At 72.3% G+C, this 115,343-nt stretch carries 87 protein-coding genes and 2 pseudogenes (2 of these 89 running past the window's edge); 41 read left to right on the plus strand and 48 right to left on the minus strand.

Going from position 1 to position 115,343, the window contains the following annotated elements; genetic code table 11:
* From CRV15_RS30825 to CRV15_RS30835, 3 genes are all read left to right on the plus strand, one after another.
* A protein-coding gene (locus CRV15_RS30825) for a beta-ketoacyl-[acyl-carrier-protein] synthase family protein (protein ID WP_044977644.1) crosses the window boundary here: on the plus strand, positions 1–667 show its 3' portion. The gene continues 542 nt to the left of window position 1, outside the view; 667 of the gene's 1,209 nt are visible here — the last part of the coding sequence; its start codon lies beyond the left edge, outside the window; the stop codon is at positions 665–667.
* 145 nt (positions 668–812) lie between these two features.
* Entirely contained in the window at positions 813–2,240 is a 1,428-nt protein-coding gene (locus CRV15_RS30830; protein ID WP_197361223.1) for an aminotransferase class I/II-fold pyridoxal phosphate-dependent enzyme, read from the plus strand.
* Positions 2,241–2,244: 4 nt separating this feature from the next.
* A complete protein-coding gene (locus tag CRV15_RS30835; protein WP_009999185.1) occupies positions 2,245–2,919 on the plus strand; it encodes a hypothetical protein in 675 nt (224 codons plus the stop codon).
* An 83-nt stretch (positions 2,920–3,002) separates the two neighbouring features.
* Here CRV15_RS30835 and CRV15_RS30840 read toward each other — a convergent pair whose 3' ends face one another.
* The 7 genes from CRV15_RS30840 to CRV15_RS30875 form a co-directional block, all read right to left on the minus strand.
* Positions 3,003–3,806: an IclR family transcriptional regulator gene (locus CRV15_RS30840; RefSeq protein ID WP_003963169.1), complete on the minus strand. Its 804-nt coding sequence runs from the start codon at positions 3,804–3,806 to the stop codon at positions 3,003–3,005.
* A gap of 1,389 nt (positions 3,807–5,195) precedes the next feature.
* Entirely contained in the window at positions 5,196–6,899 is a 1,704-nt protein-coding gene (locus CRV15_RS30845) for a DUF885 domain-containing protein (RefSeq protein WP_003955124.1), read from the minus strand.
* Positions 6,900–7,355: 456 nt separating this feature from the next.
* Entirely contained in the window at positions 7,356–8,591 is a 1,236-nt protein-coding gene (locus CRV15_RS30855) for an epoxide hydrolase family protein (RefSeq protein WP_003955125.1), read from the minus strand.
* 237 nt (positions 8,592–8,828) lie between these two features.
* Positions 8,829–9,899 (minus strand): terpene synthase family protein, encoded by a 1,071-nt coding sequence (locus tag CRV15_RS37550; RefSeq protein WP_009999186.1) that lies wholly within the window; start codon positions 9,897–9,899, stop codon positions 8,829–8,831.
* Between the two features lie 6 nt (positions 9,900–9,905).
* Positions 9,906–10,478: an EF-hand domain-containing protein gene (locus tag CRV15_RS30865; RefSeq protein ID WP_003955128.1), complete on the minus strand. Its 573-nt coding sequence runs from the start codon at positions 10,476–10,478 to the stop codon at positions 9,906–9,908.
* Positions 10,479–10,722: 244 nt separating this feature from the next.
* A complete protein-coding gene (locus CRV15_RS30870; RefSeq protein ID WP_003963173.1) occupies positions 10,723–12,132 on the minus strand; it encodes a cytochrome P450 in 1,410 nt (469 codons plus the stop codon).
* 40 nt (positions 12,133–12,172) lie between these two features.
* A complete protein-coding gene (locus CRV15_RS30875) occupies positions 12,173–13,327 on the minus strand; it encodes a terpene synthase family protein (RefSeq protein ID WP_003955130.1) in 1,155 nt (384 codons plus the stop codon).
* Positions 13,328–13,972: 645 nt separating this feature from the next.
* On the opposite strand from CRV15_RS30875, the gene CRV15_RS30880 reads away from it, so the two are divergent.
* Both CRV15_RS30880 and CRV15_RS30885 read left to right on the plus strand, forming a co-directional pair.
* Positions 13,973–14,737, plus strand: coding sequence for a DsbA family protein (locus CRV15_RS30880; protein WP_003955131.1), 765 nt, complete (start codon positions 13,973–13,975; stop codon positions 14,735–14,737).
* A 311-nt stretch (positions 14,738–15,048) separates the two neighbouring features.
* Positions 15,049–16,416 (plus strand): cytochrome P450, encoded by a 1,368-nt coding sequence (locus CRV15_RS30885; protein ID WP_009999189.1) that lies wholly within the window; start codon positions 15,049–15,051, stop codon positions 16,414–16,416.
* 531 nt (positions 16,417–16,947) lie between these two features.
* Here the strand turns inward: CRV15_RS30885 and CRV15_RS30895 are convergent.
* The 4 genes from CRV15_RS30895 to CRV15_RS30910 all read right to left on the minus strand — a co-directional run bounded on the left by CRV15_RS30895 (position 16,948) and on the right by CRV15_RS30910 (position 21,848).
* A complete protein-coding gene (locus CRV15_RS30895; protein ID WP_003955134.1) occupies positions 16,948–17,538 on the minus strand; it encodes a GNAT family N-acetyltransferase in 591 nt (196 codons plus the stop codon).
* Positions 17,539–17,850: 312 nt separating this feature from the next.
* Positions 17,851–19,404, minus strand: a complete 1,554-nt coding sequence (locus CRV15_RS30900) for a S41 family peptidase (RefSeq protein ID WP_003963178.1) — start codon at positions 19,402–19,404, stop codon at positions 17,851–17,853.
* 311 nt (positions 19,405–19,715) lie between these two features.
* The gene (locus CRV15_RS30905) at positions 19,716–20,345 is read right to left on the minus strand and encodes a response regulator (RefSeq protein WP_003955136.1); all 630 of its coding nucleotides are present in this window, start codon (positions 20,343–20,345) and stop codon (positions 19,716–19,718) included.
* Between the two features lie 99 nt (positions 20,346–20,444).
* Positions 20,445–21,848, minus strand: coding sequence for a sensor histidine kinase (locus CRV15_RS30910; protein ID WP_009999191.1), 1,404 nt, complete (start codon positions 21,846–21,848; stop codon positions 20,445–20,447).
* A gap of 170 nt (positions 21,849–22,018) precedes the next feature.
* Here CRV15_RS30910 and CRV15_RS30915 point away from each other — a divergent pair, with 170 nt between their 5' ends.
* Together CRV15_RS30915 and CRV15_RS30920 are read left to right on the plus strand one after the other, a co-directional pair.
* Positions 22,019–22,777 carry a hypothetical protein gene (locus tag CRV15_RS30915; protein ID WP_003955139.1) on the plus strand — a complete coding sequence of 253 codons (759 nt, stop codon included), beginning with the start codon at positions 22,019–22,021 and terminating at the stop codon, positions 22,775–22,777.
* 345 nt (positions 22,778–23,122) lie between these two features.
* Positions 23,123–23,683, plus strand: a complete 561-nt coding sequence (locus CRV15_RS30920) for an EF-hand domain-containing protein (protein WP_003955142.1) — start codon at positions 23,123–23,125, stop codon at positions 23,681–23,683.
* Between the two features lie 107 nt (positions 23,684–23,790).
* Here CRV15_RS30920 and CRV15_RS30925 read toward each other — a convergent pair whose 3' ends face one another.
* A complete protein-coding gene (locus CRV15_RS30925) occupies positions 23,791–24,987 on the minus strand; it encodes a 4-hydroxybenzoate 3-monooxygenase (protein ID WP_003955143.1) in 1,197 nt (398 codons plus the stop codon).
* A 770-nt stretch (positions 24,988–25,757) separates the two neighbouring features.
* Here CRV15_RS30925 and CRV15_RS30930 point away from each other — a divergent pair.
* Both CRV15_RS30930 and CRV15_RS30935 read left to right on the plus strand, forming a co-directional pair.
* Complete coding sequence (locus CRV15_RS30930; RefSeq protein ID WP_197371784.1) at positions 25,758–26,852, plus strand: pyridoxal phosphate-dependent decarboxylase family protein; 1,095 nt, start codon at positions 25,758–25,760, stop codon at positions 26,850–26,852.
* Positions 26,853–26,990: 138 nt separating this feature from the next.
* Positions 26,991–28,136 carry a methyltransferase gene (locus CRV15_RS30935; RefSeq protein WP_003955145.1) on the plus strand — a complete coding sequence of 382 codons (1,146 nt, stop codon included), beginning with the start codon at positions 26,991–26,993 and terminating at the stop codon, positions 28,134–28,136.
* Positions 28,137–28,524: 388 nt separating this feature from the next.
* Here CRV15_RS30935 and CRV15_RS30945 read toward each other — a convergent pair whose 3' ends face one another.
* Both CRV15_RS30945 and CRV15_RS30950 read right to left on the minus strand, forming a co-directional pair.
* Positions 28,525–29,187, minus strand: coding sequence for a hypothetical protein (locus tag CRV15_RS30945; protein ID WP_003955148.1), 663 nt, complete (start codon positions 29,185–29,187; stop codon positions 28,525–28,527).
* A 14-nt stretch (positions 29,188–29,201) separates the two neighbouring features.
* Positions 29,202–31,226 (minus strand): RNase A-like domain-containing protein, encoded by a 2,025-nt coding sequence (locus CRV15_RS30950; RefSeq protein ID WP_137986993.1) that lies wholly within the window; start codon positions 31,224–31,226, stop codon positions 29,202–29,204.
* 366 nt (positions 31,227–31,592) lie between these two features.
* Here CRV15_RS30950 and CRV15_RS30955 point away from each other — a divergent pair, with 366 nt between their 5' ends.
* Together CRV15_RS30955 and CRV15_RS30960 are read left to right on the plus strand one after the other, a co-directional pair.
* A complete protein-coding gene (locus tag CRV15_RS30955; protein ID WP_003955150.1) occupies positions 31,593–33,122 on the plus strand; it encodes an alpha/beta hydrolase in 1,530 nt (509 codons plus the stop codon).
* A gap of 169 nt (positions 33,123–33,291) precedes the next feature.
* Positions 33,292–34,077 carry a heparin lyase I family protein gene (locus tag CRV15_RS30960; RefSeq protein WP_003955151.1) on the plus strand — a complete coding sequence of 262 codons (786 nt, stop codon included), beginning with the start codon at positions 33,292–33,294 and terminating at the stop codon, positions 34,075–34,077.
* Positions 34,078–34,143: 66 nt separating this feature from the next.
* Here CRV15_RS30960 and CRV15_RS30965 read toward each other — a convergent pair whose 3' ends face one another.
* Positions 34,144–35,442, minus strand: a complete 1,299-nt coding sequence (locus CRV15_RS30965) for an MFS transporter (protein ID WP_003955152.1) — start codon at positions 35,440–35,442, stop codon at positions 34,144–34,146.
* Between the two features lie 415 nt (positions 35,443–35,857).
* Here CRV15_RS30965 and CRV15_RS30970 point away from each other — a divergent pair, with 415 nt between their 5' ends.
* The gene (locus tag CRV15_RS30970; protein WP_003963182.1) at positions 35,858–37,168 is read left to right on the plus strand and encodes an alpha/beta hydrolase family protein; all 1,311 of its coding nucleotides are present in this window, start codon (positions 35,858–35,860) and stop codon (positions 37,166–37,168) included.
* Between the two features lie 115 nt (positions 37,169–37,283).
* On the opposite strand, the gene CRV15_RS30975 is transcribed toward CRV15_RS30970, so the two are convergent.
* Complete coding sequence (locus tag CRV15_RS30975; protein ID WP_003955156.1) at positions 37,284–37,730, minus strand: SgcJ/EcaC family oxidoreductase; 447 nt, start codon at positions 37,728–37,730, stop codon at positions 37,284–37,286.
* Positions 37,731–37,945: 215 nt separating this feature from the next.
* Between CRV15_RS30975 and CRV15_RS30980 the strand changes: the two genes are divergently transcribed.
* The 4 genes from CRV15_RS30980 (at position 37,946) to CRV15_RS30995 (ending at position 39,686) form a co-directional block, all read left to right on the plus strand.
* The gene (locus CRV15_RS30980; protein WP_003955158.1) at positions 37,946–38,272 is read left to right on the plus strand and encodes a PadR family transcriptional regulator; all 327 of its coding nucleotides are present in this window, start codon (positions 37,946–37,948) and stop codon (positions 38,270–38,272) included.
* Entirely contained in the window at positions 38,269–38,625 is a 357-nt protein-coding gene (locus tag CRV15_RS30985) for a DUF1048 domain-containing protein (protein WP_003955159.1), read from the plus strand. Before CRV15_RS30980 ends, CRV15_RS30985 begins: the two co-directional genes overlap by 4 nt.
* A gap of 1 nt (position 38,626) precedes the next feature.
* Complete coding sequence (locus tag CRV15_RS30990) at positions 38,627–38,956, plus strand: DUF1048 domain-containing protein (protein WP_003955161.1); 330 nt, start codon at positions 38,627–38,629, stop codon at positions 38,954–38,956.
* Between the two features lie 292 nt (positions 38,957–39,248).
* Positions 39,249–39,686, plus strand: coding sequence for a beta/gamma crystallin family protein (locus CRV15_RS30995; RefSeq protein ID WP_003955163.1), 438 nt, complete (start codon positions 39,249–39,251; stop codon positions 39,684–39,686).
* Between the two features lie 121 nt (positions 39,687–39,807).
* On the opposite strand, the gene CRV15_RS31000 is transcribed toward CRV15_RS30995, so the two are convergent.
* Together CRV15_RS31000 and CRV15_RS31005 are read right to left on the minus strand one after the other, a co-directional pair.
* Complete coding sequence (locus CRV15_RS31000; protein ID WP_003955164.1) at positions 39,808–41,058, minus strand: inorganic phosphate transporter; 1,251 nt, start codon at positions 41,056–41,058, stop codon at positions 39,808–39,810.
* Positions 41,059–41,240: 182 nt separating this feature from the next.
* Positions 41,241–41,675, minus strand: a complete 435-nt coding sequence (locus CRV15_RS31005) for a hypothetical protein (RefSeq protein ID WP_009999198.1) — start codon at positions 41,673–41,675, stop codon at positions 41,241–41,243.
* A gap of 379 nt (positions 41,676–42,054) precedes the next feature.
* Between CRV15_RS31005 and CRV15_RS31010 the strand changes: the two genes are divergently transcribed.
* Positions 42,055–43,581, plus strand: coding sequence for an NHL domain-containing protein (locus CRV15_RS31010; RefSeq protein ID WP_009999199.1), 1,527 nt, complete (start codon positions 42,055–42,057; stop codon positions 43,579–43,581).
* A gap of 60 nt (positions 43,582–43,641) precedes the next feature.
* Here CRV15_RS31010 and CRV15_RS31015 read toward each other — a convergent pair whose 3' ends face one another.
* Positions 43,642–44,142 carry a hypothetical protein gene (locus CRV15_RS31015; RefSeq protein WP_009999200.1) on the minus strand — a complete coding sequence of 167 codons (501 nt, stop codon included), beginning with the start codon at positions 44,140–44,142 and terminating at the stop codon, positions 43,642–43,644.
* Positions 44,143–44,188: 46 nt separating this feature from the next.
* A complete protein-coding gene (locus tag CRV15_RS31020; RefSeq protein ID WP_003955168.1) occupies positions 44,189–45,310 on the minus strand; it encodes a hypothetical protein in 1,122 nt (373 codons plus the stop codon).
* 307 nt (positions 45,311–45,617) lie between these two features.
* Here CRV15_RS31020 and CRV15_RS31025 point away from each other — a divergent pair, with 307 nt between their 5' ends.
* Entirely contained in the window at positions 45,618–46,337 is a 720-nt protein-coding gene (locus CRV15_RS31025) for a hypothetical protein (RefSeq protein ID WP_003955169.1), read from the plus strand.
* Between the two features lie 67 nt (positions 46,338–46,404).
* The gene (locus tag CRV15_RS31030) at positions 46,405–48,249 is read left to right on the plus strand and encodes an FG-GAP-like repeat-containing protein (protein WP_003955170.1); all 1,845 of its coding nucleotides are present in this window, start codon (positions 46,405–46,407) and stop codon (positions 48,247–48,249) included.
* Between the two features lie 189 nt (positions 48,250–48,438).
* Here CRV15_RS31030 and CRV15_RS31035 read toward each other — a convergent pair whose 3' ends face one another.
* Both CRV15_RS31035 and CRV15_RS31040 read right to left on the minus strand, forming a co-directional pair.
* Positions 48,439–48,816 carry an ArsR/SmtB family transcription factor gene (locus tag CRV15_RS31035; protein ID WP_003955171.1) on the minus strand — a complete coding sequence of 126 codons (378 nt, stop codon included), beginning with the start codon at positions 48,814–48,816 and terminating at the stop codon, positions 48,439–48,441.
* A gap of 4 nt (positions 48,817–48,820) precedes the next feature.
* Positions 48,821–49,090 (minus strand): hypothetical protein, encoded by a 270-nt coding sequence (locus CRV15_RS31040; protein WP_003955172.1) that lies wholly within the window; start codon positions 49,088–49,090, stop codon positions 48,821–48,823.
* Positions 49,091–49,374: 284 nt separating this feature from the next.
* Between CRV15_RS31040 and CRV15_RS31045 the strand changes: the two genes are divergently transcribed.
* A complete protein-coding gene (locus tag CRV15_RS31045; protein WP_003955173.1) occupies positions 49,375–49,926 on the plus strand; it encodes a hypothetical protein in 552 nt (183 codons plus the stop codon).
* A gap of 48 nt (positions 49,927–49,974) precedes the next feature.
* Here the strand turns inward: CRV15_RS31045 and CRV15_RS31050 are convergent, their stop codons facing one another.
* The 8 genes from CRV15_RS31050 to CRV15_RS31085 all read right to left on the minus strand — a co-directional run bounded on the left by CRV15_RS31050 (position 49,975) and on the right by CRV15_RS31085 (position 61,367).
* Complete coding sequence (locus CRV15_RS31050) at positions 49,975–52,914, minus strand: AfsR/SARP family transcriptional regulator (RefSeq protein WP_003955174.1); 2,940 nt, start codon at positions 52,912–52,914, stop codon at positions 49,975–49,977.
* Positions 52,915–53,442: 528 nt separating this feature from the next.
* Positions 53,443–53,721 (minus strand): hypothetical protein, encoded by a 279-nt coding sequence (locus CRV15_RS36135; protein WP_009999206.1) that lies wholly within the window; start codon positions 53,719–53,721, stop codon positions 53,443–53,445.
* A gap of 690 nt (positions 53,722–54,411) precedes the next feature.
* Positions 54,412–55,278: a hypothetical protein gene (locus CRV15_RS31060; protein ID WP_003955178.1), complete on the minus strand. Its 867-nt coding sequence runs from the start codon at positions 55,276–55,278 to the stop codon at positions 54,412–54,414.
* A gap of 4 nt (positions 55,279–55,282) precedes the next feature.
* Entirely contained in the window at positions 55,283–55,549 is a 267-nt protein-coding gene (locus CRV15_RS31065) for a MoaD/ThiS family protein (RefSeq protein ID WP_230864312.1), read from the minus strand.
* A gap of 117 nt (positions 55,550–55,666) precedes the next feature.
* Positions 55,667–56,860: an acyl-CoA dehydrogenase family protein gene (locus CRV15_RS31070; RefSeq protein WP_003963191.1), complete on the minus strand. Its 1,194-nt coding sequence runs from the start codon at positions 56,858–56,860 to the stop codon at positions 55,667–55,669.
* A 151-nt stretch (positions 56,861–57,011) separates the two neighbouring features.
* Complete coding sequence (locus tag CRV15_RS31075) at positions 57,012–58,646, minus strand: ABC-F family ATP-binding cassette domain-containing protein (protein WP_003955180.1); 1,635 nt, start codon at positions 58,644–58,646, stop codon at positions 57,012–57,014.
* A 355-nt stretch (positions 58,647–59,001) separates the two neighbouring features.
* A complete protein-coding gene (locus CRV15_RS31080) occupies positions 59,002–59,607 on the minus strand; it encodes a hypothetical protein (protein WP_009999209.1) in 606 nt (201 codons plus the stop codon).
* A gap of 209 nt (positions 59,608–59,816) precedes the next feature.
* Positions 59,817–61,367, minus strand: coding sequence for an FAD-dependent monooxygenase (locus CRV15_RS31085; RefSeq protein ID WP_003963193.1), 1,551 nt, complete (start codon positions 61,365–61,367; stop codon positions 59,817–59,819).
* A gap of 121 nt (positions 61,368–61,488) precedes the next feature.
* On the opposite strand from CRV15_RS31085, the gene CRV15_RS31090 reads away from it, so the two are divergent.
* Entirely contained in the window at positions 61,489–62,139 is a 651-nt protein-coding gene (locus tag CRV15_RS31090; RefSeq protein WP_029183248.1) for a TetR/AcrR family transcriptional regulator, read from the plus strand.
* 17 nt (positions 62,140–62,156) lie between these two features.
* Here the strand turns inward: CRV15_RS31090 and puuE are convergent, their stop codons facing one another.
* From puuE to CRV15_RS31110, 4 genes are all read right to left on the minus strand, one after another.
* On the minus strand, positions 62,157–63,071 hold the full coding sequence (gene puuE, locus CRV15_RS31095) for an allantoinase PuuE (protein WP_003955186.1): 915 nt from the start codon (positions 63,069–63,071) through the stop codon (positions 62,157–62,159).
* 115 nt (positions 63,072–63,186) lie between these two features.
* A complete protein-coding gene (locus CRV15_RS31100; RefSeq protein ID WP_003955188.1) occupies positions 63,187–64,656 on the minus strand; it encodes an FG-GAP repeat protein in 1,470 nt (489 codons plus the stop codon).
* A gap of 470 nt (positions 64,657–65,126) precedes the next feature.
* The gene (locus CRV15_RS36140) at positions 65,127–65,297 is read right to left on the minus strand and encodes a hypothetical protein (RefSeq protein WP_003955192.1); all 171 of its coding nucleotides are present in this window, start codon (positions 65,295–65,297) and stop codon (positions 65,127–65,129) included.
* Positions 65,298–65,437: 140 nt separating this feature from the next.
* Positions 65,438–66,082 carry a TetR family transcriptional regulator gene (locus tag CRV15_RS31110; RefSeq protein ID WP_003955193.1) on the minus strand — a complete coding sequence of 215 codons (645 nt, stop codon included), beginning with the start codon at positions 66,080–66,082 and terminating at the stop codon, positions 65,438–65,440.
* A 158-nt stretch (positions 66,083–66,240) separates the two neighbouring features.
* Here CRV15_RS31110 and CRV15_RS31115 point away from each other — a divergent pair, with 158 nt between their 5' ends.
* On the plus strand, positions 66,241–67,854 hold the full coding sequence (locus CRV15_RS31115; RefSeq protein WP_003955194.1) for an MFS transporter: 1,614 nt from the start codon (positions 66,241–66,243) through the stop codon (positions 67,852–67,854).
* A gap of 97 nt (positions 67,855–67,951) precedes the next feature.
* Here CRV15_RS31115 and CRV15_RS31120 read toward each other — a convergent pair whose 3' ends face one another.
* A complete protein-coding gene (locus tag CRV15_RS31120; protein ID WP_009999212.1) occupies positions 67,952–69,703 on the minus strand; it encodes a lysyl oxidase family protein in 1,752 nt (583 codons plus the stop codon).
* A gap of 686 nt (positions 69,704–70,389) precedes the next feature.
* Here CRV15_RS31120 and CRV15_RS31130 point away from each other — a divergent pair.
* Positions 70,390–73,659: a phosphoinositide-specific phospholipase C-related protein gene (locus CRV15_RS31130; RefSeq protein WP_003963198.1), complete on the plus strand. Its 3,270-nt coding sequence runs from the start codon at positions 70,390–70,392 to the stop codon at positions 73,657–73,659.
* Positions 73,660–73,859: 200 nt separating this feature from the next.
* On the opposite strand, the gene CRV15_RS31135 is transcribed toward CRV15_RS31130, so the two are convergent.
* Positions 73,860–75,134 (minus strand): MFS transporter, encoded by a 1,275-nt coding sequence (locus CRV15_RS31135; RefSeq protein WP_003955198.1) that lies wholly within the window; start codon positions 75,132–75,134, stop codon positions 73,860–73,862.
* Positions 75,135–75,189: 55 nt separating this feature from the next.
* Positions 75,190–76,140 (minus strand): hypothetical protein, encoded by a 951-nt coding sequence (locus tag CRV15_RS31140; protein WP_003955200.1) that lies wholly within the window; start codon positions 76,138–76,140, stop codon positions 75,190–75,192.
* 242 nt (positions 76,141–76,382) lie between these two features.
* Between CRV15_RS31140 and CRV15_RS31145 the strand changes: the two are divergent.
* From CRV15_RS31145 to CRV15_RS31155, 3 genes and pseudogenes are all read left to right on the plus strand, one after another.
* Positions 76,383–76,691 (plus strand): annotated as a pseudogene (locus CRV15_RS31145) (ATP-binding cassette domain-containing protein); the annotation flags it as partial.
* A pseudogene (locus tag CRV15_RS37130) lies at positions 76,679–76,912 on the plus strand (histidine kinase); the annotation flags it as partial. The pseudogenes CRV15_RS31145 and CRV15_RS37130, both read left to right, overlap by 13 nt.
* Positions 76,913–77,172: 260 nt before the next feature.
* On the plus strand, positions 77,173–78,273 hold the full coding sequence (locus CRV15_RS31155) for a terpene synthase family protein (protein WP_009999215.1): 1,101 nt from the start codon (positions 77,173–77,175) through the stop codon (positions 78,271–78,273).
* 44 nt (positions 78,274–78,317) lie between these two features.
* Here the strand turns inward: CRV15_RS31155 and CRV15_RS31160 are convergent, their stop codons facing one another.
* The 3 genes from CRV15_RS31160 to CRV15_RS31170 form a co-directional block, all read right to left on the minus strand.
* Positions 78,318–79,154, minus strand: coding sequence for an RNA methyltransferase (locus CRV15_RS31160; RefSeq protein ID WP_003955206.1), 837 nt, complete (start codon positions 79,152–79,154; stop codon positions 78,318–78,320).
* A gap of 270 nt (positions 79,155–79,424) precedes the next feature.
* Positions 79,425–80,663, minus strand: a complete 1,239-nt coding sequence (locus CRV15_RS31165; RefSeq protein WP_003955207.1) for a macrolide family glycosyltransferase — start codon at positions 80,661–80,663, stop codon at positions 79,425–79,427.
* A gap of 295 nt (positions 80,664–80,958) precedes the next feature.
* Entirely contained in the window at positions 80,959–81,609 is a 651-nt protein-coding gene (locus CRV15_RS31170; RefSeq protein ID WP_003963201.1) for a CatB-related O-acetyltransferase, read from the minus strand.
* A 412-nt stretch (positions 81,610–82,021) separates the two neighbouring features.
* On the opposite strand from CRV15_RS31170, the gene lanL reads away from it, so the two are divergent.
* The 5 genes from lanL (at position 82,022) to CRV15_RS31190 (ending at position 92,416) form a co-directional block, all read left to right on the plus strand.
* Positions 82,022–84,787, plus strand: coding sequence for a class IV lanthionine synthetase LanL (gene lanL, locus CRV15_RS31175; protein WP_003955211.1), 2,766 nt, complete (start codon positions 82,022–82,024; stop codon positions 84,785–84,787).
* Positions 84,788–84,831: 44 nt separating this feature from the next.
* Positions 84,832–84,984 (plus strand): VenA family class IV lanthipeptide, encoded by a 153-nt coding sequence (locus CRV15_RS36145; protein ID WP_009999218.1) that lies wholly within the window; start codon positions 84,832–84,834, stop codon positions 84,982–84,984.
* A 285-nt stretch (positions 84,985–85,269) separates the two neighbouring features.
* Positions 85,270–86,538, plus strand: coding sequence for an ABC transporter ATP-binding protein (locus CRV15_RS31180; RefSeq protein WP_003963202.1), 1,269 nt, complete (start codon positions 85,270–85,272; stop codon positions 86,536–86,538).
* Entirely contained in the window at positions 86,535–87,389 is an 855-nt protein-coding gene (locus CRV15_RS31185; RefSeq protein WP_003955215.1) for an ABC transporter permease, read from the plus strand. Before CRV15_RS31180 ends, CRV15_RS31185 begins: the two co-directional genes overlap by 4 nt.
* 182 nt (positions 87,390–87,571) lie before the next feature.
* Positions 87,572–92,416 carry a beta strand repeat-containing protein gene (locus CRV15_RS31190; protein ID WP_003963203.1) on the plus strand — a complete coding sequence of 1,615 codons (4,845 nt, stop codon included), beginning with the start codon at positions 87,572–87,574 and terminating at the stop codon, positions 92,414–92,416.
* Between the two features lie 471 nt (positions 92,417–92,887).
* On the opposite strand, the gene CRV15_RS31195 is transcribed toward CRV15_RS31190, so the two are convergent.
* Both CRV15_RS31195 and CRV15_RS31200 read right to left on the minus strand, forming a co-directional pair.
* The gene (locus CRV15_RS31195) at positions 92,888–93,607 is read right to left on the minus strand and encodes a L,D-transpeptidase (RefSeq protein ID WP_003963204.1); all 720 of its coding nucleotides are present in this window, start codon (positions 93,605–93,607) and stop codon (positions 92,888–92,890) included.
* Positions 93,608–93,858: 251 nt separating this feature from the next.
* Entirely contained in the window at positions 93,859–94,710 is an 852-nt protein-coding gene (locus CRV15_RS31200; RefSeq protein WP_009999221.1) for a hypothetical protein, read from the minus strand.
* Between the two features lie 266 nt (positions 94,711–94,976).
* Here CRV15_RS31200 and CRV15_RS31205 point away from each other — a divergent pair, with 266 nt between their 5' ends.
* Positions 94,977–95,639 (plus strand): hypothetical protein, encoded by a 663-nt coding sequence (locus CRV15_RS31205; RefSeq protein ID WP_009999222.1) that lies wholly within the window; start codon positions 94,977–94,979, stop codon positions 95,637–95,639.
* Positions 95,636–96,166 (plus strand): J domain-containing protein, encoded by a 531-nt coding sequence (locus tag CRV15_RS31210; protein ID WP_003963207.1) that lies wholly within the window; start codon positions 95,636–95,638, stop codon positions 96,164–96,166. Before CRV15_RS31205 ends, CRV15_RS31210 begins: the two co-directional genes overlap by 4 nt.
* A gap of 41 nt (positions 96,167–96,207) precedes the next feature.
* On the opposite strand, the gene CRV15_RS31215 is transcribed toward CRV15_RS31210, so the two are convergent.
* From CRV15_RS31215 to CRV15_RS31225, 3 genes are read right to left on the minus strand one after another with little or no spacing between them, the layout of a single operon-like run.
* A complete protein-coding gene (locus tag CRV15_RS31215) occupies positions 96,208–98,415 on the minus strand; it encodes a M48 family metalloprotease (RefSeq protein ID WP_003963208.1) in 2,208 nt (735 codons plus the stop codon).
* Positions 98,412–99,176, minus strand: a complete 765-nt coding sequence (locus CRV15_RS31220) for an RNA polymerase sigma factor (protein WP_003963209.1) — start codon at positions 99,174–99,176, stop codon at positions 98,412–98,414. The genes CRV15_RS31215 and CRV15_RS31220 overlap by 4 nt, the downstream gene beginning before the upstream one ends.
* A complete protein-coding gene (locus CRV15_RS31225; RefSeq protein ID WP_009999224.1) occupies positions 99,173–99,421 on the minus strand; it encodes a hypothetical protein in 249 nt (82 codons plus the stop codon). The genes CRV15_RS31220 and CRV15_RS31225 overlap by 4 nt, the downstream gene beginning before the upstream one ends.
* 410 nt (positions 99,422–99,831) lie before the next feature.
* Between CRV15_RS31225 and CRV15_RS31230 the strand changes: the two genes are divergently transcribed.
* The 6 genes from CRV15_RS31230 to afsR all read left to right on the plus strand — a co-directional run bounded on the left by CRV15_RS31230 (position 99,832) and on the right by afsR (position 110,443).
* Positions 99,832–100,386, plus strand: a complete 555-nt coding sequence (locus tag CRV15_RS31230; RefSeq protein WP_009999225.1) for an EF-hand domain-containing protein — start codon at positions 99,832–99,834, stop codon at positions 100,384–100,386.
* Between the two features lie 137 nt (positions 100,387–100,523).
* Positions 100,524–100,865, plus strand: coding sequence for a DUF5713 family protein (locus CRV15_RS31235; protein ID WP_009999227.1), 342 nt, complete (start codon positions 100,524–100,526; stop codon positions 100,863–100,865).
* A gap of 258 nt (positions 100,866–101,123) precedes the next feature.
* Entirely contained in the window at positions 101,124–101,639 is a 516-nt protein-coding gene (locus CRV15_RS31240) for a CU044_2847 family protein (protein WP_009999228.1), read from the plus strand.
* Positions 101,640–101,643: 4 nt separating this feature from the next.
* Positions 101,644–103,824 (plus strand): VMAP-C domain-containing protein, encoded by a 2,181-nt coding sequence (locus CRV15_RS31245; RefSeq protein WP_003963213.1) that lies wholly within the window; start codon positions 101,644–101,646, stop codon positions 103,822–103,824.
* Between the two features lie 125 nt (positions 103,825–103,949).
* Positions 103,950–104,960: an AAA family ATPase gene (locus CRV15_RS31250; protein WP_009999229.1), complete on the plus strand. Its 1,011-nt coding sequence runs from the start codon at positions 103,950–103,952 to the stop codon at positions 104,958–104,960.
* Positions 104,957–110,443, plus strand: coding sequence for an SARP-family global regulator AfsR (afsR, locus tag CRV15_RS37995; protein ID WP_003963216.1), 5,487 nt, complete (start codon positions 104,957–104,959; stop codon positions 110,441–110,443). Before CRV15_RS31250 ends, afsR begins: the two co-directional genes overlap by 4 nt.
* On the opposite strand, the gene CRV15_RS31260 is transcribed toward afsR, so the two are convergent.
* Together CRV15_RS31260 and CRV15_RS31265 are read right to left on the minus strand one after the other, a co-directional pair.
* Positions 110,440–111,147: a DUF4232 domain-containing protein gene (locus CRV15_RS31260; protein ID WP_003963217.1), complete on the minus strand. Its 708-nt coding sequence runs from the start codon at positions 111,145–111,147 to the stop codon at positions 110,440–110,442. The genes afsR and CRV15_RS31260 overlap by 4 nt on opposite strands.
* Positions 111,148–111,578: 431 nt before the next feature.
* The gene (locus tag CRV15_RS31265) at positions 111,579–112,613 is read right to left on the minus strand and encodes an alpha/beta fold hydrolase (RefSeq protein WP_003963218.1); all 1,035 of its coding nucleotides are present in this window, start codon (positions 112,611–112,613) and stop codon (positions 111,579–111,581) included.
* A 154-nt stretch (positions 112,614–112,767) separates the two neighbouring features.
* Here CRV15_RS31265 and CRV15_RS31270 point away from each other — a divergent pair, with 154 nt between their 5' ends.
* Both CRV15_RS31270 and pip read left to right on the plus strand, forming a co-directional pair.
* Positions 112,768–113,085 carry an ArsR/SmtB family transcription factor gene (locus tag CRV15_RS31270; protein WP_029183249.1) on the plus strand — a complete coding sequence of 106 codons (318 nt, stop codon included), beginning with the start codon at positions 112,768–112,770 and terminating at the stop codon, positions 113,083–113,085.
* Between the two features lie 75 nt (positions 113,086–113,160).
* Positions 113,161–114,117 carry a prolyl aminopeptidase gene (gene pip / locus CRV15_RS31275; RefSeq protein ID WP_003963219.1) on the plus strand — a complete coding sequence of 319 codons (957 nt, stop codon included), beginning with the start codon at positions 113,161–113,163 and terminating at the stop codon, positions 114,115–114,117.
* A 113-nt stretch (positions 114,118–114,230) separates the two neighbouring features.
* Here pip and CRV15_RS31280 read toward each other — a convergent pair whose 3' ends face one another.
* Positions 114,231–115,343 carry the 3' portion of a cytochrome P450 family protein gene (locus tag CRV15_RS31280; protein ID WP_003958580.1) on the minus strand. 153 nt of this gene lie beyond the right edge of the window, so the window shows 1,113 of its 1,266 coding nt (coding positions 154–1,266); its start codon lies off the right edge, out of view; its stop codon occupies positions 114,231–114,233.

Consider the following 115,343-nt stretch of genomic DNA (forward strand, 5'->3'; position numbering starts at 1 on the left):
CGGGGGCGCCGACGCCCCGCTGACGCCGTTCAACGCCGCCGCCTATGCCAGGCTGCGCGCCCTGTCCCGGCGCGCCGACGACCCGCGCGGCGCCTCCCGGCCCTTCTCCGCGACCCGGGACGGCTTCGTCCTCGGCGAGGGCGCGGGCTTTCTCGTGCTGGAGCGCGAGGACGACGCCCGGGCTCGGCGGGCCCCGCTGCTGGCCGTTGTCGCGGGCCACGCGGCCACCGCCGACGCCCACCACGCCGTCCGGCCCGACCCCACCGGCTCCGGGGCCCGCCGCGCGATGCTCGGCGCGCTCGCCGACGCGGATCTCGATCCGGGCTCGGTGGGGCACATCAACGCCCACGGCACGTCCACCCTTCTCAACGACGCCGTCGAGGGGACCGCCATCGGCGAGGTCTTCGGCGACCGCGTGGCCGTCAGCTCCACCAAGGGGGTGACGGGCCACACCTTCGGCGCCGCGGGCGCCCTGGAGGCGGCGTACGCGGTCCTGGCCCTGCGCGAGGGGCTGATCCCGCCCACGGCCAACCTCACCGATCCCGATCCGTCCATCCCCGTGGACCTGGTGGCGGCACAAGCCCGCCGCGCCCGGCTGGACGCGGTGATGAGTAATTCCTTCGGCTTCGGCGGCTACAACGCCTCCCTGGTCCTCACCACCGTGTGACCCACTCCCCGTCAAACGCCTCCCTGGTCGTCACCGCCGTGCGACCCACTCCCCGTCAAACGCCTCCCTGGTCCTCACCGCCATGTGGCCCGCTCCCCGTCATCCGCGTCATCCGCACAGGAAGGGCATCCCGATGGAGATCCCCGTGGATCGTCCCCGCACCGGCGATACCCTCGGCGGCGCCCCTCCCGGCGGGGCCTCCCGCCCCCGCGTCTCGCACGGCGGGCTCTCCCAGGGCGGGCTCTCCCACAGCGGGGACGAACGGTCGCTGGGTTCCTTCGCCTCCCTGCGGGGCCGACACCTCCTGGACCGGCTCACCCCCTTCGAACAGTGGCGGCGCCCCCACGCCGAGCAGGGCGTCTGGGGCTACCACCAGCAGACGCTCAGCCACCCGTTCACCCCCCGGGCCCGTACCCGCGACGAGTTCGGCGACGAGGGGAGCGGCGTCAACCTCCTCACACAGGACTACCTCGCGCTCAGCAGCCACCCCGCGGTGCACGAGGCGATCACGGCGGCGCTGCGGGACCACGGCCCCCACAGCGGGGGCTCCCCCGCCGCGGCGGGCGACACACCACTGGCCGAGGAGTTGTGCGGACAGCTCGCCGAGTTGACGGGCATGCGCCATGTCGTGCTCTTCCCCACCGGCTGGGCAGCCGGGTTCGGCGCGGTCAACGCCCTCGCCCGCCGCTTCGACCACATCGTCGTGGACGAGCTGGTCCACGCCTGTGTGCACGAAGGCGTCGCCGCCGGCCGCTCCACCCGGATCACCCGGACACCGCATCTGGACCACGGGGCCGTACACCGGGCACTGCGCCGCATCCGGGCCGAGGACGCCGCCAACGGCATCCTCGTCATCACCGAGAGTCTCTTCTCGATGAACTCCGACACGCCCGACCTCGCCGCACTCCAGCGGACGTGTCACGAGTACGACGCGGTGCTGCTGGTCGACCAGGCCCACGACATCGGCGTGCTCGGCCCCGGGGGGCGGGGCCAGGCCGCGGGCCAGGGGATGCACGGCCGGCTCGATGTCGTCGTGGGGTCGATGAGCAAGGCGTTCGCCACCAACGGCGGCTACCTCGCCACCAACTCCTCCTCCGTCGCCGCCTATGTGCGCTACTTCGCGAGCACCCATATGTTCTCCTCGGCCCTGACACCGCTCCAGACCGCGGGGGCCCTGGCCGCCGCGCGGATCATGCGCTCCGACGAGGGGCAGCGGCTCCGGGACGAGCTGCTGCGCAACGCCGGGGTCCTGCGCCGGGAGCTGGCCCGCACGGCTTCGGGCCCCGCCCCGTACACCGTCCTCGGGGTGCCCTCCCCCATCGTGCCGGTCGAGATCGACTCCCTGGCCGTGGGGCGCGCCGCGATGGGCGTCGCACGCCGCGACGGCGTCCTGCTCCACCTCGTCGAATTCCCGGTCGTCCCACGGGGCCGGGCGCGCTACCGGCTCCAGCTCTCCAGCGCGCACCGGCCCGAGGACCTCGCCCTGGCCGCGCGGGTCATCCGCGAGGCCGTCGCCTCCGCCCGCGCCGACACCACCACCCGCCCCGAGGATTCCCCCGTCAAGAGAAGGTGACCCGATGACCAGCAACCCCACCGACGTACAGATCACGGCCGTGCGCTCGGCCGCCGACCGGCTCGTCGACCGGCTGCGCCACACCGCCACCGACAACGACTACGTCGCCAAGGCCCGGGCCGGTGAACTGACCGGCGACGACATCGCCGCCCTGGTCCGGCTGGAGAACGCGACCCTCGACGGCGTGACCGCCCCCATCGGTCTGGCGGCGGCACGGTTCCGGAACACCCCCGCGATGGACTTCATGCTCGACATCGGCCGGATGGTCAGCGTCGACCGCACCAACATCCGGGCCTCTGCCGTCGCCTACGGAACGGCCCTGGAGGAGTACCCCGGGCAGCGTCTGGACCCGGTCGCCTACGGCTACACCGGATTCATCAACTGGGCCTGTGTGCACGCCGACGCGGAGGCGATGGCGCTGATCGCCTATGTGGACATCACCCTGTGGCACGAGGCGTGCGTCATCCTCACACCGGTCCTGCGCAAGCACCCCGGGCTCCCGCACGAGGTCGTCGAGTACTTCGCCTCGTACGAGGAGCGCCCGGACGAGGTGCTGGACGCGGCCCTGGACGTCATCGCGCACGGTGTGGCCCAGGGGTACGAGCTCCAGCGGGCCGTCGACACGGCCCGGCTGATGGGGGACTATCTCGCCACCTTCTGGCGGGCGGCCGGGCAGTAGCCCCGCGGATACCGGCCCGGGACGGACCGCCCGGCGTGTCCCGCCGTGCGCCTGGCGGGCGGGGAAGGGCCGGGCGGGATGTCTCAGTCCCGCGCCGGTTCCGGAACGTGTCGCAGGACGCGGTGGGCGTGTGCTCCGCACTGACGCAGCAGAGCACACACCGCGGTGGGGTCGAACGCCTCCGGATGCCCCCCGGCGCTGAGCGCGGCCAGGATCTGCCCCTGGGCCCCGAGGACCGGCACCGCCGCCGTGGCGATGCCCGAAGCGGCGCCCGGAGCGGTGCCGTGCGGGCCCAGGCAGATACCGGAACGCTGGATGCCCGCCAGCTCCATCGCCAGTTCCGGCCCGGCCCAGCCGTTCCCGGGTCCCGCGGGGGGTCGCGCCCGGTCGGCCTCGGTATGCGCGAGGATGACCTTGCCCGCGGGTGTCCGGTGCAGCGGCGTGGGCTGTTCGAGGCGCCCGACGACGGAGCTGTACCGCTGGCTGTAGATCAGTTCGACGAAGCAGGCGGTGGTGCCGTCGCGGACGCTGAGGCCGACGATGTGGCGGGTCCTCTCGTACAGCGTGAGCAGCACGGGCTTCAGCAGATGGCGCAGGAGCCGGACCTGTTCGCTCTCGCGCGGCCGGGACAGGTCCAGCACGGCCTTGCCGAGGCTGTAGAACTCACCGTCCCGGTGGACCATCTCCAGGACGTGCAGTTCGGTCAGGAGACGGTGGGCGGTGCTCTTGGCCAGGCCGGTGGACTGGACGATCGTGGTGAGCGAGACCGGCTCACCGCTGGTCCGGACGGCGCGCAGGATGCACAGCAGCCTGCTGGCCAGTCTGCCCGCTCCGGCCGACGCCGATGCCGCGGATGCCGGCAGTTCGGATGTGCGCGTCGAGTTCACGGATGTGCCCTCTCTTCCATCGGTTCATCCCTGCGCACCGGGCGCCCCTCGAACGAGGTGTGACGGCGTGCCGCCGGGGCGCGGGAAGCGCGGCGCTCCCGGGCGCGCGCCCGGGGCGGATGGTGCCGGTGGACGGCGGCGGCCACGGCGGCCCGGCGCGCGGACGGAGGTGTCGGAACGGTCGGCACCGGACCTCGGCGGCCTCGGCGGTCACCGAGTGCCGGTCACCGGGTGCTCACCGAGTGCTCAGCGGGTGCTCAACCGGGCCGGAGCCCGGGGAGGTGGCGCTGCCGCGGCCTGTCGTGGGGGCCGGTGGCGCCGGAGATACACGGGTCCGCCCCGCCCGGGGCGACCGCGCGATCAGGGACGGCTGAGCCGGACATGCACGTACACCTCCAGAACGGCGGCAGACCGCGGACGGCCCGATGGCGGGCCCGGCCGGGGACGGTGACCGGCCGTTCGTCCACCCTGTCGATGACGGCGGCCGGACGCCGCCGAGCGAGAAGCCCATGCAACCCCACACGCAACCTGTTTCACAGACGTAGAAGTGGACGCGTCGCGAACCGTCCGCCTCCGGGCCTGTCCGCGCGTGGCCGGACCGAAGTACCCGGGGCCGTGGAAGGTGCCCCCACTCCCCCTGCCCGATGCCCCGATCCCGTCCTTTCCTCCAACACGTGAGCAAAGCATCGGAGGGCTGACGCCCGGTGCCCAGACATCGCGCGGCAGGCTCCGTCCACCGGCAGACGTCCGCTTCCGCACACCCGCCCGGCCCGCGCGGGCGGGCCGGGCGCGGGGACCGTCCCGACCGTACGCAGCCTGCCCGCCATGGTCCGGTCCTGGGACGGTTCGCCGCCCGCGCCGCCCGCACCGCGCGCACCTGTCGTCCGCATGACGCGCCCGGCCGCACCGGGCTCGCGCCACGGCGCCGCAATCCACATCACACCGCATTGGCTGAAGCAAACCACCGGCGCCCTCATGGCCGGGCCGCCCGGGTCGCGCCCGGTGGCCCGCGCCGCCCTTCGGCGGAGCGCGCCGCAGCCGCGGAGCCCGTTCCCCGAGTGATGCCACAGAGAACTTATTGCACCACGCAAGGACAATTTCACCTCGCGTCATTCGGCTGAAGTCATGCGCGTTCCGGCTGCCGTCCGAGGCCCTCCGAACGAAAAGGAGTTATTCATCATCAAAGGTCCCACGGCATCCGACACATCAAGAATCCATCAACGGCCGAACCGTCAGCAGGGGTGATCGGAGGTCGAGGGCAACTGCGACGGAACCCGCCGGCAGCTCGGCCCCATCGAGCGGGTGCCTGAACGTTTCGACACCTGACGGCACCTGACGGCACCCGGCGGCACCCGGCGGCGAGGGGCAGGGCCGCGGCGGGGTGTCCCGCTAGAGCACGGCGAGTCGACCGGCCAGGTCGTCGAGGCCGAGTGAGCCCTGCGAGAGCGCCTTCATGTGCCAGGTCTTGAGGTCGAACGAGGTGCCCCGGCGGCGGCGCGCGGCCTCGCGGCCCTGGAGCCAGACGCGTTCGCCGAGTTTGTAGCCGATGGCCTGGCCGGGCCAGCCGAGGTAGCGGACGATCTCGCTGTCCCGCATGTCGGCGGAGCTGCCGGTGTAGGTGGCCAGGAACTCCGTGGCGAGGGCCGGGGTCCAGCGCTCACCGGGGTGGAAGCCCGCGTCGGCGGGGATGGCCGAGCCCAGGTGCATACCGATGTCGATGATCACCCTGATGGTGCGCAGCATCTGCTCGTCGAGGAAGCCGAGGCGGCGGGCGGGGTCGGTGAGGAAGCCCAGATCGTCCATGAGGCGTTCGGCGTACAGGGCCCAGCCCTCGATGTTGGCGCTGACCATGCCCAGAGTGGTCTGGTAGCGGCTGAGACGGTCGGCGAGGGAGACCCACCGGGCGAGTTGCAGATGGTGGCCGGGGACTCCCTCGTGGTACCAGGTGCTGACGAGTTGCCAGGTCGGGAAGGTGTCCCGGCCGAGGGTGGGCAGGAAGGTCCGTCCGGGGCGGCTGAAGTCGAGGCTGGGGCCCTGGTAGTACGGTGCCGCCGAGCTGCCGGTGGGCGCGATACGGGACTCCACCCGGCGCAGCGGGCCGGAGAGGTCGAAGTGGGTGCCGTCGAGGGCGGTGATCGCCTCGTCCATGAGCTGCTGGAGCCAGTCCCGGATCGCTTCCTCGCCGATGACGGTGTGACCGTGCCGCTCCAGATGGCCCATAGCCTCCTGGACTCCCGCTCCGGGCAGCACCCGGTCGGCTTCGGTGCGCATCTCGGCCACCGTGCGGTGGAACTCGCTCCAGGCCCAGGTGTACGCCTCGTCCAGGTCGGGATCGGCGCCGGTGTGGTGGCGTACGGCGATTCCGTAGCGTTCCCGGCCGACGGCGTCGGGGGTGTCGGCGGCGGCCGGGGTGTAGGTGTCGCGCAGCCAGTCGCGGAACCCGGCGACGGCGGCGGTGGCCTTGAGGGCGGCGGCGTCCAGTTCGCCGCGCAGCCCCTCGGGCCCGGGTGCGACAAACCCCGCGAACCATCCCGAGCCGTCGCCTTCGGCGTTCTCACCGGTCCAGGCGGTGAGCTGGTCGACGACTGCGGCCGTCTGCCGGGGCGCGGCGGTCAGGCCCCGGGAGATCCCCTCGGCGAGGGTGGCGCGGTACCCGTCGAGCGCGGCGGGGAGGTTGCGCAGCCGTCCGGCCACCGCCGCCCAGTCGTCGTCGGTGGCGGTCGGCATGAAGGTGAAGATGTCCCGCACCTGGTGGACGTGTGCGCCGATGGTACGGAGCTGGCGGAAGTTCTCACCGGTGTCGTGGAGGGCGAGTTCGGCGGTGAGGCGCTCCCTCAGCAGCCGCGCGCAGTTCCGGTCGGCGGGGTCCTCGTCGGCGGGCGGCGCGGCGGCGCGCGCTTCGAGCGTGTCGAGCGCGGTGAGGGTGCGACGGGCGATGTCCGCGAGCGCCTCGAAACCCTCCGGGGAGAGATCCGGCTGCCGGTCGTCACCCGGGTGCAGCCCCAGCCAGGCGGCCTCCAGCGGGTTGTGAGCGGCCACGTGGTCCAGGTAACGGTCGGCGATGGTGCGCGGGGTGATCGTCTCCTCTGTCATGGCGTCATCCTCGCGCACGGGTGGGGGTGGCCGGCTCGCATACCGTGGTTTCGGTGTGGGTGAGGGGGTGTTGGGGGCGGTGGGGTGTGGGTGGGGCCCCCGCGTGTGCGGGGCAGACGATCAGAGAGGGGGGCACGTGTCCTCATCCGGACGACCCCCGCGCGTACGGGGCAGACGACTCCGGTGCGCTCAAGGTGGACAAGGCCGTGGGACGACCCCCGCGCATGCGGGGCAGACTTCCTGGCTCGGGCTGCTCGGCGGGTGGCTCGGGGACGACCCCCACGCATGCGGGGCAGACCCGTCGCCCATGTCGATCTCGTACTCCGTACCCGGACGACCCCCGCGCGTGCGGGGCAGACACTTCGCGACCTGGGACGCTATCACGTGATCATGCCATTTTCGTTCACCTGCTTCAGGGACGGGACCTCCCCCGCCGGACGGGCTCCACGGGATCGTTCAGGGCCTGCGCCCCCGAAAGGTGCGGCGCAGGTCGGTCACCCACGCGTCGGGGTTCTCCCAGGGAATGAAGTGCCCGCCGTGCTCATGGGCGTTGACGTTGACGTGGTTGAACCAACCGGCGAGCGGGCCGTTCGTGAACGCCCGGACGCGCTCGTCGGCGGTGTGGATGCCGGGCGGGTTCTCGTAGGTGACGAAGGTGAGGCCGACCGGGGCCTGCACGACCGGGGTGCGGTCGTGGGCGGGGGCCCAGGGGTAGCGGTTGGCGTTGGCGTAGTAACGCATCGATGTGGCGGCGGAGTTGTTCACCCAGTAGATCGTGGCGTGGGTGAGCAGGTCGTCCCTGGTGAAGACGGACTCGACGGCGCCGCCGTGGTCGCTCCAGGCGTGCCAGCGCTCCAGCAGCCAGGCGAGCAGTCCGGCGGGTGAGTCGCTCAGCCCATGGGCCAGGGTGGCGCCGTCGAGTGTGTGCACGGCGAGGTGGGACGCCCAGCGGTGGTCCAGCTCGATGACGCGGGCGCGGATGTCGGCGGGCTGGTCGTCGGTGAGGGGGCGGTTCCGGGCGAAGTCCCAGGCGCGGGGGCCGGTGAAGAAGTCCAGCGGCAGCCCGGAGCCGATGTGGATGCCGTACAGCTCGTCGGCGTACTTGTGGCCGAGCTGGCTGGAGACGATCCCGCCGATGTCGCAGCCTCCGGCGGCGTACTTCTCGTATCCGAGGGTCTCGGTCATCAGGGTGTGCCAGAGGTCGGAGACCTTCCAGAAGTTGACGTCCGGAAAGCCGGTGAGCGGACCGGGGAAGCCGAAGCCGGGCAGGGAGGGCACGATGACGTCGAACGCGTCGGCGGGGTCACCGCCGAACGCGGCCGGGTCGGCGAGCGGGTCGATCACCTTCGACCAGTGCCAGAACGTCCACGGCCAGCCGTGGGTGAGGATCAGCGGGATCGGGCGGGGGCCGCGCCCTGGCTTGCGCAGGAAGTGCACGGGGATACCGGCCACGTTCACCCGGTAGTGCTCGTAGGCGTTGATGGCGGCCTCGGCGCGACGCCAGTCGTAGCCGTCCCGCCAGTGGGCGACCAGTTCACGGAGGTAGCTGTCGGGGACACCGTAGGACCAGTCCTCGTTCCCCTCGTCCAGCGGCGGACGGGTCCGTGCGAGACGGGCCCGCAGGTCGTCGAGGACCTCGTCGGGCACATGGATCGGGGTGGGCTCCAGGGGGAAGGCGTGCGGGGCGGTCATGGCGTGGCTCCTCACCGGGCAGGAAGCGGAGTCGTCGGCCTGCTGGAGTCCCATCGGCGGCGCGGGCGCCACCACTCCCGGCATGCCGCCCTCCGCCGTCCATGGCCCTCCACCTGCGCGACCAGGAGATGAGCGTACGCGACACGGGCTCCGCCGCCAGTCCCAGTCCCAGTCCCAGTCCCGGTTCCGGTGGGACGCGTGGTTCGTGTGCGGCGAGCCCTCAGGGGAAAGGAGTGGTCACCCGGACGGTGGGCCCATGGTGCCGGGGGCGGTGGTCCAGGGGTCGGCGGAGGAAGCCGCCGGGGTGTTCACCGACAGGTCGCGGGTGTAGCGGGCGGAGCAGAGGGCCCAGGTGAGGTAGGCCGCGGGGAAGTTGAGGGCGGCGCACGCGACCCGGCTGACGGCGCGGACGGTGGCCGGGGGGAGGCCCAGCCGCGCGGCGGTGGCGGGGATGCGGCGGCCGAGGGCGGCGGCCCGGTCGAGGCGGTCGGTGATTCGGGCGGTCAGCCAGTGCACGGCGGCGGGGGCGGTCAGGCCGAGGTGGTGGCGGGCGACGAGGAGGTAGTTGACGGTGAGGCCGTCGGTCGCCTCCTTGGGGCAGGAGAGGATGTCGTTGCACCAGTTCGCGGCGTCGCTGATGTGGCGGATCAGCTCCTGCCAGAGGGCGGTGGCGGCGAAGGCGGGCGGCAGTTCGACGCAGAGGATCGCCTCGGGCAGGTCGTAGAGCCACAGGCCGCTGGACCGGCGGCGCAGCAGGGGGTATTCCGCGACGGTGGGAACGGTGTTGGTGCGCCGCAGATGGTGTTCGTTCAGGCAGCCGGTGTACTGCTCGCGCAGATGACGGTGGAAGCGGCCGATCCAGTCGCTGGTCATGCCGTGGCTGGTCTGCCGCCAGAGTCCGGCCAGCGCGGTGACGATCGGATGCTCGGGTCCGCCGGGCGGGCCGGCGGGGGCACCGGGGGCGCCGGTGCGGTGCAGCAGTCCGGTGAACAGGGTGTCGACGGCCTGGGGCGCGGTGCGGGACTCGATGTGGTCGTCCAGGCAGAACACCCAGATCAGCCAGCGTGCGTAGAGCAGGACTTGGTCGTCGCGTTCCTCGGACATCGCGACGGCGGCGAGGCGGTCGAGGCCATGGGCGCCGAGCCGCAGCGCGGCCGGTCCGGTGGCGAGGCCGCTGGCGGCGGCCCAGTGACGGGCCCGCTGTTCGAGGTGGGGGGCGTGGCGGTGGCGGCGGTGGGGACGGTGCAGCCAGCGGGTGGCGTCCGGGAGCGTTTCGGGTGGCCAGGGGGCTGCGGCGGCCGAGGCCATGGGCGCTTACCGTGCCGAGGGGGGAAAGGGGAAGCGGAACGTCGCCCCGTACAGCCAGTTGCCCGGTGCGTCGGGGTCGGGGCTGGTGTAGTAGTCGCGGACCGCGGCGAGGTACTCCTCGACGTCCAGCACACCGTCGACGTTGGTGTCGAGACGGTCGAAGGCGATGCCGCTCTGGATTTCCGGGACGCCGAGGACGGTCTCCATCGCCTGGAATTCCGAGCGGTCGATCGAGCCGTCTCCGTCCATGTCGGCGATGATCGCCAGGGCCGCGGCCGCAGGGTGGAAGATTTCTTCGAACTGGTCTCCGTGAACGAATGCGGCCAGCATTCCGTTCCGGTACTCCGGCGGGTCGATCTGGCCGTCGCGGTTGGTGTCGCAGTGCGCGGCGAGGGTGTCCCAGAACCGGTCGAAGGCGTCCATCAGCGCCTGTCCTCTCGGTGTTGACGACGGTTCCGAGAAGGTCAGCAGCAGTTGGGAGGCGAGTCCGAGCAGATCCTGGCGTTCGATCAGGCCGTTCCGGTCGATGTCGATGTGGAGGTACGACCAGTCAATCTTATTGTTCAGCACCGTGCTCATGTTCTACTCCGTTTTTCGCATTCCGCATACGGAATCCGGATCGGGAATCCCAGATCCATCCCGGCGGAAGGAGATCTCGACGCCTCCAAGTAGGTAGAGGGTTACTGCCCGTCCCGTCAATCCCCGGATGAACGGGGGTGGTTGCGGCGCACGGAGAGGACACACGTCTTCATGGGGCCGCCCGCCCCTTCCGGGCGGCGCGCTCCGGCCTGTGCGCCGTCCCCCGTCCCCCGTCCCCGTTCGGCTATCGGGGTTTCGGGGCGGTACGGGCGGTCATGCGCAGGCCGGTGGGCTGGAGGGTGGCGAAGAGGCGGGTCTCGCCGACCTTGGTGCCGGGGGTGTGGCGCAGGGTCCAGCGGGTGACGGCCGCTGCGGCGACCGCGCGCATCTCGGTCCGGGCGAAGGTGTCGCCGAGGCATTTGCGGTTGCCGTCGCCGAAGGGGATGAAGTGGGTGCGGTGCTGGACGGGGCTGTTGCCGGGGAGCCAGCGGTCGGGGTCGAAGCGGTCCGGGTGGGGGAAGACCTGGGGGTCGCGGTGGAGGGCGGAGAGGCTGAACAGGAACTCGGTGCCTGCGGGCAGGGTCCTGCCGTCGAGTTCGACCTCGGTGCGGGCCCGGCGCATGAGGACCCAGTTCGGGGTGTGGAGGCGGAGGGTCTCGTTCAGCAGCCGGTCCAGAAGGCCGGTCCGGGTGGTGTCCCCGTCGGCGGCGGCGAGATCGGCGCGCAGCTCGTTCTCGTGGTCGGGGTGGCGGGCCAGTTCGTGGAAGAGCCAGGAGAGGGTGGTGGCGATGGTCTCGGTACCGGCGACGAGGACGGAGATGGCTTCGTCGCACGACTGCTGGAGGGAGCAGTCGAGGTCGGCGGCGTGCGGGCACAGGGTGGTGAAGAGATCCTGATGGTCCCCGTCGCCCATGGGGTTCGCCGTGGTGGTGCGGGCGGTGCGGGCCAGGTCGGCGACGATCGTGTTGAGGTCGCGGATGGCCCGTTCGAAGCGCCGGTTGCCGGGGGTCGGCAACCGTTCGAGAAGGGTTCCGGGGGAGAGAAAGCGGATCATGATCCCGCCGAGGAGGACGTTCACGCACTGGTGGATGCGTTCGCTGGTCCTGGGGGTGGGGCGGGCCGCGAAGAAGAGCCTGATGATCATTTCCAGGGCGATGCGATGCATCTCGTCGAGGACGTCGAGGGTGTCGCCGTCCTGCCACCGGTCGAGGTGCTCGGCCGCGCAATCGGCGGCGACGGTGCGCCAGTGCGGTTGGCGACTGCGGTGGAACGCGGGCTGGATCAGACGGCGTTGACCGAGGTGGAGCGGTTGTTCGGAGAAGAGGACACCATTGCCGAGGATGGTGCGGGCCTTGTCGAACGCGGCACCCTTCTCGTAGGAGCGGGCGTCGGTGACCAGGATGCGGTGGAGGAGATCGGGCGAGTTCACCACATGGACGGGGGTGGGGATGTCGACCCGGACGAGCCCGCCGAGCGGCTGGAGCGAGGTGAGGAACCGGACCGGGTTCCGCATCAGCGGCAGGAGATGGCCGAGGCCGGGCAGCCGCCCGGGGGCGGTCGGCACCGGACTGCCCGGGGCCGGGACACGGGCCCGGCGGCCCCGCTCCGGTGGGGGCGGGGAGCCGTCGGTCCGGCCGGACAGGGGTTGCGTCATCGCGTTCTCCTTCACGGGTCGGGGAACAGGCGGCACCGGGTCAGAGGGGCAGCGGCTGATGCCCGGACACGGTGTAACGGTGGCTGGTGCGTTCCCAGCGGTCGTTTCCTGCCATGAAGTCCTGGAGCAGGACGATGTAGCGGAGCACGGCTGTCTCCTGGTCGGGAGGCAGGCAGCGGGCGAGCGCGTGGGCGTGCGGTTCGAGTCCGCGGAACCTCGTGGCCAGCTCGCGGGTGCGGGCGACGGCTTCGGCGAGGGACTGATCACGGTTCATGCCGTGGTCGCGTTCCAGGATCAGCAGCAGGTTGTTGCCGCCCGTGCCGTCGGCCTCCTCCTTCTCGACCGAGGCGACGTCGTTGCTGATGGAGACGATGTCGGCGGCGGTGTCCCGCAGGGCCGTCAGGGCCTGGCTGTGCCAGGCCAGCGGGGGGACCTCGAAGCCGCTGACCCGTTCGTACAGGTCGTTGAGGACATAGGCGCTGATCGACCGGCGGCGGCGCCACAGATGCTCGTCCACACCTCCTGTGCTGTGCTGTCCGGCGCGTATCTGGGCCTCGGTCAGGTACACGGCGAGGTACTGGCACCAGTTCCCCGTGGTGCGCGCGGTCCAGTGGGGGGACATGCCCGCCGTCCACCGCCTCCAGAGGTCGGTGAACGCCTCGACGGCGGGCTCGCCCTGCCGTCCCGGCCCGGCGGAGGTACCCGTTCCGGTGTCCGCCCCAGTGTTCGCCCCGATGTCCGGTCCGGTGTCCGCCCCAGTGTTCGCCCCGATGTCCGGTCCGGTGTCCGCCCCAGTGTTCGCCCCGATGTCCGGTCCGGTGCTGGCTCCGGTGTCGGCTCCGGTGCCCGGTCCGGTGCTGGCTCCGGTGTCGGCGCGGTGGAGCAGAGCGGCGAACTGGCCGAGGACCTCGGCCGCGGCACGCGGGATTCCGCCGAGGAGACCGTCGAACTGGTCGTCGAACGGGCTGAAGTACCAGCCCATCAGATCGGTCGCGAGGAAGAGGCCCTCCTCGGACGCCTCCGGGTAGAAGTAGGCCGACACCTCGGCCAGTTGCCAGCGCAGATAGCGTTCCCGCTCCTCGGGGGCGAGGAGACCCCGGGCGGACATCCACTCCAGGTTGTGCTCGCGTGCCGCGTCCAGATGGGGACTGACACGGAGCGGCCACGGCAGTGCGAACTCGACATCCTGCGGCACCACATACCTCCGGAATCACGGAGCGGAAAAGAAGCGACAAGACGGCCCGGTCAACCGGAATCCGGCACACAGTCGCCACACGTGGCACAGATGGCACACGCACCACACACGGCGCCTGGAGGAGCGACGGTCAACGAGCGACAGGGCCTCGCGCACGCGCAGAGAAGACCAAGAGGACGAGGACGGCGGGCACTCCCCCGCCGTCTTCACCCACCGAACGAACGCCGTACTGAACGGAACGCCGTACTGAACGGAACGCCGTACTGAACGAAACGTTCTGCCGGCCGAACCTCGTGCGGGCCCGCGGCGCACCGGGCGACTCGGGCCCCGGACACCGCACCCGGCCACCAAGCATGGTGAAGGGCGGACCCGCCCGGACAGAAGCGTTCTGGTGTGAAAGTCATCCCATCGGGGGAATCCTCGGCCGCGTACGCTTCGGTGCCGCTCCCCTGTCCGAGCACAGCCCAGGGCCGCGCACGGAACGCGTTCTCCGTTCTCGTTCCGGAGGCGCGGAAGGCGGTTCCGACGTCTTCCCGTCGGGAGCGACCGCGATTCACCCGGTGATCGTCCCTCCTCGGACGCCTACTGCTTGGATATGCCGTGGAGGGAACCACTACAGGCCGACGGCCAGGGGGAATCAGGCACATGACCTACAGAACGACAGTCAGCGGAAGACGGACGGGGCCGACAGGCTCTCTGTTGACGGCGACGGCGATCGTGGTGGCTGCGGCAGCGCTGATCGGATGCAGCGGGTCCTCGTCCTCGGACGGGCGGACCGAGATCAAGCCCTATGCCACCATCGGTGAACTGCCGGAGAAACTGTCCGCCGACGGCACCACCATCGTGGTGGGGGACCCTGCCGTGGAGGAGAAGGTCCATGTCCTCGAAGACCCCCGTTGCCCGGTGGTCGAGGAGTTCGAGCAGGCCGAAGGCGCTGCTGCCCTGCGGAAGCTGACACTGGACCGCACCGTCACCACCGAGTACACCTTCGCCTCCTTCAGGGACGAGCGGATCGGGGGCGATGGCTCGAAGCGGGCGGTCAACGCGCTGCGCGCGGCACTCGACGAAGGCAGGTTCGCCGAGTACCACCAGGTGCTCTTCGACCGGCGGAACGGCATCGGCCCACGGAGGGATCTGACCACCGGGCAACTGCTCTCACTGGCCGACAAGGTACCGGGACTGCGCGGCGAGAGGTTCGACCGGGCCGTCCGGACCATGAGGCACCGGGACTTCGTCACCGCCTCGCAGCAGGCGTACGAGCGGTTCGACAGCCCCGACGGACCGGGCACCCCCACGGTCGCCGTCAACGGTCGCAGTGTTCCTGACGAGTCCTCAGGTGTGCTCTACGACGCCTCCGCCCTCGAAGAGCTGGTGTCGGCGTCGAAGTGGGACTTCCTCCTGGGCGGATAGCGCGCGGGGCGGTCCGCGCCCGGCCGACGGCCGCGGCGCGGGGTGACGAGGCGGCGGGGCGGCGGGGCGGCTTCGAGATGGCGGCGCGGCTTCGGGGTGGCGACATGGCTTCGGGGTGGTGAGGGGACCGGCACCGGCCATGGGACGTCGGGCGGGAGCCATGTCCGGTCCCGGGCCGCTTCAACCACTGTCGGACGGGGAAAGCTCCGGAAGGCTTCGGCGGCTGGACCGTCCGGGGCCGCCGGAGCGCCGGGACGGCATCGCTCCCCGGAAGGTCCGGCCGGACAGGACCAGACAAGCGGGGAGTGACCATGGCAGAGTCCGCGTTCACCCGGGCCGCCGCGCCCGGCGCCCTTCCTGTGCTGGGGCACGCCCTCCATGTGCTGCGCGATCCCCTGACCTTCGTCTCCTCCCTGCCGTCCCACGGCGATCTGGTGGAGATCCGGCTGGGGCCGCAGCGGATGCACATGGTGTGCCATCCCGATCTGCTGCAACAGGTCCTCACGGACGACCGGACGTTCGACAAGGGCGGGCCGCTGTTCGAGCGGCTGCGGGACTTCATGGGCGACGGTCTCGCCACCTGCCCCTACGCCGTCCACCGACGGCGGCGCCGGCTCGCCCAGCCCGCCTTCCACCACCAGCGCCTCGAACAGTACGGCGCGGTGATGACCCGCCAGCTCGAACGGATGCTGGAGGAGTGGAAGGACGGCCAGGTCCTCGACCTCTTCCCCGCCCTCTCCGCCTTCACCCTCCGGACGGTGTCGCGCTCGCTGTTCGCCGCCGACCTCGGTGAGGACCGCATCGACACCATTCAGCGGTCCTTCGTGGACGTGTTCTCCGGCGCGTTACCCCGGATGCTCGTCCCCGACTCGCTCCAGCGTCTGCCCCTGCCGGGCAACCGCCGCTACCGCGAGGCCGCCCGCACCCTCACCGACACCGTCAACCAGGTGATCGCCGAGTACCGGGAGAACGGCACCGACCAGGGCGATCTCATGTCGATGCTGCTCGCCGCGCGGGACGAGGACGGCAGTGCGCTGAGCGACCAGGAGCTGCGGGACGAGGTGGTGACCCTGTTCGTGGCCGGTGGGGAGACCCCAGCGGCCGTGCTGAGCTGGGCCGCTGTCGATCTGGCCGCCCATCCCGAGTCCCTGCGCCGGCTGCACGAGGAGACCGACCGCGTATTGGCCGGACGGCTGCCCCGTTGGCAGGATCTGCCGCAACTGCCGTACACCGCCCGTGTCATCGACGAGAGCATGCGCCGCTACCCGGCGGGCCTGTTGCTCACCCGGACCACCAGCCGTGAGACCCGGCTCGCGGGTCTCACCCTCCCGCCGGGCTCCACGGTGGCGTTCAGCCCGCTCCTCCTCCAGACCCGGCCCGAGTACTACCACGAGCCCGAACGCTTCGATCCCGACCGATGGCTGCCCGACCGGGCGCTCGACATGCCCCGGATCGCCTTCGCACCCTTCGGGAGCGGGGCGCGCAAGTGCATCGGCGACGCCTTCGCCGTCGCGGAGATGACGCTCGCCCTCGCCGGTATGGCCTCCCGATGGACCTGGGAGAGGACCACACCGACCGATCTGCGCCCGGCCCTGTCCCCCGCCGCCGTCCGACCCCGCCGTGTCTCCCTGCGCCTCACCGCCCGCACCCCTGCCCCGCAGGCGATGAAGCCGCTCTAGCTCCGGTTGACCCATCGGTGTGTGCCAGGATCTGTCCAATGTCCCAGGCGTGGTGGGCGGCATCGTGAGTGTTGTCGCGCGCCACGTCCTCGGCTCGTTGAACGCCACGAACGTGGCGGGACCGCGCCAGAAGATCCGGGTCATGGCCGGGAACCTGGCGTACGCCCCACAGCCTCGCTCCGGCCAGTCGCTCGGCCCAGATGCGGAGGTTGTCGGTGACATGGCTGGTATAGGCCGTGGCATTCCAGGTCAGTTCCGGATGCCGCTCGTCACCCCGGCGCCCTTCCAGCAGAGTCGCGTACCGCGCAGGTAAATCGTTAACCTGGGGACCTGGGCCATGGCCTCACACGGGGTCAGCGACCAGTCGAAGCCGAACTCCCGGCAAGGGTCCCCACAGGGACGCGCTCCCCAGAGTTCCGTGGGAGATCAATCTGTCGAGCGCTGCCGGTCGTTCGTCACCGTCACCGGCCCCGCGCGTCTCCTTCCAGCTTCTTCTGCTTCTTGCTGCTCCTTCTGTGGTGCCCGGCCCTGTTATGCGCGTGCCTGGGGCGGTCCGGACGGTTCGCGCCAGGACGGGTAGAGGCTGGGGCCGCCGTCGGGCAGCCGGATCGGGGGCAGGGCCTCGAAGCCGTGGCGCAGCACCAGTTTCCGGCTGCGGGTGGTGCTCGACTCGACGTACACCCCGATCCCGTCCCGGTCGGCGAGGTCCAGTACATGGCGCAGGGTGGCCGTTCCCAGGCCCCGGCATCGCAGATGCGGGCGGACCGCGCTGAACACCAAGTGGTAGTGAGGCCGGTCGTCCGGATGGTGATCGGCGAGGGTCCGCAGAATGTCCTGGGTCCGGTCGGTGTCCGGGCCCAGGAGCGCGCGCAGTACCGAGGGGTCGAATCCGTCGGCGACGGGACCGGGCGGGGCGAAGATCCGCACGGCGGACAGATCCTCGGTTACCAGCAGCCCGCCCTCGCGCACGGCCGCTTCGACGAAGAGCCGGAAGAATCCGGGCAGGGCGAGCGCACGGCGTTCCTGGTCGGGCACCTGCCAGCGGCAGATCGGGTCCTCGGCGAAGGACTCGGCCAGCAGGAGCACCGCAGCGTCGAGGTCGGCGGCGGTGCCCTGGCGCACGGCCGGCAGCGGCTCGGAGCTGGGGCTCGGGCTCGGGCTCGGGCTCGGGCTCGGGCTCGGGCTGGATGACGGTGTCGTCATGGTGTCCAGGGTGGGAAGAGGCCGCAATCGACCGGGAGGACAGGGAGCGCCATGCTATCCGGAGCCGTACCGCCGGGCACAGACCGCGCTGTGGCGGCACTCCATCGGCCGACGGGCTCGGCCGGGCCCGTCGGCCGAGCCGCTTCCGGACCGCCGGGAGCACCTGGGAGGCCAGTGGCGCCCCCGGGTCCCGGCGCCCACGAGGCGGGGCGCCGGGACCGGGCCGCCTGATCAGCGGCGGCGGGTGAGCAGTGCGACCGCCCGGTCGAACGCGGAATCGCGGTCTGCGGCGAACTCCTCCTCGGTGAAGACGGGTACGGAGATGTGCGGGGGTATGCCCGCGCCCTCGTGGGAGTCACCGCGCGGGGTGGTGTACCGCTCATTGGAGAGCCCGAGGAGCCAGCCGTTGGGCAGCACACGGCCCAGGACATCGGAGAGGGCGCCTTGGGTGTTCTCTCCGATCAGCGTGGTCGGCAGCGGGCGTTCCGCGAGGGCCTTGGTGAAGGTCTCGCCCGCGCTGACGGTGGAGCCCGAGGTGAGGACCGCGAGGGGGCCGGTGTAGCGCGGGACTCCGGCCTCCGGGACCACCCGGGCGGTGTAACGCGGGGTGAAGCGGGTGGGGTCGCGGGGGTCGTTCCTGGCCTGTTTGCGGTAGGCCGGGTAGCCGTGGTCGGTGAGCCGGGCGGCGATCTGGAGGCCCAGTTCGTCGCTGCCGCCCTGGTTGACCCGGACGTCCACGATCAGACCGCGCCAGGCGGTGGTGCCCTGGGTGCGGGCCCGGGTGACGATCCGGTCGAGCACCCGGTCGAGTTCGGCGGCGTCGGCGTCGGTTCCGGTGGAGCCCGGCGTGTACCCCGCGAACCGCCCGATCCGCAGATAGCCGATGCCGCCGGGGAGTTCGGCGTACCCGATGGCGCCGTCGGCATGGGTCTCCAGCGGGGTGCCGCCGAAGCTGCGGCGCTCGATGAAGGCCCGGGTCCGTGCGTCGTAGGCGTCGTCCGGGAGGACCGTTCCGGTGCGCTGTCCGAAGGAGGAGCGGCCCAGATCGGTGGCGCTGAGGCCGACATGGGCGTCCTGGAGCGGTTCGGTCATCGCCGAGAGGATGCCGAACAGCTCCTCCGGGGTTGTTCCCGCGTGGACCCCGGGGCGGTACCGGGCGCGCATCGCGTCCCAGTCGACGCCCCGGCGGTCGAAGAAGGCGTAGTTCTCCGCGAAGGTCTGCCAGAAGACGTCGAAGGTGGCCACCGGGCCGGTGGGCCCGGGACGACCGCAGCGTTGGGGCAGTTCCGCGATCCGGTCCAGGGAACGGGTGCCCAGCGAGCCGTGTATCCGCAGTCCGGCACGGTCGCTCCCCCGGGGCGCCATCGTCAGCGCGTAGCCCTCGCCCTCGAACCGGACGGCGCCGCCGGGACCGGGCGCTCCCGCGCTTCGGGCGCCGGGGCCGGGCAGACAGCTCAGCGCGGTGGTGTCCCAGGTCCGCAGCTCGTGGCCCTGCACGGAGACGACGGTCCCGTATCCGTCCATCCGCCAGAGCCCCTCCACCGAGGCTCCGCCGTATGCGGGCCCCGGCGGCGCGGCGGCGGTCGCCGGTGCCGCGACGGCGGCGGACAGGGAGCCCAGGAGGGCGAGTACGGTACCTGCGGCGACGAGGACGCCGCGCCTGGCCGCGCCGTTCCTGCCCCGCCGGGCTCCCGGCGGGGCAGCGGGCACGGATGTGGACACGGGCGCCGTTGCAGCGGACTCCGCTGGTGTCACTGTGTTCCTCCCCTGGTCGGTCATGACCATGGTTCCGCCATCCTCCCGGACCCCGCGTCCACCCAGAGTTGTCACCTGGGTCAACCCCCGGTCTTACATCGCGAGTTGACTCCCCTAGGGAAGGCCGCCGAAGGGACGTCGTCCGCCGCAGGGCGGTGTTGTCCCCCTCCGTGGCCCTCCGCGTGGGCAGCGCCGCCAGAAGGCGCCGGGGAGCGATTCCCCCGCACCCGATGACCGGGTGTCCGGCACGGGCCCGCCCCGAGACACCGGAGCACCGGAGCACCGGAGCACCGAGACACCGGGACACACAGATCACTTCAGCGATGGCTGAAAACGGGCGCTCATCTCCGCCCCCACCACCATGCCGCGATGCCCACCCGGTTGCGCGCCCCCAGCTTCGTCTGGACGTTGGCCACGTGCGTCTTCGCCGTGCCCGGGGAGATGACGAGCGCCTCACCGATCTCCGCGTTGGTCAGCCCGTCCGCGACCAGGCGGGCGATCTCCTCCTCGCGGGCCGTGAGCGGGGATGTCCGCCTGTCGTCGGGGGCGGTGGCCCGTTGCAGGAGGCGGGCGGTCAACTGCGGACTGATCAGGACATCACCGGCGAGCGCCGCCCGTACCCCCTCGATCAGCAGCCCCGGACCCGACCGCTTCAGGAGGAACCCGCACGCGCCGTCCCGCAGGGCCGTGCGGACGTGGTCGTCCTGGTCGAAGGTCGTGACGATCAGAACACGCACGGGGTCGTCCGCGTCCGGGCCCGCGAGTCTGCGGGTGACCTCCAGGCCGTCGACGCCCGGCATACGGATGTCGGCGACGACCAGGTCGGGGCGGAGTTCACGGGCGAGGGCGACGGCGGTCAGGCCGTCCGCCGCCTCGCCGACGACGGTCAGGTCCGGCTGGGAGTCGAGCACCAGCCGGAATCCGCTGCGGATGTCGTCCTGGTCGTCGGCGATGAGGATGCGGGCGGTCACATCGGTCCTTTCGAGGTGCTGAGAAAGAAGCGGAGGGAGAAGGGGGAGGGAGAAGGGGAGCGGGGGAGGGAGGAACGGGCGAGGAGCAGCCGCCGGAGGTCAGGAAGGCGCCGGGGAGGCAGGCCCGGCACAGGGACCGGAAACGCCGGAAGCAGCGGAAGGACCGGACTGACCGGAGGGACCAGAAGGACCGCACGGTTCCGGGGGCGTCCGGGGGAACACCGCCACGACCGACCACCCGCCGCCCAGCCCCGGCCCCGCCGTGAACGTTCCACCGAGGGCCGTGACGTGCTCTGCGAGCCCGGGCAGACCGAGTCCACCGGCCCCGCGCGCCCGCCGGGGCCTCCGGAACCACAAGGGCTCCCCCTGACCATCGGCCCGAGGACCGGCCTGACGACCGGTCGGGCCACCACGCCCCCCGGCCCGGTCCCGAGCGCCGATGACACCACCGCCCCCGCCGTCCCCGCCGTCGTCGGTGATGGACAGTTCGACACCCTCCGGGCCGCCCGGCGGCAGGAGGCGGAGGCGGACGACGATCCGGAACGCTCCGGGCGCGTGGCGCCGGACGTTCGTCAGTGCCTCCGCCACGATCCGGTACGCCGCCGCCCCGGCCTCCCGCGACAGCGCCCGCACCGCGTCCTCGTCCGCCTCCCACACGGCGTCCACGCCCCCCGGCCCGCCCGTGACCCCGATCGCGGCGAACTCCGCGACCAGGGCGGGCAGCCGATCCGGACCGGGAAGGGCCTCGGTGTTCGCGGACGCCGCCCCGTCCCCGTCCCCATCGCCATGGAGCAGGGCGATCGTACGGTCCATGGAGGCGAGCGCGCTCAGCCCTGCGCGTTCGATGCGCTCCAGGGCGAGGGCGGCCTGCCGGGGACCGGCGCCGGGGTCGTTCTCCGCGATGAACCGGGCGGTCTGCGCCTGGACGACGATCGCACTGATGTCGTGGGCGACGAAGTCGTGGAGATCGCGGGAGAGCACCAGCCGCTGTTCCCGCCGTGCCGCGTCCACGGCGGCCAGACGGCGGGCCGCCGCGCGGCGCGGGTACGCGCCCACGGCCACCGCCACGGCGACGGGTATCAGCCAGAAGGCGACCGCACCCGCGCCCTCCAGGAACGACCCCTCCGCCGTCCGCGCGGGCCAGGCGCCCACCGCGAGCACGGTGAGCGGCACGACGGCCCGCACCGCGCACGGCGGCGACCAGCGGACCACGGCGGCGGTCAGCACCAGCAGCAGCCCGGTCTCGGCGAGGCTCCAGTACGAACGGGAACCACCGGCGGCACCCGGGTCCGTCGGGGCGACGGCGGCGGTGGACGCGAACGACAGCAGCGCACAGACCGCTGTCGGCACCGCCAGCCGTGTCCGCGCCCGGCCCCGGACGTCCCCGGTGCCCGTAGGGGAACCCCTACGGGTATGGATCACCGCACCCACGACGGCCGCCGCGCCCGCGAGAAGGGGCACCGCCACCAGTACGTTCCACGGCGCGTCGGCCGACGTCGTCATCCCGTTCCCCGATCCCGTGGCTCCGGTCCCGATCGTCCCCGGCCCGAACCGTCCGCTGCGTCCCCGAGGCGGCTCCCGGCACACGCGCCGAGCCGCCCTTCGCCTCCGGCCCTCCCCCGAACGGCAGAGAAGGCCGACGACCTGGCCCGGAGCTTTCCGCCGATCGGCAGATGGGCCGGAGAGGGGCGCGCGGGCGAGTCTTTTCCCGTAGCCGCCCCACCAACCCCCTCCACCACCAGGAGTCCATCATGCGCACCAGCATCACTGCCACCTTCCGCACCATCGCTCTGGTCGGCGCCGTCACCACCCTGCTGACGGGAACGACGGTCGCCTCCATGGCGGCCGACGAGACCGGCCGACGACCGGCCGTCCCCGCGCCCGAGGCCCATCACCAGGAGAAACAGAGCGGCCGGCAGACCGGGAAGGAGCCGTGGAAGAGCTCCGGTGTGCTCGCCGGTGTGCGGGGCAAGGCCCAGATCTTCTTCAACTACTCGCCCGAGGACACGATCCGCTTCGGCGTGGACGCCCAGGCCGCGCCCTTCACCCGGCCGATCCCTCAAGCCGGGACCGGCCTGCCGACGGACGCCCGCGGAACGCTGACGATCTCCCACTACGTCAAGGCCACCGGCGGGACCATGACCGCGATCGCCGATGTGGACTGCCTGGTGACGGGCGGCAGGACGGCGACCCTCACGGCGATCGTCCGCGCCTCCGGCGCCGAGCCGAAGGGCAAGCGCCTCGGCATCAGCATCCAGCAGGGCGAGAACGGCAGGCCGGACCGGCTCGGCTTCGGTTGGGGCGTCGCCAACGTGGACGGCCGGGAGGACGGCGGAACGGGTACGTGCATGGCCCCCGCGCCCTTCGCCCCCGTGGTCAGCGGCGGCTACCGGGTCACCCACGCCGAGCTTCCCCTGCCGTCCGAGAAGTGACGCGACGGCCGCCCGGGAAGTGGCAGGTCCACACCCCGCCCGTGGCCGTCGGCGCCGGTCTCCCGGCGGACCCCGGTCGGTACGCCGTACGGAACAGCGCGCGCTCCCTCCGGTGCGCTCCGCCGGGACGAGGGGCCCCGGCCCGAGCACCCCCGTCCCCGTTCACGTCCTCCGGGCTCTTCAGCGCCGGTACGGCAACGGTTGCGGAGAGTGCGGACCAGGGCATTCCGTCTGTATCGGTGGGGTGCAACCCCCGGGTCGGCCCGCTGAGGAACGTCCAATACCGCACCAACCCCATCAGGACACGCGCAGGGCGGCGGCACCCGGAGATCGAGGAGACATGCCATGTCACAGGAGCTGCTGATCCGTAAGATCCGTCATGGTTTCGACCAGTTCGACGCGGACGGGAACGGTGAGCTGACCGAGAGCGACCATGTGCTCATGGGGCAGCGGACCGCCCACGCACTCGGCCACGCGTCCGGATCGGAGGGCGAGCGGCGCATCGTGGACGCGTTCGTGAGCGTCTGGCGGACCCTCCACGTGCCCCATCTGGAGCCCGGTGCCGCGTCGTTGACCCGCGAGCAGTTCGTGGACTCGACCCTCTCCCTGGCGGACGATCCTGCGGCGGCGAGGGCCACCGTGGGGGTCCTGGCCGAAATCTTTCTGGCGCTCGCGGACACGGACGGCAATGGCGTCGTGGACGCCGAGGAGTACTTCGGCTTTCTGCGGGGTCACTTCGCCCTGCTGTCCCGGGAGGACACGGACCTCGCGTTCCAGCACCTGGACCGCGACGGGAACGGCACCCTGTCGGCCGAGGAGTTCACGTCGGCGATCGTCGAGTTCTGGTCCAGCAGGGACCCGCGCGCACCGGGCAACTGGTGGATGGGCGTGGAGTTCACCGAGTGACCAGAGCGCGGGCCTGAGCCCGAGCGTGGGACCCGAGCCCGGGCCGGGACCATCCAGGGACCTGGGCCCCGGGCCTGGACCGTCCAGGGGTGCGCCCGGGCCCGGACTCAGATCCCGACGTAGTTCTCCGCGAACCAGTCCTGTTCGGCGCGCGAGGTGCGCAGGGTCGTGAGACAGGCGCGGCGTGAGCCGGTGTCCTGGCGGAGCGGCCCGCCGTACGGGGCCGGAGCGCCTGGGCCGTCGCGCACCTCGCTGACGTCGTGCAGCAGATGGATCATCCACTGCGAGAACCGTTGCGCCCGCCATATGTGGCTCAGGCACCGCGCCGAGTAGGCGTCGAGCCCGTCCGGTCGGCCGTGCACGATGGCATCGATCAGGCCACGCCCGAGAAGCTCCGCCTCCAGCACCGCGAGGTTGGCGCCCTTGGCCGCGGCCGGAGCGAGCAGGCTCGCCGCGTCGCCCGCGAGCAGGAGTGTGCCGTGGCGCAGCGGTTCGAGTATGTCGGACTCCAGGTCGATCACGGTCCGCTGGAGGAGCGGGCCGTGGTGCAGGGGGCCGTAGGCGGCGGCGCGCATCCGCAGGCTCAGCTCGGTCCAGATCCGGTCGTCGGACCATGCCTCGGCCGGGGTGCCACGTGCCCATTGGAGGTAGTAACGGGTCACCTCGGGCGTACGTGCCATATGTCCGGCGAATCCCTCGGGGTGCACCGCGTATCCGATGGCGTCGAGGCTCGGAGGAGCCGCGGCGAGCAGGCCGAGCCAGGTGATCCCGTGGTCGTGGTGGTACCGCCGGACCGTGCCGTGCGGAAGGGACCGGCGGGCCGCGCCATGGCGGCCGTCGCAGCCCGCGACGTAGGTACCCTGCCAGCGGTCCGGTCGGCCGTCCGGGCCCTGGACGGTGACCGAGGGCCGTGGGCCGTCGGTGTCCAGCACGGCGAGCGCCGGGGTCGCGAAGTGAATCCGTCCGCCCGCCTCCAGGTACCGCGCCAGCAGGTCCGTGACGAGTTGCTGCTGCGGGTAGACCGTGTGCGGCTCGCCCTTGCCGAGGTGACCGTAGTCCAGCCGGAAACGGCCGCTCTCCGTGCGGAACTCGCAGGTGGTGTGCTCCGTGCCGGTTCGATGGAGCCCGTCGGCCAGGCCGTGGCGGTCCAGGACGCGGACCGTGTGCGGAGCGAGGAACCCGGCTCGGGCCCGGGTCTGGATCTGTGCACGGGTGGCCCGTTCCAGAATGACGCAGTCGATCCCGGCCGCCCGGAGGAGGTTTCCGACCACCAGCCCCGCGGGGCCGGCACCGAGGATGATCACATCGGCCGTGTTGCGGATGGCCCCTCCCTCGTTCCGTCACACAACACCATCGTAGGCTCGAACGGCGTCAGGGCCCGGTCCGCTGCGTGCCTCGTCCGGTCGTCCACGTGCGCCGTCCCGTTCCTCTGGGCGCCCCGTCCCCTTGTGGATAAACTGACAAGTATCTTATCTGCCCACCACTCCGCCGAGCAGGGCGTGAACGGGGGAACGGCTGGAATCCGCGGCCGGTCGGCCCGGCGGAGCGCCGTCCGGCCTCCGGACAGCCGGGGCGGGCGCCCGGACAGCCAGGGGGGGGCGGCGGCGGGCCCGCGGCTTGCGAGGTGTCAGGGACATGCGTGGCAACGGTGTCAGGACGACCGCGGGGGACGAGCTGGAACCCACGCGCGAACAGTGGGCCGCGTGGGGCGAATCCGTCCTCCAGCTCCTGGCGGACCTCCTGGCCGGGGCGGACGCGCCCCGGGCCCGCCCCGGCCCGCCCCCGGCGGGCTTCCTGGCCGAACTGCGCGAGCCTCCCGGGGAGGCCCCGGAGGACTTTCCCGTTCTGCTGAAACGCTTCGAGAAGGCCGCGGCGCAGGCGCTGGAGACCGCCCAGCCGGGCAATCTCGCCTACGTTCCCAGCGCCGGTCTCCTCAGTTCGGCGCTCGGGGAGTTCCTCAGCCGCGCCACCAACCGGTACACGGCGTTCAGTTCGACCGCTCCCGCGTTGGTCGCGCTGGAGGAAGCGACGCTGAACTGGGTTGTGCGACCTCTTCGGGCTCCCGGACGGGGCGATGGGACTGATCACCACGGGCGCCTCCATGGCGGCCCTGTCGGCCGTGACGGCGGCACGGGAACGGCACCTGGGCGACGACCTCCGCAGCGGCACGGCCTATGTCGCGGAGCACACGCATCCCGCGATGGTGAAAGCGGCCCGTGTCGCGGGGGTGCTCCCGGACCGTGTCCGCCGCGTTCCCGTGACCGGGGACCTCCATATGGACGTGGACGCCGTGCGGGAGGCGGTCGGCCGCGACCGGGCGAGAGGACTGCGGCCGTTCCTCCTGGTGGGCACCGCGGGCACGACGGACACCGGCGCGGTGGACCCGCTCCGGCCGCTGGCCGACCTGGCCCGCCGGAACGGGATGTGGTTCCACATCGACGCCGCCTACGGGGGGTTCTTCATTCTGACCGAACGTGGCCGGGCGAGGCTGAGGGGAGTCGAGCGGGCCGACTCGATCGGTCTCGACCCCCACAAGAGCCTCTTCCTCCCCTTCGGTACCGGCATTCTGCTGGTGCGGGACGCGGGGACGCTGCGGGCCCCGTTCGCCTGTGACGCGGACTGCCTGCTCGACGTCCGCGACGGCGGCGGGCTGACCGACTACGCCGACTACGGCCCCGAACTCACCCGGGAGTTCCGCGGCCTGCGCCTGTGGCTGCCACTGCACCTCCACGGCCTCGGCGCCTTCCGGGACGCGCTGGACGAGAAGCTCACGCTCGCCGCGTACGCGTACGGCCGGCTGAGCACGGAACCCCTGGTCGGCACGGTGTATCCGCCGGAACTCTCGACGGTCGCGTTCCATATCCGGGGCCTGGACGACACCGGCCACACCCGGCTGCTGCGCGGCGTCAACGAGCAGGGGCGGATACAGCTCTCCAGCACCCGCGTCCTGGGGCGGGTGGCCCTGCGTCTGTGCGTGATGTCCCACCGGACGCACCGCGAGCACGTCGAGGAGGCGCTGGACATCATCCTCGACGCGGCGGGCCCGGGAGCGCGTACCCCACTTTCACAAGCCACCGGATCACTTTCCCGATCCACCGGACCGGGCACCGGGAAAACCGCGCACCCGGAAAGGCCCACCGTTCAGCCACCCGCACAAGGGGCAATCTGATGCACCGCACACACTGATGTGCGATGGTGAAAACGGGGCAGGGCAACGGGGAGAGACAGCGGAAGGCCGGACCGGCGTCACCGGTCACCGACCCCGCACGCACACCGTGTTCCGCGAGCGATCGGAGATCCGTTCTCGATGACGCATTCCCGGTACGACCTCTCCGCGAGCGAGACCGAGCCCGAGCCGGACGGACTCGACATGCCCGCGCTCGCCCGTCTGGTATTCGGGCACGCCGCGTTCCAGTATCTCCACGCGGCCTGCGAACTCGGTCTGATCCGGCTGCTGTCCCGGCACGGAGCCCTCGGCAAGGACGCGATCGGCACCCGGCTCGGACTCGGGGAGAGGGCCTGCGACATCCTTCTCCTGGGCTGCGCCTCCCTCGGGATCGTGGTGCGCGAGGGGGACCGTTACCGCCTCGCCGGACTGGTGGCAGCCCTGGTGGAGGCCGGTGACTGGGACGGTATCGAGAACACCGTCGCCTTTGAGGGGCATATCGCGTACGAGGGCCAGGCGGACTTCACCGCATCGCTGCGCGCCAACAGCAATGTCGGGCTCCGCCGCATTCCCGGCACCGGGCGGAATCTGTACCACCGCCTCAGTGAGAATCCACGCCTCGAAGCGGTGTTCTTCCGTTACATGCGCTCGTGGTCGGAGATGGCCAACCACCATCTGGTCTCCCATGTCACGGAACTCGCGCCGACCCGGCTGCTGGACTGCGGCGGCGGGGACGCCGTCAACGCCATCGCCCTCGCCACGGCCAGCCCGGACCTGACCGTGACCATTCTGGAGATTCCGCAGACCGCCCGCATAGCGGAACGCCGTATTGTCGAAGCGGGGCTGGAGGAACGGATACATGTACACGCGGGCGATATGCACGCCGCCGAGTTTCCCGGCGGATTCGATGTCGTGCTCTTCGCCCACCAGCTCGTCATCTGGACGATGGAGGAGAACACGGAGCTGCTGCGCAAGGCGTTCCGGGCGCTGCGTCCCGGTGGACATGTGGTCATCTTCAATTCCATGTCCGCCGACCGGGGGGACGGCCCGGTCGTGGCGGCGCTGGACAGTGTGTACTTCGCCGTGCTCCCGGAAGAGGGCGGAATGATCTATCGCTGGCAGCAGTACGACACATGCCTGACCGCCGCCGGTTTCGGCGCGGCGCGTCGCCTGTCCGGGGTGGACACCCCACGGCCTGATGGTCGCGGCCAGGCCCTGACCCGGCCGGATCGGTCCGTCGCACGGGCCCGGATCCGATCCGTCGTACACACCCGGACGGGCGGATGAACGTCCTTTCCCCACCAGCGTTTCCAGCGCATGCCTCACCACCTCGCGCCCGGCGCATATGGCCCCCTCGTCGGCTCAGTGACGATCGCGGCCGGACGCCACGGGAGCGTCCGGACCCGCCCCACGGTGCTGTCCGCCCCGGGGAGGGGGTGGACAGCGGTTCGCGGCCCCGACCTGGCCACGCTCATCGGCGTACTCAACCGCCGCCGGTGCTGAGGAAGCCGCCGACCGGAGGCCCCCGCCGGCCATCGGCATCGAGGACGAGCGTACGAGCCCACGCGCGTGCGGGCGTGCGGGCCGGACGCGCGGACCGCGTCAGCGGTGCCCTGGAAACGTCGGTGCCCGGCCCCGGATTCACCGGGACCGGGCACCAGGAGCGCTTCCGGCACTACTCGACGAGGTGGTTCACCTCGTCCACGAGGTACTCCCCGTACCCGAACCGCTCCCCCAGCCGTTCCAGGCGCTCGTACAGCTCCCGCGAGATCCGTGCCTCAAAGGCGCCGAAGGCCCGGAGCGCAAAGCGGAACGCGAGTTCCGAGCAGACCAGCTCGGCACAGCGGGTCAGCGCCGCCGTGGCCGTGGCCGATGTGACTCCGGCGTCCTGGCGTGGCGTCAGCTCGTTCAGCAGCGCCGTGACCTCACCGGCGAGGTGACGGTGCGCATGGCCCGGTGGGCAGGGCGGGACGGTGGTCCACTGGGCCGACGGGGCGCCGTACGCCCTGATCACCGGGGTGACCACCGCCAGCACCTCGTCGAGCCACGGGCGCTCCCGGCCCTCGATCGACGGGCTGCCGTCGAAGGCGTCACGGTTGGTGAGCGCCCACAGCGCGGCGATCTCGGGCCCGGTCAGCGCCGAGTCCCGGAGCCTGAGCACATCCTCGACCAGCAGCGACTGACCCAGGATCCCGTGCTCGGTGGAGGCGGTCACCGACGCGATGTGCTCCTGTTCGCTGTCGGCGTCCAGCAGCCAGTCGCCGTGGAAGGAGGCGCCCAGGGCGGTGATACCGAAGTCGAACAGGAGATCGTCGGGGGTGAGGGCGGGGTCGTGCACGGAGGGCTCCTCGCTCAGATCGGGTACGCGGTGGACACGTAGTAGCCGCCGGGCTTGTGTCCGGGGGCACGCTGAAGGAGGACGACATAGCCGTTCCCCGCCTTGCTGTGCTTCCCGTCGTGGGTCATCACATCACCGAGCGAGTTCTTCGCCCCGAAGGTGCCCCGGAGCTCCAGCGGCTTCGTGGCGCCCTTGCGCAGCCAGTCCTGGATCTTCGCCTTGTTGGCGGCCACGGCGTAGTCCACGACCTGCTGGGCGGTCTGCCGGTCGACCCACCGGCTGTTCGACGTCGGCTTGCCGTACTTCCGGGTCTTCTTGATCGCCAGTTGCTTCATCTGCTCCAGGGTCACGTCGACGTGCTCGTCCAGGGTGTGCGCGAGGCCCGGGTAGAGCACGGCGTCCCTGGCCAGGTCGTTGCAGTTGTGGACGAGGGCACTGCGCTCGCCGACACCGACGTAGTAGCTGTCGATGCCGCTCACATCGAGGTCGTATGTCGTCTGCTCGGCGGCGAGGCGCTCGCTGCCCGCGACGGTCAGCTCCCGGCCCTCGCCGTCGAGCAGCCTGCTGCCCGGCACCAGCTCATCGGCCCGGACCCAGTCCCGGCGGTCGGCCGACCAGTACAGATGGTGTCCGGTGGATGTGACGGTGGCGCCGTTCTCGGCGGTCAGCCGGGTGAACTCCTTGTCGGACTCGGTGACGATCGCCGACAGCACCGGCTGGACCCGGGTGAGCGGGGTATCACCGGTGGGGTCGGTGGCCAGCACCAGATCGCCCGACTGGACGTCCTCGATGGGCTTGCGGCTGCCGTCGCCCATCAGCACGGCGGTGCCGGCCGGGAAGCTGTTGCAGCCGGGGATCGACTTGTCCTTGCGGATGTCGTCGGGCTTGAGCGCCTTGCCGCCCGCCTTGATCCAGCGCAGGACGAACAGGGAGCCGGTCGCCCGGTCGTAGGCGTCGAGCTTCTCGCCGGTCGCCAGGTCCTTGCCGGTGATGGCCTCGACGACGCCCTTGCCGTCGCCGATCCCGGGGATCAGGCCGAGCAGCAGGGACATGCGCCTGTCCTGCTCGGCGCTGTCCAGGCCGGAGGAGCCGCTGGCCCAGGTGTCCCCGATGTGGGAGAAGTCGAAGTCGATGGCGGGCAGCTCCCGGAGCTTCGCCGCCGCCTTCTTGATCTTGGGAATCTCCTTGTTCATCTTGTCGACGCCGCGGTTGGCCTGGGCGATGCCCTGGTTCATCTGGTCCATGCCGCGGTTGGCCTGCGCGATACCGCGGTTCATCCCGTCCAGGGCGCTGTTGACGTCGCCGACGGCGTCGTTCATGTCGTCGAGCGCCCGGTTCATCTGCGACATCCCGGCGTTGATGTCGTCCAGGATCTTGTTCATCTCGATGATCGCGTCATGGAGCATCAGCACCAGCTCGATGAGCTTGGTGAGGGCTTCCACCAGGGCGATCAACAGCTTGACGAGGCTCTTCACCGCCTCGATCAGCACCTGGACCGATTCGATGACCAGCACCGCCACGGTCTGCATGGCGTCGATGGTCTTCTCCGCGGCGCGGGCCGCGGTCTTCAGCCGCTCCTCGGCCTTGGCGCGTTCGGCGGGGTCCGCGATCGACGCGGGGTCCTGCTGCAACAGCTTCTGGAACGGTGCCAATTCGGCCTGGAGCTTCTGGATGTTCCCCAGATTCTGGACGAGGTCCTTCGCGCCCTCGTGGGCGGTGAACCCGAACAGCCCCACCCCTGCGCCGGTCCGTACGGACTGCTCGGCGAAGGCCCGGTAGCAGCGCGGCTTCTCCAGCAACGACTTGCTGCCGCAACCGGAGTAGGTCGCCGCTGCCTTGATCAGCTCCGCCATCCGGTCGGCGGTGGACTTCTCCTGGGCCTTGGCCGCTGCCGCCCGCGCGGCCTCGGCCGCCTCGCGTGCCGTGTCGGAGGCCGATCGCACCTGCGCGCTCTGCGAGGCGACGGCGGTGTGCTCCCCCAGTCCCAGGGAGAGGAAGACCGCCAGAACGGTCAGGAGAGGTGTCACTCTCCAGGTCATGCGGTGGTACATACATGCCTTACAGACAGGGAGGCCGCACCTGATGAGTGGTGAGATCAACAGATGGGCCTCGTTTTCCCCCTGATGGTTACCCATCAGTCAATGAACGACAGACAGAGTACGATAAATCTGATCATGGTCAGGCCGATCGGGTCAGCCGGGAGTGCGGTGGAGCCCTCGCTCCGATCCTCCCCCGATCCTTTTCGCGCTGCGCCCCCGCCGACCCTGATCGGTCCCCGAGTCGACCCGGAAAGGCCCCTGACTCGGGCGCCACATGAGCGACGGAGCGCCTAACGTGAAAGACGGCGGTGCCCGGCCGGGTCCGCACGGCTGACACCGCCCCTCTCTTCGCGAGGAGGACCATCCATGTCGTCACGGGGCAGATCCGTACTGCGGCGCATCGCGGCGCGGGCCACGGCTGTGGTGCTGGGAATCGTCATGGCCGTCACCAGCGGCCTTGTCACCACCGGCCTTGTCACCACCGGCCTTGTCACCACCGGCCTTATCGCCGCTCCTGCGGCTCACGCGTCGCCGTCCGCCGCGGGGGTCCTGCGGTGGGCACCGTGCGGCGGTCCGGCGAGACCGGGAGCCGAGTGCGCCACTCTCCCGGTGCCGGTCGACTGGGCCCGCCCGGACGGGCCGGGACTCGGCCTGGCCGTGGCCCGCCGCAAGGCCACCGGCCCCGGCACACGTGTCGGTTCGATGGTGTTCGGCCCCGGCGGGCCGGGCGACTCGGGTGTGGAAACGGTGGTGCGCCGTATCGGCCGGTTCAGCCCCGAGGTCCGCAGCAGGTTCGACATCGTCAGCTTCGATCCGCGTGGCGTGGGGGGCAGCAGTCCGGTGATCTGCTCCGGCGACCTGTTGGCCGAGCGGCCGTCACCCGAGCTGAGGAGCCAGGCGGACTTCGACGCCACCGTGGCGTACAACAGACGGCTCCGTGCCGACTGCCGAGCCCGTACCGGCCCGGTCTTCGACCACCTCGACACCGCCCGGACGGTCCGGGATCTGGAGGCCCTCCGGGCCGCCCTCGGCGAGCGGAAGCTGACCTTCCACGGCAGCTCGTACGGCACGCTGCTCGGGGCGCAGTACGCCGAGACCTATCCGCGCCGTGTCCGCGCGATGGTGCTGGAAAGCGTCATGGACCACAGCGTCCCGACCACCCGTGACTTTCTGCGGTCCCAGGCGGCCGCTGCGGACGATTCCTTCCAGGAGTTCGTGAGCTGGTGCGACGGCGCCGCGGAGTGCGCGCTGCGCGACCGTGATGTCCGCGAGGTCTGGCGGGGCCTGTTGACGCGGGCCGGGCGGGGCGAGCTGGAGGACCCGACGAAGCCGGGCATCGCGCTGTCGTCCGCCGACCTGGTCAACAAGATCGCGTTCCGAAGTTTCTACCGGGCCGACCACGCGGGCCTGGCCACGGTGATCGCGAAGATGGACACGAGCGAACCACTGCCGGCGTCGCCCACCCGGGTGGCGCCGCTGCCTCCGGCCACCCCGGTCTTCTGCTCGGACTGGCGACTGCCGGTGCGCGACCACCGGGAGTACGCCTCGCTCGTCGCCCTGATGCACACGACCGCGCCCGACCTGCCTCATCTGCTGCCGATACAGATGGTCGCGGCGTGTCTGGGCACGCCGACCGCCAACCCGCAGCATCGTCTGGACGCACGCGGCGTCCCGCCCGTCCTGGTGTCCAACGCGCTGCACGATCCCGCCACCGGCCACCCCTGGGCCGTCTCGGTGGCCCGGCAGCTCGGCCGCAGCGGCGTGCTGCTCACCTACGAGGGCCATGGGCACGGCAGCGTCACCCGCGGCCCGTGCATGGAGGACACCGTGGACAGCTACCTCATCGACCTGACCGTGCCGCCCCGGGGCATGAGCTGCCCCGCCATACCCGTCTGACCCGCCCGTACGACTTCGCGACACGACGGCAGGCGTATAGCGCTTGACGTATATCGCGTGACGACCACTGCCGAGGTCGACTCCGGCGCGTTCGCCCCTTCTCCCCTGCCGGGCCCTCGGCGAACCTGGTACCGGATGCACTGCTTCACCTTCCGGAGGCGAGGGAGCGATGAGGACACGTTCGCATGGGGCCGGTGCGCTGGCCGTCGGAGCCGCCGTGATGACGCTGCTCGCCGGTCAGGCGCACGCGGTACCGGTGTTGCCCCCGGGCGGCTGGAACGGGGACCCCGACACCGGCCTCGGTACCGGCGTCTTCGGTCATATCGGCAGCAACTGCGATCCGCTCCACGGCAACAGCGTCACCAGCCCGACCGACGACAGCCGTGGCAAGATCTGGCGTTACCACAAGCCGGTGGGCTCCGGACGCTGCGAGAGCAAGGGCATCACCGTCCCGGACAGCGCCACCGGCCGCGGCGTGGTCCACGACTTCACCCCCCGGGAAGGAGAGCGGACCACGTACTACTTCGGCTGGGAGAGCAGACTCTCCAGCACCGTGGACAACCATGCGATCTTCCAGTGGAAGTCCTACCCCGCGGGCCTACAGAACTGGCCCGTCGTCCTCAAGGTGGTGAACAGCAGACTCACCCTGATCCACCGCAAGGAGACCTCGCCCGTCCCGGACACCCTCTGGGACCGGGCCCTCCTCCCCCATGAATGGAACCACATCGTCCTGGGGCTGACGCTCTCCGGCGACCCGAGCACCGGCGCCATCGAACTATGGCTCAACGGGGCGAAGCAGACCCTCAGAAACGGCGGGACGGTGTGGAACGGCCGTACCTGGGACTTGGGGAACCAGCCCAAGTGGGGTCTGTACGGGGCCACCGCGCACGAGGTGGACCACGACATCGACCGGGTCCGGGTCAGTACCGACTACCACGATGTGAAGCACGGCTGACGCTCGGGCAGGCATGGCGGCCGACAGGCCATGGGGAGGCTGGAGAAAGAGAGAGTAGAGCAGTCATCAGCCGGACTGTCGCGACGATTCGGATGTGGTGGACTCTGCGGATTCGACCGGTTTCGCCGCGGCTGGCTCATCGGATTCGGAACTCGGCGCGCGCAGATTCCGTACGGCCGGAATCATCAGCACCACGGAATTGGCGAGGAGTTGCCAGCCGACACCGACGGCCAGGACCAGGCCGATGCTGGTGTACTCGGCCAGCGGACCGGCGAGGGCAAGTCCGATCGGTCCCACCGAATAGGCGCCGAAGGTTACATACGACATCACCCGGGACAAGCTGTCCGCGGGGACGTGCCGCTGGATCGTCGTCATCCAGAGGCTGTTGAACACCGCGCTCGACACACCGGCGGTGAGCGCCGCGGCACACACCGTCCACAGCGGGGCGCGGACCGCGAAGGCCGCCGAGGGCGCCGCCCACACAAAGGTGACCAGGGTGGTCACCACCAGCGGACGGGACGGCCGCCGACCGAGCAGCAGCAGGCCACCCAGCAGGGAGCCGACGCCGAAGGTGGCGACGATCAGACCCCATGCCTCGGAGCCGCCGTAGTCACGATCCGCCGAGACGGGGCCGAGCACCAGGTAGGGCGCCCACACCAGCAGATTGAACAAGGTGAACTGGAGTGTGACGGTCCATAGCCAGGTGTGCTCCGAGAAGGCCCGCCATCCGGACCGCAGTTCGGCCACCATGGAGCTGCCGCCGCGGTCGGGGGCCTGGTCACCGATCCGCAACATGAGCAGGGCCACGACGCTGGCCAGGTAACTGAGGGTGTTCACCAGCAGCACGGCCGCCGCCGACACGACCGCGATCAGCACCCCCGCGACGGCCGGTCCGGCCACGTTCGCCGCCGAGTGGGCCATCCCGAGCCAGGAGTTGGCCTCGGGCAGCCGGTCCTTCGGCGCGAGTTGCGGAACCAGGCCGTCGAACGAGGGCAGGAACAGGGCCTCGCCCACCCCACCGCAGGCAGCGAGTGCGACGACCACCCACAACGGCACCGGCCCGAGTATGAACAGCACCGCCAGGGCACCCTGGCTGAGGGCGCGGACGGAGTCGGCCACCAGCATCACCGTGCGCCGCGGCAGCCGGTCGCCGAGCACGCCGCCGCCCAGCAGGAGAAGCACCATCGGAACGATACGAGCGGCGAGCACCAGACTCAGATCGGTGGGTGAGCCCCCCATGTGCAGGACCGCGAAGGCGAGCGCCACGGAGGCCATGGACGTACCGAGGTTGGAGGTGAAGTATCCGACGAAGAAGACCGAGAAATCACGGGAACGAAAAACTGCGAAACGCTCCTGAGACCCCATCAACGGACAATCCTCACCATGAAGGGAAAAGAGCTCTGCGGAGCGAATCCATGCACTGAATCAAAAGCCCTTTCCCACGACACACATTTGTTTCCTCGCTGAGGGAAGAGGCTACGCAACCCGAACGATCCACGCCGACCCGAGGGTCACTGGCCGAAGACACGTCCCCGTTCGCTCCCCGGAGCGGCCACGGCCCCCAGCGCGCCATGGCCGAACCCTCACCGTCAACCCGGACACGGCCCCCGGGACAGCCAGAGCGCGCCTGCCCGCTGCCCCGGTCCGTCGTCCACCCCCCGGTGGACGGCGGATCACCCCGGGGTCGCAGCCGCGGCGGCCGGACGCGCAACCCCCGGCCGAGGGACGTTCATCCGCCGAGCTGATGCCCGACGGCCTGCCCCCTCCTTAGCCTTCTTGCATGATCGAAACCCACCGCGGCATCCACCGCGGCGCCCTGGCCGCGCTGCTCGCGCTCTCCGTCACCCTGCCTCTGGCACAGACGGCGATGGCCAGGCCGTTCCCCGTGTCCGCGGCGGCCCCGGGGTCCTCGTTCTCCGCTCCCGACCGGCCCGGGAGCGTACCGGCCCCGCTCGTACCGTCGGGTCCGCCGGCCTCGGCCACCTCCGACGGCGACGGCAACGGCGACGGCGAGATCCGGAAGTGGTACGAGCGGATCGTGCTCCCGCGCCCCACCGGACCGTACGCGGTGGGCACATCGTCCCTGCATCTGACGGACCGTGACCGCCAGGAGCCCTGGGTGCCCGGTGCCGGACCCCGGCAGTCGCTGGTGTCCCTGCACTATCCCGCCCGCCCGCGCACCGGCGGCCCGGTCGCGCCCTATGTCCGCGCGGACGAGGCCCGCGCGCTGGTGGAGACCCTGGGCAAGGACCTCCTGCCGCCGGACAGCGCGGGACCGATCGCCGGGACGCGGACCTGGTCCCGGCAGGACGCCCGCCCGGCCCGGGGCTCCTTCCCGCTCCTCGTCCTGTCACCGGGCTTCGGCGCGCCCCGCCAGAGCCTGACCCATCTCGCCGAGTCCCTGGCGGGCAACGGCTATGTCGTCGCCTCCCTCGACCACGCCTTCGAGTCGGCCGCGACGGCCTTCCCCGACCGGGGTGTCCTGCCCTGTACGGCCTGTGAGAAGACGGAGACCGGAGAGGTCGGCCACGCCGCGGTGGTGGAGGGGCGGGCGAAGGACGTGTCCCATGTCCTGGACCGGCTCCTCGGCCCCGCGTCCGTCTGGCGGCACTCCTCGATGATCGACCCCCGGCGGATCGGCATGGCCGGACACTCCATCGGCGGGGCCTCGGCCGCGCGCACCATGGCGGAGGATCCCCGGGTGGACGCCGGAGTCAATATGGACGGCAGCTTCTTCTCCCCCGTCCCCGAGGAGGGGCTGAGGGGCCGACCGTTCCTGCTGCTGGGCGCCGAGGACGGTGTCCCGGGCGGCACCGACGCCACCTGGGACGACGGTTGGAAGCGGCTCGACGGCTGGAAGCGCTGGCTGACGGTGGCCGGAAGCCACCATCTCACCTTCAGCGACGCGCCCGTGCTCGCCTCGGCGCTGGGGGTGCCGGGCACGCCCGGCGGACTCTCCGGCCGGCGGTCGCAGCAGATCACCCGCGACTGTGTCACCGCCTTCTTCGACCGCCATCTGAAGCACGCCGACCGCCCCCTGCTCGACGGCCCGACCGCCGCCAACCCCGAGATAACCTTCCACTCCCCCTGACCGGCGGGGCCGCCCCTCCCCGTTCGTCAGCGGGCCGGGGCCGGGGCGGCTCGTCCCCCTGAAGCCGTGGCCTCCTCCGGCGGCGGGCGGTCCCGGCGCGGCGGGCCGGGCAGGGTCAGGCCAAGGAGGCCGGGGAGGCCGGGGCGCTCACGGCGGTGTTCTGTCCGGCCACGATCCTCCAGCCGTCCGGGCGCTCGGCGATCACATAGAGCGCCGATCCCCAGACGCCGTCGACGGGGGTTCCCGCGGCGTCGGTGGGTGTCTGGACCACGTTCACGGCGATGACCCCGGGGACGATCTCCAGGAGCTTGGTGATCTCGTAGCGGGCGAAGGACTCGCTGAGGAAACCCTTCAGCGCGGGAGCACTGGACTCGGTGATCGCCGCACGGCCGTCCAGCCGCGTACCCATGGCGTTGGACCAGGACGCCTCGGTCGCGAACTGCTCGCCCAGCGCGATCGGGTTCTTGGTGTTGAACGCCTCCTCCAGCGCCTTCACCACGGCGGACACCGCCTCCTGGATCTGCCACGACACCGTTCCCACGACAAGGACCTCGTTGGGCATGACCGTATCCCTTCGGTTCCGGACTCCGTCCGGGGCGACGGTCGTCGTCGCCGAGATCCATCCGACAACCTCAAGAGCGGTTGAGATCAAGCGGAATGCCGCCCGGTCCGCGGCCGGGCGCGGCGCCAGCGGCCATGACCGACCCCTCTACTCTGTGGTACCGTGTACTGGTACTTGGTACTACGCAGTACTAAGAAAACCGAAGAGGACCCGCGATGGACGATCTGACGGAGATGCTGAAGGGCACGCTTGAGGGCTGCGTGCTGCACATCATCAGCAGCGAGGAGACCTACGGGTACGCCATCACACGTCGGCTGAACGAACTCGGCTTCACCGACGTCGCCGAGGGGACGGTCTACACCATCCTGGTGCGACTGGAGCGGAACGGACTCGTCCAGGTGACGAAACGGCCCTCCGGGCTGGGGCCACCACGCAAGTTCTTCGCGCTCAACGACACGGGGCGCCAGGAACTCGCGACGTTCTGGGCGAAGTGGGAGTACCTCTCCTCACGCATCGACAAGCTCAAGGAGGGCGGGCGATGACCTTCTGGGAGACCATCACCGGCAGCGACCTCACCAGGGAATGGAAGGGATTCCAGGCCCGGGCCGACGCGCTGCCGGACGACCACCGGGCGGCGTGGGAACAGATCAACGCGCATCTCTTCCCCCACGCGGACTTCACCGGCCGCAGCCTGATGCCGATTCTCGACGGCGTCCTGGGGCTGCTCGAAGAGACAGCGGCGGACGGGCGGAGCGCTCACGAGGTGCTCGGCGACGACCTCCCGGGCTTCTGCTCGGCGCTGGTCGGCGGCGAAGGGGCCCGGAGCCATCGCGACCGGTGGCGCGAGCAGTTGAACAGGAACGTCGCGAGGAAACTGGGCCGGCTGGGAGGCTGACATGAGTATCCAGGACATCATCCAGGGCAAGAGGCAGTGGCGGGCGCACCGGGCGCGGATCGAGGCGCTGCCGCCGGACTACCGGATCGTCTACCGGGAGATGCAGAGGTATCTCTTCAAGGTCGGACCGGTCTCCCTGTCCGAGGGGAACCTCCTCTCGGAGATCGCCGACTTCTTCGAGGAGGGCGTGGCGGGCGGCAAGGGGGTGCTGGAGCTGACCGGCAGCGACGTCGCCGCCTTCTGCGACGGCCTGATCAAGGACTCGCGCACCTATGCGGAGATCCACCAAGAGATCATCGGCGGAAAGACCACCGGCGCGGCCGGGAAGTAGCACCCGCCGCCCTTCCCCGGGGACGGGCCCGGGACCCCGCCGAAAGGTTTCAGCCGACGGCGGCGAGCCCCGGGCCCGCTGCCGTCGGCGGGTGAACCTCCCGGTGTGCGCGTCCGTGCGATGGGGTGCGCCCCGACGACAGAAGACGACAGGAACGGCGACAGGAACCACGCGCGCCGGCCTTCCCCATGCCTCACCGGAGCGATCCCAAGGCCGGCCTTGCCCCCCACCTCGTGTGTCCGTTCCTCCCCCCATCCGTTCTGCATGACGTCCTGCCCCAGGGAGGGCAACGATGTTCCAGCGGCTCAGGCCCGCGGCGCTGATCGCGGCAGCCATGTGTACAGCACTCCTCTTCGGCCCGACCGGTACGGCGCAGGCCGACGGCTCCCCCCTGATCGCCCGTGTCGGCAGCGGCGACCACCTGGTCGCGATCGGGTACGAGCACAGTGACTACGGCGGCGCGGCCCTCCAGTTCTTCAGCGATCACTCGGACTGCTCGCCCACGTCGCGGACGCACAACTTCGACACGTTCCCCCCGGGCTGGAACGACAGGATCAGCTCGATGCGGATCGGCGGCGGCACGTGCGGCGCCTACGCCTTCGACCACATCAACCGGCACGGGCCGATGGTCACGATCGGTGGCTATGTCTCCTCCATGCCCGCCGGGTGGAACGACCGCCTCAGCTCTCTTGAGGTCACCTATGCCTGGTGGTGGCCCCGGGCCCGCTGACCCGGGGCGACCGCCGCGGCGCTCGGCCCGATGCCCGGCGACCGGCTGTGCACAGGCCCCGGACCCGCCCCGCCCGTCCGTCCATCCGCCCGTCCGTCATCCGTCCGTCCGCCCGTCCATGTCAGCCGAAGGGGTCGTTGACGTTGTCGGGGGTGACGGGACGTCGGCGGGCCCGGTGGGCGAGCCACACGGTGGCCGTCACGGTGGCCGCCGCCACGAGGGCGACGCCCGGGACGCCCCGACCGGCGACGGCCGCGCAGCCACCGCCGATGGCGGCCGCCGAGGGCAGGGTGAGCACCCAGGAGAGCGCGATCCGTCCGGCGATCCGCCACCGGACGGCCGACAGACCGCGGACCAGGCCGACCCCCAGGATGCTGCCCGAGCAGACCTGCGTGGTGGAGAGCGGAAAGCCCAGCCGGGACGAGCCGAGGATGACGGCGGTCGCCGCGGTCTCGGCGACAAAGCCCTGAGCGGGCCTGATGTCCGTGAGCCGGGTGCCCATCGTCCGGATGATCCGCCAGCCGCCGCAGTATGTCCCGAGGGCGATCGCCGCCCCCGCCGTGAGCACCACCCACAGCGGCGGCGGCGAGCCATGGGCGAGGACTCCGCCGGAGATGAGCGCCAGCGTCATGACGCCCATCGTCTTCTGCGCGTCATTGGTGCCATGGGCGAGGGCCACCAGGGAGGCCGACCCGATCTGGCCGATCCGGAAGGCACGGGCCGCCGGGCCCCGGTCCGGGTCCCGGACGACCAGGCGGACCAGGCAGATCCCGGCCAGCGCCAGCAGACATCCGACCACCGGCGAGAGAAGCGCGGGGAGGATCACCTTCCCGAACACCGCGCCGAAGAAGACGGCCGACTCCCCCGCGCCCACCCAGACCGCTCCGATCAGCCCGCCGAGAAGGGCGTGTGTGGAACTCGACGGCAGACCGAGGAACCACGTGAACACATTCCACAGAATGCCCCCGGTGAGACCCGCGAAGATCATCATCAAGGAGACCTGGGCGTCGTCCACAAGGCCGCCCGAGACGGTCTCCGCGACCCGTACCGAGAGAAAGGCGCCCACCAGGTTGAACACCCCGGCGACCGCGACGGCGACCCGCGGCCGGAGCGCCCCCGTGGCGATGGAGGTGGCCATGGCGTTCGCGGTGTCGTGGAAGCCATTGGTGAAGTCGAAGGCCAGCGCCGTGACCAGCACCAGGGCGAGGAGGGCGTCGGGCCGACTCACCGGGGGCTCGCCCACGGTACGGGAACGGTGATCACCACGCCGATGACTGCCTCCACCGTCGGGACCGGAGAAGCGGGACAAAACCGTGTACAAAACGCCGTGCGCCTGCCCGTGCCGTCGGCCCCGGAACGGCCATGACCTCATGGCCGCGCCTCGGGATCGGCCCCATGACCGGGCCTTCTGCCCACGACCGACGACGAACGCACCCTACGCCCGACGACCTCCGGTCCCGGGCAGGCGCACCAGCGCGGTGCGGCGCCGCTCGAATGACGGGTTCCCCGTACCGCCGTCGGCCGTGCCCCACCCGTCCAGGAGCGGCAGGAGCCCTATCGGCTGCCGCGCCGAATCCAGTGCGCGCGGCGCTGGTAGCGGGCGACCGGTGGCGGAGCCGGGGGAACCGGGCCGCTCTCCGCCGGTGGCGCGGGCGCGGGGCGGTCGGTGGCGGCGGTGGTGGTGGTCCGATCGGGGGCGGGCGGGCTCAGGCCGTCCGCCGTGTACCGGGTCGCCGCGATCGTCTCCACGAGCTGCTCCTCGGTGAACTCCTCCGAACCGGGAACATGGGGGACGAAGCCGATGAGCACCCCGTCACCGACGATCTCCGCGTCGAGCCCGGCCGCCCCGTCGACGTCCCACAGCGCCTCGATGTCCGTGTCGAGCACCACCCGGATGCCGAACTCGTAGACACCCGCCTCGACGACATGCGCCATCACTCCGCGCCCGCGCAGCGCCTCGACCATCCGGCGCGCTCGTCCCTCGTCCATGACGGCCGTACCTCCTCGGCCCCTGGCACGTCCCGGGGTGGGGCGCGCCACCGCCACGGGCCGTGAACCGCCCGCGTTTCCCACGGTACTCCCGCTCCGGGGACGGGCCGGGGCGGCTCGCCGCTCCGGGATCGGCGGCTGTCAAGCGCGGCGGATGATGAGCGGGGTGGTGAGCGTTCCGTCACCCGCCTCACGCCCCCCGTTCGAGTGAAGCGCGCGCCCCGGCCGACCGCCGATCGCGCATACCTCTCGGCACCTCGTCCATGCATTCCACGAGGGACCACCCGAAAGAGATCTCAACAGCCCCTGCCGTCGTAGCGTCCTGGAATCATCGGATGACCATTCGCAGCGGACGTTCAGTGAACGTGAAGGGATGACGATGAGCACTGCTCAGGCGGCAACCACAGGCGGCGAGGGCTCCACCCCTCCGATCAGCACGGTCGCGGGGACCGGGGTCGCGGGGTTCACCGGGGACAACGGGCCCGCTGTCGCCGCTCAGTTGAACCGCCCGTACGGGATCGCGGTGGACAGCGCGGGCACCCTCTACTTCTCCGACTACAACAACCACCGGGTCCGCAAGATCACGACGGACGGGAAGGTCAGCACCGTCGCCGGGATCGGGTCAGCGGGCTATCGGGGCGACAACGGCCCGGCCGTGTCCGCCCAGTTGAACTGCCCTCGCGAGGTGGCGGTGGACGGCGCGGGCGCCGTCTATGTCACCGATGCCGAAAACCACCGGGTCCGGAAGATCACTGCTGACGGGACGATCAGCACCGTCGTCGGGACGGGGGTCGCGGGCTTCAGCGGCGACGGCGGCCCCGCCACCGCCGCCCGGCTGAACCGCCCGTTCGGGGTGGCGGTGGACAGCACCGGAGTCCTTTACGTCACCGAGTACAACAACAACCGGATCCGGAAGGTCGCGGCCGACGGGACGATCAGCACCGTGGCCGGTACCGGGGCCACGGGCAACCGGGGTGACGACGGCCCGGCCGCCTCGGCCCAGCTGAACCGCCCGTACGGAGTGGCGGTGGACGGCGCGGGCGCCGTTTACATCGCCGATACCGACAACCACCGGATTCGGAAGATCACGGCCGACGGGACGATCAGCACCGTCGCCGGCACGGGCACCGGAGGCTTCGACGGCGACGGCGGCCCCGCCACCGCCGCCCGGCTGAACCGCCCGATGGGAGTGGTGATCGACAGCACCGGCACCCTCTACGTCGCCGACTACGGCAACCACCGGATTCGGAAGATCACGACGGATGGCAAGATCGGCACGGTCGCCGGCACGGGCACCGGAGGCTTCGGCGGCGACGGCGGCCCGCCCGCCTCGGCCCAGGTGAACAATTCCCTGGGGGTCGCTGTGGACTGCGTCGACACGCTCTACATCGCCGACTACGGCAACCACCGGGTGCGGAAGGTCGCGTCCGCGCGGATGGCCGGGCTGCCCGAGTCGGGCTCGGTGGTCTCCTGGGCCAATGTCCGCAGCAGGCTGCGGATGGGGGTCCAGCGCGAGTCCCTCCAGGACGGGGCCGAGATCCACCAGACCCTCGCCGCCGCCAGGGACCATCAGCGGTGGCGGCTGCTCGTCGCGGGTCAGGACGGGGGCGAGGTCCTGTACACGATCGAGAACCTGCGCAGCGGCAAGGTCCTGGAGGTCGTCGCGGCGCAGGTGCGGAACGGCGCGGTGGCCGCGCAACGCGCCTACGAGGGCGGCGACGCGCACCATCAGCAGTGGCGGCTGATCCCGGTGGGCTCCACGAGCGACACTCCGCGGGTGTACGAGATCGCCAACCGCAACAGCGGACTGCTGCTGCGGGTCGACACCAACGCCCGCGCGGTGATCAAGCAGCATGGGGCGGAGGGCGACCACCGGGACCGGCAGTGGCAGTTGCTCCCTGTGTGACGCACCTGACGCACGAGGGGGCAGGGGCGAGACCGCCCCTGCCCCCTCGGAAGGCGGGTCCTACTTCTTGGACGGGTCCTCAGCGGTCGGCTTGGACGCCTTGGGAGCCTGGGCCTCGGGCGTCGGGGGCGCCTTGGGGGGCTGGTTGAAGTCGCTCTTCCTCGGCATGGTCTGCAGATCCTCGTCCTTCTGGAGATCGCCGTGCTCGGTGACCGTCGTACTCGACTGCCGCATGCCCGCGGACGCCGCCGAGGACACCGAGCCGGGGTTCCCCGCGTACTGGGCCTGCGCGCCGGCCGAGGTCTGGGTGGTCTGGATGAAGGAGCCGAGGAAACCGAGGACGGCCCGTGCTTCGGGCGACTGTTCCTGGACGACCTTCGCCCGGGAGGAAGCCCCGTGGATACCGTTGGGGAAGAGGCTTGTGCTCGTGTCGTCGTATGTGGCGTCGTCGGCGTCCTCGAAGTCGACGCCCGCCCCCGGTTGCGGCTTGGTGCCGTCGGTGGTCACCGAGAAGAGGCCCGCGCCCGTGCTCGCGAAGCCGAAGATGTTGTCGAACACCATGGTCGTCACTCCTGATCGTCGTCGTCGTGGCGGCGGCGCCGCCCGGTCAGGGCTGCTTGTGCAGCTCCCGTTCGCTGCCGGTCAGGCTCTCGCCGTCGAACATCGTGTGGTGGACCTCCAGGGCGGAGACCACCTCGGCCAGTCCCTTCATCCGGAAGCCGCCGCCCGCAAGGCCGAGGTCGGCGATGTCCCGGGCGACCACCTCGTCGAGACCGGGGTACTCCCCGGGCTGCGGAGGGGACAGGACCGCCACCGGAACGTCGTACTTCACCGCGAGCAGTCCGGAGAAGGTCACCGGGATCTCATAGGTGTACTGCTTGACGGCGCGTCGCTGGGTGACGAGGGTCTCCACCCGGGAGCCCGGCTGGACCGTGCCGGAGATCTCCGACTTCGAGGCCCAGCTCGTGGTCAGGGTGCCGCTGACGGAGGCGGTGAGGCCCAGGGCCAACTGGGCGCTGAGATCGGCCTTGCCGGTGGCGGTGCCCGTGGTCGTGAACGCCCCCGACGTGGTCACCGAGGTCGCCGCGGAGTTCGTCACACCGTTCGTCGTCGAGTTCGTCACACCGTTCTCGGTGGTGTTGTCGTTGTCGACCCCGATGTTGTCCTTGCTGTTCTTGTTGGTCACGCTGTTCTTGACCTTGTTGTCCATCGTGTTCTGAAGCTGGTTCTGGAGCTGTGTCTGGAACTGCGCCTGGAGCTGGAGTTGCAGTTGGGCCGCCAACTGCAACTGGAGCTCCGCGCCGACACTGCCGCCGAAGGTGAGCTGGCTCGATCCCTGGAGCGACCAGGTGATCCCGTTCGACACGGTGAAATCGACCGAGTCGGTGAAGTTCATCGTGGAGGTCTGGCTGAGGTTGACATAGGCACGTGAGGAGAATGTGTCGGGCGGGGGCTGGTTGATATTGCGCCGCTCCTCGATCAGCGGCTCCCCGAGGTTCATATAGGCGAGCCAGCCCCGTTGGTATGCGGACCCGGAGAAGTTGCCGAAGCTCGATTTGTTCAAGGAGAATCCGACCGGCTTGTGCCGCACTCCGTAATCATCGACATAGACCAGGTCAGGATGGTCCAGGATGGACCGCCAGGTCTGGTCGATGTTCAGTTCCCGCAGGTTCTTCTTGGTCAGCGGCCGACGCTTGGCCCGTTCCAGGTTGTACGCGTTGGAAGGCATTTCCCCGTCCTCGACTAATTCCGGCCGAAACTGCGCTCGGTGAAGTGGAAACAGGCATCTGCGCACGTTCCGAGAGTGGAAGCTAACACGATCCCCATTGCCCGGGAAGACATCTCAGAGATTCTTGCCCTATCGAGTGACAATCGCTCGGGAGCCACCTCGACCCGCTTGCGACGACGGTAGGTTGAGCAACCGTCGATCAATCGGCCGAGGCCGATCGATTCCATGGCAACGCCGCATTTAACGACGGCTGAGCCGAGCGTCCGACGCATTGTTCTCCACATCCAGAACAGGTGAGGTTTCCGCTATGTACACCCAAGAACGCACGGCGATGGCGAATTTGGTGGTCGGCGGCCCGGTGGCGGTGAACAGCTATGACAACGCGATCGTGGCGGCGCTGGTCGAGAACCGGCCGGTCATGCTCGTCCACGCCTTCAACGGCGGCTATCTGCGGCCCGTCGAACTGAAGGAGGAGAGCCACGACAAGGGGGTCAAACTGGCCACCGCGCTCGACCCGGCCACCAAGGACGCGCAGGGCCACCTCTGGCACATCACCCCCGGCGGCTTCTTCGGACAGCGGCCGCTGTACTTCATCGAGAGCGCCGCGGGCCAGGTGTCGCCCAAGCCCCCGGTCGCGGGCGGCGCCGACACGGGCCGCGGCGACGACGGCGCGCCGAAGCCGCAGCGCAGGCGGATCACGGTGCATCAGGAGGCGCCGAAGAGCACGGCCGACACCGTCCAGGTCGGCCTGCCCGGCAAGGTCGGCGACAAGTGGCGCGGAAAGAACGGCGCGGTCGAGGACACCCAGCTCTGGGTGGTCACGGTGACCCCGTGGGGCGGGATCACCTTCGTCCCGATCACCCACCCCGACGCCATCCTCGGCTTCAAGGACCACGCGGTGACGGCCGACAGCGAGGTGCGGCTCACCTACAACTGGGGAGGCGACTTCACCGGGACGGTCATCAACACGTTCTACCCGCGGCTGCCCAACGAGTGGAACGTCCCGTACCACCACATCTTCACGTGATCAGCGGCCATGTCCGTGCCACACCCGTCCCGAACCCATGCCCGTACCGCCTGGAAGAGGCACCACGATGCCCGTGCCCACGGAAGAACTGAAACTGGAGATCGTCCACGCCGCCACCGGGAAGACCCTGGGCGCCCGGGCCGCGCCGAGCACGGACGCGGCGCTCGTCGTCCGTGACTTTCCCGACGGCGGCCCGGGCCCGGAGCGGTGGCAGCTCGTCCCCGTACCGGCCCCGCAGGGCGGGCAGGCACCGGACCAGCCGGCCTATGTGATCCGCAACGCGGTCAGCGGCAAGGTGCTCGACAACCCCGCCGCCGCGGACCGGGGCATCCGCCAGGGCGACGCCGCCGCGGGCAAGAAGAGCCAGCAGTGGCACATCGTCCCCGTCGAGGGCGAGGCGGGCCTCTACTGCATCGAGGGCGCGGGCGACCGCGCCGTTCTCGACCTCGCCGACCCCGGCCCGGACGACACCCGGATCGTTCTGCGTGAGTACGACGACGGCGCGAAGAGCCAGCGGTGGCGGTTCACCACCGCCGCACCCGAGCGCGTCAGCGACCCCGTGCTGCGCTGGGCGTCCCTGGACCACTGGAACGGCCGCCGGTCCTGGCGGCTGGACCGCTCGGCCGCGCTGCGGCCCGTACCGGACGCGACGCCCTCCTTCAGCGACATGCTGCTGGTCCTCGAACGGTTCGGGAGCGACCAGGAGGCCGGGGCGTGGAAGGTCGAAGGGGCCACCCGCTCCCCCGGCGGACAGCCGGACCGGTGGGCCGGGACCGGTGCGCGGTTCCTCGCCGACACCGCGGGAACAGGGCGCGTGGACATCGTCGGGCTCACCCCCGCGAAGGGGGCGGTGACCTCGGCCGGCCGGGGCGACGGCACCTTCGAGGACGAGCGCGCCCTGCTTCAGTCCACGCCGCCCCCGACCCCGGCGGACCTGTGGACCCTCGCGGACACGACGGGGAACGGCAAGCCGGACGTGGTCGTGCTGGCCGCCGACGGGGTCCGGGTCTCCCGTCAGGACCAGGGCGGGGCGTTCGCGCCCACGGGCGGTGAGCTGGTCCTCAAGGCGTTCGGACACGGCAAGCCGGGCGGCGGGTGGCTTGCCGACAAGCACCCGCGCTTTCTCGCCGACACCACGGGTGACGGACGGCTCGACCTCGTCGGCTGCCACGACGACGGTGTCCGGATCTCGCTCCAGGACGAGGAGGGGAAGTTCGCGCCGCTCGCCGATGAGCCGGTGCTCCGGGCGTTCGGGCACGACGGGAGCGCGGGTGGCTGGCTCGTCGGCAAGCACCCCCGCTTTCTCGCCGACACCACGGGTGACGGACGGCTCGACATCGTCGGCTGCCACGACGACGGCGTCTGGGTGTCGCTCCAGGACGAGGAGGGGGCGTTCGCCGATCCCCTGTACATCCTCGACGACTTCGGGGTCGACCAGGGGTGGAGCTCGGTCGACGAGCACCCCCGCTTCCTGGTCGGGACCACCGGTGGCGGAGCACCGGACCTCGTGGGGTTCGGTCCGCAGGGCGTTGTCGTGGCGCGCGGGCTCGGCGACGGCACGTTCGGGCCCGCGAAGCTCGTTCTGAACGACTTCGGACTCGCCCAGGGATGGACGGGCGGGAAGCACCTCAGGTTCCTCGCCGATGTCACCGGCGACGGCGGCCCGGACATCGTGGGCTTCGGCGACGAGGGGGTCTGGGTCTCGCACAGCCTCGGCGACGGCCGGTTCGAGCAGGCTCAACTGGTGTGCCGCGGCTTCGGGTACAACGAGGACGCGGGCGGCTGGCGGGTCGACCGCCATCCCCGTTTCGTCACCGACATCACCGGGGACGGACGGGTCGACATCGTCGGGTTCGGGGGCCCGGGAGTGTATGTCGCCCGGAATCTCTTCCGCCGGTTCAGGACCCGATAGCGGGACCGACAGCAGGACCCGGCAGCCGGGCGCCGACAGCGGGCCCGGCGGCGGGTGGAGAGGCAGCCCTCGGATCGGCGGATCTCGACGGCCGTACGGCGACGGCGCGCTCCTGGCGTGCCGGAACCGCCCGGGGTGGCGGTTCCGGCACGCCTTCTTGCACCGGGCCGCCACCGCGGCTGTCCGGTGTCAGGCCGGTGCCGGAGCGCTGACGAGGATCTTGCCGAGCGCGCCGAGGACGGCGGGCTCGACGCGGTAGTAGACCCAGGTGCCGCGCCGCTCGGAGGTAAGGAGTCCGGCCTCCTTGAGCTTTTTGAGGTGGTGGGAGACGGTGGGCTGGGAGACGCCGACGTCGGAGATGTCGCACACGCACGCCTCACCGCTCTCGTGGGAGGCCACGGCGGAGAAGAGGCGGAGCCGGACCGGGTCGCCGAGCGCCTTGAACACCCGGGCGGCGATCTCGGCCTCCCGGGCCGTCAGGGGGCGCTCGGTCAGCGGCGGGCAGCTCGGGGCCGCCGCGCCCGGTCCGTTGGTCCCGGCCCGCGGCGGCGCCTTCGCATTCGACATACGGCTATGTTGACATATATCGAATCAAGGGGCGAGGTGTCACTCCCGCCCGGGCCGCCGGACGGCGGGCGGCGCGCGCGGCGGCGCGGCCCGCGCCGCGCGGGGAGTTCGGGGTGAGGCTGTCGCAGGAGCGCGGCCAGGACCCCACGGCCCGGCCGGACGCCTCCGGCACCACCGGCCCGGGTTCCCGTCCGGGCAGGGCGCGGGCGGTGGCCGGCCGGGACTGCCCGCCCCCGGTCACGGCGGCGTCCACGGCGACATCGACGCGCTCCATCAGTCAAGCCCCTGTTTCGACACACATCTATGTCGACACTCATCGAATCAGACGGCGGCCGACCTCGCAAGCCATCGACAGATGTCGAAACAGGCAGGGAAAGCGCCCGGAACCGGCCGTGCGGTGCCCGGACGGCGCCCGGCGCGGCGGGGCGCGCGCCGGGCCGCCGTTGAGCGGATGTACGCGCGGTCGTTGAGCCGCCGTTGAGTGGGGGCGGGCATCGTCGTTGCCGCGGGACGAGAACTCATCCCCCCTCGTAGCGAACGAATCGAAGGAGCGCTCCCATGCGCAGAATGCTCGCTGTGCTCGCCACCTCCGCCGCCCTCGCGCTGAGCACCGCCCTGCCGGCGGGTGCCACCACGGGCGCCGCCCCCGGTCCCTCCGGAAGCGGCAACGAGTGTGTCGCCGACGTCGACACCAAGAAGGTGACCTGCTTCGACACCTTCCGCGAGGCCGCGAAGGCAGGCTCGGATGGCGCGATCACCGACGCCGACAACCCCAAGGAGCTGAACGCCGCCCTCGCCTCCTACCGCGAGGACTGGGGCACCGGCCGCACCTGGCTCGGCACCGCCACCTGGGACTCCCAGTGGCAGGGCGACGCCCTGTACTTCTGGGGCGACCACGCCTGCGCCACCGGCAACGGCGAGGACTACGCCTGGGACCTCAGCGGCAGCCGCTGGGACGACCAGCTCAGCTCCCTGACCCCCAGCAGCGTCTGCTGGATCGAGCTGTTCCAGTTCCCCGCGAGGGGCGGCGCCAAGAGCGAGCCGTTCAAGTCCCCGGCCGGTGACCTCGGCTGGTGGAACGACCGCACCTCGACCATCACCTTCGTCTGAGCGCCGGGGGCCGGACCGCACATCCCCCGGCGGTCCGGCCCCACCGCCTCATCCCGTCGCCACCACGGCGGAACATCCCTGCTCCGCGCTCCTCAGCACCGCGTCGGCCTGTTCCGCGAACGGCTCCTCCCCCCAGCGCCGGAACGCCTCACGGCACCGCCCCGCCAGCACCCGCGCCACGTCCGTGCGCCCCAGGGCCAACTGCGCCTGCGCCAGCCGCAGCCGGGTCGCCTCCTGCCACAGCCGCAGCCGCCGGGCGCGGAACATCTCCAGCGCCGCCTGCAACTGCCCGGTCGCCTCCTGCGGCCGCCCCGCGCCGGTGAGCACCAGGCCCAGCAGATAGCGGGCGGTCGCCGTCGTGCCCTCGCCCCCGGCCCCTTCCAGCCCTTCCTTGATCCGGACGTTCTCCCGCGCCGCTGCCACGGCCTCCTCCGTCCGGCCGAGATCCAGCAGCGACCGCGCCAGATTGCCCAGGGTGCTCCCCTGCGGGAAGCGGTCGCCGCGCTCGTACCAGATCGCCAGCGACGCCTGGAAGTACGGCACGGACTCCTCGGGCCGCCCGGCCGTACGGGCGGTGATGCCGAGCCGGTTCAGCGTCCGTCCCAGCGTGACCGCGTCCCCGCTCTCCCCGCTCGCGTTCCAGGCGAGCAGGAACTCGCCCAGGGCCGCGTCCAGTTCCCCCCTGCGGTAGTGCGCGTAGCCGAGCAGATAGCGGGCCCACCCCTCGGCCCGCCGCTCCCCGCGGGCCACCGCCGTCTCCACCAGCAGCCGTACGGTGGTCCGATAGGGGACGAGGTCACCGCCGGACTCCGTCAGATACTCCAGGCAGGTCAGGATCTCGGCAACGGAGACGAGGTCGACCGGTGCCGACGGAGAGGAACCGGACAGGGACCGCCGCAGCAGCCGCAGGATGCCGTCCGACTCCGCGAGCAGCCGGTCCACGGCGGTGTCCACGTCCTGGGGGCGGAACAGCGGATGGACGGTGGGGGCGAGGCCGTCGGGCACCGAGTCCCCCGGGTACAGGAAGCGGTCCAGGCCGCGGGCGGTCGCGACCCACAGATCGAGCAGCCGCTCCAGGGCCTCGTCCCGTTCCCCCGCGGACTCCCGTTCCGCGCAGCGCTGCCGGGCGAAGTCGCGCATCAGGTCGTGGTAGCGGTAGCGGCCGGGCTCGGGGGACGAGAGCAGCGAGCCGTCCACCAGTCCCTCGCAGATCTCCTCCGTCTCGTCCGCGGGGAGGGCGAGCACCGCCGTGGCGGCGGCCAGCGTGAAGGTCTCGCCGTCCAGCAGCGACAGCAGCCGGAACGCCCGGCTCCGCGCCGGGTCCACCCGGTCCAGCCGGTCGTGGGAGAGGGCGAAGACGGACTCGACGGAGAGATCTCCCAGCCGGAGCTGCGCCAGTCGGCCCCGTTCGTCGGCGAGGCGGTGGCGCAGTCGCTCCAGGGGCCACCGGGGCCGGGAGCAGAGCCGGGACGCGGCGATCCGCACGGCCAGCGGGAGATGGCCGCAGAGTTCCACGATCGCGGCTGCTTCGGCGCGTTCGGCCCGGGTGCGCCGCTCTCCGGCGATGCGGGCGAAGAGCGCCAGCGACTCCCGCGGGTCCATCGCGGACAGGGCGTGGGTCCGTCCGTCGGCGAACCCGCCCAGCCAGGAGCGGCTGGTGACGATGACCGCGCAGCCGGGGGCCCCGGGCAGCAGCGGACGGATCTGGGCGAAGTCCCGGGCGTTGTCCAGGACGATCAGCACCCGCCGCCCGGCGAGCAGGGAGCGGAAGGCCGCCGCCCGGTCCGGGGTGGCCTCCGGGACGGCGGACGCGGCGGCTCCGAGGGCCCGCAGGAACGCGTACAGCGCCGTGCCGGGCGGCACCGGTTCGCTCCCGGCGCCACGCAGGTCGACGAAGAGCTGTCCGTCGGGGTAGTGGTGCCGGACCCGGTGGGCGACGTGCACCGCGAGCGCGGTCTTGCCGACTCCGCCGAGGCCCGCGAGCGCCACGGCGGAGGCCGTGGAGCCGGGTGTGGCGGCGGCGGTGAGGTCGCGGACGATCTCGTCGCGGCCGGTGAAGTGGTGGACGTCGGCGGGGAGTTGCGCGGGCGGGGCGGCGGCGGTCCCGGCAGCGCCTTCGCCCCCCGCGTCGTCACCCTCGTCACCCTCTTCGGGCTCTTCGCCGTCCTGTCGCGGTAACTCCCCGGGGTGCGGGCCGCCGTTCTCCGGGACGGGGGCGGGGCGCGCGCCCGGCTCCTGGCCCGAGATGATCCGGCGGTAGAGCGAGGCCAGCTCGGCCGTGGGCCGCACCCCCAGCTCTTCGTCGAGCCGCTGCCGCAGGGCGGTGTAGACCTCGATCGCCCGCGCCTGCCGCCCCTGGGCGTACAGCGCCCGCATCAGCAGGCCGTGCAGCCGTTCGTGCAGGGGGCGCTCGGCGCACAGGGCCGCCAGCTCGGTCCCGGCGCCCGCCGCGTCGCCGTCGTGGAGGCGCTGCTCCAGATGTGCTTCGACGGTGTTCTCCACCAGCCCCGTGATCCGGGCCCGCTCGGCCTCGGCCCACCGTCCGGTCAGCCCGAGCAGGGCGTCCCCCTGCCAGAGGTCGAGGGCCTCGGCCCGTCTTCCGCTCGCGCACAGGGCGCGGAACTCGGCCAGGTCCGTGGGGTGCGCGGGCATCGCGTAGCCGTCGCCGACCCACCGTACGGTCTCCGCTCCGAACAGCCGCCGGAGCTGGGAGACATAGGTCTGGAGCGTGCGTACGGCCGTGACCGGCGGGCTCTCCTCCCACAGGGCCCGGATCAGCCGCTCCCGTCCCACCGTCCGGCCCTCGGCCAGCACCAGCACCGCCAGGACGAGACGCTGCTGCGGGGTGCCCAGGGGCACGGCATCGCCCCCGCGCCAGGCCCGTACGGCACCCAGCAGCCCGAAGCGGAGCCCGCCTCCGCGGCCCGCCGCGTTCGCCGCTCTCCCGTCCTCCCGGCACGCCACGGCGCCCTGTGAATCCCCCGACACGTGACCTCTTCCCCTGTCCTTGACCGTGAGCATGGTGCAACGTGAGGTGTACCTGTCGACCAAGGCCGGAGTCACGTGGTTGCCCGGCGTATCGGCCACCTGACATCCGCGGTCGCGGCCGGGGGCCAAGCCTTCGTGGGGGAGGGAGAGGCGGGCCCGGCGAGCGAAGACGATCATGGCACAGGGGTCGCGACCGGCCGGGTCCGAGCGCTTTGGATGACCGAGAATGGTCCCTGCGGGGCCATAACGGCCGACGCGGCTCGCACCGTTGGAACGCCGTTGGAACGGATCGGCCGGGACTCCGCCGGGCGGGAGCACGGGCCGCACGGGAACGCGGCGAGAACGCACCGCTCCCGGGCCCGCTCGGTCGGGGGCCCGGGAACGGGTGGGGGCGGGTCGGTCAGCAGGAGAGACCCGGGAAGCGGACGACTCCCTCCGGTGCGGTGTACGGGCCGCGGGCGGCGAGTGTTTCCAGCCACAGCGGGGAGTGGCCCGGGGTGCGCACGGCCCAGGCCGGTGTCCCGGGCATCACCCGGCCCGCGAGGCGCAGCCGGGGGCCGGGGCCCTCCGGGCCGTGCGGCGCATCGGTTCACCGGCGCCCGCGAAGAGCGCGCGGGCCGTCGGACGGCCGAGGCCGGCCAGGGCGGTGGCGCAGCCTGCGATGCCGCCCGTCGCGCCGTCCACCACGGCATACGGCGCCGACCGGTCGAAGGCGCGTTTGACGGCCCTGTGGATCTCGCGGTCCCGAGGGTGGCCGTCGGCTGTCCGGTACCGCCGCCGGCACACTTCCACATCGTCCTCGGCCATCGGCCATCGGCCGGACCTCGAAGCCCGCCACGGTCGCGGGGGTCGGCGGGGCGTATCCCTCGAAGGCGGTGAGCTGCTCGTGCGGGACGGATCCGGCTGCTCGTGCGGGACGGACCCGATGGAGGAGTACAGCCGGTAGGCGCCGAGGTTGGCCGATACCCGTACCCCGCGCACGGATTCCTGGCCGAGCCGTTCGGCCCTGGCGATCAGCGATTCCCTCAGCCGCCGTCCCACCCCCCGAGTTCCGGGCCGACGGGTCCACGCTCAGCGGGCCGATTCCGGCGACCGCCCCGCCGAGGGCGAGGAAGCCGGAGCCGATCACCGTGCCGTCCGGGTCCACCGCGACCCGGCCGGAGCAGCCCGGGGAGGCCGGCCGGTCGCGCGTCATCTCCATGGCCTCGTCGGCGTCGGTCCACTCGGGCGGCAGATCCAGCTTCGTGTCCCCGACCTCGAAGGCGTCGAAGGCGTCGAAGCAGATCAGATACGGGCCGTCGTCCACCCGGTGGACGGGCACCGGCGGTCCCCGGTCCCGGGCGATCGTGACGCTCTGCTCCGCCACCGGCTTCGTCTCCCGGCACCCGGAGGACAGCGCCCCGGCCGGTCCCGGCGGCGGGGACGACGGCCGCGTCGAGCGTCACCTCCGCGGCGAAGTCCTGTGCCTCCTCGGCGTCGTCCCGCGCGGCTCTTCCTTCACTCCCCGGTGGCGGCGGGGCCCAGCTCCCACACGGTGACGCACGGGGGACCCGGCCGGACCGGGTCGGTGAAGGTGTGGACGAAGGCCGTGGTGCCGGGTCCGGTGGCCGGGGTCAGCAGGCGGGTGGTGATGCGGCAGGTGTCGAAGAGGTACATCGCACGGTGGAAGACCGCTCCGACGGCGCGGAGGGGGTGGGCGGCGCCGGCGCGCCGGACCGGGGCGGGTACCGCGGGGTCCGTGAAGAGGCGTTCGCGGGCGGTCGTGGCCACTTCGACGACCTCGCTGAACGACCACTGGTCGGCGAGCTCGCAGTGGCTGCGGCAGAGCGTGACCTCGTGGCCGGGGGCCCGGAACAGCTCCGTCCCCTCGGGCAGGGCGGCTGCCCGCGCGATCGCCGCGCGGTCCGGCGCGTAGATCTCGTCCGGGCGGAAGGCGCGGAACAGCGGACCGGGCAGGGCGCCCGGCTCCGCGCTCAGGGCCTCGGTCTCCGCGACGGTGACGACCCTCAGGGCCGCGTGGAGCGACCCCACCGGCCGCACCTCGTCCGGGTGGCCGTACCGGAGGGAGGTGATCTCGGCCGTCACCCGGAGGTACGTGGCCGATTCGCTCACCGCGACCGCGCCGGTGATCTGCAAGGAGTCGGCGTCGGCGAAGCGCACGGACGGCTCCGCGTAGGTGAGGTGGACGGTGCTGAAGACGAACGCCGTGCGGTGCTCGTACATCAGGCGGGAGTAGGGCACCAGATGCTCGGCGAGCCACCGGGCGAGGGTGGTCATGACCATTCCCAGCAGCACTCGGGGGCGCAACTGCTCCGGTCCGAACTGGGTGGGGTCGGTGGGGTGGTGGAAGGTGACCGTGCGCACCGCGTCAGCCTCCCGCGATGGCTGTCAGGAACTCGACGCTGTCGCTGTCGGCGAGGGGCGTGGCCAGGTCGGCCGCCCCGACCAGCTCCCCGTTGACGAAGACGCGGTGGGACCGCCGGATGCCGCCCTCTCCGTCGCGCAGGACGGTGCGCAGCCTCGGGTGACGGCCCTCGACCTGGTCGAGGGCCTCCCCCAGGGTGGCGGCGTCCACTTCGATGGTCCGCTGGTAGTCGACGAGCCGGAGCAGCAGCCCGGAGAAACAGAGGGTCATGGTGTGGTGCCGTCCTTCCATGGGTCTTCGCCGGTCCTCACTTCGACGGGACGCGGCGGGTACGGGCAGCCTGGCGGCGGAGCGGAGCGGTGCAGAGCGGTGCGGTGCGGTACGGAGTCAGGGGGACGGGGCGGAGTCGGGCGACGGGGTGGAGCGGGCGCAGTGGGCGGCGGTGAGGGTACCCAGGTTGACGGCCAGCAGATCCTGGGTCCCCGCCACGGCCACCAGCCCGGCGAAGTCCCTCAGACAGGTGCCGAAGTAGGGCTCGCCGTAGTAGAAGTGCCCCCCCAGGGTCTGGAGGGCCTCCTCCAGGACGGACCGTACGCGGTCGACGACGAGGTGCTTGGCCGCCGAGACCAGGGGGTCGAACATGGGGTCGGCCTGCCCGTCGGCGACCCGGGCGGCGGCCCGGTAGAGCAGGGCGCGCGCGGCTTCGACCGCGATGTACATCCGGCCGAGCGCCGCCTGGACATTGGGCAGGTCGCTCAGTGGCCGGCCGTGGCGGTGCGCGGCGTTCACCCGCGCCGCGGCGTGTTCGACGAGGGCGCGGGCCCGGCCGATCGGGGCGCCGCACACGGTCAGCCGACGGGCGTTGAGGAGGCGTTGGGCATGGCTGAGGCCGTCGGTCGGCACGACGACGCGCTCCGGTACCAGGGGGACGGACCGCAGCTCCAGGGCCGCCGCTCCGGAGGTACGGGTGCCGACGGGGTCGAGGGCGCGGACGGTGACACCGGGGTCGGTGCGGTGGACGAGGCAGCCCGCCAGGTCGTCCGTCGCCCCGTCGCGGGCGTAGACGAGGAAGACATCGGCGTGTGTGCCGCCGGTGACGAAGTCCTTGAGCCCGTCGAGCACATACCCGCCGGGGGTCCGGCGCAGGGTGGTGCGGAACGAGAAGGCGTCGGCGTCCTCGCTGTAGGCGAGGGCCGTGCCCAGCTCGCCCCGGGCGGCCGGACGGACATAGCGTTCGACCACGTCGGGGCGGCCCGTCTCCCACAGCGCCCGGACGACGGCGGCCCGGATGCCCAGGATGAGCGAGAACCCGGTGTCCTGACAGCGGTATCCGATCTCCTCCAGGATCAGTGACCAGGTCAGCGGGTCCGCTCCCGAGCCGCCGGCCTCCGGGGGCAGCGGCATGGCCTGAAGGCCCAGGGCACCGGCCCGGCCGAGGAACCGGGAGGGCACCGGCCGACCGGTGGCGTCCCGCTCCGCCGCGCCGGTGTCGACCTCGGCCAGCAGCTCCCCCCAGCGGGCCTCGACCTCGTGTGCCACCTTCCGTTCCGCCCCGGTCGTGGACCACAGCAGATCGGTCATGAACACCCCTCATACCGGTAGCGGTGCGCGAGGGCAGTGCGCGACGACATGCCCGCTGACGTACACGGACGGGCCCCCGCGCACGTTCACGTCCGTGCGCGGGTTCCACCATCTGAACGGAACGCGCCGTCGGGTCCGCGGCGCGCCCGGCTCAGCGCCGCGGTGCCCCGGTCTCCGTCAGCGCGCCGTCGGCCAGCCGCAGCCACCGGTTGACGCCGATCTCCCGGAGGAAGCGCTCGTCGTGGCTGACGATGACGAAGGCGCCCCGGTAGGCGTTGAGGGCGCTCTCCAACTGCCCGGTGCTGACGAGGTCGAGGTTGTTCGTCGGCTCGTCGAGCAGGAGCAGTTGCGGGGCGGGGTCGGCGTACAGGACACAGGCCAGGGTGGCCCGCAGCCGTTCGCCGCCGGACAGCACCCGCACGGGCAGATGGGCGCGGGCGCCGCGGAAGAGGAAGCGGGCGAGGAGATTCATCCGCTCGGCCTCGGTGCGGTGGGGTGCGGCGTCGGCGAAGTTCTCGGCGACGGTGCGGTCCGGGTCGAGCAGGTCCAGCCGCTGGGAGAGATGGGCGGGCCGCCCGTCGGCGCGCCTGATCCCTCCGCTGTCCGGGGCGAGGTCGCCGGTGATCAGCCGCAGCAGGGTGCTCTTGCCCGCCCCGTTGGGGCCGGTCAGGGCGATGCGTTCGGGGCCCCGGACGGTGAGGCCGACGCCCTCCTCCCCGAAGACGGGCCGGTCGCCGAGCCGGACCCGCAGCTCCTCGCCGATGAAGAGGGTGCGGCCCGCGGGTACGTCGGTGTCCGGCAGGTCGAGCGTGAGGCGCTGCTCGTCCCGCAGGGCACGCCCGGCCTCGTCGAGGCGTGCCCGGGCCTCGCCGACCCGGCCCGCGTGCGTCTGCCCGGCCCGGCCCGCCGACTCCTGGGCCCCGCGCTTCATGTTCCCGGCGAAGATCCGGGGCAGACCGGCGTTCTTGAGGGTGCGGGCGGCGTTGCTCTGGCGGCGTTCGGCGCGTTCGCGGGCCTGCTGCATCTCCCGTTTCTCCCGCTTCAGCTCCTGTTCGGCGTTGCGGACGTTCTTCTCGGCGACGTCCTGCTCGGCGCGCACGGTCGCTTCGTACGCGGTGAAGTCGCCCCCGTAGAAGCGCAGTTCACGGCGTTCGAGTTCGACGATGCGCTCCATGCGGTCGAGCAGCGCCCGGTCGTGGCTGACCAGCAGCAGACAGCCGGTGAACTCCGTCAGGACGTCGTAGAGGCGGTGCCGGGCCGCCAGGTCGAGATTGTTGGTGGGTTCGTCGAGCAGCAGCACGGCGGGGCGTTTCAGGAGCTGGGCGGCGAGGCCGAGGGAGACGATCCGGCCGCCGCTGAGCGTGCCGAGGCGGCGGTCGAGGGCGAGGCCGCCGAGGCCGAGGCGGTCGAGCTGGGCGCGGGTGCGTTCCTCGATGTCCCAGTCGTCGCCGATGGTGGTGAAGTGCTCCTCGGCCACGTCGCCCGACTCGACGGCGTCGATGGCCCGGACGACCGCGGCGATCCCCAGGACTTCGGCCACCGTGAGGTCGCTGGTCAGCGGCAGGTTCTGCGGAAGGTGGCCGAGGGCTCCGGCCACCTGGACGGAGCCCGCGCGGGGGCGCAGCTCACCGGCGATCAGCCGGAGCAGGGTGCTCTTGCCGGAGCCGTTGGGGGCCACCAGGCCGGTGCGTCCCTCCCCCAGGGAGAAGGACAGATTCTCGAAGACGGGGGTGCCGTCCGGCCAGGAGAAGGAGAGGTTCGAGCAGACGACGGAAGCGTTGGACATGGCGGAGTACCTCGCGCGGGAGGAGGGCAGGGGAGACGGCACTGCCCTGGAGGACAGGGGGAAGGGGACGACGAACAGACCACGACGGCCGCGCCCATGCGCGGACCGGTGGTCGCTCACATCCGGGTATCACCCGGAGATGTCGTCGTCACCCGCCATGTCGGTCACTCCTCCATACATGATCAACGTCAGCCGCAGCGTATCAGCCCGCGCCGTCCGCAGGGGGGCGGCGCACTCCGCCGTCGAGGCGCGCCCGGCCGGGCGCACGGCCGCCAGGGCGCGCCCGGCACCCCCGGCGTACTCGGCCGTTCAGGCGTACCCGGCCGTCGAGGCCCGTTCGGCGGTCGCGGCGCGCTCAGCCGTAGGGGCTCCACCGCCCGAAGCGGGCCAGCAGCTCGCGCGCCGTGTCCTCGCTCAGACCAAGGGCGGCGGCGGCCTGGGCGGATGTCGCGTCCTGCCGGGCCTCGCGCGCCGCCCAGTAGCCGACCTCCACGGCGATCACCTCCAGCCTGCGGACCGCCCGCAGGGCCGCGAGCGGTGAGCTCTTCGACAGCCTCTCGATCTCCTGCTGCACCTGGGTCAGCAGCTCGGTGAGCGTCTCCGGCAGCGGCAGGGCCGACTCCTCCACCTCGTCGATATGGCTGAACCAGTCCCGCTCGGACGCGTCCGCCGCGTCGTCACCCCCCTCCCACAGGGCCCGTTCACCGATCTCGTCCCAGTCCAGCGGGTGTTCCGTACCGGTCCATCCGCAGGAGCACAGACCGCGGAGCGCGGCGGCCTTCGGCACCCGCGCGAACCGGCCGTCGTAGACGCTCCACTGCGAGACGGACTGCCCGCCCGGACCGGAGGACAGCCCGAAGTACACGGGCTGCGGAACGGTGCCGTCGGCCAGCAGCACCCCGATCGCGCCCTCGTGCGCGGCACCGAACTCCTCCACCGTCCATGTCTCCCGCTCAGCCATGACGCCCTCCAGCCCCTCTCGCCTCTGCCCGGGCACGCCCCGGGCGGCGGGGGCTCCACCATGGCGCAGCGCGGGCGGGCCGTACCAGCGGAATCCCCGAAGGGACGAACGTTTTCCCGCCGCGAGGGTCCCAAGGGCCGAGGGGGGCTGCGCGGCTTGAGGGCTCCGCGATGGTCCGGACGGCGTCCGGGCCCCGCCGTGACACCCGTTCAGTCCGCCGTCGTCAGATGGCGGGCGATGGCGGCGAGGACGGTGCCGCCGTCCGTCTCGGGGGTGTCCGTGGCCCAGCAGACATGGCCGTCGGGGCGGATGAGGAGCGCGGCGGCGTCCGGAGCGGCCAGAACGCCCGGGCCGTCGTCGGTGCGGGTGGCGCGGACGAGGTCGACGCGGGGCGGGAGCCGAAGGCCCGTCGGGACCGTGCCGGTCAGGTCGAGCAGGAGGGCGTGACCCGAGTGGAACAGTGTGGACAGGCGGGTGGGACCGGTCCCGGTGAGCAGGTCGGCGTCGGGCACGCGCCGGCCGACGAGCGGATGCGCGCCGTGCCCGCTGGACCCACTCGGCTCACCGGGTGGTTCGTAGCGCAGGGAGAGGCCCGACATCAGCCCCGCGATACGGCGGTTGGCGTCGGGCAGCCGCAGCAGTTCGATGAAGAGGTCGCGCAGGGCCGCGAGGTCCCCTCCCGGCTCGGGTTCCGCCAGCGCGCGCTGTGCCGAGGTGTGGTGCAGGACCTGGGCGGCGGCCGGATGCCGTTCGGTGTGGTAGGTGTCCAGGAGGCCGCCCGGTGCCCGGTTCCGCACGGTCGCGGCCAGTTTCCAGCCGAGGTTGAAGGCGTCCTGGATGCCGAGGTTGACGCCCTGGCCGCCCAGGGGCGGGTGGATGTGCGCGGCGTCGCCCGCGAAGAGGACGCGGCCCACGCGGTAGTGCTCCAGTTGCCGGGTGGCGTCGCCGAACCGGGAGGCGTTGTCCACGGCGCCGAGGGTGGTCCCGTCCCCGTACACGGCCCGCAGCGCGGTGGCGATCTCCTCGTGGGTGACGGGGGTGTCCTGGTCGGCGCCCGTCCGGTCGGCGCGTCCGAAGGTGATCCGGTACCGGTCGCCGCCGAGCGGGACGAGCATGGACCAGTGGCCGCCCGCACGGCGGGTCAGGGTGCTGATGTGCCCCATCCGCCTCGGTACCAGCGGCGACACGGCGGAGAGCCGGATGTCGGCGAGCACCGCCCGATGGGTTCCGGGCCTGCCGGGGAAGGGCAGCCCGAGCAGCTTCCGCACCGTGCTGTGGGCGCCGTCGCACGCCACCAGCCAGCGGGCCCGCACCCGTGGGCCGTCCGTCGTCACGGTCACCCCGTCGCCGTCCGGCTCGACCTCGCGGACGGCGGCGCCGCGCAGCACCCGCGCACCGGCGGCACCCGCCCGCTCTTCGAGCACGTCCTCGATCTCCCCCTGGGGGATCGCGATCGGGAAGGGGTGCCGGGTCTGCCAGGGGGTGCAGTCCAGCGGCACGGGCAGGGCCGCGAAGTGCCCGGCCACGCCGCCGCCCGGCAGGGCCCGCCGCCGCAGCGGCTCCAGCAGCCCGCGCAGTTCCAGCAGTTCGGCGGTACGGGGCTGGAGCCCGCCGCCCTTCACCTGTTCGACCCGCCGCTCCAGCTTCTCCAGGACCAGGCAATCGACCCCGGCCAGGGCCAGTTCGTACGCCAGCGTCAGTCCGGTCGGACCGGCGCCCGCGATGACGACCTCGGCCTGCTGCTCCGTCGGCACCGTCACTCACTCCCTCTCGGGTCTCACCCCGGCCATGACTCACCTCGGAGTACATGACTCACCTCGGGGTAAATGTATACCGGGTGCAGAAATATCCCAAGGGCAGTGAACTGCTACGGTGGATGCCGTGGACAGCAAGCCAGGGCTGCGGGAACGGAAGAAGCTGCGGACGCGCGCCGCGATCTCCGAGGCGGCGATCGCGCTCTTTCTCGAACACGGCTTCCAGCAGGTCCCGGTGGCGCGGGTGGCCGAGGCCGCCGAGGTCTCCAAGCGCACGCTCTTCGCCTACTTCCCGACGAAGGAAGACCTCGTGGTGCACCGCCTCGCCGACCACGAGACCGAGATCGCCCGCGTGGTCCGGTCCCGTCCGCCCGGCACCGCGCCCCTGGCCGCCGTGCGCGGGAACTTCCTCGGCGGACTGCGTGAGCGGGACCCGTTCACCGGGCTCAACGACCGTCCCGAGGTGCGCAGACTCCATCGGATGATCGTCGAAGCGCCCTCGCTGGTGGCCCGGATGGAACGGTTCCGGACCGGCGCCGAGCATGCGCTCGCCCAGGCCCTGCGGGAGACGGCGGACACGAGCGGACTCACCGCGCGGCTGGCCGCCGTCCAGATCGTCGCGGTGCACTGGGCGCTGGCGCAGGACAACGCGGCGCGCATGGCGGACGGGGAGAGCGCCGACGAGCGTCTCGCGGGCGCGGTGGCCGACGCGGAACACGCGTTCGCGCTGCTGGAGAATGGCTTGAACGGACCGCAGGGCCTGCCTCCCGGGCGGTGACCCCGTTCTCCGGTGGATCAGCGCGAGCGCGATGGCGGGTGCGTGGTCAGCCAGTGGCGCGCGATCTGCTCACGGGTGGTGATCCAGGCCCCGCCGCGCTGGGCGACATGGTCCAGGAAGCCGTCGAGCGCGCGGATGCGGCCGGGGCGGCCGATGATCCGGCAGTGCAGGCCGACGCTCATCATGCGCGGGCGGTCGGCGCCCTCGGCGTGGAGGGTGTCGAACGTGTCGTTGAGATAGGCGAGCATGTCACCGGCGGTCGTGAAGCCGTGGACGAGCAGGAACCTGGCGTCGTTCGTGTCGAGGCCGTACGGCACCACGAGATGCGGACGGCCCGCCGCCACCGTATAGAACGGCAGGTCGTCCGCGTAGTCGTCGGAGTCGTAGAGGAAGCCGCCCTCCTCGGCGACGAGGCGCCGGGTGTTCGGGCCCGTCCGGCCGGTGTACCAGCCGACGGGGCGGCGTCCCACCAGCCGCTCGATGGTCGCGACCGTCCGCGCGACATCGGCGCGCTCGGTCTCCTCGGGCACCTCCCGGTAGTCGATCCAGCGCCAGCCGTGGCCCGCCACCTCCCACCCGGCGGCGCCCATCGCCCGCGCCGCCTCCGGGTTGCGTTCGAGGGCCTGCCCCACCGCGTACACGGTGAGCGGCGCGCCATGTGCCGCGAGCGTACGGTGGACGCGCCAGAATCCGGCGCGCGAGCCGTAGGCGAACATCGACTCGGCGTTCAGGTCGCGCCCGCCCACCACGGGCGGCGCGCCGACGAGTTCATGCAGGAAACCCTCGGAGGCGGGGTCTCCCTCCAGGACGTTCCGCTCGCCGCCCTCCTCGTAGTTGAGCACCAGGCTGACGGCGACACGGGCACCGCCGGGCCAGGCGGCGTGCGGCGGCTCGGCGCCATGGCCGACGAGGTCGCGCTGATGCTCGGGCACGGGCGGCACCCTACCGCCGGATGCCCCGCCACGTCGCGGTGACGGGGCCGCAGGCGGCGTCCGCCTTCCCGGAGTCCGGGGGTGACGGCGAGGGGCCCCGGGGAGCCCGCGGACCTCAGCCGATCGAGCGGGCGCTGGTCAGGGCGGCGCCGAAGCGGCCCTCCTGGGAGAGGGTCAGGCCGACCCGGCTGCCGCAGATCCCGGCGGAGCCGTTGACGGCCGGGCCGACGGAGGTGCCCCGGGCGGCCCACACACAGCCGTCCTCGTTCTCCCCGGGGACACCGACGACCAGCTCGGCCCGCTTGTCCTTGGTGAGGTCGGCAAGATGGACGGTGACGCCGAACTCGTCGTACCCCTCGGCGCCGCCCGGCACCCCCGTGGTGTTCTGCGTGTACACGGCCGCCTTCGCCGTGGTCAGCCCCTTGGCCGAGCCCCGCAGCACCGTCACCGCGCCTGCGCCGTCCTGGCCGCCGACCCGCTCGTTGGGGGCGCCCACGGCCACATCGGCGTACGCGTCCCCGTCGAGGTGACCGACGCTCAGCGCCGCGCCGAAGAGATCGGCGTCCGCCGCCGTGCCGGGCACACCCGGGGTGTCCTGGTGGAGGACGGTGGGCCGCTGCTGCGGGGTGATCCCGCGCGGGCCGCCGTACAGCACCTGGATCTCGCCGCCCCGGCGGGCGGCACCGGGGCCGTCGAGGGAGCTGTCCTGCGCGATGCCCGTGACGAGATCCCCGTAGCCGTCGCCGTTCACGTCGCCGATCCGCCCCGTGTGCCCGTCGGCGTGCGGCAGCCGGGCGGCCATGCCGGTCAGCGGGTCGATGGCGTCGAGGAGCACCGGTCCGCGCATGTCGCCCCCGGTCGGGCCGGGCAGCCAGAACCGGTCCGCCCTGCCGTCGCGGTTCACGTCCCCCATCGCCACGCCGCGCATGGTGCCCAGACGAGTCATGAGCTCGCCCTCACGGGCCTTGCCCGAGCGGGTGAACGGGCCCGTGTAGGAGACGCCCTCGCAGGCCGTGGAGACGCTCACCTCGGGCGCGCCGTCCCCGTTCATGTCGCCCGTCGCCATGCCCTCCCCGAAGCGGCAGTGGGTCAGGCCGTCCCCGAACCCCGGCGGCGGCGCGATGTTCGCGCCGTCCTTCAGCCCCTTGGGCCCGCCCCAGACCACGGTCAGCGAACCGCGCGAGTCCCCCGGACGCACATCCTCCGAAGGTGCGCCCACCAGCAGATCCGCATATCCGTCACGGTCCACGTCGGCGCTCGCCACGAACTGCCCGAAGCCGTCGTCCCGCTCCGGCCCGCCGGGTATGCCCGCCGTGGCCTGAGTGATCACCAACCGCCGCCCCGGCTCCACCGAGGACGCCGCCCCGTACAGAACGACCACGGCACCGGCCCCGGAAACCGTGCCGTTGTCCGCCCCGGGAGCACCGACGGCGAGATCGCGGTAGCCGTCCCCGTTGAAGTCGTCCTGGACGGCGGCGGTGTTGGCCCCCCGGTAGGGGACGGGGGCGGCGGTGGCCGTGGGTGTCACCGAGACGGAGAGCACCACCGCGGGAAGAACGGCGGCGGCGACAGCAGGCAGGCGCAAGAGGACTCCTCTGATTCGGTCATGGGCCGGTCGGTGGCCGGGGCAGGGCGGGGCGGCGGTCGGCGTGCCGAAGGCCGGAAGTGCCTTTCCTGGACAGCGGGTTCCGGACACCTGACGGGTAGTAGACCATCTGTCACAGGGAACACGCACCCCGGGTCGCCTGAGCGATGGCGCCGGACGGGTCGCGGTCGCGCGGGGGAAACGCCCGGGGTCCGCGGCCCGTGGCGACGACCGCCTTCCCGGAGCCCGTGGTGAACGGCCACTTCTCCGGAGCCCGCGGTGAACGGGTCACTTCCCCGGAACCGGCAGTGACGGCCGCCTTCCCCGAGTCCGCGGTGAACGGCCGCCTCCGCGCGGTCGCGGCGCCATGGCCGAGCCGCGACAACCGGCGTACGCCACAGGGGCGGTGCCGCTCGCACGGCACCGCCCCTGCTTCCCGCTCTCTCCTGCGCCGCTGTCCGCCGCCGCGCCTACTGCTCTTCCCGGGCCTGGAGGCCCAGGTCGCCACGGCCCAGACGGCGCTTGCGGCCCAGCTTCCGCAGGACCGGCCACGGGTCACGGACCGAGCGTCCGTACCCCCGCAGCTTGTGCGGATTGCACACCCCGCAGCCCTTGCGGCGGCGGTGAGGTGAGTGAGCCATCTCTTCCTTCCCTACGCGCCCCGCCCTGGGGCCGGCGTAGGGAACACCACGTGATCATCCGACCGATTCTAGTCGGCCGGGATCCCGGCGCGACGTGCGCCCGCCCGCGGCCGTGCGGAGCGCTCCGCACGGGGGCGCGGTCAGGTGCGCCAGCTCTCCGCCACCGCCGGGCGGAGCTGGTCCAGGCAGTCGGCGGCGATGGCGCGGATGGCCTCTCGGCTGTGGTCGCCGCGGGCGTTCCAGATACGGTCCGCGACCTGCATCGCGCTGCCGAACGCGGCCACCGCGATCCTGGGGCGGGGGTCCGTGTCGAGGTCGAGGCCCTCACGGGCGGCGAGGATGCGGGCGATCTTCTCCTCGGTCTCCAGGGAGCGGCGGATACGGACGGCGAGCAGCGCCGGGGTGGACTCGATCACCTGGTAGGTCCGCATGTGCAGCTCGACCGGGACGACCTCGCCGACCGCCTCCTCGATCGTGTCCCAGGCGGCCAGCATCGCGTTCCGCATCGCCTCGAAGGGGGCCTCGTGGGCGGGGCGGGCGCGCAGGGCCTCGACGAAGTGGTCCTCGGAGATCGCCTGCACCGCGAAGGCCACGTCCTCCTTGGCGGGGTAGTAGCGGTAGAAGGTGCGCTGGGAGACGTCCACCGCCTCGGCGATCTCGTCGACGGTGGTCGCCTCGAAGCCCTTCGTGGTGAACAGTTCCAGCGCGGCGCGCGCCAGCGCGTCGCGTGTCCGCTGCTTCTTGCGCTCGCGCCGCCCGGGGGCGTCCGCGGCATCGACTGTCACTGCATGGCCTCGTTTCCTGGGTCGGGGTGCTCCGGCGGGGCCTCCCTGGCGCGGACCCCGTCCGGCCTGCGGGTCTGCCCCACCGCCTACCGATAGTGACAGTCTGTGAATAATGGCGTGATTTGTCAACTGTCAGTCTCTGACATTAATCTCTCCGCATGACCGATCAGACGACCATCAGCACAGCGCCGAAGGCTCTCGACAACGCTCCCCCGGCCCCGGCCAGAGGGCTCCGCGGCCACCCCTGGCTGACCCTCTTCGCCGTCGCGATCGGCGTGATGATGGTCGCCCTGGACGGCACGATCGTCGCGATCGCGAACCCGGCCATCGCGAACGATCTCGACGCGACCTTCGCCGAGGTCCAGTGGATCACCAACGGATACTTTCTCGCGCTCGCGGTGACCCTGATCACCGCGGGCAAGCTCGGCGACCGCTTCGGCCACCGGCAGACCTTCCTCATAGGTGTCGCGGGCTTCGCCGTCACCTCCGCCGCCATCGGCTTCTCCGACAGCATCGCCATGGTGATCACCTTCCGGGTGGGCCAGGGCCTGTTCGGCGCGCTGATGATGCCCGCCGCGCTGGGGCTGCTGCGCGCCACCTTCCCGGCCGCGAAGCTGAATATGGCCATCGGCATCTGGGGCATGGTCATCGGCGCCTCCACCGCGGGCGGCCCGATCCTCGGCGGTCTGCTGGTCGAGCATGTGAGCTGGCAGTCCGTCTTCTTCATCAATGTGCCCGTCGGTGTCCTCGCCCTCGGTCTCGGCCTGGTCATCCTCAAGGACCACCGCGCCGACAACGCCCCGCGCTCCTTCGACCTCGTCGGCATCCTGCTGCTGTCGGCGGCGATGTTCTGCCTGGTGTGGGCGTTCATCAAGGCCCCCGAGCCGCACTGGGGCTGGGGCGGCGGCAGGACCTGGGGGTTCATCGCCGCCGCGGTGATCGGCTTCGTGGTCTTCGCCCTGTGGGAGAAGCGGGTCGCCGAGCCGCTGATCCCGCTGAAGCTGTTCCGTTCCGTGGCGCTGTCCGCCGGTGTGGTGCTGATGGTGCTGATGGCGATCGCCTTCATGGGCGGTCTGTTCTTCGTGACGTTCTACCTCCAGAACGTGCACGGTCTGAGCCCGGTCGACGCCGGTCTCCATCTGCTGCCGCTCACCGGCATGATGATCGTCGGTTCCCCGCTCGCCGGTGCCCTGATCACCAAGGCCGGTCCGCGAATACCGCTGGCCGGTGGCATGATCCTCACCTCGATCGCCATGTTCGGCATGTCGACGCTGGACAAGGGGACCGGCAGCGGACTGATGTCCCTCTGGTTCGCCCTGCTCGGCCTCGGCCTCGCGCCGGTCATGGTGGGTGCCACCGAGGTCATCGTCGGCAACGCCCCGATCGAGCTGTCCGGTGTCGCGGGCGGTCTTCAGCAGTCGGCGATGCAGATCGGCGGCGCGCTCGGCACGGCCGTGCTCGGCGCGGTGATGGCGTCCCGCGTCGACAGCGAGCTGCCGGGCAACTGGGCCGGTGCCGGGCTCCCGCCGATGACGCCGGAGCAGATGGACAAGGCCGCCGAAGCCGTCCAGGTCGGTCTGCCGCCGGTCACCGACAGCACGCCGCCGGAGCTGGCCGCGCGGATGGCGGACGTCGCCCACGACACCTTCCTGTCGGGCATGGGCCTGGCCTCCCTGGTCGCCGCCGGTGTCGCCGCCTTCGCCGTGCTCGTCGCCCTGCTGACCAAGCGCGGTCAGAACGCGGAGGCCGGGGCGGGCGTGGCCCACATCTGACCCAGTGCCCCACTGCCCCACTGATCGACTGACCCACTGATCGACGCCGTGGGTGCCGACGCCCCGCCGGGTTCCCGCCCGGCGGGGCGCCGTCGCGTCAGCCCGCGTTCACCAGACCGTGCGGCGGCACCTTCACCGTGCGCTTGCCGGGGGTCCCGCCGAGGACGACTTTGCGGAACGAGGTGTTGTTCCTGAGGCTGGTCTCGTGGAGCGCCTTGTTCGGGTTGGCCACGACCTGGATCCAGTAGGTGCCGTTCGGGACGGTGGTGATGTCGAAGGACTGGCCCGCCGTCTCCTTGGTGTAGGTGTCGCCGGAGCCGGGCTCGATCGACTGGCGCACGGCCAGCGCGTCCGGTTCACCGAGGCCGCAGGTGCTCGTCATGGCGTCCTCGGGGCGCATATTGGCGTTCTTCACGGTGTAGTCGACCGGCGCGTTGTTCATGAGGCAGAACGCCTCCTTGTCACTGCGCACGACCTCCTTCTTGTCCGCCTTCAGCAGCCGGTAGGCGGCGTAGTCCGTGAAGTGCCAGTGGTCGTGGCTGGGGCGCGGGTCCCACTCCATGGTGCCCGTCCTCGCGTATCCGGCCTGCTTGCCCCGGGCGTCGTAGAAGTACTGGTAGGCGTCCATCAGCCCCTCCTTGCCGGGGGTGCGGAAGCCGTCGACGAGCATACGGCCCGGACCCGCGTTCCAGGTGGTGCTGGCGAAGCCGAGGTGGTCCTGGCCCTCGGGGTGGCCGTCCTGTGCGGTCTGGATGGCGATGTCCCAGGCGGGCACGGCACGCAGATCGGGCTTGAGGCCCGCCGCGGACCGGACGGCGGGACCCGTCGGGCGCTTGGCCGCGGGCTTCAGCGGCGGAGCGAACCGGGAGCCGTCGCTGTAGCCGGGGCCGTCGCCCGGGGACGTGGGCAGCGCGCGGCCCGTCGTCCTCAGCGCGTGCGGGACGCTGGGGAGTTCGGCGCGGTAGACGCTGTCGCTGTCGCCCGCGAGGTGGTCGAGGGCCGCGCCGGGGGCGGCGGCGTCCGGGCCGTGGCCGTCCCCCCGTGCCATGGCTCCGTGCCCGCTGTGGTCCGCGCCGTGCCCGGTGTGGTCCGCGCCATGCCGGGTGTGCCGGGCCGCCGGGGGCTCGCCCTCCTCCGGGGGCAGGACGGTCACCTTCACCTTCAGCGGCCGGTCCGCGACCGCGAGGAGGTCGCGGTACCTCTTGGTCACGGAGATCTTCGCCGTATAGGTGCCGACCGGGAGGTCGAGACGGGAGATGTGCTCGCTGTCGACGGCGTCGGTGGCCCAGCCCCGGTGGACTCCCCAGACCGAGCCCAGGGTGAAGGGGTCGGACGGGCAGCCGTCCGGGTAGGTCCGTTCGGGCTCGCCTCCGGGTTCGACCCGCGCGGAGGCGTTGTTGGGGCAGAAGGGCGCCTTCTGGGAGGCGACGACCCGGCCCTTGGCGTCGGTGAACGTGGTCTCGGTGAAGTCCGGCAGCCCCAGGAAGTTCTTCACCAGCCCCTGCGGCAGGGTCTTGACGGTCACCTTCCCGCCGGTACGGATGATCTGCCGCACGGTGATGGGCCGCTGGTAGTCGGGGGTGCGCTGCGCCCGGAACTCCAGGGGCGCGCCCCTGACGGTGAGGAAGGCGCCGAGTTCGTCGATCGAGATACCGGGGGGTTCGCCCGGCTCCCCCTCGTACCGGGTGAGTTCGACGGACGGGGCCGCCGCCATCAGGCGGATCTCCGGCTGTGTCGCGGCGGCCCGCTCCGGGCCGGGCGCCGCGACGGTGACGCCCGTGGTGACGGCGAGGACCGAGGCCGCGCAGAGCCCCCCGGTCCACAGCCGCTTCCGGCTGATGCTGTTCATGTCTTCCCCCTTCGTCGACACAGGTCATATGTCGCGGGTCAGGTGTCGCGGGACGCCTGTCACGGGACGGGTGTCACGGGACGCGTCCCGCCTCACGGCGGGTCGGGCCCACCGGAGAGGCGCTGTCCGGCGGAACCGTCACCGACCGGTGAGAGGGGAAGGGGGCCCTGCATGGTTGTCCCGGTATCCATGATCTCCTCACCTTTAGCCGAAAAGAGACGGTAGGGCTGATTCCGGACGCCACGCCCGCGAGGGCCGCCCCGGGCCCAGTCGTCGCGGGCCCGGCCGTCGCGGACCCAGCCGCCCCGGGCCCGGCCGTCGCGGTGGGCGGCCGTCGCGATGGGCGGCCGGGCCCGGCGCGAGCACGCCTTTGACCAGCGGCGCCGCCCGTCCATGTGCACTGGTCATACCAGTTGGTATGTATGCTGATCATGGGTACTCGGGGCGCGGATCGCGGCTTTTCTGGGGCCTGTTCGAGTTTTCCCCTCCCCCCATGAGGCCGATGGCGGCCAGCCGTCCCCGGACCCCACCACAGGAAAGACAGGTACCAGCGCCCCCGGGCTGCTTTGTCATGCCCTTGACTACTGCCCAGTAGCCCTGCATCGGCAGCCTCCTGCCTCTTTTTCTGGCATTTATCACTCTTTTTCACTTTTCTATTTTCTCTTGCCTGAAGGAGCTTCCTTTTCATGCACAAGCGAGATCGCCGCTTCCTGCGGCTGGTCTGCGTGGCGATGGGCGCCTTGATGATCGCCCTGTCCGTCACCGCGGTACCCGGGGAAGCCCGCGCGGCGGTCGGACCGCCCAACCGGCTCGGTCCGGTGCAGCTCCAGAATGTGATGAACGGCCTGGCGATCGACGCCGAGGGCGAGCACATGGCCGAGGGTCAGAAGATCCTCCAGTACACCTATGGCGCACGGCGCGGCCAGCAGTGGTGGTTCGAGGCGGCTTCCGGCTCGTCGTACCGGCTGAAGAGCAATGTCAACGGGGCCTACTGCATCGGTCTGAACGGCACCCTCGCCGTGCTGAAGAAGTGCGAGGCCGAAGAGACCACCTGGGAGTTCGACGAGGTCGCGGCCGACCAGTACCTGGTGAAGGCGCCCGGGAGCGAGCGCTATCTCATCGCGCCCACCGAACTGGGCGGCTCCAGCAACCGGGGCGGACAGCTCACGCTCGGCACCCGCGAGGAGGCCCACAAGGGGCGTGGCCGCTGGTATCTGACCGATCTGCGGCTGGAGGCGTTCATGCCCCCGCAGGATCCCCGGCTCGACCAGGTCACCTTCCTCACCACGCACAACGCGTTCAACAACCCCAAGGACGGCTTCCCGCTCGCCGTCAATCAGAGCAACTCCATGGCGCAGCAGCTCAGCGACGGTGTGCGGGGGCTGATGCTCGACATCCACGAGCGGGACGGCGCGGTCCTGATGTGCCACGGCACCTGTGAGATCGGCAGCAAGCCGCTGAAGGACGGTCTGCGGGACGTGGTGGCGTTCCTGGAGACGAACAAGAACGCGGTCGTCACCATCTTCATGGAGGACTACGCCAAGGACCGCGAGAAGCTGGCCCAGCAGTTCGTCGACGTTCCGGGCCTGCTGGACCTGGTGTTCAACCCGGCCGCCCAGGAGGTGATGAGCAAGGGCTGGCCCCGGCTGTCCGAGATGCGCGCCAAGAACAAGCGGCTGCTGATCTTCTCCGACCACGGCGACCTCACCAGGGCCGGCGTGGTCGGCTCCCGGCCCTGGACCGTGGAGAACTACTGGAGCCTCGGCCACGACGGGCGCAACTGGGACTGCTACTCCCGCTGGGACGGCACCCCGCTCACCCACCGGGAGCCCTCGTTCAGCCCGCTGTTCGTGATGAACCAGTTCCGGAGCATCCCCGAGTCGCTCAACGCGCCGTTCGACAACGGTGACAAGCTGGTCGACCGGGCGGTGAACTTCTGCGGCCCCGCGGCCCGCAAGATGCCCAACTATGTGTCCATCGACTTCTACGAGCTGGGCGACAACCTCCGGGCCGTCGACACCATCAACCGGTACCGCTACGTCGAGCGGGCGGAGACGCTCGCCCCGTCCGTCCCGTCGTCCGCGCTGCTGACCTCGGAGAACCGGCGCGGCGCGCTGCCCGGTCTGCCGGACTGGTCGGGCGCGGGCTACCGCGGCGGCGGCCCGCTGCCCGGGAACCAGCAGATCAGCGCCGACGCGGCCTGCCGTGTCACACCGGAGGAGCTGGACCGCGCGTACGGAGTGCGGCCCAACGACAGCGCGGACGACTCCGCGGGGCTCCAGCGCGCGATCGACGACATCCGCGCCGACTGCTCCGGCACGGCCGGTTTTGACCGGAACTCGCTGATCTCCCTGCCCGCGGGCCGGATCGACATCAGCAAGCAGATCTCGGTGGACGCCAGCCATCTGGTGATCCGCGGCCAGGGCAGCGACCCGGCGGGCGGGACCCGGATCGTCTTCCGCCCGGACGCCGACACGCGGTACGACACGCTGACCGCCGACGGCAGCCGCTGGGACCAGGACACGATGACCGCCGGGACCGCCCCCGACCAGGCCAAGGGCGGCTGGGTCTGGCCGGGCCGCGGCCTGTTCCGGGTGCAGACCCGCGAGGTGGCGCCCCGTTACGCCGACGACTGGAAGGCGGCTCCCGCCAACCGCAAGGACCTCTACGAGGGCTCCGTCAACCAGCACTGGGCCTCGGGGATGAAGCTGCGCGGCTCGACGGCCGACCCCGGCTACGCGGCGAAGGAGGGCGGCCGGGTGGTCCCGCTGGACCCCAAGGCGTCCATCGCCCTGTTCCAGCCGGGTCAGCATGTGTGGGTGGGGGCGGCCAACAGCCGTAAGTTCTACGAGCTCCAGACCGCCACGGCCACGGACCGCTACGAGAATCTGCACATGCGCCAGCAGGTCTTCAGAGTCGCATCCGTGGACACGGCGCAGCGCACCGTCACCCTCGACAAGCCGCTGGAGTTCGACCTGCCGGTGGATTCCACGTCGGACGGGTCGGCGCCGATCGGCGACAGCGCCTACCCCAGCAAGGTGATGCCGCTGAAGATGGTGGTCGGCGTCGGATTCGAGAACTTCTCGTTCACGCAGGACATGACCGGTGTGCCTGCCGCGGGTGGTGGAACCCACCATCTGAACCCCGCGCAGGCGAAGAACAACTACGGCAATCTCGCCCCCGAGTACGCGCTGCACGGCCTTGTCTTCAAGTGGGCGGCGGACTCGTGGGCGCGCGGGGTCCGCGCGGACATGACCGGCTCGCACCCGATCGTGACGGAGGTCGCCAAGAACCTCCAGTTCGAGGGGAACCACCTCGACGGCGCCTGGAACAAGGGCAAGGGCGGCAACGGCTACTTCCGCGGCAGCCGGGTCTGGGACTCCCTGTACGCCCAGAACACCACGCGTAACCTGCGCCACTTCACCTTCCAGTGGTCGGCGTCGAACAACGTGGTCTACGGGAACGACTTCGACTCCGACCTCAACCTGCACGGCGGCTGGGAGCGGCGCAACCTGTTCGAGAACAACACCGTCCGGGTGCCGTACGAGCACCGTTCGGGCCATTGCACCGCCCGCTGCGGCGGCGAGGGCGGCGACACCGAGTCCGGTACCTGGTACCCGATCTGGTGGGCCGCCGGGGAGAAGGCGGTGAAGTGGGCCGGTGCGTCCGGTCCGCAGAACGTCTTCCACCGGAACGTCCTGGCCAAGCAGCTCACGCCCGGCGGTCCGTATGTGGACTATCTGCCGTACGGGAAGCCCGGGACCGGGCCGCAGCCGGTGTACCAGTTCGGCTCCGGAGCGGCCGACCCCGGCACGTTCCGTCATCTGACGCGGGGCGGGAAGCCGATCGCGGACTGGAACGGGCATGAGCTGGCGGACTACCTCACCGGCGACGCCGGGGTGAACGCCTCGCGCACGGAGGCAGGGCCGTCGCTCTTCCTCAAGAGCGTCCCGTAGCCGCCCCGCGGGGAAACGGACGGGCAAAGCAGCGGAGTGACACGGAATGGGTGGCCCCCGGCGGATGTCCGCCGGGGGCCACCCGCCGGTGGGCCCGGTGTCGGCCGTCAGGGCCTTTCACGCCGGTCCGGGCGGCAGCGTTCCGTACGACCGCGGGCGGAGTCCGCACGGCCGCGGGCAGCCGGAGCGCTCCGCGCGTCTCACGCGGCCTTGGACAGGGTGGAACGGTCCGCCGGACGGGTGTGCCGGACGGCTGCCGCCGGGGCGGTCACGGTCCCCCGGCCCTCGTGGCGCGGCCACAGGAGGAGGGCGCCGACGGCTCCCGTCGCGGCGAGGGCCGCGAGGACGGACCAGGTGAGGACGTAGCCTCCGGTCGTACCGAGCCAGCCCGCGATGGGGTAGGTGATCAGCCAGGCCAGGTGCGACAGGGAGAACTGGGCCGCGAAGACCTCGGGAATCGCGTTCCGTCCGGCGGCGGAGCGCAGGACCTTGCCGGTCGGTGTGATGACCATGGCCATGCCGACGCCGATCACGGTCCAGACGAGCGCCGTACCGGTCCAGGTGGTGAGACCGGCCGCGACGAGGGTCACCGCGGCGGCCGTGCCGCCGACGAGGACCCCGGCGCCGCTCGTCATGACGGTGCGGGCGGACATCCGGTCGAGCGCGCGGGGCAGTGCGAGGGCGGCCAGGAGGGTTCCGGTGCCGGAGGCGGCGAGCATCCAGGCGACGTCCGACTGCGTGCCGCCGAGTTCGTCGCGGACGTAGTTGACGGTGTTGACGACGACGATCGAGCCCGCCGCCGCGACCACGAGGTTGAGCGCCAGCACGCCACGCAGCCGCGGTGTCCGCAGGAAGGTCCTGACGCCCGCCGCCGCCTTGTCCCAGGCCCTGGTGTGGGTACTGGGGCGGGCGTCGGGGATGCGTGTCGACAGGACGAGCAGGGCGGAGGCGAGGAATCCGGCGGAGGTGCCGAGGAACAGCCGGTCGAAGCTCATGAACGTCAGGGCGACGGCCGCCAGTACGGGGCTGAGCAGGCTCTCCATGGTGGAGGCGACCTGGGAGGCGGAGAGGGCCCGGGTGTAGTCGGACTCGTCGGTGACGATGTCGGGGATGACGGCCTGGAACGTCGGGGTGAACGCCGCGGAGGCGGCCTGGAGCAGCGCGATCAGGACGTAGATGTGCCAGACCTCGGTGACCAGCGGCAGTGCCAGGACCACCGCGCCCCGGATCACGTCGAGGAGGGTCAGGAACGTTCTTCTGGGGAGCCGGTCGACGTACGCGGCGGCCAGTGGGGCGATGACCACGTACAGGACCATCTTGATGGTCAGGGCTGTGCCGAGGACCATGGCGGCGCGCGGGCCCGCGAGGTCGTAGGCGACCAGCCCGAGGGCCACGGTGGTCAGCCCGGTGCCGAACAGGGCGATGACCTGGGCGGCGAACAGACGCCGGTAGTCGCGGACGGCGAACAGACGCATGGCGGTTTCCTTCCGTGTCCATGCGGCGGGGCTCGGCCCCGCAGCGGAGGCCGGATCAGTGGTGCGCGTGGCCGGAGCGACGGTGGCCAGGGTGTGCGGCCGGGGGCTCCGCGGCCGGGCGGGGGGTGGCCGCGGCGGTACCGGTCCGTACCGTGAACCCGGCGGTCCGGACGGTGTCCTCGTGCTGGAAGTCCAGGTAGAGGCGGTAGGTCCCGGCCGAGGGCGCGGCTGCCGTGAAGACGATGCCGGGTCCCGGCGCGGTGGTGCCGTCACCGGGCTCCCCGGCCGGGTGGACATGGAGATAGCCCAGGTCGCCGACGCGGAGTGCCACCAGATGTCCATACGCGGCCAGATAGGGCTGCAAGTCGGTGACGGGGCGGCCGTCCCGGCTGACGGTGAGGGTCAGCTCGCTCGCCTCGCCGGGCAGGAGGCCGCCGTCGAGTGTCACGGTGTACGCGCCGACGCGAGCGGTCCCGGTGGCCTCGGGAAGCGGTCGCGGGTCGTACGGCCCGGCGACCGCGACATCGATCCCCAGGGTCAGGGTCCCGTCGTGCCCGGCCGGGTGGATGTCGGCGAAGAACCGCCAGTCCCCCGGCTCCAGGGCCAGTCCGACGCTCCAGGTGCCCTCCCCGTCCCGTACCGGGTGCACATGCTGGAATCCGGCCGTGTCCCGCCGGACGGCGATGAAGTGCAGTTCCTTCTCGTGCTCGGGGGTGAACGCGGTCACCGCCCGCCCGTCGGGGCCGGTCACGCGGAAGGTGACCGTCTGTACACCGGCGGTGAGGATCGTCGAGTCGAGTTCGAGGGTGTATCCGTGCTCGGAGACCGACAGACCGCCGGGCCGGGCTCCGCCGTGGCCCGCGTGGCCTCCATGGCCCGCGTGACCTTCGTGACCTCCATGGGTGCCGTGACCTCCATGGGTGCCGTGGCCCGTGTGACTCGTGTGGTCAACATGGCCGGCGCGGCCGGCGTGGTCGGCGTGGTCGTGGCCGGTGTGAACGCTCATGACAGCTCCCTCGGTGTGCTGTGCCTTCCGGCGCTGTCCGCCGGTGGCAACGATCAGAACGATATACCCCCCGGGGGTATTCCGGAAGCCTGTGGCGGATCTTCCACGGACGTCGGCACCGGGGCCCCGCGGCGAGCCGGATCAACCGATCGGCCGATGCCCCTTCGAGCGTGATGGGCATCGGGGAGGCCCGCCGCCCCGCCGCGGGTGGCCGGGAACCGGCCACCCGCGAAGCCCTCCGCATGACCGCGGCGGGCATCCCCAGGGCGGGCCGAGGGCCCATCGTCGAGGTCGGCGGCCTCCGTGAGGCGTACGGCGGCAGGACCGCCGTCGAGGACGTCCCGTTCACCGTCGAGGAGGGCGAGATCTTCGGTGTCCTCGGCCTGAACGGCGCGGGCAGGACCACCACGGTCGAGTGCGTCGCGGGTCTGCGCGTCCCCGACGCCGGCCGGGTCCGGGTCGCGGGACTCGACCCGGTCGCCGACCGCGCCGACGCCACCGGGGTCCTCGGCGTCCAGCTCCAGGAGAGTGCCCTCCAAACCAAGCTCACCACGCCCAACTCCTCCTCCAGGCAAGGGAGGCGGGCGTCGTCGAGGAGCGCGGACGGCCGGCGGCGGAGATCCACGACACCATCGCCCAGGGCATGACCGGCGTCATCGCCCAGCTCCAGGCCGTGTCCGGCACCTCCGACCCGGCGACGGCGCACGCACACATCGACCGCGCCACCGCCCTGGCCCGCCACAACCTGGGCGAGGCCACGGTGAAGACGCATCTGACGCACATCTACGGCAGGTCGGGCGCGAAGGACCGGGCCGCGGCGGTCACGATGGGTCACGAGAGGGGCATCCTCGGCCGGACCTGACGGCCGCCGGGACGGATCGGCTCACGGCGTCACGGTGGCGCGCTCCGCTCCGTACCGCCGGGACGAAACGTCAACCGTCGTCGTGCGCCATCCCCCGCGACGGCTGTTTCCCGCCGACGGCTGTGAGGGGTCCGGGACCGCCGACATAGGCTCCGGACATGAATCCCCGGATGACACAGCCCGCCTTCCATATGCCGTTCACCGCCCGGACCAACCCCCATCTGGAGCGGACCCGCCGCTGGCTGAGGCAGTGGGCCCACCGGATCGGGTTGTTGGACCCCGAGTACACCACCCCCTGGCCCGAGCAGTGGAGCGAACGGAAGTTCGAGGAGGCGGACTTCGCGCTGTGGACGGCGATGACGCACCCCGACATCGACGCGGACGAACTGAACCTGGTCACCGGCTGGCATGTGGCCCTGTGGTTCGTCGACGATCTCGCCCTCCCGCTGTTCGGGCGGATCGACGACCGCGCCGCCGCCCAGCGGCAGGTGGACCGTCTGCTGGAGTTCCTGCCGGTCGACGCCCTGCCCCGACCGCTGCTGGTGCCGCGGAACCCGGTGGAGCGGGCGTTCGCCGAGTTATGGCCCCGGACGGCGCCCTCGATGACACCGGTCTGGCGGCTGCGCTTCCGGGGTGACGTCGAGCGCTTCCTCAGGGGCGTGCTCCGGGAGATCGACCGGCCCGCGCACGAGAACGGGGAGGGGGCGGGGGGCCGGGCCGCCGACCCGATCGAGTATGTCCAGGACCGCCGGGAGTTCGGCGGGTTGCCCATGACCAGCACGCTCATGGAGCACGGACAGCAGGAGATCCCGGAGCACATCTACCGTCTGCGTTCCTTCCAGAGCGCCCTGCGCGCCTTCGCCGATGTCATCAGCCTGCACAACGACATCGTCTCCTACGAGCGCGAGATCGCCGAGGGCACCGTGGACAACAACGGCGTCGAGGTGCTGCGCAGGGCCCTGGGATGCGATCTCCAGCAGGCGACCACCGCCCTGAACGCCATGCTCACCGGTCGCGTCGACACCCTGCGGCACATGGTCGGCACCGAACTGCCCCGTGTTCTGGGGGACGAGCACCTGCCCGAGCGGCTCGCCGCCCGGATCACCGGATATCTGGAGACACTGACGACGGCCACCGCCGGGTCCTACGCCTGGCACGATCTGACCGGCCGCTTCCGTCAGTCCGCCGCCCCCGCGCGGACCCTCGTTCCGCACGGCCCCACCGGCTTCGGCACCTCGGCCGCCCGCCTCGCGCGGACCGCGTCCGGATAGCCGCCCGTGCCCTCCCGCTGTCGGCGGGCCCTCGTGACCGGTCGTCAGCGGCCCCGCCTCACGGCGGCGGTCCGCTGCCGGGACGCCTCGTAGAGGACGGCGGTCGCGGCGGTCGCCGCGTTCAGGGAGCTGGCCGCGCCGGTCATGGGGATGCCGACCATGGCATCGCACCGTTCCCGCCAGGCGCTGGACAGCCCTGATGTCTCGTTCCCCACCAGCAGCAGCACCGGCTGGGTGAGGTCGAAGTCGTAGACGTCCGCGTCGCCCTTCTCGTCGGTACCCACCAGGACGAGCGGCAGACCCGCGGCGCGCTGCCGTTCCACCCAGGTCATGACCTCGTCGGGGGCGGGCACCCGGACGGCGGGCAGGGAGAACAGCGAACCCGTTGTCGCCCGGACGCTCTTCGGGTCGTACAGATCGGCCGCGTGGCCCGTGACGATCATGCCGTGGGCGCCGAAGGCGTCCGCCGAGCGGATGACGCTGCCGATGTTGCCGGGGCTGGTGGGGCGGTCGAAGAGCACGCCCAGGAAGTCCGGCCCGACCTCGATCCGGTCCAGGCCGTCCGCGGGCATGCCGACGACGGCGATCAGCTCGGGTGCGCCCTCGGTCTTCCCGCCCAGGTCGGCGAGCAACTCGGGGGCCAGGGCGAACCGTTCGGCCCTGACGGTGCGCAGCAGTTCGCGTGCCCAGTCGGACAGCTTCCGGCGGTCGTCGTGGAGCAGCGCGTCGATGGGCCAGCCGTGTTCGACCGCGAGCGAGATCGGCCGTACGCCCTGGACCAGGAACGCGCGGAGGCTGCCCCGTTTCCTCCGATTGCCGAGCAGGGCCTCCCACTGCTGGAACCGGGCGTTGCGGGAGGTTATCCGCTGCACGGCCGACATGTGTCCTCCAAGGTGAGCCGATAGCCACGACGCGTTCCGGCCACAGCCGAAGTCCGTACCGGCGCCGCTCGAAGCCTAGCCGAGCACTCCGGCGGAGCACGTCAAGTGGCCTGTGAGGGAAGGGGGGGTGACGCGGACCGGGGCGGGCGGCGGTGCCGTGTGCGGGGTGTGTCCGGCGCGGGCGGCGGTGCGGCGTGAGGGGTGTGTCCGGCGGGGGCGGCGGCGCCGTGTGCGGGCCGCCGCCCCTGCTGCGTACCTGGTGGGCGGGGGTCAGTCCAGCAGGTCCTCGATGAGGTCGGCGGCGCGCGGGGTGCCGCCCTCGGCCCGTGCCCGGGCGCTCAGCAGTGCCGAGCGACGGGCGACCTCTCCATCGGTGACCAGGTCGTTCAGGGCCGTCCGCAGGGTTTCGGCGGTGGCTTCGGCGGTGTCGACGCGGCGGGCCACGCCCAGTTCCACGAGCCGGTCGGCGTTCAGGAACTGTTCGGCGGCCTGGGGCACGGCGATCATCGGGACGCCCGCGAGCAGTCCTTCGCCGCAGCCGCCCATACCGGCGTGGGTGACGAAGGCGTCCGCCTGCTCCAGGATCGCCCGCTGCGGGACCCAGGAGTGGATCTCGACGTTGGCGGGGACGGCGCCGAGTTCCCGGGGGTCGGTGTACCTGCCGATCTGGAGGACGACATGCCAGCCGGGCAGATCGCCGTAGGCCGCGAGGCACTGGCGGTAGAACTCCGGCCGGCGGGTGAACGCCGAGCCCAGGGAGATCAGCAGCACGTTCTCGGCGTCCGCCGGGCGGGTCCAGCCCGCGCCGCCGCCCGCGGTGCCCTCCCAGACGCCGTCGGCCGTCACATGCCCCGCGGTGTCCGCCGCCGCCTCGAAGCAGGGGCCGACGAAGGTCACCGTGTCGGTGTCGACCCGGTCGGCGTGCGGCTGCATCGCCCGGGTGATCAGGGCCAGGGCCCGCGACGGACGGCCGGGGAAGGCGTCCGGGTCGGTGGTGGACGCCCCGCAGTCGGCGAGCCACCGGGCGAACCTGGCCCGGTGGGCGTCGGCGCCCGGCAGCCGCCGGAGCGGGGCCGCCACCTCCTGGTCGTAGCCGTCCCAGGCCACGAACGTCGGGGACAGTTGCAGCAGGGGCCGGTCCTGCGTCTCGGCGAGGGCGCGCGCGGCGTAGCCGCCGATGTCGTACAGATACAGGTCCGCCGGGTCGTCCCGGTAGGCGGCCCGCAGTTGGGGCAGTGCCCGGACGGCGTTGTCGAGGAAGAGATCCATCACGGCGACGGGGTCCTCGGGCCAGTTGTTGTCGGCGACCGGCAGTACGGAGACGCACTCGACGAACTCGGCGCCGGTGGGCGCGATCAGCCCGGCCACCGCCGGGTCGTTGGCGTAGCTGACCCGGTGGCCGCGGGCCACCAGCTCGCGGATGACCGCGAGGCCCGGCAGGACATGGCTGACGGCGGGGATGCCGACCATCGCGATATGGGCACGGCGACGGGAACGGGAACGGGACATGGTCGATCAACTCACTTCGGCTCTGCGGCGAAAAGGGGACACGGCGGACCGGTGCGCCGCGCCCGGCTCCGCGAGAGCCGTGGACGCGGTCCGTGCACCGGGGTCCGCGGGAGGCGGGGCGCTGCCCCGGCCGTGTCAGCCGTAGAGCTGGTGGAAGATGAACATGTCCGGGACCCTAACCGCCCCCGGGCCCCGGGGCATCCCCTTTTCCGTCGGCGGCTGTACGGGCGCCGCCCGCGCGGGGCGTCCCGGTACGGGGGTCACCCCCGCACGGGGCGTCGTCCCGGTACGGGTGTCATCCGCGCGGGGCGGCCGGGGCCGCGGCCTCCAGTTCGTCGATGCTGCCCGACATGATCGTCCGTACCTGGTCGGTGATGTGCTCCGCGGGCCAGTCCCACCAGGCCACGGCGAGCAGCCGGGCGACGTCCTCCGCGCTGTACCGGGTCCGGATGAGCCGGGCCGGGTTGCCGCCGACGATCCCGTAGTCGGGCACGTCCGAGGTGACCACGGAGCCGGTGCCGATGATCGCGCCGTGGCCGATCCGCACGCCGGGCAGGACCGTCGTGCCGTGGCCGAACCAGACGTCGTTGCCGACGACGGTGTCCCCTCGGCCGGGCAGGCCGGTGAGCAGGTCGAAGTGGTCCGACCAGGAGCCGCCCATGGCGGGGAAGGGGAAGGTGGAGGGGCCGTCCATCCGGTGGTTGGCACCGTTCATGATGAACCGGACCCCGGTGCCCAGCGCGCAGAACTTGCCGATGATCAGCTTCTCGGGCCCGTAGTGGTAGAGCACATTGCGGGTCTCGAACGCGGTCGGGTCGTCCGGGTCGTCGTAGTAGGAGTACTCCCCGACCTCGATCAGCGGGGAGGTCACCAGCGGTCTGAGCAGCACCACCCGCGGTTGCTCGGGCATGGGGTGCAGGGCCGTCGGGTCGGCGGGCACAGGCATGGGGCGTTTCCCTCGTTTCCTCGTCGCTGTCCGGCACCGGGCCCGGTCCGCTCCGGGTCCGGTGTCCGGTGTCCGGTCCAGTCCGCTCCGGGTCCGGGTCCGGTCCGCTCCGGGTCCGGGTCCGGTCCGGTCCGGTCCGGTCCGGTCCGGTCCGGTCCGGTCCGGTCCATGATCGTCGCACTGCGCCCTCCGGGTACAGGCGTTTTCACCGGACCGCCGACCGGGGCGGCCCCCTGCCCCGCGTCCCGGTGTCCGCGCGCCGATACCCGCGCCGGGGCGCGGTCCCCGAGGGCCGGAACAGGCCCGTGCGCTCGCCGGATCAGGTGAGTTCCAAGCGGATGACTTTTGGTGTGCCCATGTCATAGGGCATGGTCTCATCAGCGGGTTCTCCCCACCGTTGAGAGGGACACGCATGACAAGCGACACCACCGAAGCCGAGTTGGAAGACCTTCTTCGACAGGCGCTGGACACCACGGGCACGGGCGCGAGCTGGACGACCGAAACGGACGAGATGTGGTGCCAGGTCACGCCCCGGTCCGGGAACCGGCGCGCACAGGGGTGGAAACTGCACGTGTCCGCCACGGTCACCTCCGCGCCGACGGTCCTCGCCCGAGCCCTGGACGTCCTGCTGCGGGAGAAGTCCGCGTTCAAGTTCGCCCGCTCGCTCGACCAGGTCGGCACACTCAACTCCCGCGCCACCCCCCGGGGGAACTCGGGCAAGTTCATCACCGTCTACCCCTGTTCGGACACCGGAGCGGCCCGGCTGGCACAGGAGCTGCACCGGGTCACGGCAGGGCTGCCGGGACCCCGCATCCTGTCCGACCAGCCCTACGCCGTACGCAGCCTGGTGCACTACCGCTACGGGTCCTTCGTCGGCCGGCGGCGGCTGTCGGAACAGGGCCTGCTGGTGTGGTTCATCGAGGACCCCGACGGCAATCCCGTCGAGGACAAGCGCACCGGCCAGTACTCCCCGCCGTCCTGGGCGGTCTCCCCGTTCCCCGCCCTCGTGCCCGCCCCGCCGCGCCCGGCGGACGCCGCGAGCGGCCCGGTGCTGCTCGGCGGTCGCTTCTCGGTACGGGAGGCGATCCGGCACACCAACAAGGGCGGTGTCTACCGGGGCACGGACGTCCACACGGGCGCCCCTGTGGTGATCAAGGAGACCCGGCCGCATGTGGAGGCCGACGCCTCCGGCGGCGATGTCCGCGACTGGCTGCGTGCCGAGGCCCGCACGCTGGAGAAGCTCAGGGGCACCGGGCTGGCTCCGGAGCCGCTGGCGCTCTTCGAGCACGGCGGGCATCTGTTCCTGGCGCAGGAGGAGGTGCCGGGCGTCCCGCTGCGCACCTGGGTCGCCGAGCACTTCCGCGACGCCGGGGGCGAGCGGTACGGCGCCGACGCGCCGGAGCAGGCCGTACGGCTGGTGGAGCTGGTCGCGGCGGCCCATGCCCACGGCTGTGTCCTGCGGGACTTCACCCCGGGCAATGTCATGGTCCGCCCGGACGGCGAACTGCGCCTCATCGATCTGGAACTCGCCGCTCTGACGGATGGAACGGCCCTGCCGACCCGGGTGGGCACACCCTGTTTCAGCGCCCCCGAACGCCTGGTCGACGCCCCCGTCTCGCCGACGGCCGACTACTACAGCCTCGGCGCCACCATCTGTTTCGTCCTGGCCGGGAAGGTGCCGAACCTGCTGCCCGAGAAGCCCGCCGACCGCAGCGCGGAGCGGCGGCTCGCCGACTGGCTGGCCGCGTGTACCGGGCCGCTCCGGCTGCCGGACGCGGTGGTGGACATGGTCCTCGGACTGATGAGGGACGATCCCGCAGAGCGCTGGGACCCGGGCCGGGCCCGCGCGGCCCTGCGCGAGGCGTACCCGGCGCGGGACGGCGAAGGGCAGGATCACGGACCGCCGCATCGCGCGGCGCCGGAGCACGGAGCGCCGTCGCCCAGTACACCCGTCCCCGGCACACCCGTCCGCCAAGCGCCCGTCCGCCAAGCGCCCTTCCACGAGGTGCGGGACGACGAGCTGCGGGACACCATCGCCGGGATCGTGGACCACCTCGTCGACTCGATGACCCCGGAGGACGACCGGCGGCTGTGGCCCGTGTCCACCATGGCGGGGGAGACCGACCCCTGTACCGTGCAGCAGGGCGCGGCCGGTGTCCTGGCCGTCCTGACGCGGTACGGCGAACTCACCGGAGATCCCCGCCTGCCCGACCTGATCTCCACCGCGGGCCACTGGATCGCGGACCGCACCGACACCCGTTCCGTCCGCCCCGGGCTGCACTTCGGCGGCCGGGGAACCGCCTGGGCCCTGTACGACGCCGGACGGGCCGTCGGCGACCGGGGGCTCGTCGAACACGCGCTGGCCCTGGCGCTGGCACCGCAGCACGCCACACCCAGCCATGACATCACCCACGGCACCGCGGGCAGCGGACTCGCCGCCCTCCATCTCTGGTCCCGCACCGGCGATCCGCGCCTCGCCGAACGGGTCGTCGACGCGGCCGGCCGGCTGGCCGCCGCCGCGCAGCACGGCCCGTTCGGGGTGAGCTGGCCGGTTCCCGCCGAAGCCGTCTCCGAGGAGACCGGCAAGCGCTATCTCGGCTTCGCCCACGGGCTCGCGGGCATCGGCTGCTTCCTCCTCGGCGCCTCGGCCCTCTCGGGCTGCGGCGAACACCGGGAGCTGGCCGTGCGGGCCGGGGAGCACCTGCTCTCGGAGGTGGTCCTCGTCGGTGGGGAGGCCCAGTGGCCCACGCAGGCCGGGGACGCGCCCACGGCTGCGTACTGGTGCCACGGCACGGCGGGCATCGGCGCCTTCCTCATCCGGCTGTGGCAGGTCACCGGCGACGACAGATTCGGTGACCTCGCCCGCCGCGGGACGCGCGCCGTCACGGAACGCGCCTCCCGCGCCCCTGTCAGCCAGTGCCACGGCCTGGCGGGCAACGGCGACTTCCTGCTGGACGTCGCCGACGCCACGGGCGAGCCCGTCCACCGCGCCAGGGCCGGGCAGCTCGCCCGCCTCATTCTCGCCGAACGAGCCCACCGCGACGGCCATGTCGTCTTCCCCAACGAGTACGGGGAGACATCGACGGGCTGGAGCGACGGGGCCGCCGGAATCCTGGCCTTCCTGCTCAGGTTCCGCCACGCAGACCCCCGGCACTGGATGGTCCAGTTGCCGGTTTGAGCGGCGGGAATCCCTGCCGCTCGTATCAAGAGAAGGAGAGAACCATGGAGAACCACGACCTCGACCTGCTGGCCCGCCTGCACGCCCTGCCGGAGACGGACCCGGTCGGTGTCGACGGCGAGGCGTTCGCCAACACCTGCGCCTGCGTCGGTCTGCTGACCCTCCTCAACAGCGTCTGCATCGGCATCACCTGCTGAAGGTAGACACCATCCGGTCGGCAGCTCCCCTGGACAGCCGCCGGCCGGATGGCCCACCCCGTTCCCACCCCGCTCGCCCGCTCGCGCCCCGTCCCACGCCTCTGTCCCCGGCCCCCCGCTCCTGCCCCGTCCCGCGCCTCTGTCCCCGGCCCCGTGCTCGTGCCCGGTCCCGGGCCCGTGTCCGCCGCCGATCCCCTGCCCGCTCCCGAGCCCATCCCCGGCCGCGCTCCTGAACGGGGGCGGGCGTCGCAGATACCGCAGACATCGCAGACGAGGACCAGACCCATGCAGCCACCCGCCGGTGACGACGTGCCCACCCGAACGTCCCGCACACCGCGAGCGCCCCGCCCGCCGACCGCCCGCGCCGCCCCGCACCCCCCGGCGCACCCCGCTCCCGAGCAGGCGCCCGCCATCTGCGCGCGCGGTCTGGTCAAGAGCTACCCGGGCCCCGAGGGCACCACCACGTACGCCGTGCACGGCCTGGACCTGGATGTGTACCAGGGGGAGACCTTCGCCTTCCTCGGCCCGAACGGCGCCGGGAAGTCCACCACCATCGCCCTGCTGTGCGCCCTGGCCCGCCCCACCGCCGGGCGGGCCACGGTGGCGGGCGCCGATGTGCTCACCCGGTCCCGGAGGGTCAGGGAGCAGGTCGGCCTGCTCTTCCAGCACAGCGCCCTGGACCCGGACCTGACCGTCGAACAGAACCTCCACATCCACGCGCGTCTCTACGGGATGCGACGGGGCCGCGCCCGGCTGCGCGCGGCGGAGGTGCTGGAGACCGCCGGGCTGACCGACCGCCGCCACGCCCCCGTACGCACCCTGTCGGGCGGTATGCGGCGCCGTCTGGAGATCGCCCGCGGACTGCTGCACGCCCCCCGTGTGCTGTTCCTGGACGAGCCCACCACCGGGCTCGACCCGCATGCCCGCGCCCAGGTCTGGGAGCACCTGCGCACCCTGCGCGACCGCGACGGCAGCACGCTCTTCGTCACCACCCACTATCTGGAGGAGGCGGAGAACTGCGACCGCATCGCCATCATCGACCGCGGCCGTCTGGTGGCGCAGGGCACGCCCCGCGCGCTGAAGGCCGCCATCGGGGACGACCGGGTCACGCTGCGCACCAGCGACGACATGACGGCGCGGCAGGTCGTGCACCGGAGGGCACCGACGGCCCGCGCCGTCGCGGTGGACACCGGCGGGATCTGTCTGCGGGTGCCCGACGGCAGTGTCTGGGTCCCCCGTCTCTGCGCGGCGCTGGAGGGCCACGGCATCGCCGTGCACGCCGCTTCCGCGACCCCGCCCACACTCGACGACGTCTTCTTCCACCACACCGGCCGCAGCCTCCACACCGTCCGCCCGCCCGGCCGGGCAGCGGCGGCCGACCCGCCCCCGTTCACCACCGGAACCGGAGCCGGAACCGGAGCCGGAGCCGGGAACGGAACCGGGAACGGGAACGGCGGCGGAGCCGGAGCCGGAGCCGGAGCCGGTAAGGGCGGTGGCCCGGGGAACGACGGCAGTGGCAGCGGAACGATGGCGGAGACCGGCGGCGGACGATGACCGCGCCCGCCCACCCGGCCCGGGGCGGCTCCCCCGGTGAACGGCCGACCCGGCTGCGGCACGAACTGCGCGCGATCCACGCCCTGGTCCACCGCGATCTGCTGCGCCTGGCGGGCCAGCGCGTCCACACCGCGCTGACGCTGCTCCACCCCGTGCTCTACCTCCTCATCCTCGGCGGCGGGCTGGCCTCCCTCATCCCCGCCGCCTCCCTGGGCGTCGGCTACCAGACCTATCTCTTCCCGGGCATGCTGATGATGACGGTGCAGACCCCGGCCATCCTGGTCGGCATCCGTCTGATCACCGACCGGGAGAGCGGCTATCTGCGGGAACTGCTGATGGCCCCGGTCAGCCGCTCCACCCTGCTGCTGGGGAGCTGCGCCGGGGGCACCCTGGTCGCCGCCGCGCAGGGCGCCGTCCTGCTCGCCCTCGTCGGAGCGGTCGGCCTGCCCTACGACCCGCTGCTGCTCGGGCTGCTGCTCGCGGGCATGCTCCTGACCTCGTTCACCATCACCGCCCTGGCCCTGGCCGTGGCCGTGGGCCTGCGCAGGGCCGAGACATTCCATGTACTCCTCGGCATGGTCATGATGCCGCTGCTCTTTCTCTCCGGCGGCTTCTTCCCGCTGGACGCCCTGCCCGGGTGGGCCCAGCCGCTCGCCGCCGTCAATCCGCTCGCCCACGGGGTGGACCTGCTCCACCGCTGCATCGCCCTGCGGGTGCCGGAGCATCTGGCCGTCGGCGGCATCACCTGGGGCGGCTGGCGGCCACCCGCGCTCCTCGAAGCCGCCCTGCTCCTGACCGCCGGTGCGGTGGCGCTGCTGTGGGCGGCCCGGCGCTTCGGCCGCCCGGAGTGACGGGGCGGCCCGGCGCGGGGCCCGCGCCGGGCGGGCCGGTGCGTGCTCCAGGTGGCTGATCGGGCGGCACCCCTTGAGTGAGGTTCACCGCGCTGGCCCCGGCCGTCCGCGTGGTCGCGGTGGCTGTGCGGTATGTGTGTGCCGCTGGGGGGCCGTGAACCGACAAAGGAGTACCTGTCGACATGCGTGGTTCCCCCCGAAGAGGGCGCCGCCTCGGCGCCCTCTTCTCCACGGGCCTCGTTCTCGGGGCCCACCTGGTGGCCCTGGGCGTCGCCCTCCCGCCGGCGGGCACCGCCCACGCGGCGGCGGCGCCCGGAGCGCCCGGTCTGCCGCAGGGCCCGTCCGCCGTCTACTCCGAGGACTTCGAGAACGGGACCGGGCAGACGCCGATCCTGCTGAGCGCCTATACCGGCGCGCCGCCGGTCAACGCCAAGTACACGGCGGCACCCGCGTGGATCGACGCCGCGCACTGCAACGGGATCATCCTCGACCAGTCGGGGTCGAACAACGCCGCCTGCCAGAACCAGAACGCCACCGCGATGGCCGAGCTGAAGTACATGGCCAATGTGCTGGGCCGGGTGGTGGGCTCGGCGACACCCGCGAACAACCACGCGGTCTCCGCCTACACCGACGGGGCGAACCCGGGGGCGAACAAGGTCGAGATCCAGACGGTCAACGCGATCCCGCTCTCCACCTCCGACCGTTTCATCACCTTCTCGGTTGATGTGGCCGCTGTGAACTGCGGGGTGTCGGCTCCGCTGCTGAACTTCTTCCTCACCGGCGCGGGCCCCGACATCCCCGCCAGCGACCAGGCGATCAACCCGTGCACCGACCCGCGTTCCAGTACGTACAACGTGGGGCCGCGCCCCATCCAGGCGGGTTCGTTCGCCTCGGACTCGTCGGTGTTCTTCACCGGGTCGGCCGTCGGCGTGAAGATGACCAACGCCAACGGCAGCGGGCTCGGCAATGACCACGCCTATGACAACCTCCGGATTCTCGATGTCACCCCGCAGCTCGACAAGGGCTTCAGCCCCGCCTCGATCCCGCAGGGCGGTGTCTCGACGCTGACGTTCACCGTCACCAACACCTCCGAGCTGGCGGAGAAGAACGGCTTCTCGTTCTCCGACAACCTGCCCTCGGGTGTGACCGTCGCCGCCACCCCGAACGCGGCCACGACCTGCGGCTCCGCCTCGCTCACCGCCGTAGCGGGCACCGGGGTGGTCGGGCTGTCCGGCGGGGTCCTCGCGGCCGGGGCGACATCCTGCACGTTCACCGTCGATGTCACGTCGAACACGCCGGGCACCTATGTGAACGAGCCCGCCGACATCACCGTGTCGGGTGTCGACCCGCCGGACCCGGCCACCCTGACCGTCACCGTCCCGGGCTCGCCGACCATCGTCAAGTCGGCGGACGCGGCGACCTTCGCGACCGGCGATGTGATCACGTACTCCTTCGTGGTGACGAACACCGCCCCCGCCACGCTCGACGCGATCGCCGTCACCGACACCGGTCCGGGCAGCCCCGCGGTCTCCTGCCCCTCGACCTCACTCGCGGCGGGCGCGTCGATGACGTGCATGGCGACCTACACGGCGCGGGCCACGGACGCGGCGAACGGCGTGATCACGGACACCGCGTCCGTGACCGGCACGGTCAACGGCAACGAGGTCAGCGGAACCAGCAACGAGGTGGACATTCCACTCCGCTCCCTGACGGTCACCAAATCCGCCGACCAGGACAGCTTCAGCGGGGCCGGTGAGACCATCGTCTATGTCTTCCGGGTGACCAACAACGGGCAGGTGCCGCTCACCAACCTCCAGGTGACCGACAACGGCCCCGGCACCCCGGAGGTGAGCTGCCCGAACACTCCTCTGGCCCCCGGCGCCACGGTGAACTGCACCGCCACCTACACGACCACGACGGCCGATGTGACGGCGGGCAGCATCACGGACACGGGCCAGGCCACAGGTACCGCTCCCGACGGCGAGCTGGCCCAGGACACCAGCAACACGGTGACGATCCCGTATGTCGCGCCGCAGGCCGACCTCGCGCTGACGAAGGACGGCCCGGCGGCCGTCAACCCCGGCGGGGAGATCGCCTATGAGCTGACGATCACCAACAACGGGCCGGACGACTCCACCGGCTGGACGGTGACCGACCCCATCCCGGCCGGACTCAACAACGCGGCCACCACCACCCCCGGCTGTGCCATCAGCGCCGGGACGCTGACCTGCGTCGGCGGCGCACTCCCCGTCGGCGACAGCACCACCGTCGAGCTGACCGGCACGGCCGCCCCCGGTGCCACGAGCGTCACCAACACGGCGACGGTCACCGGCGACGACCCCGACCCCGACCCGGACAACAACACCGACACCACCACCACGGACATCACCACGGCGGCGGTGGACCTGGCGCTGACGAAGACCGGTCCGGCGGCCGTCGGCCCCGGGGACACGGTGACGTACACCATCACCGTCACCAACAACGGGCCGGACGACTCCACCGGCTGGACGGTGACCGACCCCATCCCGGCCGGGCTGACCGGCGCGACCACCTCCACGCCCGGCTGTTCGATCACGGGCGGAACGCTCACCTGCACCGGCGGTGCCCTGGCGGTCGGTGACAGCACCACCATCACCCTCACGGGCACAGCGGCACCGGGCACCGCCGCCATCGAGAACACGGCGACCGTGGAAGGCGACGACCCCGACCCGAACCCCGACAACAACACCGACACCACCACCACGGACGTCACCCCCTCGGCGGACCTGGCGATCGTCAAGACCGGCCCCGCGACGGTGACGGCCGATGGGCAGGTCTCGTACACGATCACGGTGACGAACAACGGACCGTCGGACTCCACCGGCTGGACCGTCACCGACCCCATCCCCGCCGGACTCAACAACGCGGCCACCACCACCCCCGGCTGTGCCATCAGCGGAGGAACGCTCACCTGCACCGGCGGCGCACTCGACGTCGGCGACAGCACCAGCATCACCTTCACGGGCACAGCGGCGCCGAACGCCACCCGCGTCGTCAACACCGTGACGGTGGAGGGGAACGACCCCGACCCGGACCCCGACAACAACGAGTCCACCACCACCACGGATGTCACCCGCTCGGTCGACCTCTCCCTGACCAAGGCCGGACCCTCGGCGGTGACCGTGGGGGACGGAGTCTCCTACGCGATCACGGTGACGAACAACGGACCGTCGGACTCCACCGGCTGGACCGTCACCGACCCCATCCCGGCCGGACTCAACAACGCCGCGACCACCACCCCCGGCTGCACGATCAGCGGCGGAACGCTGACCTGCACCGGCGGCGCACTCGCCGTCGGCGACAGTGTGGAGATCAGCCTCACCGGCACGGCGACGGCCGTCGGCACGATCACCAACACCGCCGAGGTGACGGGCGACGACCCCGACCCGGACCCGGACAACAACGAGGACACCACCACGACCACGGTGTCCCCGCTCCCGGTGGCGGAAGTGGACCTGGCCCTCACCAAGACCGGCCCGGCGGCCGTCTCCCCCGGGGGCACGGTGACGTACACCATCACCGTCACCAACAACGGGCCCGACCCCTCCACCGGCTGGACGGTGACCGACCCGATCCCGGCCGGGCTGAGCGACGCGGCCACCACCACCCCCGGCTGTTCGATCACGGGCGGAACGCTCACCTGCACCGGCGGTGCCCTGGCGGTCGGTGACAGCACCACCATCACCCTGACCGGCACGGCCTCGGCGAGCGTCAGCCGGATCGTCAACACCGCCACGGTGGAGGGCGACGACTCCGATCCCGACCCCGACAACAACGAGGACACCACCACGACGAACGTGGGCCGGTCGGCCGACCTCGCCGTGGCCAAGACCGGACCCGCGTCCGTGGACGCGGGCGGCACCGTCTCCTACACCATCACCGTCACCAACAACGGACCCTCCGACTCCACCGGCTGGACACTGACCGACCTGCTCCCCGCCGGACTGAACAACGCCGCGACCACCACCCCCGGCTGTGCCATCAGCGGCGGAACGCTGACCTGCACCGGCGGCGCACTCGCCGTCGGCGACAGCGTGCGGATCGGCCTCACCGGCACGGCGGCGCCGAACGCGACCCGGATCGTCAACACCGTGGAGGTCACCGGCGACGACCCCGACCCGGACCCCGACAACAACACCGACACCACGACCACGGACGTCACCCCGCCGCCACCGGTGGAAGCGGACCTGGCGGTGTCCAAGACGGGACCGGCGTCGGTGGACCCCGGCGGCCGGATCAGCTATACGATCACCGTGACGAACAACGGCCCCGGCGACTCCTCCGGGTGGACGCTGACCGACGCGATTCCCGCCCAGATCCAGAACCCGGTCACGACCAGTGCCGGATGCGGGATCGGCTCCGGGAGGCTCACCTGCGTCGGCGGGCCACTGCCCGTCGGGGAGAGCGTCAGGGTGACGGTGTCCGGCACGGTCGCCGACGACGCCACCGGCACCATCGTCAACACCGTACGGGTGACGGGCGATGACCCCGACCCCGACCCGGGGAACAACGAGGACACCTCCGACACGCCCGTCAACGGCCGCCCGGGGCTGACCATCGTCAAGAAGCAGAACGGCCCCGCCACCGTGAAGGCGGGAGAGGCGGTCGAGTACACCATCACGGTGACCAACACCGGCGGCACCAGCTACACCGCCGCCGACCCCGCCTCGTTCACCGACGATCTGACCGGTCTGCTGGACGACGCCCGTTACAACGGGGACGCCGCCGCCACCCGCGGCACCGTCAGCTACGACGAGCCGGTCCTGAGCTGGAGCGGGGCCCTCGCACCCGGTGAGAGCGCGATGATCACCTTCTCGGTCACCACATACAGCCGGGCCTTCGGGGATCTGAAGCTGCTCAACACCGTGGTCTCCGACACCCCCGGCACCAACTGTCCGCCGCGCGGTGACGACCCCCGTTGCACCACGAGCGGAACGGTCAAGCCCAAGGACAAGGAGAAGAGGGCGAAGGAGGAGCGCGCCGCCTGATCATTCCGGGTGGTGCCCGGCGCCCACGGGTGCCGGGCACCACCGCTGTCCGGACCCGAACGCGGGGCGGGCCCGCCCCGCGTTCGGGTGATCCCCGCCCGGCGCTCCGCGCTGTCGGCCGCCCGCCGTGTGCCTTCTCTCCTGGGCCCGGCTGCCGTCAGGGATCGGCCGGGGGACCTGCCGATGGCTCCGGGGGGGGGAAGGGAACAGGGACGGGGAGAAGCATGGAGTCCGGTCCGGCGGTGAGTCCGGAAGGGCGCGAACTGCGCGTCATCCCCCTCACCCGGCCGCAGCCGTCGCAGCCGTCATCCGGGCGGGAGGACAGCCGGGAGGGCAGCGGGGAGGAGCCTCCGGGCGCGGCGTCCGAGCAGGTCGGGCTGCCGGTGTCCGCCACCGTCTCCCGCTGGCCGCCCCCGCGGCGCGCGGCGGCGTGCAGGACAGGGGCCAGGGCCAGGGCCGGCAACGGGACCGTCAGTCGCCGGTCCGTGTCCCCCACACATACACCCGGTCGCCGATCCCCAGGCCGCTCCACAGCGCTCGCGCGTCGTCGTAACGGAGATTGACACAGCCGTGGGAGCCGGGGTCCTCGAAGATGGGCCGGTAGCTGGCGTGCAGGGCCTGTCCGCCGCTGAAGAACTGGGCGAACGGCATCGGCCCCTCGAACTGGGTCGACCAGAACTCCCGCTCCCGCCGGAAGATCTCGAACCAGCCCGTCCGTGTCCCGTATCCGGGCATCCCCGTACGGGCCGGTACCGGCCGGAAGACCACCCGGCCCGCTTCCTCCACCCACAGGATCTGCCGGTTCTTGTCGATGCACACCACGATCCCGCCGGTGTCCGGGCACCCCTCGATGGCGTCCCCCTCGGCGAGCGCCCGCTGCCACATCACCGCCCGGTGGGTGAACAGCCCCGCGTACCCCCGGGCGGGCTCGATGCCGTGCCTCCGCTGGAACGCGGCGATCGCCGCGCAGTCCCCGGCCGACTGCCTCCCGTCCACCACCAGCCCGAGGTGCTCCTCCACCTGGCGCTGGTACGGCCCCGTCGCCGGGTCGCACTCCTCCGCCGCTCCGGCCACGGCCGGGGGTGGTTCCTCGGCCGCCACCGCCTCGGGCGCGGACAGGGGGGACAGCCCGAGAACGGTCAGCGCCACCAGCAGCCCGGCCCCCCGCGGAACCGGCCGACCCGACACCATCACGCCCTCCTCACCTCCCCGGCCCGACCCGGACCCCGTGTCTCCCCTTTCACCACCGCCCGGCGCCCTCAAGCGGACCCGGCCGAGAAGGGCACCCTTGGCCGCATACGACCACCCGGATGGCACCCGCGGGGGGACGGGCGGCACAAGAGGTCCACCCGCCGGGCCGACGGGGCCGGGCAGCGGTTTCCGCCCCGTCGCTCCGGTGCGACGGGATCACGGCCCGCTGTGGGCCGCGTCCCCGTCCGCCCTCACCCTGCCCTCCCGGGACGGTCCGGGGCACGGCGGACTCCGGCGACCCGGTCGCTCAGCCGGACGACCCTGATGTCCACCTGGCCGTGCCCGTCCTCCCAGCCGATGACCTGTTCGCAGCCCTCGGCCTTGAGGCCGCCCGCCCTGTCGTCGTCGAACACGGGCATCAGCCCCTCCTCGCCGTCGGTGCAGAAGTGGCCGAGGTGGGCGCGGAGTCCGGGGTGTTCGATCGCGGCCAGCCTCTCCGCCCACTCCTCGTCGGGTTCCGCCGTGAGGGACAGCAGGTCATCGGGGCCGTGGCCGAGGTCGAGCGCGGCCCTCAGGGCGTCGAGGAGAGTGCCGTCGGAGACAAGCCGGGGGAAGAAGACGGTCCAGTTCCCGGCGAGGGCGGGGTCGGTGAGATCGACGCCGTACCGGTCCAGCAGCGGGACGAGGTCGGCGCCCCGGAGCAGCCGCCGCCCGAAGCAGACGGCGTCGAGCGCGGCGACGAAGTCCTCCGGGAGCGCCGTCGCCTCCCCCTCCGGTGCCAGGATCTCGAAGACCGACCCGCTCGCGTCGAAGTGCGGGACCCGTTCGGCCTCGTCGAACACGGGGCAGTCCCAGACGACCGGTTCGGCACCGCTCAGGGCCTCGGGGCGGACCCAGGCGGGGTCCTGCCGGAATCCGGTCTCGTACAGGAGGTTGCCGTCGATCGAGGCGGCGTGGACCGCGTCGGGGCCGTACTCCCGCAGGGGGCGGCCGAGCAGCACGGCGAAGGCGTCGGCGAGCCGCCGGTTCCAGTCGCCGTCCGGGGCGGTCCGGGGCTCCGGAGCGGCAACGGAGCCCCGGGGCAGGGATGGTTCGGATGTCATGTCAGAACGGTAGTGGCCCCCTCTGACATCCCGGTCCGGCCTGGGGGGATGCCAAGGGTCCCGCTCCTGGAGTTCCGCCGCCGCGTGGCGCGGGGCACCATGGGAGGAGCCGGTGTCGGCGGGGCGCGGGCGGACGGACGCGGCACGGGGAGGCGGTCATGGCGTCGAGGCGGCTGCCCTGGCACAGGGCGGGCGGGAGCGGGTCGGGGATCAGCCGGGCCGGGAAGGGGTCGGCGCCGGTTCCGGCCACCGGGGAACCGGGCGCTGTGGCCCGTCGCACCGGGGTGGAGGCTCCGGTCCACGGCGCCGAGCCGCTGGGTTTCGTCCGGCGCCCGGGGCGCGAGCACTGGTGGGAAGAGCTGAGTCCGCAGGTCAGAGAGCGGATGGTGGCGCGGGCCGGGCCGATCGTCGAGTGGTGGGCGTACTGCCACCCGTCCGACGAACGCCGCCCGTACGCGGTGGTGTTCGGTGAACGCGGTCTGGCGGTGTGCACCCCGACGATCAACGACCGGGGCGGCCCGGCGCAGCGGATCGCGGTCGTCCCCTTCGTACCCGCGTCACTGCGGCACGCGGTCGTCGTCCAGCGGCCCGGACGCCCGCCGTCCGGCGGCCCGGCCCTGCCGGGTGGTACCGACCCGTCGGAGCGGGCCGTCGGACCGGTGCCGCTGACGGAGCGGACGCGTGGATTCCTTGGCCATCTGCCGCCGGAGGCCCAGACCCGGTTGCAGTGGCCCTTCGTCAACGGCGACACACTCGACCGGAGCGACCACTACTACACCGGCGGCGAGGACGCGTTGGACATCTGGTGCTATCTGGCCGGGCGCCGGTGGGTGACCTTCGTATCGGGCCGTGGGACGGGTCTTTCGGGTCCGGCGCACCGCGCCTCGTGGCGGCTGGTCTGCCGACGGGCCGAGGTGGCGGTGCGATGAGCCCGGCCGCCGGTGAGCCGGACCTCTACACGGTGCTCGGTGTGGCGGGGGACGCCACGGAGGCCCAGATCCTGTTCGCCTTCCGGCGCCGGGCGCTCGTCGCGCACCCCGACCGGGGCGGCGACGCCGAGACCTTCCGGAGGCTGTACCGGGCCCGGGCGACGCTGGTGGACCCGGTCCGGCGCGCCGCGTACGACCGCGAGCGCGCTCCGCGACCCGCCGCCGGTCCGGGAATGGGAACGGGGACGGGAGCGGGGACGGAGGCAAGGACGGGAGCGGGCGCCCGTTCCGGAACCGGTTCCGGCCCCCCGGCGCCCGACCCGTTCGCCTGGGAGTCCGGGCCGGGCCCGGCGGCCGGTCCGGGGCCTGGGGCCACGCCGGGCCGGAGCGGCGGCCCCTGGGCGGACGCCGCTGCCGTCCCCGTTGCCGGGCCGGGGTTCTCCTGGCGGCGCGCCGACCGGTTCGGCTGGTGGGACCCCGGTGTCGGGCAGCCCCCGCCCAAGCGGCGCGGGCGCCGACGGGACTGACGTGACCGACGTGACCGAGGGGCTTCCGGGGACCGGCCCGGTCAGCCGCAGCCCGCCTCGGTGAGGAGTTGTGGGGAGCGCGGCACGGTCAGCACCGCGCCGACCCGCAGAACGTCCCGTTCGTCCAGCTCGTTCTCCGTCCGGAGCCATGCGACGGTGGTGCCGTACCGGCAGGCGATGCCGTGCAGGGTGTCACCCGGCCGCACCGGGACGCGGCGGGGGAACAGATCGCCGTACCGCAGCGCCGGGGAGCGCCAGGAGGGCGCGCGGTCGGCCGAGGTCGAGGGCCCTGGCAGCGGCACCCGCCCGGTGAGACCCGGTAGGGAAGTGGCGTCCGGTACCGGTGTGGTCCCCGGGGCGGGGAAGGCACCCGTCCAGGGGCCCCCGCTCGGCGGCGCCCACGGCAGCACCGGGCAGCCCACCGCGCCGCCCGTCCGGCCCGACGGATAGGGGTCCGACCAGTCGGCCCTGACCAGCATCACCCCCCACAGCGCGAACAGGACGAGCAGCGTGCCGAAGGTGAACCGGCCCACGCTCTTCTGACGGCGCAACTCCTCGGCCACGAACTCCGGTACCCGCCGTGCGGGCCGCCCGCCCATGGTGCGCCCCGCCGGGGCGGACACCGTACGCAGCGCCAGCGGAACGGGAGCCTCGACCTCCAGGCCGAGCCGGGCCAGCTCACGGCGGAGGCCGCGCACCCCCGCCGGGGTCCGGGCGGCGGCCCGCGTCAGTTCCTCCAGCACCCGGCCCGAACCCCGGTGGCAGTCGAGCCGGTACCCCTCGGTCCAACTCAGCGACCAGCGCGCCAGACCGGCCCCCGCCAGCGCCTGCCCGGTCAGCGCGTACAGCGCCTCCGCCACCTGCTCCCCGGGGTCGGGCGCGTCCGTGAACCGCCGGATCAACTCCCCCCGTTCATCACGCTCTCCGCGTCCATCACGTTCACCACGTTCACCGGGGGCTATGCGTTCCAGCAGGTCCAGCACTGTGCCGAGGGTCGGCAGCGCGGTCACGCCGACGCCGCGCGCCGCGTCCAGCAGCAGGCTCGCCGGTTCGATCGCGAACGCCTCGGCGGCCAGGTCGGCCCATCGCTCCCGGGGCAGCGCGGTCGACCCGGTCCGCGACTCGGCGAGCAGCCGCCGTTCCACCCGGGCCACCGGCGCCGGGCCGGCCACCGGCGGCGGACCGCAGGTGGCGGCGGACCGCGGCGGACCGCCGGTCCGCGCCTCGATCAGGGCCAGCCGCCGGACCAGCGGCGGATGGGAGTCCAGCGGGGAGCCGCCCGACTCGACCGGGTGCGCGCGCCGCTCGGCCAGCCGCTCCCCGACCTCCGGGTCCTCCAGCATCGCGGTGAACGTCCCGAAGACGTCCTCGGGGACGAATCCGAGCCCCTGGACGGGCCGCAGAAAGCGGTCGAGGAAACCGTTCCAGGCGAGGTCGAGCGCGTGCACGGTGCGCAGCGCCCCGGCGGTGGCCGCCGGGCCCGCCACGGCGACGGCCTCGGCGTCCGCCTCCAGTTCCTGACGGCGCCGGACCGCGAGGGTCAGCCGCAGGTAGAGCGCGGCGTAGACGGCGATCACCCCGTGGAAGAGCCCGGCGTAGCCGAGGACGCCCCGCCCGCCCGCCTCGGTCATCCGGAGCCGGAAGAGGGTGGAGCGCAGCGACTCCGCCCCCCGGTAGGAGATCGCTCCGAAGCGGGTGTGGCGGCCCGCGTAGTGGCCCAGTTCATGGGCGAGCACCGCGCGCAGCTCGGCCGGTTCCACTCCGTTCAGCAGCGGCACGCCGAGATACATCGTCCGCTCGCCGACGATCAGTCCGAGCATGCTCGACTCCTCCGACACCGAGGCGTTGACCTCGGACGTCAGCAGGATGCGGCCCGGCGGCCGGGTGCCCAGGCGTTCGGCCAGCTCCTCGACCAGCCGCCACAGGCCGGGCGCGTCGGCACGGCGCAGGAGTACCGCGCCGGGGGGCGCGTCGGCGACCCGGCTGACCGTCATCAGCCCGTACCCGAGCGCGAATCCGGCCGGGACGCAGCCGCCGACGACGAGCGCCCAGCTTCCGACGCGGGTGGGGGTCTCCACCATGCCCCACAGGGTGACCGCGACGAATCCCGCGTCGATGAGGAGCAGGGTGCAGACCATGACATAGAAACCGGCCAGCAGGGTCACGGCCAGCAGTCCGCGCACTCCGCCCAGGAGCGCGCGCACGGCCGCTCCGCCGCTCCCCGCCGCCGCTTCCTCCCTCACGGTCACGGCCGCTCCCCGAGCCGCCGGGCGAGCGCGGCGCGGGCGCGCGCCGGTTCCCCCGGGTCCGTGAGGAGGGCCGCCCGCAGCCATGCCTCGGTGTCCCTGAGCGCCTCGTCGACGGGGTCGGCCGCGCCCCGGCCCGGCCCGTTCAGCCCTTTCACCCCCGCCAGACCGTCGAGGCCGTTCAGGCCGTTCAGGCCGTTCAGCCGGATTCGGTCGCGTTCGCCCCGGCCCGGCCCCACCATGAACGCCTCCCGACCACTCAGCTCCACGTCGGTCATGCCCAGCGCCTCCTTGAGGGTCCGGCGCGCCTTCGACACATTCGCGGCGACGCCGCCCCGCGTCATCCGCAGCGCCTCGGCGATGTCCTGCTGCGACCACCCGTGCAGACAGAACAGCACCATGGTGACCCGCTGCCGGGGCGGCAGGGCGGCGAGCAGCCGTAACACCTCGCGCGCTTCGGCGGCCCGCTCGGGGCCCGCCTGCACCGGCACCGGCAGATCGGGCAGCCGGTCCTGACCGGCCCGGCGCCGGCGGTACGTCTTCCACAGCCGCTGGACGGCGATCCGGTACACCCATGCCTCGGGGAGTTCATAGCCGGAGATCCGGTCCCAGGCCCGGTACGCCTCGGCGAATCCTTCCTGCACCGCGTCCTCGGCGTCCTCGCGATGGCCGCACAGCATGATCGCCTGGGCCAGGAGGCGCGGTTGGGCACCGGCGAAGAAGGTCTCGAAGTCGCGTGCCCGCCCGACCGGTTCCGGGTTCATGAACGGGCCTCCCGCCCCGCCGCGGCGAGCCGGTCCCGCTCGGCGGCCGACGCCGTCCGCGCGGTGACCCCGCCGCCCTCGCGACGGGTGGCCTCCACCGTGCCCCCCGGCCCGGCCGCCCTCAGCACCGTGGCCATGGCGTGCGCCCACGCGCGCTCCCGCGCGGGCCGCGTCCAGAGTTCCGTCAGCGCGTACAGCAGCCGGGCGCCCACCACCACCACGACCAGTACCACAGGGTCCAGCATCCTCGGTGTCCTCTCTCCGGCAACCGTTGTCGACACCCGGATACAGCCGCCGACGGCCCCCGCGTTTACCCGCTGCCGGACATCCATCATGGCCGCGCCCGGCCCCGGCGGCGCCGGTTCCGCTGTGTGCCGTGTCCTGTACGCCTCCCGTCGGTCCTCTCGCGTACGTTCTCCGGCGTATACCGACTCGGCCGGGGGCCCGGACGGACAACTGCGCCCTGTATTCAGGCCGTTCGGCGCTCCGGCGCACTCCGACGCTCACACCGCCCGGCGTTTGTCCAGCGCCGTTCGCCTGAAGAGGTGAATACCCGGCCCACGCGTAGTGGATCGTCGCATTGTCTTCTTAACCTCTCGAAGAACAATCCGACAGCTCCATGTCCACCGCCGCAGAGAAGAAGAGGGAAGCAAGGATGTCCACCGAGGTAAAGCACCGGAAGTTCAACAAGCTCTTCGACTGGTTCGACCAGAGCCATGACGGACTGCTCACACGGGCGGACTTCCGGGCGATGAGCGGCCTCTTCAGCGCGCTGGCCCCGGAGGGCGACCAGGAGAATGTCTCCGCTTTCGAGGAGGCGTTCGACAAGTGGTGGCAACTCCTGGTCGCCCACACCGGCGTCCAGGAGGACGGGGAGGTCACCCGGCAGGAGTTCTTCGGCGTCATGGAGACCGGCGTCACATCCCCCGAGCCGTTCGAGGACACGGTGATGGCCATCGTGAACGCCCTGATGCGCACCCTCGACACCAATGGCGACGGGGTGTTGTCGCAGGACGAGTACGTCCGTATGTACGACGCTCTCGGCATTCCCCCCGAGCACTCCGGCGCGGCGTTCAGGCTGCTCGACCGGGACGGGGACGGAAGCATCAGCCATGAGGAATTCAGGCTGGCCATCCACGAGTTCTATCTGAGCACGGACGAGAACGCACCGGGGAACTGGCTCATCGGCCCCTTCGACCAGCCCGCCTGATTCCGCGCCGTTCCGCACCCTGCACACGAAGGAGCCCGCCGGGTTCCGGGGAGTCGTTCCCCGGCACCCGGCGGGCTCCGTTGTCAGTGGTGTCATGGATGATCGGCGCATCAGGTCTTCCACCGGGACGGAGCGCCATGCCGATCACCAACCAGCGGGCAGCGGCCCACGCGTTTCTGGGGGAGCTGTACGCGGACACGTACTTCCCCGATCACGTCCTCGACCGGGGCAGGGCGATCCTGCTGCGCCTGTGCGAGCGGATAGAGGCCGAGCGGCCGGTGGATCTGGCGGCCCTGTATGTGCTCACCCGGGCCGCGACGGAGGAGTTCAACCTGCTGGAGGCGGAGTTCGAGGCGGCCGGGAGCGAGATCGAGACGGTGGCCCGCGAGGAGATCGGCGCGGACTTCTGGTTCGTCGCGTCGGCCTACGGGTTCCCGGACGCGGACATGGAGGAGCTGATCGCCACACGGGACTGGTGAACGGGACTGATGAGAGGCCCGGCGGGCCCGCTCCGGAGTCCCGGCGGGCGACGCGGCGGTATGTCCGGGGGCTGTGCGACGGGTCCGGGCGGGCGAGGTGACGGGCCCGCTCCCGAGTCCGGGCGGACGACCCGGTGGGTCCAGGGGGCGGGGACGATACGGAAGGCCGCCTGCGCGTCGGGCCGCCGCCCGGCCGGGAGCGCCCGAGGTTCCCCGTTCGACCGGCGGATTCGCCTGCCCCGTGGGAGACTTCGGCCCATGGGGGACGTGACACTCATCTTCGACGACGGCTCGACGGTACGCCTGCACCTCGCGCCCGAGACCGACACCGCGTCCGGCGCCGGGAACGGAAGCGGAAGCGGGAGGGGCGGCGGGACCGCTCACCCGGAAGCGGACGGCACCGCCGGGACCGCCGGGACCGCCGACGAGCTGGACCTGCCGGAGGGGTTCGGTTCCGCCCGGCCGGTCAGCGTCGACGGCCGCGCCGCGCAGGCCCTGACCCGGAGCGGTGACGCGCTCGCCCAGGCGCTCCGCCCGCTGGGCGGTGTACTGGACGGCATCCACCGCAGCTTCACCGGGTTCGCCCAGCGCCCCGACGAGGTGACCGTCCAGTTCGGCGTCACCCTGGGCAGCGATCTGAGCCTCGGGGTGTTCTCGGGCAGCGGCCAGGCCAGCTTCACGGTCTCCGCCACCTGGAATCTCGCGAACGGCACCCCGCCGGGGAACCGGCCCGGCGAACGGCCGCCCCCTCCCCCTCGGGCGAACGGCTCCTGACCGTATGCGGGCGCAGGTGAACGACGCGCTGGCCGATGTCCCGCTGCACCGGGCGTTCGTCACCGTGCTGGGCCGGGACCGGCCCGTCGGAGCCGCCGTGCTGCTGGCCCCACGGCTGGTGCTCACCTGCGCGCACGTCGTCAACAGCGCGCTGGGACGGGACCGTTTCGGCACCGCCCCGCCCCACCGGGGCGACCGGGTCGAGCTGCGGATGCCGCACATCGACCGGGAGCGCCCCCTGGTGGGACGGGTCGTCCCGGAGTCCTGGCGGCCACCGCGCTCACGGTCGGAAGCCGGGCGTCCGGCGCCGCCCGCGACGGGATCGCTGCCGTACTACGGGGACCTAGCCGTACTCGAACTGGACACGGACGCGCCGCCCGGCGCCGAACCCGCGCCCTTCCTGCCGCACCGGGACGGCTGCGAAGTGGTGGCGCAGTGGGCCAGCGGCCACGCCCTCCCCACGCTGCGCGCCATGCCCCGGGTCTCCGCCCACCCCTGGATCGCCCTCGATGTCCTGGGCGGCAGAGTGGCGGACGGCTTCAGCGGAGGGCCGCTCTGGGACCGCGAGCGGCAGGGCGTCGTCGGACTGGTGGTCGCCTCCCACGAGCACCGGGACCCCCCGGGCCGCCCGGCGCCGACCGGCCCGCACGCCGACCGCGGCGCCCCGCCCGCCGCCCTGTACGCGATCGGCCTGCACTCCATCGAGGCCGAGCTGCCGGACCTGCCGCCGGTCGCGGTACCGGCCGCGGCCCGGGGCGGCCAGCAGCTCATCGGTGTGCTGGAGCAGCTCCTGCCGTCCCGGCAGTCCCTCCTGGCCTGCGAGGAACAGCTCTGCGCCCGGTTGCGCCGCCGCCCGGCAGGGCCCGCCGCCGATGTCGAACGGCTCGTCGGCCTGGCCATGGGCGTCCGCCGGGGCGTACCCGAACTCCTCGACATCGTCCACGACCATCTCGCCGAACAGCGGAGCGACGGCCCGAACGGCCCCGCCGGTACGCCCGGCTGGCAGCGGGTGCTGGGCATCGCCCGCGTCGTCAGCCCGCGCGAACGCCTCTCCCTGGCCCGCAGACGCAGCCTCACCGCGCTGCTCGCCCAGTGCCGGGCCGTCGACCCGGCCGCGCTGCTGCGCACGGTACTGCCCTACGCGCACGACACACCGACGGCCGTCGACCTCGCCGACGCCACCGAAGCCCTGGAGGGCTACGACCCGCCGCCCGGCCAGCCCATGCCGCCGCTGCTCCAGGGCGTCGTCCACATCGGCGTCCATGAGCGCGCCGCCGGGAACGAACTCGCCGACGACCTGGACGCCTGGGTCCACAGGACGGCGCCCCGGCTGGGGGTGGCACCCGCCGCGGTCGACCAGTTCCGGGCCGACACCCTGGCGCTGCACTCCGCGCGGGCGGCCGCGCCCGGAGGTCCCCGCCCGCCCCGGGTGCAGGTGGAACTCCTGCCCGTGCCGCCCGGGCAGCTCTTCACCTACCAGATCTGGGTGTGCGACGAGGACGGCCGCCACGAGATCGTCCTCACCCAGGACACCGAGGTCCCCAGCCACCAGGTGGCGAAGGCCATCCGGCAGGTGCTGCGCACCGAGGTCCGGGAGCACCGGGACACCGCGCTGCTGGAGTTCTTCGTCTCACCCGCGTGGCTGCGTCTCGACGTCGACACCTGGGAGCTGCCGGGCGACGCCGAGGACGGCGGGTTCTACCCCGGCATCACCTGCCATGTGGTGCTGCGCAGCTCGGAGCGGACCCGGGAGACCTACGCGGCGTGGAAGCGCCGCAGCAGCGCGCTGCCGCACGCGCCCCGGCTGCTCATCGACGGGCGCTACGCGGAACCGGCCGTCGCCCGGGCCCGGCTGGAGGTGTGCCCCGAGGCCGGGATCGTGGTGGTGGGCTGTCACCAGCGGCACCAGGGACATGTCCTGCGGCAGTGCATCGAGGCGGGTGTGCACACGGTGCTCTGGCACCGGGAGAGTCACGACGGCCGGGCGTCGACGGATCTGCTGGCGCTGGTCGAGAGCGCCGACCCCACCCAGATCCCCGAAGTGGTGCGGCTGGAACGGGCGAAGGCGATCGCCGAGCCGGACCGCACCGACCACCACGGCCACCGGCTCTCACTGCTGCACGACGGCCCCGACCACAGACCGCCGCCGCTCGCGCCCGACCCCTGGGTACTCGGCCGACCATGAACCCGCCCGCGAACCCGCCCGTGCGTCCGGCCCGACCCCGAACCCGCGCGTGCATCCGAACCCGATCCGAACCCGCCCGTGCAACCGGACCGAATCCGCCCGTACCCCGACGAGGAGCCTCTCCCATGGCCCACCCGCCCGCCACCGCGACCGGCGACAGCGATTCGGCTCCCGAGGGCTGGTGGGTGTTCCGCGGGCCCGCCGAGCTGCCCGAGCCGCCGCCCTGGCGCCGCTTCCCCGTCTCCCGCCGCGGTCCGCACGCCCAGCGCCATCTGATGAGCCCCGAGGAGATCTCCGTCGTCAACGCCGCGATCCATCTGCGCCGCCCCCTCCTCGTCACGGGACGGCCCGGTACCGGCAAGAGTTCCCTGGCCCGCGCGCTCGCGGCCGATCTCGGCCTCGGCGATGTGCTGCGCTGGTCCGTCAACAGCCGCTCCACCCTGGCGGACGCGCTCTACCGCTACGACGCCGTCGGCCGACTGCGCGAGGCGTCGCTCCAGCGGGAACGCGAACCGCTCCGGGGCGCGGCGCGCCGACTGCGCCGCCGTACCGGACAGGGCTCGGACATCGGCACCTATCTGCGTCTGGGGCCGCTCGGCACCGCGCTCGCCGCCACCGGCGGACCGCGTGTGCTGCTCATCGACGAGCTGGACAAGTCGGATATCGACCTCCCCAACGATCTGCTGGTGGTCCTGGAGGAGGGCGAGTTCGAGATCCCCGAGCTGGCCCGGCTGCCCGAGCGCCGGCGGACCGCCGACGTCCTCGCCACCGGCAGTCTGGACCGGGTGCGGGTCCACCGCGGGACGGTGTCCTGCGCCCACTTCCCGGTCGTCGTGATGACCAGCAACGGTGAACGGGAGTTCCCGCCCGCCTTCCTCCGCCGCTGTGTCCGGCTCGACCTGCGCGACCCCGACGAGGCGAGGCTGCGCGACATCGTGCGGCAGAACCTCGGCGAGGACGCCCTCGCGCAGGCCGAGGATCTGATCGATGTGTTCCTGCGCCGGGCCGCGGCGCAGACCCTGGCGACCGATCAGCTCCTCGCCGCGGTCCATCTCCGGGTCACCGGCGCCGACCTGAGCCGCGAGGAGCTGCTGAACGCCGTTCTGCACCGGCTGGACGAAGCCTTCCCCGCATGATCGAGCGGCTGCGTCAGGCCCTGGGCGGGATGGGGTACGACCTCGGTGCCGCCGAACTCCTCGACGTCCTGTGGCTGGCACGGGTGCTGAACGATGCCGCCGCGACCGCCGCCACCGCCGACGGCACAGCACCCGGTACCGCCGCGACCGGCCCCGGACAGCCCTCGGACGACGCGCTGGAGCCGCGCCCTTCCGGCAGCGGCGAGCGGACGGGCGCCGACCCGCTGTCCGGCACCCCGGCACCGTCCGGGGCGCCGGACGGTACCGGGGACGCGCCCGCCGCCGAGCGGCGGCACAGCCTGTTCGCCGCGCACACCGCCCCCGCCGGGGCGGCCGGTGCCCCGGCCCGTGCCGTCCGCTCCCCCGGGCCGCGCGCCCTTCCGGGGCTGCACGCCCTGGCCAGGTCGCTGCGTCCGCTGCGCGGCCACCGCGACCACCGCCACCGTACGGTCGCGGACATCGAGGCCACCGTCCGGCTGACGGCGGAGTCGGGTCTGTTCGACATCGTCGACCGCCCCGAGCAGGAGCTGCGGCACAGCGCCGTCCTGCTCGTCGACGCCTCGGCCTCCCTGCGGGTGTGGCAGCCGCTCGTCCGGGACGTCCGGCGGCTGCTGGAACGCGGCGGGGTCTTCCGGGCGGTCCACGTCCACCGCTTCGACCCGCGGGGCGCGAGCCGGGCCGGTTCCGTGGCCCGGTCGGAGTCCCCCGTCGTCCTCGTGCTGACCGACGGCGTCGACGGGGCATGGCAGGGGCGGGCGGCGCGCCGGTTCCTCGGGGCGTGGGAGCGGTCGGGTCCGCTGGTCGTCCTTCCGCCCCTGCCGCGCCGGCTGTGGCGCGGCACGGCCTTCGACGCCGTGCCCCAGCTCCTCGTCGCGGAACGCAGATTCGCCCCGAACAGCGCGCTCGGCGTGATCGACCCCCTCGGCGGCGGCCCGGTGGAACAGGGCACGGGCCGGCTGCCGGTGCCCGTGGTGCCGCTCTCGCCCGCCGGTCTCTCGGCCTGGGCCAGGCTCCTCACCCGGCCCGGGGTGCCCCAGCTCCTCGACACCGTCCTGCTCGACGGCCACGGGGAGCCGGGCGCGCCCGGCACGGGCGCACTCTCCGTGGCCGTGCCGGAACCGTCGGCGGAGGAACGGCTGGACCGCTTCCGGGCCTCGTTCTCCCCGGACGCGTACCGGCTGGCCGTGCGGCTCTCCGCGATCCGTCCACTGAGCCTGCCCGTCATCCAGCTCCTGCGCATCGCGACCCTGCCCGCCGCCGCCCCCGCCGTCGTCGCCGAGGTGTTCCTCGGGGGCGTCCTCCAGCCGCTGCCGGACGGAGCACCTGCCGCAGGGCTGCCGTCGGCCGTGGCCGGTGGCCCGGGTGAACCTCTGTACGACTTCGCGCCCGGGGTACGGGACCTGCTGGCGAGCGGCCTCGGCACCGAGCAGTCCATCGAGGTCGTCGAGGCGGTCGGCCGGGCGCTCGAACCGTACATGGGCCGGCTGCCGGACTTCGCGGCGCTGCTCGCCGACCCCGGGGGCAGCGCCCGCCTGTCGTCTGCGGCGAGCGCGTTCGCGGTGCTCATCGGCCCGGCGCTGGACCGGCTGTACGGCGGGAGCAGGACGGCGGTCCCGGGCGGGGCCGAGGCGCCGGGGACGGTGGCCGGGCCGGGGCGGCGACCCCCGTCCGGCTCCCTGCGGTTCACCGTGTTCGGCCCTCATCTGGCCCGGCTGGGGGACGAACCGCTCGCGGTGGGCCCGCCCGAGCGGCGGGCCGTCCTGGCGGCGCTCCTGCTGCACGGGCGTCGGTCCGTGTCGGTCCTGGAGCTGCCGGACGCCGTGTGGGGCGAGGACGCGCCGGAGTCCGCCCCGCGCACGGTGTCGGCCCATGTCTCGGCGCTGAGCCGCGTTCTCGCTCCCTTCGGCTGCGTCGTCGAGGAGCAGCCGGACGGGTACCGCCTCCGCGCCGGAGCGGGCGGTGCCGCGGTCCCTCTCGACCTGGACACGGCCGAACGGCTCCATGCCGAGGCCAAGTCGGCCTACGCGTCCGGCGACCCCGCGGCGGCGCGGCGGCTGCTCATCGAGGCGTGCGCCCCGCTGGACGGCACCCCGCTGGAGGGGGTCCCGGGGCCCTATGCCGAGGCCCAGCGTGCCCGGCTGGACGAGTGGCGGCTCCTGCTCGTCGAGAGCCGGGTGGATCTCGATCTGGCGCTCGGAGAGTACGGGGCGCTGCTGCCACGGCTGGGGCGTCTGGTATCGGTCCATCCGCTGCGGGAGCGTATGCGGGCCCAGTTGATGGTGGCGCTGTACCGGACCGGACAGGTGGCCGAGGCACTGGCCGCGTACGCCGATGTCCGGCGCCTCCTCGCCGAGGAGCTGGGCATCGAACCGGGGCGTGAACTCCGTTCCGTGCAGCGGTCCATCCTGCAAGGGCTTCCCGCCGACGCGCTGCGCACCGGCTACCACCCGGCCCTCGCGCCCCCGGTCGCACCGGACGAGCCGTCGTGGCCACCCGCCGAGGGCGTGTGCTTCGCCGTACTGGGCCCCGTCCGGACCTGGCGGTCGGGCGTGGCCCAGCCGAGCGGGTCACCCCAGCAACGGGCTCTCCTCGCCGCCCTGTTGCTGCGGCAAGGACGCACCGCCACCGCCTCGGAGCTGATCGACGCTGTCTGGGGCGACGACCCGCCGTCCCAGGCCCTCGCCGCCACCCGTACCTACGCGGCACGGCTGCGCAAGGCCCTCGGGTCAGGGGTGCTGGTGCGCGAGGCCGGTGGATACGCGCTCCGCTTCGCACCCGGCAGTCTGGATCTCAATGTGGCGGGCGACCTGGCGGCGGAGGCGGAGCGGGCGCGCACCGCGGACGATCTTCCCCGGGCCCGCGAACTGCTCGTCCGGTCCCTCGCCCTGTGGGACAGCGAACCCCTCGCCTCCGTACCCGGCCCCTACGCCGAGAACCAGCGCGCCAGACTGCACGAGTGGCGGCTCCAGCTCCTGGAGACCCGTATCGACCTGGACCTCGAACAGGGCGCGCACGCCGAGGCCGTCCCCGAGCTGACCGCGCTCACCGCCGCGCACCCACTGCGCGAGCGGCTGCGTGAGCTGCTGATGCTGGCCCTGTACCGGTCCGGTCGGCAGGCCGAGGCGCTGGCCGTGTACGCCGACACCCGGCGTCTCCTCGCCGACGAGCTGGGCGTCGACCCCCGCCCAGAGCTGTTCCAGCTCCAGCAGCGCATCCTGCGCGGCGACGGCGATCTCCTGCTGCCCCCTGTCGGCGGGTCCGCCGGAAGACCACCGTCCGATACACCCCGGCCCGCCATGCTCCCCGCCGCGATCGCGGACTTCACCGGCGACGCCCGGTTCCTCCGGCAGCTCAGCGAACGGTTGGCGGGCACGGGGAGCGGCGACGCACCCGCGCCCCCGGTGCTGGTACTGGCCGGGATCGGCGGGGTCGGCAAGACCTGTCTCGCCGTGCAGGTCGCCCATGAGACCCGTGGATACTTCCCGGACGGCCAGCTCTATGCCGACCTCCAAGGCGCGGGGGCGCGGGCGACGCCCCCGGAGGAGGCCCTCGGTGTCTTCCTCCGGGCGCTCGGCACACCCGACTCGGCGATCCCGGACTCCCTCGACGAGCGGGCCGCGCTCTACCGCGCCGTGCTGGACGGCCGCCGGGTCCTGGTGCTGCTGGACAACGCGCGGGACGCCGCGCAGGTCCGGCCGCTGCTGCCCGGCACGGCGGGCTGCGCGACCCTGGTGACCAGCCGGACCCGTATGGCCGAGTTGGCCGGGGCGCATCTGGTGGACCTCGACGCGATGTCCCCGGAGGCGGCCCTGCGGCTGTTCACCCGGATCGTGGGCGAGGAACGGGTGGCGGAGGAGCGCGAGGCGGCGCTCGACGTGGTCGCCGCGTGCGGTTTTCTGCCGCTCGCCCTCCGGATCGCCGCCTCCCGGCTGGCCGCGCGCCGCGCCTGGACCATCTCGGCCCTGGCCGCCGGGCTCGCCGACGAGCGGCGGCGCCTCGACGAACTCCAGATGGGCGACCTCGCCGTCAAAGCCACCTTCGAACTCGGCTACGGCCAACTGGAACCGGCCCGGGCCCGCGCCTTCCGCCTCCTCTCGCTCGCCGACGGCCCGGACATCTCCCTGGCCGCCGCCGCCGCGCTGCTCGCCCTGCCGGAAGAGGGGGCCAGGGAACTGCTGGAGTCCCTCGTCGACACCTCTCTGCTGGAATCCTCCGAGCCGGGCCGCTACCGGTACCACGACCTGGTGCGGCTCTATGCGCGCTCCTGCGCCGAGCGGGACGAACGGCCTCCGGGGGAAGGCGAATCGGCGCTGTCGCGGCTGCTGGACTTCTATCTGGCGACGGCGGTGCGTGTGTACGCGATCGAACGTCCCGGGGACCGGCTGATCGACCATCTGGAGCGCTCGGCGCACCCGGGGCTGGTCCTCGACGGCTCCGACGATGCCCTGGACTGGCTGTACCGGGAGGCCCCCTGCCTCCTCGCCTGCGCGGGACAGTCGTCCGGTCCGATCCGGTTGCGCCGGGCCGTGGATCTCCTCTGGGCGGTGCAGGACCTCAGCGAGTCGGGGGCCTACTCCGGTCTGTACACGCACACCGCTCACGCCCTGCTCACGGCCGCCCAGCGAGCGGGTGACGAGCACGCGGAGGGCAGGGCGGCCCTGACGGTGTCCCGCGCGGGGACGGTCCTGGGCCGGTTCGCCGAGGCCGAGGAGTTGGCGGAGCACGCGCTGCGGCAGGCTTCGGTGTCCCGGGACCGGGCCGCCGTCTGCCGCGCCGAGGTCCTGGTGGGGACGATCGCCCTCCAGCAGGGGCGTCTCCACGAGGCCGAGCGCCACTGCGCCCGCGCCGTCGACGCCTTCCGGGCGGACGGCGACCGCACCGGAGAGGCCGCCGCCCTGGTCGGTCTGGCCCGGGTGCGCCTGGCCCGGGGGCTTGTCCCCGGTGCCGTCATGCTCGGTCGGCAGGCCGTCGCCGTCCATGACGAGGTCGGCCTTCCGCTCCGGGGGGCGAACGCGCGCTACGCGCTGGGCATCGCCCTCACTCAGGCGGGTCGGCACGACGAGGCGCGGACCGTTCTCCAGCAGGCCCAGGAGGTGTTCCGCGATCACCGTCGGCCGCTGTGGGAGGGCATGGCCTTCTCCCGGCTCGCGGAGCTGGAACTCGCGGCGGAGCACCCGCGACGGGCAGCCGCCCACGCCGAACAGGCCCTGGCACAGCTCTCCAGGTCCGGCGGCGACTGGCGGCGCGGCGCCGTCCTGGTCACGCTGGGGCGCGCGCTGCACGCCATGGAGCAGACCGACCGTGCCCGCGTCTGCTGGCAGGAGGCGCTGACCCTCTTCGAGGGCCATGACACAGCGGAGACCGGGAAGGCCGAGGAGGTGCGCGGGCTCCTCGGGAGCACGGCGGCGCTGTCGTCGGCCTCTCCCCTCCCGGGGACGTCTTCTCTCCCGGGAGGGAACGGGGAGGCGCGCGGGACCGGCTAGAAGGGGACGGCGTCGGCGCGGTCGGCGTGCCAGTTGGTGGCGACGGGCTTGGCGACGAGGGCGGTGTCGGGGAGCTTGAGCGAGATCGGGTCCGGGTCCTCGTGGGCCGCGGAGACGATGAGGTACTCGTACTGCGTGCCGTGGTTGTCGTTGGTGGTCTTGGGGTTGACCCCGGCGTAGGCCCGGGTGGCGCCGGAGAGCTTGACCGTGGCGCTCACGGCCTGTTCGGCGGGGGTGGCGTGGGAGTCGAGTGCGGAGCCGAAGGCAACAGCGGCGGGCTTGCCCTCCAGGTAGCAGGTGATGCCCGGCTTGGCCTTGGCGGTGATCAGGTAGTAGCCGCCTGCCTGGGTCTCCACGCCGACGGTGAAGTTCAGGTCGTTCGTGGTGCAGAGCCGACCGGCGCGGGCCTTCTCGGGGGAGCCGGTGGTGGCGGTGCTGGTGGGGGTGACGCCGCCGTCGACGCCGGTGGCGGAGGCGGGGGCGGTGGCTCCACCATCGGCGGTGGCGGTGGCGGTCTCCTCACCGCTTCCCGTGGCGGCCCGGCCGTCGGGGCTCGCGCCGATGCTCGCCTCGGAGGCGTCGCTCTTGCTGTCGCCGTTGTCGTCCTTGGCGGAGGAGCAGCCGGTGACGGCGAGCGACAGGGACACGGCGGCGACGGCGGTCAGGACGAGGCGGCCGGAGCGGTTCCTGCGGCGCAAAGGCATGGTGGGGTCCCCCCATTGCTGGTCAGACGCTGGTAAGCAGCCGGTCAGTAGCTGTCACCCGACCTTAGGGCGGGGGGCGTCGTCACGCGGTGATGGCCCGGTCCGTGTTCTGTAACACCGGCTCCGGAGACACCACCGTCCCCGGGCCGGGTCGTGCGGTCGCCTTCACCACCCCCGGCACACGGACCGGGCCCAGTAGCGGATCGAGAGGTTCGCGTCCTGCGGGTACGGGGTGAAGAGGCGGACCCGGGCGGCCAGCCGGACGCGGTCCTCGGGCGTCGGCACACCGTCCCGTGCAGCGGCCCCCGGCCGTGGCAGAGGTACAGCCGGGGGGGAGCTGTGTGCGCATGGGGCGCGCTGTAGCCGGGGCGATGTCTGAGCTGCGCGCTGTTTACGCGGGTCAGCGCAGTGAGGGGGAGATACCCACGGTGTCAGCCGATAAAGGCGGTCAGGGCGTCGATCACCGCCTGGGGCTGTTCCTCCGGGATGTAGTGGCCGCAGTCGGCGACCTCGACCACGGTGACATCGGTGCCTTTCGCGGGGAGCAGGTCGCGCAGATAGGCGTAGTTGCTCCGGTCGCCGCCGAGGGCGAGCAGGGGCATGGTGAGCGGGGCGTAGGACCGTTCCTCGTCGATGTCCTGGTTGTACGCCTGGTACCAGCGGTTTCCGGCGCGGATGGCCTCGGGGGTGGAGTAGGCGCGGCTGTAGATCTGCCGGGAGAGTTCGTCGAGCGTGGTGGGGTCGTGCGCCATGTAGCCGAACAGCCAGTCGACGAGGGGGCGGGAGCGGCCTTCGAGAAGCTGCTCGGGCAGGCCCCGGAGCTGGTTGAAGGCGAACCACCACAGATAGGTGCGGGCCCCGGCCTCGATGTCGGAGCCGGTGTGCTGGTCCGGGCCCGGCAGCAGGGTGAGCGTGGACAGGCTCGCGTCCGGGTGCGCGACGTCCAGCAGGACCACGCGGGTGGTCGCCTCAGGGTGGTTGGCGGCATGGGCGTGGGCGACCATGGCGCCGATGTCGTGCCCGGCGACGGTGGCGGCGGTCAGGCCCAGGTGGCGGATGAGTTCGCGGATGTCGCGGGCCATCGTCTTCTTGTCATAGCCGTCCTCGGGCTTGGACGAGCCGCCCATGCCGCGCAGGTCGACGGCGATCACCCGGTAGCGGCGGGCCAGTTCGGGCATCACCTTGTGCCACTGCCACCAGGTCTGCGGCCAGCCGCCGAGGAGGATCAGCGGCTCGCCCGTGCCGCCGTCGACGTAGTGCAGCCGGACGCCGTTGACGTCGGCGTGCCGGCTGGTGAATCCGGGGCCGAGCCGTCGGGCGAGGGCGACATCGCTCAACGGGTCGGTGTCCGGGGCGGTGTCCGGGGCGGTGTCCGGGGCGGTGTCCGGGGCGGCGGCGGGGACGTTCGGCACGTCGTTCCGCACGTCCTTCGCCGGGGTGGGCGTGGCCGTGGGGGATGTGGACATGGGGTTCTCCGGGGGTGGGGTGCGGCGCGGGCAGGGACCTGTCGTACGAAGATTTCGTACGATCAATCGTTCGCGATCTTCGTACGATTGAGGAAGGGGTGTCAACGGCGATCACGTGATCCGTACGGCCTGCGCGTACCCGTACAGTGAGGCCATGGAGGAGTTGCACCACCCCGAGGCCCGGGACATCCGGCTCGTCGATGTGTTCGCCGCGCTGGGCCACCCCTTGCGGCTGGAGGTCGCGCGGGCGCTCGCGAGCGGCGAGGAGCGGTTCTGCGGCGAGATCGTCCCCGATGTCCCGAGGTCGAGCATGACCCACCACTGGCGCGCCCTCCGGGAGAGCGGCGTGATCCACCAGCGCCGCGACGGCCGCCGCTTCTATCTCACCCTGCGCCGCGCCGACCTCGACGCGCGCTTCCCCGGGCTGCTCGACCTCGTCCTCACCGCCCCGGCCGCCGACGGCGACCACTGACGCCTCGCCGCCTCTCCGCAGGGGGGCCGCACACGCTCATGTACTGCCGCCTGGGCACGCGTTAGGCTGACCGTCATGCCCCAGCCGTTCCCGCCCGTCGCCCCGTACGCGCACGGCCTGCTCGATGTCGGTGACGGGCAGCGGATCTACTGGGAGACCAGCGGGAACCCCGAGGGGAAGGCCGCCCTGTGTGTGCACGGCGGGCCCGGGAGCGGAGGGCGGCGCGGCAGTCGGGCGATGTTCGATCCCGAGGTCTTCCGGATCGTCCTCTTCGATCAGCGGGGCTGCGGTGAGAGCCTGCCCCATGCCTCCGACCCGTCCGTCGGTCTGGAACACAACACGACCGACCATCTGATCGCCGACATGGAACGGCTCCGCGTGCACCTGGGCATCGAGCGCTGGCTCCTCCACGGCGGCTCCTGGGGCTCGACGTTGATCCTCGCCTATGCCGAGCGCCACCCCGAGCGGGTCTCCGCGATCGTCATCGTGGGCGTCACCACGACCCGGCCGGAGGAGACCGAGTGGCTCTACCGGGGTGTGGGACGGCTGCTGCCCGGGCCCTGGGAGAGGTTCCGCGACGCGCTGCCGGAGGCGGAGCGGGACGGCGATCCCGTCGCGGCCTACAACCGGCTGGTGAACAGCCCGGACGAAACGGTCAGGCGCCGGGCGGCGCGGGAGTGGTGTGCCTGGGAGGACGCCGTCATCGCCCATGAGGCACTCGGGCATCCGGGCCAGTACAGCGACAAGTCCGACGACGCGCTGATGGCGTTCGTCCGGATCTGCGCGCACTACTTCGCCCATGACGCCTGGCTCGACGACGGGCAACTGCTCCGCGAGGCGCACCGGCTGGCCGGTATCCCGGGCGTGCTGATCCATGGGCGGCTGGATCTGGGCAGCCCGCTGCAGACCGCATGGGAACTGGCCAGGGCCTGGCCGGACGCGGAGCTGAAGGTGATCGACGACTCGGGGCACACGGGCAGCCCCGCGATGCGGGACGCGGCCCTCGAAGCGATCGCGCGGTTCGGCGCCTGAGCCCGTCGCCAGCCACCTGCCCACCGAGCGCCTGAGCCCGTCGCCAGCCGCCCGCCCGCCGAGTTGCCGAGCCCACCGCCGCCCGTCGCGGCCCACCTGCTGAACGCTCCCGGCTACCAGCGCACGGGAAGCGCCTTCAGATGCCGGTTGACGGGGTTGGTTCCGTGCTCAAGACGCCGCGGATCGACGGCGAGACGCAGTTCGGGAGCGCGGTCGAGCAGCGTGGTCAGGGCGATGACGGCCTCCTCGTGGGCGAGGTGCGCGCCGAGGCAGCGGTGGGCGCCGTGGCCGAAGCCGAGGTGGTGTTCCCTGAGGCGGCGGGTGCGGCCGAGGTCGAGACGGTCGGGGTCGGTGAAGGCGGCCGGGTCGCGGTTGGCCGCGGACACGATCGGGAGAACGGCCTCCCCGGCCTTCACCGGGGTGGCGCCCAGGGTGGTGTCGCACAGGGCGTAACGGGGCAGCGCGCGCACGACGGGGCCGCAGTAGCGCATGAGTTCGTCGACGGCGTGCGGCATGAGGGTGGGGTCGTCACGCAGCAGGGCGAGCTGTCCGGGGTGGGTGAGCAGTGCTTCGGTGCCGTTGGCGATGAGGTTGACGGTGGTGATGTGTCCGGCGACGACGAGGTTGACGATGAGGGCGACCAACTCCTCCGGGCTCAGTCGGTCCCGGTGGCGGGGGTCGAGCAGATCGGAGATGAGGTCGTCGCCGGGGTGGGCGGTGTGGTGGTCGACGAGGGTGATGGCGTCGTCCACCATCCCGGCGAGCGCGTCGCCGAGTTCGTCGCCGCAGACCCCGGCGACCAGGGTGGCGCTGCGGGCCCGCCAGCGGTCGCGGTCGGCTTCGGGGACGGCGATGAGTTCACAGATGACGGTGATGGGCAGGGGCCGGGCGTAGTGCTCGATGAGGTCGACCACACCGTCCTCGGCGTGGTCGGGCAGCCGGTCGAGCAGCCCGGTGGCGACAGTCTCGATCCGGGGGCGCAGCCCGGTCACCCGGCGCGGGGAGAACGCGGCGCCGACGAGGCCGCGCAGCCTGCGGTGGTCGGCGCCGTCCGCGTCGAAGATCCCGGCGCGCAGATACTTCTCGTACCCCCGGTGCATGCCGCGGGCCTGCCAGGTCTGCTCGGTGCGGTGGGCCACCGGAGCGCCGGGGACGCCCGTGGCGTCGATGGTGAAGCGGGGGTCGCTCATGACGGCGCGGATGTCGTCGTACCGGGTGGCCACCCA

The sequence above is a fragment of the Streptomyces clavuligerus genome, assembly GCF_005519465.1.
Taxonomy (GTDB): domain Bacteria; phylum Actinomycetota; class Actinomycetes; order Streptomycetales; family Streptomycetaceae; genus Streptomyces; species Streptomyces clavuligerus.

What these genes read in the sequence shown, in the direction of transcription:
- CRV15_RS30900 (WP_003963178.1), bottom strand. Translation starts at nt 19,404, where the DNA reads ATGGTCATGACCGACCAGGGGAGGAACACAGTGACACCAGCGGAGTCC.
- CRV15_RS31180 (WP_003963202.1), top strand. Translation starts at nt 85,270, where the DNA reads ATGCAGCCACCCGCCGGTGACGACGTGCCCACCCGAACGTCCCGCACA.
- CRV15_RS31220 (WP_003963209.1), bottom strand. Translation starts at nt 99,176, where the DNA reads ATGAACCCGGAACCGGTCGGGCGGGCACGCGACTTCGAGACCTTCTTC.
- CRV15_RS31120 (WP_009999212.1), bottom strand. Translation starts at nt 69,703, where the DNA reads ATGAACAGCATCAGCCGGAAGCGGCTGTGGACCGGGGGGCTCTGCGCG.
- CRV15_RS30980 (WP_003955158.1), top strand. Translation starts at nt 37,946, where the DNA reads ATGGACGATCTGACGGAGATGCTGAAGGGCACGCTTGAGGGCTGCGTG.
- CRV15_RS30930 (WP_197371784.1), top strand. Translation starts at nt 25,758, where the DNA reads ATGGGACTGATCACCACGGGCGCCTCCATGGCGGCCCTGTCGGCCGTG.
- CRV15_RS30870 (WP_003963173.1), bottom strand. Translation starts at nt 12,132, where the DNA reads ATGACGCAACCCCTGTCCGGCCGGACCGACGGCTCCCCGCCCCCACCG.
- CRV15_RS31010 (WP_009999199.1), top strand. Translation starts at nt 42,055, where the DNA reads ATGAGCACTGCTCAGGCGGCAACCACAGGCGGCGAGGGCTCCACCCCT.
- CRV15_RS30920 (WP_003955142.1), top strand. Translation starts at nt 23,123, where the DNA reads ATGTCACAGGAGCTGCTGATCCGTAAGATCCGTCATGGTTTCGACCAG.
- CRV15_RS31170 (WP_003963201.1), bottom strand. Translation starts at nt 81,609, where the DNA reads ATGCCTGTGCCCGCCGACCCGACGGCCCTGCACCCCATGCCCGAGCAA.
- CRV15_RS31155 (WP_009999215.1), top strand. Translation starts at nt 77,173, where the DNA reads ATGACACAGCCCGCCTTCCATATGCCGTTCACCGCCCGGACCAACCCC.
- CRV15_RS30935 (WP_003955145.1), top strand. Translation starts at nt 26,991, where the DNA reads ATGACGCATTCCCGGTACGACCTCTCCGCGAGCGAGACCGAGCCCGAG.
- CRV15_RS30950 (WP_137986993.1), bottom strand. Translation starts at nt 31,226, where the DNA reads ATGACCTGGAGAGTGACACCTCTCCTGACCGTTCTGGCGGTCTTCCTC.
- CRV15_RS31135 (WP_003955198.1), bottom strand. Translation starts at nt 75,134, where the DNA reads ATGCGTCTGTTCGCCGTCCGCGACTACCGGCGTCTGTTCGCCGCCCAG.
- CRV15_RS30990 (WP_003955161.1), top strand. Translation starts at nt 38,627, where the DNA reads ATGAGTATCCAGGACATCATCCAGGGCAAGAGGCAGTGGCGGGCGCAC.
- CRV15_RS30885 (WP_009999189.1), top strand. Translation starts at nt 15,049, where the DNA reads ATGGCAGAGTCCGCGTTCACCCGGGCCGCCGCGCCCGGCGCCCTTCCT.
- CRV15_RS30855 (WP_003955125.1), bottom strand. Translation starts at nt 8,591, where the DNA reads ATGACCGCCCCGCACGCCTTCCCCCTGGAGCCCACCCCGATCCATGTG.
- CRV15_RS31065 (WP_230864312.1), bottom strand. Translation starts at nt 55,549, where the DNA reads ATGACCCTCTGTTTCTCCGGGCTGCTGCTCCGGCTCGTCGACTACCAG.
- CRV15_RS36140 (WP_003955192.1), bottom strand. Translation starts at nt 65,297, where the DNA reads ATGGCTCACTCACCTCACCGCCGCCGCAAGGGCTGCGGGGTGTGCAAT.
- pip (WP_003963219.1), top strand. Translation starts at nt 113,161, where the DNA reads ATGCCCCAGCCGTTCCCGCCCGTCGCCCCGTACGCGCACGGCCTGCTC.
- CRV15_RS31160 (WP_003955206.1), bottom strand. Translation starts at nt 79,154, where the DNA reads ATGTCGGCCGTGCAGCGGATAACCTCCCGCAACGCCCGGTTCCAGCAG.
- CRV15_RS30985 (WP_003955159.1), top strand. Translation starts at nt 38,269, where the DNA reads ATGACCTTCTGGGAGACCATCACCGGCAGCGACCTCACCAGGGAATGG.
- CRV15_RS31200 (WP_009999221.1), bottom strand. Translation starts at nt 94,710, where the DNA reads ATGACATCCGAACCATCCCTGCCCCGGGGCTCCGTTGCCGCTCCGGAG.
- CRV15_RS31235 (WP_009999227.1), top strand. Translation starts at nt 100,524, where the DNA reads ATGCCGATCACCAACCAGCGGGCAGCGGCCCACGCGTTTCTGGGGGAG.
- CRV15_RS31190 (WP_003963203.1), top strand. Translation starts at nt 87,572, where the DNA reads ATGCGTGGTTCCCCCCGAAGAGGGCGCCGCCTCGGCGCCCTCTTCTCC.
- CRV15_RS31080 (WP_009999209.1), bottom strand. Translation starts at nt 59,607, where the DNA reads ATGGCTGAGCGGGAGACATGGACGGTGGAGGAGTTCGGTGCCGCGCAC.
- CRV15_RS31000 (WP_003955164.1), bottom strand. Translation starts at nt 41,058, where the DNA reads ATGAGGTCATGGCCGTTCCGGGGCCGACGGCACGGGCAGGCGCACGGC.
- CRV15_RS31240 (WP_009999228.1), top strand. Translation starts at nt 101,124, where the DNA reads ATGGGGGACGTGACACTCATCTTCGACGACGGCTCGACGGTACGCCTG.
- CRV15_RS36135 (WP_009999206.1), bottom strand. Translation starts at nt 53,721, where the DNA reads ATGGCCGAGGACGATGTGGAAGTGTGCCGGCGGCGGTACCGGACAGCC.
- CRV15_RS37550 (WP_009999186.1), bottom strand. Translation starts at nt 9,899, where the DNA reads ATGGCCTCGGCCGCCGCAGCCCCCTGGCCACCCGAAACGCTCCCGGAC.
- CRV15_RS30955 (WP_003955150.1), top strand. Translation starts at nt 31,593, where the DNA reads ATGTCGTCACGGGGCAGATCCGTACTGCGGCGCATCGCGGCGCGGGCC.
- CRV15_RS31130 (WP_003963198.1), top strand. Translation starts at nt 70,390, where the DNA reads ATGCACAAGCGAGATCGCCGCTTCCTGCGGCTGGTCTGCGTGGCGATG.
- CRV15_RS31075 (WP_003955180.1), bottom strand. Translation starts at nt 58,646, where the DNA reads ATGTCCAACGCTTCCGTCGTCTGCTCGAACCTCTCCTTCTCCTGGCCG.
- CRV15_RS31015 (WP_009999200.1), bottom strand. Translation starts at nt 44,142, where the DNA reads ATGGTGTTCGACAACATCTTCGGCTTCGCGAGCACGGGCGCGGGCCTC.
- CRV15_RS31260 (WP_003963217.1), bottom strand. Translation starts at nt 111,147, where the DNA reads ATGCCTTTGCGCCGCAGGAACCGCTCCGGCCGCCTCGTCCTGACCGCC.
- CRV15_RS31210 (WP_003963207.1), top strand. Translation starts at nt 95,636, where the DNA reads ATGAGCCCGGCCGCCGGTGAGCCGGACCTCTACACGGTGCTCGGTGTG.
- CRV15_RS31025 (WP_003955169.1), top strand. Translation starts at nt 45,618, where the DNA reads ATGTACACCCAAGAACGCACGGCGATGGCGAATTTGGTGGTCGGCGGC.
- CRV15_RS31005 (WP_009999198.1), bottom strand. Translation starts at nt 41,675, where the DNA reads ATGGACGAGGGACGAGCGCGCCGGATGGTCGAGGCGCTGCGCGGGCGC.
- CRV15_RS30995 (WP_003955163.1), top strand. Translation starts at nt 39,249, where the DNA reads ATGTTCCAGCGGCTCAGGCCCGCGGCGCTGATCGCGGCAGCCATGTGT.
- CRV15_RS31035 (WP_003955171.1), bottom strand. Translation starts at nt 48,816, where the DNA reads ATGTCGAATGCGAAGGCGCCGCCGCGGGCCGGGACCAACGGACCGGGC.
- CRV15_RS31195 (WP_003963204.1), bottom strand. Translation starts at nt 93,607, where the DNA reads ATGGTGTCGGGTCGGCCGGTTCCGCGGGGGGCCGGGCTGCTGGTGGCG.
- CRV15_RS30970 (WP_003963182.1), top strand. Translation starts at nt 35,858, where the DNA reads ATGATCGAAACCCACCGCGGCATCCACCGCGGCGCCCTGGCCGCGCTG.
- afsR (WP_003963216.1), top strand. Translation starts at nt 104,957, where the DNA reads ATGATCGAGCGGCTGCGTCAGGCCCTGGGCGGGATGGGGTACGACCTC.
- CRV15_RS30845 (WP_003955124.1), bottom strand. Translation starts at nt 6,899, where the DNA reads ATGACAGAGGAGACGATCACCCCGCGCACCATCGCCGACCGTTACCTG.
- CRV15_RS30975 (WP_003955156.1), bottom strand. Translation starts at nt 37,730, where the DNA reads ATGCCCAACGAGGTCCTTGTCGTGGGAACGGTGTCGTGGCAGATCCAG.
- CRV15_RS31270 (WP_029183249.1), top strand. Translation starts at nt 112,768, where the DNA reads ATGGAGGAGTTGCACCACCCCGAGGCCCGGGACATCCGGCTCGTCGAT.
- CRV15_RS31265 (WP_003963218.1), bottom strand. Translation starts at nt 112,613, where the DNA reads ATGTCCACATCCCCCACGGCCACGCCCACCCCGGCGAAGGACGTGCGG.
- lanL (WP_003955211.1), top strand. Translation starts at nt 82,022, where the DNA reads ATGACAAGCGACACCACCGAAGCCGAGTTGGAAGACCTTCTTCGACAG.
- CRV15_RS31020 (WP_003955168.1), bottom strand. Translation starts at nt 45,310, where the DNA reads ATGCCTTCCAACGCGTACAACCTGGAACGGGCCAAGCGTCGGCCGCTG.
- CRV15_RS31225 (WP_009999224.1), bottom strand. Translation starts at nt 99,421, where the DNA reads ATGCTGGACCCTGTGGTACTGGTCGTGGTGGTGGTGGGCGCCCGGCTG.
- CRV15_RS30915 (WP_003955139.1), top strand. Translation starts at nt 22,019, where the DNA reads ATGGGCCGGAGAGGGGCGCGCGGGCGAGTCTTTTCCCGTAGCCGCCCC.
- CRV15_RS31245 (WP_003963213.1), top strand. Translation starts at nt 101,644, where the DNA reads ATGCGGGCGCAGGTGAACGACGCGCTGGCCGATGTCCCGCTGCACCGG.
- CRV15_RS31250 (WP_009999229.1), top strand. Translation starts at nt 103,950, where the DNA reads ATGGCCCACCCGCCCGCCACCGCGACCGGCGACAGCGATTCGGCTCCC.
- CRV15_RS31045 (WP_003955173.1), top strand. Translation starts at nt 49,375, where the DNA reads ATGCGCAGAATGCTCGCTGTGCTCGCCACCTCCGCCGCCCTCGCGCTG.
- CRV15_RS31115 (WP_003955194.1), top strand. Translation starts at nt 66,241, where the DNA reads ATGACCGATCAGACGACCATCAGCACAGCGCCGAAGGCTCTCGACAAC.
- CRV15_RS31230 (WP_009999225.1), top strand. Translation starts at nt 99,832, where the DNA reads ATGTCCACCGAGGTAAAGCACCGGAAGTTCAACAAGCTCTTCGACTGG.
- CRV15_RS31185 (WP_003955215.1), top strand. Translation starts at nt 86,535, where the DNA reads ATGACCGCGCCCGCCCACCCGGCCCGGGGCGGCTCCCCCGGTGAACGG.
- CRV15_RS30910 (WP_009999191.1), bottom strand. Translation starts at nt 21,848, where the DNA reads ATGACGACGTCGGCCGACGCGCCGTGGAACGTACTGGTGGCGGTGCCC.
- CRV15_RS31070 (WP_003963191.1), bottom strand. Translation starts at nt 56,860, where the DNA reads ATGACCGATCTGCTGTGGTCCACGACCGGGGCGGAACGGAAGGTGGCA.
- CRV15_RS30965 (WP_003955152.1), bottom strand. Translation starts at nt 35,442, where the DNA reads ATGGGGTCTCAGGAGCGTTTCGCAGTTTTTCGTTCCCGTGATTTCTCG.
- CRV15_RS36145 (WP_009999218.1), top strand. Translation starts at nt 84,832, where the DNA reads ATGGAGAACCACGACCTCGACCTGCTGGCCCGCCTGCACGCCCTGCCG.
- CRV15_RS31040 (WP_003955172.1), bottom strand. Translation starts at nt 49,090, where the DNA reads ATGGAGCGCGTCGATGTCGCCGTGGACGCCGCCGTGACCGGGGGCGGG.
- CRV15_RS31165 (WP_003955207.1), bottom strand. Translation starts at nt 80,663, where the DNA reads ATGTCCCGTTCCCGTTCCCGTCGCCGTGCCCATATCGCGATGGTCGGC.
- CRV15_RS31030 (WP_003955170.1), top strand. Translation starts at nt 46,405, where the DNA reads ATGCCCGTGCCCACGGAAGAACTGAAACTGGAGATCGTCCACGCCGCC.
- CRV15_RS30880 (WP_003955131.1), top strand. Translation starts at nt 13,973, where the DNA reads ATGACCTACAGAACGACAGTCAGCGGAAGACGGACGGGGCCGACAGGC.
- CRV15_RS31140 (WP_003955200.1), bottom strand. Translation starts at nt 76,140, where the DNA reads ATGAGCGTTCACACCGGCCACGACCACGCCGACCACGCCGGCCGCGCC.
- CRV15_RS30835 (WP_009999185.1), top strand. Translation starts at nt 2,245, where the DNA reads ATGACCAGCAACCCCACCGACGTACAGATCACGGCCGTGCGCTCGGCC.
- CRV15_RS30960 (WP_003955151.1), top strand. Translation starts at nt 33,292, where the DNA reads ATGAGGACACGTTCGCATGGGGCCGGTGCGCTGGCCGTCGGAGCCGCC.
- CRV15_RS30865 (WP_003955128.1), bottom strand. Translation starts at nt 10,478, where the DNA reads ATGAGCACGGTGCTGAACAATAAGATTGACTGGTCGTACCTCCACATC.